A 115343-nucleotide genomic window follows, 5' to 3' on the forward strand; every position below is an offset into this window, starting at 1 on the left:
GACCCCCAGAGTTTTTTGTAGGGCGCAATTTCAGCTACAGTTGTCTCGGCGAGAGAAACGGAAAGACCACATGAAAACCCTTGGCTTGCTCGGTGGCATGAGCTGGGAATCGACCGCGATCTACTACCGCCTGCTCAACGAGATCGTGCGCGAGCGCCTTGGCGGCTTACATTCGGCGAAGCTGCTGCTCTGGTCGTTCGATTTTTCCGAGATTGCCGAGCGGCAGCATCATGGCGACTGGGACGGCGCCGGCGCGCTGCTGACCGATGCCGCGCGCAAGCTCGAGGCCGGCGGTGCGGAAGGTCTGCTCTTGTGCACCAACACCATGCATAAGCTGGCCGACCAGGTGCAGACGTCAGTGTCGATCCCGCTGATCCATATCGCTGATGCCACGGCGGCCGCGATCAGGCAGGCCGGTTTGCAGCGCCCGGCGCTGCTGGCGACGCGGTTCACCATGGAGCAGGACTTCTACAAGGGCCGGCTTGCCGACAAATATGGCCTCTCGCCAGTGGTGCCCGATGACGCCGGGCGCGACATGGTCCATCGCGTCATCTACGAGGAACTCTGCCAGGGCGTTGTCTCCGAAGCTTCGAAGGCCGCCTATGTCGCCGAGGCAAACCGCCTTCGCCGCGAAGAGGCCGCCGACAGCCTGATCATGGGCTGCACCGAGATCACCATGCTGATCGGCCAGGGCGATTTCGACATTCCGGTTTTCGACACGACGCGCATCCATGCCGAGGCGGCGGTGGAATTCGCGCTCGGTTGATGCGCGTCTCCTAAAGTGGCTGGAGCCATCTGGCGCGGCATTTTTCCTTCGCTAGAATGCCCGCGATTTCAAAGCAGACTTTTCGAGGGGACACGATGGATTTTGCGCTTCCATGGCCGACGAGCCAGGGCGAATGGCTGGCCTGGTCGAGCGCGGTCTTCACCGTGCTGCTCGGCCTTCTGTTCTTCCTGGCGCCGGGCCTGGCGTTCCGCATCCTGCGCCTGCAGGCCAAACCCGAGAAGGCGGCGGCGATCGCCGAAGGCCGAGGCCGCATGTCGGGCTTCTATCTAGGGGTCGGCTTGTGCTGCATCCTGCTCGCGCAGCCGCTGGTCTACATGGCGCTCGGCTTCTCCTGGCTGTTCACCGCCTTCGGCCGGCTGCTGTCGATGATGTCGGATGGCGCCAATACACCTTTCAATTGGGTTTCCATCGTGGTGGAACTGGCGCTCGCGGCCTTGCCGCTCGCCTTTGCCTTCGGCTTTGTGCCCTGAATCCAAGGGTATTCCGGCGCGCAGGACCCGAGTCTTTCGCCGGATGCGACAATAGTGCCTGAAAACCATGCGGAACGACGCATTGCGGTCTTAAAATGCCTGTGCTAGACGGCAATCGACTTTCGGCCGGGGATAGCGGAAGCCGCGCCTCCGTGCTTGGAAAAATGCAGTAAGGTCAAAGATTTAGCCAGAGTTTTTGCTCGCGCCAACAATCTGCGGCCTGTCAGACAAGAGAAAAGACGGTCCGTGGCCCAATCGTCATCGCCAATCTCAGGTGTCGCAGAGCGCTATGCCGGTTCGCTGTTCGAACTGGCATCGCAGTCAAATTCCGTGGCCAAGGTCGAGGCCGACCTGAACGGTTTCGAGGCCATGCTGGCGGGCAGCCCGGACCTCACCCGGCTGATCAACAGCCCGGTATTCTCCAGCGAGGACCAGGCCAAGGCCATCGCGGCGATCGCCGACAAGGCCGGCATCACCGGCCTGACTGGCAATTTCCTGCGCGTCGTCGCCAAGAACCGCCGCCTGTTCGCGGTGCCCGGCATGATCAAGGCATTCCGCCAGATCGCCGCTGAGCACCGTGGCGAGGCTGCTGCTGAAGTGACGTCGGCGCATGAGCTGACCGCAGCCCAGCAGACCGAACTCAAGGCGGCGCTGAAGAGCGTTGCCGGCAAGGACGTGGCCATTTCCGTCACCGTCGACCCGTCGCTGCTCGGCGGACTAGTGGTCAAGATGGGCTCGCGCCAGATCGATACGTCGCTCAAAACCAAACTCAATTCGCTCAAGCTTGCACTGAAAGAGGTCGGCTGATGGACATCCGCGCCGCGGAAATTTCCGCAATTCTGAAAGACCAGATTAAGAATTTCGGCAAGGAGGCCGAGGTCTCCGAAGTCGGACAGGTGCTGTCCGTCGGTGACGGTATCGCCCGCGTTTACGGTCTCGACAATGTCCAGGCCGGCGAAATGGTCGAATTCCCCGGCGGCATCCGCGGCATGGCGCTCAATCTCGAAGCCGACAATGTCGGCGTCGTCATCTTCGGCGCCGACCGCGACATCAAGGAAGGCGACACCGTCAAGCGCACCGGCGCCATCGTCGACGCGCCTGTCGGCCCCGGCCTGCTCGGCCGCGTCGTCGACGCGCTCGGCAACCCGATCGACGGCAAAGGCCCGATCAAGGCGATCGAGCGCAAGCGCGTCGACGTCAAGGCGCCCGGCATCATCCCGCGCAAGTCGGTGAACGAGCCGATGTCGACCGGCCTCAAGGCCATCGATGCGCTGATCCCGGTCGGCCGCGGTCAGCGCGAGCTGGTCATCGGCGATCGCCAGACCGGCAAGACCGCCATCATCCTCGACACGATGCTCAACCAGAAGTCGGTGCACGACAACGGTCCTGAGAAGGAAAAGCTCTACTGCGTCTACGTCGCCGTCGGCCAGAAGCGCTCGACCGTCGCGCAGTTCGTCAAGGTGCTGGAAGAGCGCGGCGCGCTCGAATATTCGATCATCGTCGCCGCCACCGCGTCCGATCCGGCGCCGATGCAGTTCCTGGCGCCGTTCACGGCCTGCACCATGGGCGAATATTTCCGCGACAACGGCATGCATGCGCTGATCAGCTATGACGATCTGTCGAAGCAGGCCGTGGCCTATCGCCAGATGTCGCTGTTGCTGCGCCGTCCGCCGGGCCGCGAAGCCTATCCGGGCGACGTCTTCTACCTGCACTCGCGCCTGCTCGAGCGCGCTGCCAAGCTCAACGACGACCTGGGTGGCGGCTCGCTGACCGCGCTGCCGGTCATCGAAACGCAGGCCAACGACGTGTCGGCCTACATTCCGACCAACGTGATCTCGATCACCGACGGCCAGATCTTCCTCGAAACCAACCTGTTCTTCCAGGGCATCCGTCCGGCCGTCAACGTCGGCCTGTCGGTGTCGCGCGTCGGTTCCTCGGCGCAGATCAAGGCGATGAAGCAGGTTGCCGGCTCGATCAAGGGCGAGCTCGCGCAGTACCGCGAAATGGCGGCTTTCGCGCAGTTCGGCTCGGATCTCGATGCCGCCACGCAGCGCCTGCTCAACCGCGGCTCGCGCCTGACCGAACTGTTGAAGCAGCCGCAGTTCTCGCCGCTGAAGACGGAAGAGCAGGTCGCGGTGATCTTCGCCGGCGTCAACGGCTATCTCGACAAGCTGCCGGTCAACCAGGTCGGCAAGTTCGAGCACGGCCTGCTCAGCCACATGCGTTCGGCCGGCAAGGACGTCCTCGAGGCCATCCGCAAGGAAAAGGCGCTGTCGGACGATCTGCGCGCCAAGCTGAAGGCCGAGATCGACGCCTTCGCCAAGACCTTCGCCTGAGCGAAGTGCAAGTCGGGATCAGGTTTGAAGCATGCCTTCATTAAAAGACCTTCGTAACCGTATCGCCTCGGTCAAGGCGACGCAGAAGATCACCAAGGCGATGCAGATGGTCGCCGCGGCGAAGCTGCGCCGTGCGCAAGAGGCGGCGGAAGCGGCGCGTCCCTACTCGGAGCGCATGGGTTCCGTCCTGGCCAACATCACCCAGGCTGTCGGTGGCGGTGGCGATGCCCCGGCGCTGATGGCGGGAACCGGCAAGGATGATGTGCATCTGCTCGTCGTCTGCACAGCCGAGCGCGGCCTGTGCGGCGGCTTCAATTCGCAGATCGCCCGTCATGCCCGCGACCATATCCGCCGACTTCTGGCCGATGGCAAGCAGGTCAAGATCATCTGCGTCGGCAAGAAGGGTTTCGACATACTGCGCCGCGACTATGCCGCGATGATCATCGAGCGCGTCGATCTGCGCGAGGTAAAGACGCTCGGCTTCGTCAATGCCGATGCGATCGCCCGCAAGGTTATCCACCTGTTCAACGAGGGCGCCTTCGACGTCTGCACGCTGTTCTATTCGCAGTTCAAGTCGGTGATCAGCCAGGTTCCGACCGCGCAGCAGATCATTCCGGCAGCGTCCGCCTCTTCGGCTCGGCCCGAGTCGACGGATGGCGCCAGCGCCGTCTACGAGTATGAGCCGGAGCCGGGCGAAATCCTGTCCGACCTCATCCCGCGCAATATCGCGGTGCAGGTTTTCCGCGCGCTGCTCGAAAACGCGGCGGGCGAAATGGGCGCCAAGATGAGCGCCATGGACAATGCGACGCGCAACGCCGGTGAGATGATCAACAAACTGTCGATCACCTACAACCGCCAGCGGCAGGCACAGATCACCAAGGAACTGATCGAAATCATTTCGGGCGCCGAGGCGCTCTAGGCGCGGTCCGCGGGTCATGGCCCGCGAATCGGACCGCGTGAGAAACAAAGGACGAAAAGGGTAAAGACGATGGCGAAAGCAGCGACCCCGCAGAAGGCAATCCCGAAGGCAGCAGCCCCGGCCAAGGCTCCGGCAGCGGCGGCAAAGGCGGCCCCGGCCAAGGCAGCAGCAGCGCCGGCCAAGGCCGCCGCTGCCAGGACCCAGGCCGTGGCCACCAGGGCCACCGGCGTTGTCGGCAAGGTCCGCCAGGTCATCGGCGCGGTCGTCGACGTGCAGTTCGGCGAGCATCTGCCGCCGATCCTGAACGCGCTCGAGACCGACAATGTCGGCAACCGCCTGGTGCTCGAAGTTGCCCAGCATCTCGGTGAAAACACCGTGCGCTGCATCGCCATGGACTCCACCGAAGGTCTGGTGCGCGGCCAGGAAGTGCGCGACACCGGCGGCCCGATCGCCGTGCCGGTCGGCCCGGGCATGCTCGGCCGCATCATCAACGTCATCGGCGAGCCGGTCGACGAAGCAGGCCCGGTCGACGCGGTCGAATTGCGCTCGATCCATCAGCCGGCTCCGGCCTATATCGAACAATCGACGGAAGCGCAGATCCTGATCACCGGCATCAAGGTGCTCGACCTGTTGGCTCCCTACGCCAAGGGCGGCAAGATCGGCCTGTTCGGCGGCGCCGGCGTCGGCAAGACCGTGCTGATCCAGGAATTGATCAACAACATTGCCAAGGCGCATGGTGGTTACTCGGTGTTCGCCGGCGTCGGCGAGCGCACCCGCGAAGGCAACGACCTTTATCACGAGTTCATCGAATCCGGCGTCAACAAGAAGGGCGGCGGCGAAGGCTCGAAGGCGGCGCTGGTGTACGGCCAGATGAACGAGCCGCCGGGCGCGCGCGCCCGCGTCGGCCTGACCGGCCTGACGGTTGCCGAATATTTCCGCGACCAGGGCCAGGACGTGCTGTTCTTCGTCGACAACATCTTCCGCTTCACGCAGGCGGGTTCTGAAGTGTCGGCGCTGCTCGGCCGTATCCCGTCGGCCGTGGGCTATCAGCCGACGCTCGCCACCGACATGGGCGCGCTGCAGGAACGCATCACCACCACCACCAAGGGCTCGATCACCTCGGTGCAGGCGATCTACGTGCCGGCCGATGACTTGACCGACCCGGCGCCGGCGACCTCATTCGCTCACCTTGACGCGACGACGACGCTGAACCGTTCGATCGCCGAAAAGGGCATTTATCCGGCCGTCGATCCGCTGGACTCGACCTCGCGCATGCTCGACCCGCTGGTCGTCGGCGACGAGCACTATGGCGTCGCCCGCCAGGTGCAGTCGATCCTCCAGCGCTACAAGTCGCTGCAGGACATCATCGCCATCCTGGGCATGGACGAGCTCTCGGAAGAGGACAAGCAGACGGTGGCCCGCGCCCGCAAGATCGAGCGCTTCCTGTCGCAGCCGTTCTTCGTCGCTGAAGTGTTCACCGGCGCGCCGGGCAAGCTGGTCGACCTCGCCGACACCATCAAGGGCTTCAAGGGCCTCTGCAACGGCGATTATGACCACCTGCCGGAAGCCGCCTTCTACATGGTCGGCGGCATCGACGAAGCGGTCGAGAAGGCACAGCGCCTCGCGGCTGAAGCGGCGTAATTCAAGCGAATAGGGAGTAGTGAGTAGTGAGTAGAGAATAGCAGATGTGACCAAGGGGCCTTTGCACCCCTTCACTACTGACTACTCACTATTCCCTACCTGCTAAGTTGATATGGCTGAAGCTTTCAAGTTCGAACTGGTCTCTCCGGAGCGCCTGCTGGTTTCCGCCGAGGTCGAATCCGTCGTTATTCCAGGCGCCGAAGGCGAGATGACCGTCATGGCCCATCATGCGCCGGTCATGACCACGATCAAGCCGGGCGTCGTCACGGTGAAGAACGCCTCGGGCGGCGAAGAACGCTATGTCGTGTTCGGTGGCTTCGCCGACATCGTTCCGGCCGGCTGCACGCTGCTGGCGGAATCGGCCGTCGCGGTGAAGGATGTCGACCGCGCCGATCTCGCCCGCCGCATCCAGGAAGCCAGGGAAGACGCCGTGGACGCCAAGGACGACCAGGCGCGCAGCAAGGCGGAGCAGTTCCTTGGCCAGCTCACCACGCTGGAAGGCGCCATCCTGCCGGCCTGAACTTCAATTCAGAAGCGAAGTGAAAAGCGGGGCACTTGCCTCGCTTTTTTGTTTTGTTCGAGCGGCGAGAATTCAGCTATGGCGGCGATGCTGTAGCGCCGGCATCAAAGTCCTCTATCGCCTGCTGATCCGTGCCAGCTTCGCCTTACGGCCCTTCGCCCTCTATGCCGAGCGCAGCAAAGGCCAAAGTCGTGCCGTCCCGCCGCAGGTGGACGAGGTGGACGGCCACGAGTTCGATCAGCGTCTGGCGTTCGGTGTGATCCCGGGCGAAGCCGGTCAGATCGAACACCGCCGTCACGGTTTCGTTCGCCGGCAGCTGCTGGTCCAAAAGCGCCGTCAGCGGAGCATCGAGCGGATCGGTGAAATGGCCCTCCGGCAAGCTCTTTCCGCGCGCCGCGCAGGCCGCGATCCAGGCTGCCACCACCAGCGTGAGATGGACCAGCTCGGTGCCGGCTTCGAGGCACTCGATAGCCGAAGCGATGATGCGCTGTGGCAGTTTCTGGCTGCCGTCATTGGCGATCTGCGCCGTGCGGTGGGCAAGTGCCGTGTTCGAAAAACGTTCGGCGAGCTCGGTCGTATAGGCTGATGTGTCGAGGCCGGCATCATCCGGCAATGTCGATACGGCCTCCTCCCATAGCGCATCGACGAACTGCCTTATCGCCGGATCGGCGAAGGCGCGATCGACCGTGGCGTGGCCGCTGAGCAGGCCGAGATAGGCGATGCCCGAATGCGCGCCGTTGAGCAGCCTCAGCTTCATGTCCTCGAAAGGGGCGACATCGCCGACCATGGTGACGCCGAATTTTTCCCAAGCCGGACGGCCGGCCGGGAAATCGTCCTTGATCACCCATTGGCTGAAGGGTTCCGTCATCACGGGCCAGGCGTCCTCGACACCAAGTTCGCCCGATATCCGCGACCTGTCGGCATCGGTCGTGGCCGGCACGATGCGGTCGACCATGCTCGAGGGAAATGCGACATGACCTGCGATGTGGCCGGCGACCCCAGCATCGCCCGCCGAACCAGGACTGGCATCGCGCAATTTGGCGAATTCGATCAGCAGCCTGTGCAAGGTGGCGCCGTTGGCCGGCAGGTTGTCGCAACAAAGCACGGTAAAGGGCGGGGTGCCGGCGGCCAGCCTGCGGGCCAGCGCTTCGGTCAGAAAACCATGCGCCGTCTTCGGCTTTTGCGGATTGGCCAAGTCGTGGACGATGTCGGGATGCGTCGCGTCCAGCCCACCGCCCGCCGCCCGCAGATAGGCTTTCTCGGTGATCGTCAGCATCACGATGCGGGTGCGCGCATCGGTCAGCACCGCCAGCACCGCGCCCGGATCTTCCGGCGCCACCAGCATCGAACCGATCGAGCCGATGACATGCAGCTTCTCGCCGCCGCTGCCGCGGACCGCCAGTGTGTAAAGCCCATCCTGCGGCGCCAGCGCGTCGCGCGTATCGGCGCTGCGCAATGACACGCCTGTTATGCCCCAGCCCGTCTCACCGGCCGCCAGGCATTCATCGATATAGGCGGCCTGGTGGGCGCGGTGAAAGGCGCCGACGCCCAGATGCACGATGCCCGGTGTAACCGCACCGCGATCATATCGAGGCGCGGCGACCTTGGCCGGTAATGCGGGCGCCGTGCGGTTGGAAAGGCGGCGGTCTGTCATCGGTTCGCGCACTCATCTCGTGAAACGGGGTCATGGAACGGCTGGTATCCGGAGGCGGATCGCAAGCCGCAGAACACTGGCGGCGTAACACCGGCGGCGTTCGCCGACAATGCTCAGCTTTGCTCAAAAGTCATCATACAACAATCCAATTTTTGTATGTTGACATTATTTCTGGTCAACCCTACCGATAGGGCTGGGAGGATGGCCGTGGCACTGATCAATGCGGATTTGCTGTTTCCAGCCGAGGCGCGTCCGCTCTCGATCGCCCGCGATCTCTATGCCGGCATCAAGGACCTGCCCATCATCAGCCCGCATGGGCATACCGATCCGCGCTGGTATGCGCTGAACGAGCCGTTCCCCGATCCCGCGCAGCTGCTCATCGTGCCGGACCACTATATTTTTCGCATGCTGTTCAGCCAGGGCGTGCGGCTGGAGGCTCTCGGCGTGCCGACCCTCGATGGTGCGCCCGTCGAGACCGACGGCCGGGCGATCTGGCGGCTGTTCGCGGAGCATTATTACCTCTTCCGGGGCACGCCGACCCGGCTGTGGTTCGACCATGTGCTTGCGCATCTGTTCGCCATAGAAGAGCCGTTAAGCGCCGCAACCGCCGATCGCCATTACGACACGATCGCGACGGTACTGCAGTGGGAGAACTTCCGCCCTCGCGCCCTGTTCGAGCGCTTCAACATCGAGGTCATCGCAACGACCGAAGGCGCGCTCGACGACCTCAGATGGCACCAGATGATCCGCGACAGCGGCTGGGAGGGCCGCGTCGTCACCGCCTATCGGCCGGACGCCGTCGTCGATCCCGATTTCGAAGGCTTTTCGGCCAATCTGGATCGGCTCGGCGAGATCACCGGCTGCGACACCGGGACCTGGGCCGGCTATCTCGACGCGCACCGCCAGCGGCGCGCCTTCTTCAAGAGCTTCGGCGCGACTTCATCGGACCATGGCCATCCGACGGCGGAGACCGCCAATCTTTCCGACGCGGCGGCGCAGGAGCTGTTCAACCGGGTCCGCGCCGGCTCGGAAGACGAGCGCGAACGCAAGCTGTTTCGCGCCCAGATGCTGACCGAGATGGCCAAGATGAGCCGGGATGACGGGCTGGTGCTGCAGATCCATCCGGGCTCCTGGCGCAACCATTCGCCTGGTGTTTTCCAGAAATTCGGCAGGGACAAGGGCTTCGACATCCCGACGCGTACCGACTATGTGACGGCGCTGAAGCCGCTGCTCGACTGTGTCGGGCTGGAGCGTGATCTCACCGTCATCCTGTTCACGCTGGATGAGGCCGGCTATACGCGCGAACTGGCGCCGCTGGCTGGCGTCTATCCGGCGCTGAAGCTCGGGCCGGCCTGGTGGTTCCACGACAGCCCGGAAGGCATGCGCCGCTTCCGCGAGATGACCACCGAGACCGCCGGCTTCTACAACACGGTCGGCTTCAACGACGACACCCGCGCCTTTCCGTCGATCCCGGCCCGCCACGACGTGGCGCGCCGCGTCGACTGCGCGTTCCTGGCGCGCCTCGTCGCCGAGCACCGGCTGCGCGAGGACGAGGCGCATGAACTCGCGAAGGAGCTCGCCTACACGCTTGCCAAGACGGCGTACCGGCTTTGAGCCGGGCGTTTCGATTTTCAAAGGGAGGAAGTCATGTTGCATTTTTCGAAATTGACGGCGGCGACATTCGCCATCGGTTCGCTGCTGATCGGCGCTGCCAACGCCGAAACCGTGCTGCGATCCTCGGATACCCATCCGGACGGTTACCCGACCGTCGAGGCGGTCAAGTACATGGGCGACCTGATCAAGCAGCGCACCGCCGGCCGCTATTCGATCGAGGTCTATCACTCGGCGCAGCTCGGCGAGGAAAAGGACACGATCGAGCAGACGCAGGCAGGCGTCATCGACCTCGACCGTGTCTCGATGGGACCGTTCAACGGTATCGTGCCGGAGACCGCGGTGCCGTCGCTGCCCTACATATTCCGCTCCGTCGAGCACATGCGCCACGTCATGGACGGCGCTGTCGGCGACCAGATCCTGAAGGCGTTCGAGGCGCATGACCTCGTCGGCCTCGCCTTCTACGATTCCGGTGCTCGGTCTTTCTACAACACCAAGAAGGACATTACCTCGATGGCGGATATGAAAGGCATGAAGTTCCGCGTCATCCAGTCCGATGTGTTCGTCGACATGGTCAACGCGCTTGGCGCCAACGCCACGCCGATGGCCTATGGGGAAGTCTATTCGGCCCTGCAGACCGGCGTCATCGACGGCGCTGAAAACAACTGGCCGAGCTTCGAATCCGCCAAACACTACGAAGTGGCCAAGCATTACACGATGGACGAACACCAGATCGTGCCGGAAGTGCTGGTCATGTCGAAGGCAAGCTGGGACAAGCTCTCGCCGGAAGACCAGGCGATCGTGCGCCAGGCGGCCAAGGACAGCGTCGTCAAGATGCGCGAACTGTGGGACGCGCAGGAGAAGAAGTCGCGCGGCATCGTCGAGGCCGCGGGCGTCAAGGTCAGCGATATCGACAAGCAGCCGCTGATCGACGCGATGAAGCCCGTCTACGACAAGTACCTGTCGACGCCCGAACTGAAGGACCTGGCCGCCCGCATACAGGCCGAGAAATGAACGGCAGGCTCAATGGATCGAGCAGCGCGGAGACCTCCGCGCTGCGTTCGGACGCGTCGGCCATGCGAGGATTCTGGCTGGGTGCGGAGCGGGTCCTGTCAGGACTTGCCAGGCTGGCGCTTTGGATCAGCGGCGCCGGCCTGACGCTGATGACGATCATCATCTTCTGGCAGGTCTTCTCGCGCTATGTGCTGAACCGTTCGCCGAGCTGGACGGAATCCTTCTCGGTTCTGCTGATGGGCTGGTTCATTTTTCTTGGCGCCGCCGTCGGCGTGCGGGAACGCACGCATCTGGGCTTCGACGTGCTGCTCTATGTCTTGCCTGCCTCGGCCAAGGCGATGCTGCGCAGCATTTCCGATCTTGTCGTGCTGGCCTTCGGCGCCGGCATGATCGTCTATGGCGTACAACTGGCGAGGCTGACCTGGAACACGGTGATGCCTTCGCTCGCTTTGCCGGGCGGCGTCAGCTTCCTGCCGGTCATCCTGGGTGGCGCGCTGGTCTGCCTGTTTTCCTTGGAACGGCTGGCCGGGCGTTTTGCCGGCCTGCCCGTCGACGCCGACATCCATGCAACCGGCGAGGAGCCCTGAACCATGGCACTTATGGTCCTCTTCGGCACCTTCGTGTTCCTGCTGGTCATCGGCACGCCGATCGCGTTCTGCCTCGGCGTCGCCAGCTTCGCGACGATCCTCACGCTCGGGCTGCCGCCGGTCGTGGTGTTCCAGCGGCTCAATTCCGGCGTCAGCGTCTTTTCGCTGATGGCCATCCCCTTCTTCATCTTCGCCGGCGACCTGATGGTGCGCGGCGGCATCGCCGCGCGGCTGGTCGCACTGGCAGGCTCCCTGGTCGGCCATTTGCGGGGCGGTCTGGGGCAGGTCAACATCGCTGCGTCGACCATGTTCGGCGGCATTTCCGGCTCGGCGGTGGCGGATGCGTCGGCGGTCGGCGGGCTGATGATCCCGCAGATGAAGGCGCGCGGCTATGGCATCGACTACGCCGTCAACATCACGTCGGTCGGCGCCATCATCGCGCTTCTCATTCCACCGTCCCACAACATGATCATCTATTCGATTTCGGCCGGCGGCCGTATCTCGATCGCCGACCTGTTCACGGCCGGCGTGCTGCCGGGTCTGCTGCTGGCGTTGTCGCTGATGATAACGGCCTATTGGGTTGCCAGCCGCCGCGGCTATCCGACGGAGCCCTTCGCCGGCTTCGGCCGGGCCATGCAGCTGCTTGTCGCCGCCATTCCCGGCCTCATCCTGATCGCCATCATCTTCGGCGGCGTCAGGTCCGGCATCTTCACCGCGACCGAGAGCTCCTGCATCGCCATCGTCTATGCCTTCCTGGTGACGCTGATCATCTACCGCTCGATGAGCTGGGGCGACTTCGTCGCGGCGACGACGGCGTCGGTGCGCACCACCGCCATGGTGCTGATGATCATAGGCTGCGCGGCGGCCTTCGGCTGGCTGCTCGCCTATCTCAGGGTGCCGGCGGCGCTGGTCGCCTTTCTGCAGTCGGTATCCGACAACAAGCTGGTCATCCTGCTGTTGATCAACATCGTGCTGCTCATCCTCGGCACCTTCATGGACATGTCGCCGCTGATCATCATCACGACGCCGATCTTCCTGCCGGTGGTCATGGCCTATGGCGTCGATCCCGTGCATTTCGGCGTGATCCTCATCCTCAATCTCGGCATCGGGCTTTGCACGCCACCGGTCGGCGCGGTCCTGTTTGTCAGCTGCGCCATCGGCCGCATTCCGATCTGGACCGCGATGCGCTCGATCTGGCCATTCTACGGCGCCGCCTTCGCCGTGCTGATGCTTGTCACCTACGTACCGGAAATCTCATTGTGGCTGCCGGGCCTGTTCCATTAGGAGATCGCCACGTGTCCGTCAGTCCCGATCTCAAGGTCGAACGAAAACCCAAGCTTTCTGAAAGCGTGATCACGGCGATCCGCAAGCAATTGCTGGCGGGCGAGATTCTGCCCGGCCAAAAATTGCCGACCGAGGGCCAGCTGACCGAAACCTTCGGCGTCAGCCGCACCGTCATCCGCGAGGCGCTGGCCAAGCTTGCCGCTGACGGCCTTGTCGAGCCGCGGCAGGGCGCCGGCGTCTTCGTCACCGAGCACATCTCGACCATGTTCGGCGCGCTTGCAGCCGACATGGGAGCCAAGGATTCCATCGCGCTCAACGTGCTCGAGGTGCGCCTGGCGATCGAAATCGAATCGGCCGGCCTCGCCGCCATCCGTCGCAACGCAGCGCAGGAAGCGGCGATCCAGGAAGCCTTCTTCGAGTTCGAGCGGATGCTGCTCAACAGCCAGCCGACCGGACCCGCCGACCTTGCCTTCCACCGCGCCATCGCCAGCGCCACCAACAATCCGTTCTATGTCGAAATGCTCGACGTGCTCGGCCGGCGCGCCATCCCGTGCGACGTGACCTCGCCCTGGTCGACCGAACTGGTGCAGTCCGACAGCTACCAGCGCGGGCTGCAGCGCGAGCATCTGGTGATCCTGAACGCGATCACGGCGGGCCATGCCGAAGCCGCGCGCGAGGCGATGCGCACCCATCTCGGCGCCAGCCAGCAGCGCTACCGCGAGCGCCTGCAGGCGCGGCAGGCCTTTTACGCCAGTTCGGTCAAGGCGGCCGCCGGGGAATGATCCACCAGAAGTCAGGACAGAGATGAGCCAGAACCACACCGACTACACATCGCGCTTCGCCATCGACCCGGCCGCCGCCGCCGCCATGGGAACGGACGAACTGCGCCATAATTTCCACATCGAAGACCTCTTCCAGCCCGGCCGCGTCAGCCTGACCTATACCCACTACGACCGCATGATCGTCGGCGGCGCCATGCCGGTGGCGAAGGCATTGCCGTTGGAAGCGATCAAGCCGACCGGCACCAAGGGTTTTCTCGACCGGCGCGAAATGATCGCCGTCAACATCGGCGGCGCCGGCTCGATCGAAGCCGGCGGCCAGTCCTTCGACCTGCGGGCGCGCGACATGCTCTATCTCGGCATGGGCTCCAGCGATGTGTCATTCGCTTCGTCCGACAAGGCCGCGCCGGCTAAATTCTTCCTGCTCAGCGCGCCGGCGCATCAGGCTCATCCCAGCCGGCTGATCCGCCTCGGCGACGCCAAGCGCCTCGATCTCGGCAGCAAGGAGGCCTGCAACGAGCGCTCGATCTTCCAGTTCATCCATGACGGAGGAACAAAAACCTGCCAGCTCGTGGTCGGCATGACGCAGCTGGCGCCAGGCTCGATCTGGAACACCATGCCGTGCCATGTGCATGACCGGCGCATGGAGGCCTATCTCTATTTCGATCTGCCCGAGGCGGCGCGCGTCTTCCATTTCATGGGCGAGCCGGACGAGACACGCCACATCGTCATGCGCAACGAAGAGGCGGTGCTGTCGCCGGGCTGGTCGATCCACTCTGGCGCCGGTACGTCCAATTACGCCTTCATCTGGGCGATGGCCGGCGACAATGTCGACTACACCGATGTCGACCCGGTGGCGATGGACGACTTGCGGTGAGCGACCTCACAGCCTTCAGCCTGGCCGGCAAGCGCATCCTGGTCACCGGCGCCAACACCGGTATCGGCCGGGGCATCGCGGTCTCGATCGCGCGCGCCGGCGGCGCGGTGATCGGCGTCGGCCGCTCGTCGATGGAGGAGACGGCGAGCAAGGTCGCGGCTCTGGGCGGCGAATTCGAGACGGTTGCCGCCGACCTTGCCGACACGGGCGCGGCCGGACCGATGCTCGATCGTGTCTGGGACGAAAGCGGACCGCTCGACGGGTTGGTCAACAATGCCGGCATCATCCGCCGCGCAGATGCCGTCGACCTGACGGAGACCGATTGGGACGATGTCATCGACGTCAATTTGAAGACAGCCTTCCTGCTCTGCCAGGCCTTTGCGCGGCGCGTCCTTGCCGAGGGACGCCAGGGCAAGATCGTCAATATCGCCTCGGTCCTGAGTTTCCAGGGCGGCATCCGCGTTGCGTCCTACACGGCGTCAAAGCATGGCCTGCTCGGCATCACCCGTCTGCTCGCGTGCGAGTGGGCGGCGAAAGGCATCAACGTCAACGGCATAGCGCCGGGCTATATCGAGACCAACAACACGCAGGCGTTGCGCGCCGATCCCGACCGCAGTGCGGCCATCCGAGGGCGCATTCCCGCCGGCCGCTGGGGGGAGCCCGGAGACATTGGCGATGCCGCCGTCTTCCTGCTGGCGCCGGCCTCGAACTACATGCATGGCGCGGTGGTGCCGGTGGACGGCGGCTGGCTGGCGCGGTGAGGAGATGACGATGACCGAGCTGAAAGTTTTCGCGCAAGCCGGCGAGGCTGCCTGGACTCCGACCCCGGACGGCAATCGCCGGCGCGTGCTCCTATCCACCGACGAGCTGATGATGGTCGAATTCGGCTTCGACAAGGGCGGCGTCGGTGCGCTGCATTCGCACCCGCATGTCCAGGCAAGCTATGTCGCCGAAGGCCGTTTCGAGGTGACCATCGACGGACGGACCGAAATCCTGGAGACCGGCGGCAGCTTCATCGTTCCCTCCGGGCTGGTGCACGGCGTCAGGGCGCTTGAGGCCGGGCGTCTGGTCGACAGTTTTGCGCCGCACCGCGCCGATTTTCTCGCCTGACCGGACCGCCAACGGTTCCCCGGCCAATGAAAAACCCGCGCCTCTAGGGAAGCGCGGGCTTGTTGCCTGGGCGCCAGAGCGTGTCACCGTTTCACAGAAACGGCGAAACGTTCTGCCTCTGTCTGACGCAATTCCGGACGGAAAACCGTTTCACACTTTTCCTGGAATTGCTCCAATGCGCCGCGGTACTCAAAACATCACCGCAGGACCGGAAACCTGCCGGATCATGGTGAATATAAACTTAATGCGCGCGACCTTGGTCAGGTGATGCGCTTGAGCAGCCCGAAAAGCCGTTCGAACGTCTTGCCATAGGGCGGCCGCAGAAGGGCACCCGCGCTCAAGCGCGACTGCAGGAAGACCGGCTTCTCCTTGCTGAAAGTGCGGAATCCCCATTCGCCGTGATAGGCACCCATGCCGCTCGCGCCGACGCCGCCGAAGGGCTGGTTCTCCTGCACCAGATGAAGCATGCAGTCGTTGATGGTGACGCCGCCGGCGACGGTCTCGCGCAGGATGCGTTGGCGGTTGGTGCTGTCGTTGCCGAACCAGTAGAGCGCCAGCGGCCGGTCGGCCCGGTTCACATAGTCGATCGCGTCGTCGACCGTGGCGTATTCGACGATCGGCAGCACCGGGCCGAAAATCTCCTCGCGCATCAGCCGCAGGTCGGGGCCGACGTTGCTGACCAGGGTCGGCAAAAGCTTCCGGCCCGCGGTGCCCAGGTCTTCGCCGGCCGGGTTGATCTCGGCGACATCTGCGCCGGCCTCGCGGGCTTCCGCGATTATGGCGCGCAGGCGCTGGTAATGCCGGTCGCTGATGATGGCGGTATAGTCGGGGTTGTCGCGCAGCGTGGGGTAGAGTCGCGCCACCGCGATTGCGAGCTTCGCCGCGACCGTGCCTGCCTGTCCCTTGGGCACCAGCAGGTAGTCCGGCGCGATGCAGGTCTGCCCGGCATTCAACAGCTTGCCATAGGCGACGCTGGCTGTTGCCGTGTCGAGATCGCAGGAGGCGTCGAGGATCGCCGGCGACTTGCCGCCGAGTTCGAGCGTGACCGGGGTCAGGTTGGCGGCGGCGGCGATCGCGACCTGGCGACCGACCGCGGTCGAACCGGTGAACAGAAGGTGGTCGAACGGCATCAAGACGAAGGCCTTGCCCATCTCGGCATCGCCGGTGATGACGCTGAGTTCGTCCGGGGCGAAGTGGTCGCCGGCCAGTCTGGCCAGCAGTTCCGAGAAGGCAGGCGTCAGTTCGGAAGGCTTTACCAGGACGCGGTTGCCGGCGGCGAGCGCTGCCGTGACCGGCGCGACGGCAAGCTGAAAGGGGTAGTTCCAGGGCGATACGATGCCGATCACTCCGAGCGGCTGCGGCAGGAGGCGGTTTTTGCCCGGCAGGAAGGGCAAGGTGGTGGCGACACGACGCTCCCGCATCCAGCCGCCAACATGCGCAAGGGCATGGCGAATGCCGGCGCGCACGACAAACAGCTCCGCAAGCCGCGTCTCGTGCGCCGAGCGACCGCCGAAGTCGGCGCCGATCGTGGCGCAGATTTCAGTCTCGTGCCGCTCGGTCAGCGCCAGCAGGCGCTTGAGGCGGTCTTTACGAAGGCCAAGGTCGGCAAAGGGCTGCTTCTCGAAGGCGGCACGCTGCAACCGGAACCGTTCGCCGAGGACATCCTGTCTGGTCTGCAGCATCGCACCCTCCCTGGCATGTCGGGTCGAGCTTACATCGTGGCGCCGAGGAATCCAGCAGGGCGCAGATACCGCAGGGGCAGAGAACGAGCCGGCCCTGTTGCGGCCCGGTGACGGCTGCGCTACTCCAGGGGATCACGCGGAGAGTCTCTTGATCGGTTTCCACATCCTCTCCAATCCCCGAAAAATCGCTCCCAGCCAGGCGGCAGCCTGATGCAGGCACAGACGGCGAGTGTTCGGGCCGAGGATCCCAAACGGCGCGTCCTGAAGGACGTGTTCGGCTTCGATGATTTTCGCCCCGGCCAGGCCGACGTCATGGACGCACTGCTCGGCGGGCGCCATGTGCTGGCCGTCATGCCGACGGGGGCCGGAAAATCGCTCTGCTACCAGGTTCCTGCGCTGGTCCTGGGCGGGCTCACTCTCGTCGTCTCGCCGTTGGTGGCGCTGATGCAGGACCAGGTCGCGGCGCTGCGGCTTGCCGGCGTCGCCGCCGATACGATCAATTCCTCGCTCGACCGCGAGGCCAATGTCGCGGCGTGGCGCCGCGTGGCATCGGGCCAGACGCGGCTGCTCTATCTGGCGCCGGAGCGGCTGATGACCGAGCGCATGCTCGAGGCGCTTTCCAGGCTCGACATCAGCCTGATCGCCATCGACGAGGCGCATTGCATCTCGCAATGGGGCCCGGCATTCCGGCCCGAATATGAAGACCTGTCGCGGTTGCGCGGCATCTTCGCCAACGTGCCGATCATCGCGGTGACGGCGACGGCCGACGAGAGCACGCGCAGCGACATCGCCGCCCGGCTGTTCGCCGAGCGGGTCGAAACGCTGGTGCTGGGTTTCGACCGGCCCAACATCAAGCTGGCCATCGCGCCCAAGCAGGACAGCAAGCGCCAGCTGCTCGGCTTCATAGAGCGCCATGCGGGCAAGAGCGGCATCATCTATTGCCTGTCGCGCAAGAAGACCGAGGAGATGGCAGCCTTCCTCGAGAAGAACGGCGTCAGAGCGCTTGCCTATCACGCCGGCATGAGCAAGGAGGCGCGTGAGGCCAATCAAAACGCCTTCATGACCTTGTCCGGCGTCGTCATGGTGGCGACCATCGCCTTCGGCATGGGCATCGACAAACCCGACGTCGCCTATGTCTTCCACACCGATATGCCGGGCAGCCTAGAGGCTTATTACCAGGAAATCGGGCGCGCCGGCCGCGACGGACGCGAGGCCGAGGCGCATATGCTTTACGGTCTTGGCGACATCCGCATGCGACGGCTGTTCATCGACGACGAGGACGCCTCACCCGAGCACAAGAGACGGTCGCACCGCCGGCTCGACACGCTGATCGGCTATTGCGAAACGGCGCAGTGCCGGCGCCAGGTGCTGCTCGGCTATTTCGGCGAAGAGGCTCAAGCCTGCGGCAATTGCGACAACTGCCTCGATCAGGCGCCGCACGCCGATGGCAGTGCCGAGGCGCGGAAAATCCTTGCGGCGGTCGCGCAGAGTGGCGAGCGCTTCGGCGCGGCCCATGTCATAGACATCCTGCTTGGCCAAGAGACCGAGAAGGTGCTGGCGAGAGGCCATCAGACGCTAAGCAGCTTTGGCACCGGCGCCGCGCACAGGAAGACAGTGTGGCTGTCGCTGATCCGGCAACTGGTTGCGGGCGGGTTCCTGATGCCGGATCCCGAGGGTCATGGCGGTCTCGCCATCTCCGAAAGCGGCCGCGCGCTCGGCCGCGGCGAGATTGCATTCCAGTATCGCGTCGAGACGCGGGATTCTCTGGCGCGCGGCAGGAAGCGTTCCGGGGAAGGCTCCGCCGCCGGCGCCGAGGGCGTGGACGCCTCGCTGCTGGCAGCGCTCAAGGCGTTGCGGCTGCGGCTGGCCAAGGAGCGCCAGGTGCCGGCCTATGTGGTGTTTTCCGACCGCACGCTGATCGACATGGCCGACCGCCGCCCGCGCGACCTCGACGCCTTCGCCGAGGTGAACGGCGTGGGAGGGGCGAAGCTCAAGGAGTTCGGCGAGATTTTTCTCGCCGAGATTGCGGGGCATCAGGCTGGCTGAAGACCGCGAGGGCCCGACTCCAGACTGTAGTGCTGATCGGCTGCTCCCAATGAGCAATGACAGCCGCGGCCTCAAAGTTGGGAGCGCAGCCTGCCGGCCAGCCAGTCCGAAGTTGTTCCCGCAGGGACGCGCTCCCATTCGGCCCGGCCGATCTGCCGGGATCGCCCAAGATCCTGGTTGAACAAGTCAATCTGCGTTCTTGCGAAATCCCCGCCGTGCGCTGTCAGTCGCCCTGCTGCTTGCGATTGCAATGTTTTTCACGCCGCTCAAGCCCGCCGCTCCTCGGCGATGGCCCTTGCCCGCAGCTCAGATGCCTGCAAATCTCAGCCGAAAGACCTTCGCCGAAAATTTGTGTGTGAGATATCCGGGTTAGTCCTTTAGGGGATCTGTGCCGACAGTTTTGAGAAGATTCGGAAGTGCCCTACCCTGATTCGGTAACTGACGACCCCGACCTGCCTTTGGTAGGTTGATGATCTGCCTACGGGTTTGCCTGGCGTGTTAGCGCGGGGCGCTCGGGTTTCGCCGACTGACGCCACAGCGTTTCACCAGCGCGGTCGACGCCATGGAGGATCCGCAATGAATTACGAGCGGAGATCCAACTCGGCTTCCGCGCCCCTCGGCGACTGTCCTGACCGAGTATACACGATCGCTGCCTTGTTTCATGACGACCTTAAACAGTATGACGACCGCAAACAGTCGAGAGCCGCCCCGCTGCGCCTCATTCCGTTTTGCCTCATGATGTTGCTTGGATTTGCAGCAGTCGGGCTCGCTCCGCCAGTAACGAAACCTCCTGTCGCTCCCACCCAAATCGTGCCGCCGGATGGCGGATCGTCGGAATCTGCTGCGGCGGAACAGAGGCAAGCCCTGGGGTGGGAGCGGTCTTGGGTCGACGCGTTGAGGCGTGGTCTGGCCGCCGCTCGGAGGGAAAGCGAGGCAACTCGCGCCGAAGCGCTTGCCTCGCAAGTCCGGGTTAAGGGGGAGCATGACCAGGCTGAACGCGAACGCGCAGCCAGTGAACAGAGCTTCCTCACGCTGCACAAGGATATCGATGATATCGATGCACTCAAGACCGGCAGTGCGCATGGGGAAAATCTGCCCCGCGAACCGGCGGCGGCTCGCCAAGAACTGGCTGCCACGCGGCGCGTCATAGAAAACGCAAGCGCGCCGTCGCGCGCGGTCGCCGACCCGATGAACCAGCCGCAACCTGCCCTTGAAGCGCAGCGGCAAAAAGCCGACGGGCTTCCGCGCGACCTGGCGCAGCCGCGCCTGAGTGCCGAGGCCGTTGCACGCGATACCGCGGAAAGGTCTCTGGCCGAGGCCAGGCAGACGCTTGAAGAGGAGCGGCGGAAAGTCGGGCTCCTGGAGCGTGATATCGCCGGGGCCCGTCAGTCCATCGAAGCGCTGGAGGCGAGCGCGAAGCTGGCAGCAACAACGCGGGCCGGCGCCATCCAGGGCAGGCAGCTTGCTGAAGTTGCTGCAAGGCAGGCTGGCGAGGCGCTCGCACAGGAACGCGAGAGAGCAAACGCGCTGGCGAGTGATCTTGAAACTGCTCGGCGGGAAGGCGACGCCGCAACGGAGGAATTGACCCGGATATCGACGGCGTTCAACGAGGCGGCGGAGCAGGAGCGCAAAAAAGCCATTGACCTGGCACGCGACCTCGCGTCGGCCCGCAAGGACATCGAGGCCCTCAAGCGCTCGGCTGAGCGCTGCACCTCGCATATTGAAAACGCGGCAAAGGCACTCCCCACCGATCGCGCAAGCGCACATGCGCCCCGGCGCAGATCGCTCAACCGAGGGCAGCAGGAGGTCGGCAACGCGGGAGTGCCCAAGTCGCGGGTCGTTCGCCTGACGACGATCACGCTGCCAGACGCGCTGCTTCCCACGCGACCCCCGGCTGAGGGGTTCAGTCAATGACAGCCGGGGATGGAGGATTGCGATGAGCAGATACATCGCGGCCGTTTTCTCGATTGTAATCGCGACTCAACCTGCCATGGCTATTGAGGCAGGAGTTGGTGCCAAGGCCGACAATGTCGGGGTTGGCACCAGTGTGGGCGTCGACCAGAACGGGGCGTCAATCGGTATTGGCGCGAGCGTCGGTAGCGTAGGAGCCGACGCCGGAGTTTCGGTCGGGACAGGCGACGGCTCAGTAGGCGCAAGTGTTGGAGCCAGCGGCCAACTCAGTGGGCAAGGCGCCTCGTCCGAAAGTACCCCAGCAGGCGCTCCGCCAGGCAATACCCCTGGTCATCCCGCCGCCACGACCGCCCCGGCCGCAGGCGTGCCACACATCTCCCTGCCACGCATCCTGCGGCCTTACGGCGAGGGTGGTCGCTCATCGGCCGTGACGGCAATCGAAGCAATACCGGGCACGCCGGGTGCAACTGTTCGCGCCTGCCGTGACGCGATTGCGTTGGCCGCCTCCCCGTTTGGCGTCGTGAGTATACATGCGACGAGCGCAGGTTCCTTACGCCGTCTAAGCCGAGGCGCGGTCTCGGCCCCGATAGCAGTTCGCATCCATTATAAAAGGCAAGGTGGCGCCGAGATCCGGCAGGCGCGGATCAGATGCCACCTCGACGCGACGGGCAAAGTGATCAGGCTGACATAGGTGCCCTAGGTGTTTGATCCCAGGCTTTGATGGGGCACTCTTGTCTCCCGAATCAAAGGAGGCACTATGGGCCAGGTTCTCCATGGGAGCGCCACGACGACAGAGGCGGTCCGTCGAGCGATACAACATAGTCAAGAGAGCTTGAGGGCGCTGGCCAAGCGCTAGGGATCAACCAGAAGACCGTCGCCAAGGGGGGAGCGGACCTCAACAACCGACCTGCCAACCGGACCGAAGGAGCCGCGGTCGACGGTGCTCTCCGTCGAAGAAGAAGCGGTCATCGTCGCCTTCCGGCACTACACGCTGCTGCCGCTCGGCCATGCCGATCAGCGTGCGGTCGGAGAACACCACATAGGCCGGCCACCTGGCGTTCCTTGGCGAGCCGCAGCGCAGCGTCTTGAGCGTGGCCAGCAAGGAAGCGTCCACGCCCTCGCCGCCCGCGGCGGAGCCCTGCGGCACGCGCGGTAAGTTGCAGCGAGCTAGCCCGGATATCTCACACGCATTTATATGGCGGAGAGGGAGGGACTCTAACCCGCAATCGGGCAAAACATCAATTTCCCGCCTGTCTCCCGGCGGCCCTTCCTTCCAGCGATACAACCAACGCTACATAGCACGATACATTACCCTGAGAGCCCCTCGCCGCGGACATTCTCACAGGCACAGCGGAGACCTGTCGACCCATGCTGGCACAGCTGCCGCGAACTCCCGCGAGTGCATGAGCAATGACGGGGAAACGGCAACAGTCTGATTGTAGGAAAAGTTTTCCCGGCCTTCGCGTTGCAGGCATCAACGAACCTGCAGCGCCTCGCCCTTGACGTCGCTTGAGACTTATCGCCTGCCCGGGTCATTGGCATCGGAGCGACGACAACTCCGACCAAGGCGAGGCGCCGTCTCAAGTATTAGCTATCAAGCCGACGTAACAAGAGCCCGATCTGACGTCGGAAGATTGCCATGAAAATATGATGGTCCTCAAAGGGCCATCTCGATCGCATCCCCAGCACTGGGACGAACTGCCTCCCAAAGAGTGCGCGTTCGCCATGTAGCCGGAGACCGGGGGCACATCTCATCGCGGATTCAGCCCGCATCAAATTCTCTACTTGAGATTCAGGGGCAGTGCACGTCAGCTGGCTACGGAACCTGGACCCCCAGCCAGCACAAATTCACGCTTTCACAAGCCGTAGAAGCCGTGCTGGATTTCAGGCCTCGCCCGCGTCTGGGCATCATCACTGGTGCCCGGATCTGGGGTCCGGCGTCAACCACATTTGCGTCGGTACTTTACTCTGTTGGGGCGGGGGGTATTGGCGGGCAATGTTTGCCTAGGTCGTAAGATTGCCGAGGCCGGCCCCTGTCAGAGGATCGATTGCGGATGTTTGGTTCGGAGTTAGGCGAACGTCGAACCCTTGATCCACAACCGGTTCGCCGGGGTTCGAGTCCCTCCGGGTTCACAGTTGAATGTTATATCAATGAGTTACGTTTAATTAGTCGAAATTGAATTGAGCGTTATCCAATGAGTCACCGAGGTTTGAAGGAAATGATCGCGGGCCTGTTCGCCAATTTTCTCCTTCTCGGTGATAGCACCTGCCACACGTAACTCAGGCTGCCGGTCTCGAAAGACCTTGCAACGATGCGTGCGGCAATCGGCGGCAACGACGTGCGAAAGGGATGGTTTTTCGGCTAGTCAGGCGCGTTCAAGCCCCGCACCCAACATCTAAAAAGGCTCGCGATTCGGCATTCAGTCAGCCGACCATCCGACCTTCTGTCCTTGTGAGAACAGACGGAACGTGCGTCCCGAGATCAGCGCTCGGCTAACCTGCCAAGGTTGCGCCAAGCCGCTTGGAAATTGAAACAATCCAAGTTCGCAGCTCTGGCGCAAAAGGTTTTTCCAGCATCGCCCGGTCCCAGGCCAGGAAATAGGGCTCTGGCAGCCTGACGCGCTTGTCGAACGGCGCCACCAGCCTGCCCGAGGCAATGTCGTCGGCGGCCATCGACAGTTGTGCCAGCACGAAGCCCCTGCCGTTGGCTGCAGCATCGATCGCGGCGCTCGACAGCGAAAAGGCGACTTCACCCGATGTCTTGCGGTGCACCGCGCCGATGCTTGCCGCCCATTCCGCCCATGTGGGCGGCGAACGATGGTCGCGTGCCCATTCGATACTGAGAAGCGGCAGATCGAGGATATCGGCGGGCTTGCGGACCGGATGTTTCGCCAGCAGCGCGGGCGAGCAGGCCGGCACCACCCAGTCGGTGAACAACTCGGTATAGTGCTCGAAATCACGGTATTTGGTGCCGTAGGAAATGCGGAAGTCGACCTGTTCAGCGCTCAGCCTTGGCTCTGTCTCGGCGCCGACCAGTCGCACGGTGGCGCCGGGATGGCCGATCTGCCAATCCAGAAGCTGCGGACCGATCCATTTGCTGGCGAGCGACGGCAGGCAGGAGATGGTCAAAGTGTCGGCGAAACGGGCCCGTTCGATGACATCCTGGGCCTCGCGTATCTTTTCGAAGCCGATGGAAACCGCCGCGTGGTAGACGCGGCCCAGTGCTGTAAGGGCGACGCTCCTGCCGCGACGTTCCAGAAGCCGTGCGTCCAACGCATCCTCGGCCTTGCGTATCTGCTGGCTGACAGCGCCGACGGATACACCGAGCTCGTTTGCCGCGGCCGTCACGCTGCCACGCCTGCCAAACGCCTCAAAGGCCTGTATCGCACGCAGAGGGGGCGTCTTGTTCACCTGGGCAACGATCCTGGGGTCAGCTTGATTTAGTTTTTCTAAAATAGAACGCAGATGCAAGTCCTATGTCGTCCCGAACTCGCAAGATATTCATTTGGGCTCACAAGCTGGGGAGGACGCCATGTTTCTTCGAAACTGCTGGTACGTTGCCGCATGGGATCATGAGATTGCCGGCCAGCTGGTGCCGATCCGGATCCTTGGCGAGGACATTGTTCTTTACCGCCGTACCGACGGCGTGGTGGCGGCGCTCGAAGACGCCTGTCCGCATCGCAAGCTGCCGCTGTCCATGGGCCGCATCAAGGGCGATACGGTCGAATGCGGTTACCACGGCCTGACCTTCGACAGCACGGGAACCTGCACGCGGGTACCGGGCGCGGAAAAGATACCGCATGTCGCGTGCGTCCGCTCCTATCCGATCGCCGAACGCTACGGACTGCTCTGGATATGGATGGGTGAGGCGGCAAAGGCCGATCCCGACCTGATTTTCGCGGTCGATCACTGGGGCGATCCGGCGTGGGGTGTCAATCGGGGCGAGTCGATGGCGCTGGATTGCAACTATCTCTACATGACCGACAACCTGCTCGATCCATCACATGTCTCGTGGGTCCACCAGTCGTCCTTCGGCGGTGTCCAGGCCATGGAAGATGCGCCGCTCGAAACCACCGTCGGCGAGGACGGCGTGACGGTGTGGCGCTGGGTGATCGATGCCGCGCCAGCGCCGTTCTATGCGCCCTTCCTCAAATTCTCCGGCAATTGCGACCGCAAGCAGCACTACGAAGTGCGTTACCCCTCCAACGCGATCATCAAGGCGATTTTCGTGCCGGCCCGCACCGGGGGCGAGGGGAAGCCGCTGCACGAGGACGTGTTCCTCATGGACAGCTACAACTTCATGACGCCGGTCGATGAGAACCAGACGAAATATTACTGGTTCCAGATGCGCAATTTCGCTCCCGACGATCTGGAGGTGTCGCGCCAGTTCGCCACCTCCGTGCGCGGCGCTTTCGACGAGGACCGCACCGTGCTCAATGCCGTGCACAAAGGCATGGCCAACAAGCGCACACCTAATCTCGATCTCAAGATCGATGTCGGGCCGCTGCGTTTTCGCCGCAACCTGGCAAAGCTGATCGCCAGCGAAAGCCAGCAATTGGTGGCCGCCGAATGAACGCATTCACCGCTCGCGACACCATCGCAAGAAGCGGATTTCGCGACCTGAGGGTGGTTGCGAAAGTGCGCGAAAGCGCCATCATCACGTCGTTCCACATGGAGCCGGTCAATCCAGGGGATTGGCGCGATTTCGAACCGGGCCAGTTCCTAGTATTTAAGATACCCGTGCCGCAGGCGGCCGGCGAAAAGGGATATGTGCTGCGCAACTACAGCGTCTCCTGTTCCCCGGCCGCCAAGGGTCGCTACCGGATCAGCGTAAAGCGTGAAGCAGCACCCGCGCCCGGTCTGCCTGACGGGATAAGCTCATGCTTCCTGCATGACCGGATCGAAGTCGGCGACATACTTCAGGCCGAAGGGCCGCGCGGCGATTTCGTGCTCGACAATGCGAGCAGCCGTCCAGTCGTGCTGCTCAGCGGCGGCGTCGGGCTGACGCCGATGGTGTCGATGCTGCATGCGCTGGCTTCGACGCCGTGCCGCCGTGCCGTGTTCATTCACGCCTGCGAGAACGGCGACGTGCATGCCTTGCGCGACGAGGTCGCGGGCCTTCTCGCGACACGGCCAGGCCTGACCGCGCACTACTGCTACCGATCCCCGTCCGAACGCGACAATGCCGAGCAACACTTCCACAGCGAAGGCATGATTTCGCGGTCCGTGCTACAGCGCCTGTTGCCGTTAGACGATTACGATTTCTACCTCTGTGGTCCGCCGCCGTTCATGAAAGCGATCTACGCCATGTTGCGCGAGCTTGGCGTGCCGAAGCACCGCATCGCCTACGAATTCTTCGGCCCGGCGACGGTGCTTGAGCCTGATGCCGTACGAACCCCAGCGGTTGTTGCGCAGACGGCAAGAATCGCGCCGGCAGCCGAGGAGACAACCGTGGAGTTCCGAAAATCTGGCCTCAAGGCTGTCTGGGACGGGTCCGCCGCATCGCTGCTCGACTTTGCCGAGGATCAAGGTCTGGAACCGGAGTTCAGCTGCCGGTCCGGCGTCTGTGGCACATGCAAGTCGCGGCTGGTCTCGGGCGACGTCGTCTATTTCGAAGAGCCGCTGGACAAGCTGGGAGCAGGCGAAGTGCTGCTGTGCTGCTCCAGGCCGAGCGGATCAGTCGTCCTGGATATTTGACAAGATCGCGATGCCGCGTATGCGCGCGGGGAAACGGAAGTCGGAATTTGGAACAGTCGGTCAAACCAGTGTCGAGCCTGCCGCTCAATCCGCATATCGCGGCGTTGCCGCCCTACAATGCCGGCATGAACATTGCGATGGCGCGGGCGCTGAGTGGCCGCCACGACATTGCCCGGCTGGCCAGCAATGAGAACCCCCACGGCTGTTCACCCGCCGTCATGGCCGCATTGGCCTCCTCATCCTTCGAACCTTGGCGCTATGCCGATCCGGCCTGCACGGCGTTGCGAGCAGCGCTTGGCAAAAGACTCAGTGTCGATCCCGGCCTGATCGTTGCAGGCAACGGCTCCGAGGAGATGATCGCCGCCATCTCGCGCGCCGTCCTGGTGCCGGGGGCCTCGGTGGTCACCACAGTGCCGAGCTTCGGCCTGCATGAGATAGAGCCGCTGGCGGCGGGTGCCGCTGTCGTCAAGATCGCGATGACACCCGAAATGGGGTTCGATCTTGCTGCGCTCGAAACGGCAATCGCCGCCGGGCCGCGGATCGTTTTCATATCCTCGCCGTGGAACCCGGTCGGACCGGGACTCGACCATTCCAGCCTGCAACGGCTGATCGGCGCCGTGCAGCCAGGCACGCTTCTTGTCCTCGACGAAGCCTATTTCGAATTTGCCGATCCCGGCGCACCCGACGGCATCAAGGTCCTGCGCGACAGCGGCATCGACCATGTGGTGCTGCGGACATTTTCGAAGGCCTATGGCCTGGCGGGACTGCGCGTGGGCTATGCCGTCTGTTCGAGCCTCGAACTGGCGCGAGTGATCGCCGCTGCCAAGACGCCGTTCAACGTCAATGCGGCGGCGCAGACCGCAGCCATCGCCGCACTCGCCGACGAAAGCTGGATGAAGGCGTCGGCGGGCCACGTCAGGGCCGAGCGCGCGCGCACCGCCGCCGCGCTTGCCGGCCTTGGTTTCCGGGTTGCACCGTCGCAGACTAACTTCCTGTTCTTTGACTGCAAGGGCGACAGTTCGAACCTCGCCGCCGGTCTCCTGAAGCAAGGGATCATTGTCAAGGCGTGGCGCGAAGCCGGCTACGAGCACTATCTGCGCGCCACTATCGGGCTGCCGGCTGACAACGACCGGCTGATTGCGGCCGTCCAGGAATTGGTAACGCGATGACCGGCCTCGCGTCTCCAAGGCAAATGAACTCGACCGACCAGGCGGTGCCGCCGTCGGTTATCAACGCGATCCGCGATGTCGTCGGTGCGGCGAATGTGCGTACCGGAGAGGATGCCGGGGCGATCGACCTTGGCTCGAATGGCGCGGATTGTGGCGCCGGCATCGTCGTTGCGCCTTTATCGACCGCCGAAGTCGCGGCGGTGGTGCGCATCTGCCGCCAGAACGAGATCCCGATCGTGCCGCAAGGTGGGCGGACCGGCCTGGTCGGCGGCAGCGTTTCGCGGCCAGGCGAGATCGTCCTTTCGATGATGCGCATGAACCGCATCGAGCGGCTTGATCCCGTCGAACGCGTGGCCGTCGTCGGCGCCGGGGTCACTCTTGAAGCGCTGCAAGAGGCCTCGCGCGAACACCGGCTGGAGCCGGGCGTCGATCTTGCGGCACGCGGCTCGGCGACGATCGGCGGCATGGTGTCCACCAATGCCGGCGGCGTGATGGCTTTTCGCAACGGCGTCATGCGCCACCGCGTGCTTGGCCTCGAGGCCGTTCTGGCCGACGGATCGGTCTATTCCGATCTTACCCGGGTGGTGAAGAATTCCGCCGGCTATGATCTGAAACATCTCTTCATCGGTGCCGAGGGCACGCTCGGCATCGTCACCCGAGTGGCCGTCAAGCTCGATCCTTCACCGCGCGCCACAGCGACCGCGCTTTTCGGGCTGCCATCGGTCGAGGCGGCCCTGCGGACAATTCAGCTGGCGCTTGAATCCGACGCCGGGCATCTGCGCGCGGCCGAGGCAATGTGGACCTCGTATTTCGGCCTGGCCGCCGCCGCGCATGAATGGTCTGAACCCAGCGTGCCGCTCGATCAGCCGCTGTTCCTGCTGCTGTCGCTTGGCGGCGCGCACGAAAATGCACTGCGCGAGGGCTTCGAGCGTATCTATTTGGAGACGGTGCAGCAGTATCCCGAAGCGACCGGCATCATCGCCGACTCGCGGCGGCAGGAAGACGAGCTGTGGCGGCTGCGCGAGGACACCAGCGTGCTCTACCGCGCTCATCCCCAGGCGCCTTCGTTCGACGTGTCTGTGCCATTGTCGGAAATTCCGGCCTATCTCGATAGAATCCTGCCTGGGCTCGCCGCGATCGAACCGGATCTCGCGCCCTATGTCTTTGGACATCTGGCCGACGGGAATCTGCACATCATCTTGAACCGAAAAGGCCCGCTTGGCCTTGACATGGCGGAGGCTGTCGAGGGCGTCCTGTATCAACAGCTGCGGGAAATTGGCGGTTCCTTTTCCGCCGAGCACGGTGTTGGGTCAAAACGCATCCATTCCTTGCTGACGACAGCTGACCCGACGAAGCTCGCCGTGATGGAGCGGGTAAAACGAGTGCTGGACGTTCAGTCGATCATGAATCCCGACAAGGTGCTTCCCTGCGACGTCTGGTTCGTCCGATCCTCCAGGCCATCTCATTCTGGTAGCGAACGCCGATTGCCCTTCAAGAACGTGAGCGACCTCACCGATGAGTAACCCCATGCCGGAACCGCAGGGAATGAACGGATTGACCGCCAGCCATCCAGTGGGATCGACCATGCGCCCTGACGAGCCGACCCCGGCCCATGCCTGTGATTTCGGCGCCTTGCGCCAAGAATTTCGCCAAGCGGCCGAGCGGGCGGGCGCGGAGCTGTCTGAATATGTCCATCCGCTGAACGGGCCTGATGGCGGGGCGCTGGCGACGGATGTGGCACTGCTTGGCCGTCGCGACGCGCGCAAGCTGATCGTGCTTATCTCCGGCACGCATGGTGTCGAGGGGCCGTTCGGCTCGACCTGCCAGACCGCCTGGCTCGGCCAGAAGAACCTGCGGCGCTTGCCTGACGACACGGCAATCCTAGCCATTCACCTCATCAATCCGTGGGGCACGGCGTGGTCGCGGCGCGTCAACGAAGACAATGTCGACCTCAACCGCAACTTCATCGACTGGTCTTCGAGTCCTCCGGTCAACAACGGCTATGCCGGTCTGCATGACGCCCTGGCATACCGCGAATGGGAAGGGCCGGACCGCATAGCGGCCGACGAGAAGCTGGCCATGGCGCGCAGGAGGCTTGGACATGCCGGGCTGGCGGCGATCGTCGAGGCCGGCCAGTATGAGTTCGCCGACGGGATGTTCTATGGTGGCGGCGGCCCGGTCTGGTCGAACAGGACGCTGAACGAAATCCTGAAGACCTTTGCCCGCGAGGCGCGTCAAGTCATTGTCTTTGATCTGCATACGGGGGCAGGGCCGTACGGCTATCCGGCGCTGCTTTCGGTGGCGAGTTCCGAGCATGCTGGCCTTGCTTGGGGCAAATCCATTTTCGGGCCGGCGCTGTCGACCGTGCTGACCGGCCCGGGCGCCAAGACAGGCACCGGCATCGCTGCGACGGCGACCGGCTATGTCTCCGACGCCGTCCGCAAGGCAATGCCGAACGCGCGCGTGCTGCCGCTTGTGGTCGAATGCGGCACGCTGAACGGCCCGGCCGTCATGGAAGCGGTGCAGGCCGACAACTGGCTGCATCTGTTCGGCAAGCCCGACTCGCCGCTGGGCAAACGGATCCGGGACACGCTGCGCTCTGCCTTCATTCCGGACGATCCGGATTGGCAGCGCGCCTGCCTGTCCAGCAGCCTGCGCCATTTCGACCGCGCGCTGGCGGACCTGAAGGCTGTCGAGCTGGATCAGGACGAAGCCATCAAAGGCGAACCGCCGCCGCCCACCATTCGCGCTGGGGTTGCCGATCCGGTGCCCGCCGACGAGGCGAAGACCACGACGCCGGCCGTGCAGATCGACGAGCTTCACAAGAGCTTCGGCTCGCTTCTGGTGCTGAAGGGCGTCAATCTCACCGCTCACGCCGGCGAAGTCATTTCCATGATCGGCTCGTCAGGCTCGGGCAAGAGCACGTTCTTGCGCTGCATCAACCTTCTGGAACAGCCGGACGGCGGCAAGGTCGCCATCGACGGCGAACTCATCAAGATGAAGCCGCTGTCCAACGGCCGTCTTGGGCCGGTCGACATGGCGCAGGTCGAGCGGATCCGCGCCCGCGTCGGCATGGTGTTCCAGAACTTCAATCTGTGGCCGCACATGACGGTGGTGGAGAACATCGTCGAAGCGCCCCGGCATGTGCTGAAGGAGCCGCGCGATAAAGCCATCGAACACGCGCACGCGCTGCTGAAGAAGGTAGGGCTCGCCGACAAGCACGCCCATTATCCCGGCCAGTTGTCCGGCGGCCAGCAGCAACGGGCGGCGATCGCGCGCACACTGGCGATGCGGCCCAAGGTCATCCTCTTCGATGAGCCGACATCGGCGCTCGATCCCGAGCTGGTCGGCGAGGTGCTGCGGGTGATCCGTCAACTGGCGGAGGAAGGCAACACCATGATCCTCGTGACGCATGAGATGCAGTTCGCGCGCGAGGTCTCCCACAAGGTTCTGTTTCTCCACCAGGGAAAGTTGGAGGAAGAGGGTGCACCAGCGGAGCTGTTCGGCAGCCCGCGCTCGGAGCGTCTGCGCCAATTCCTGGCACGGACACTGTGAGGCAAGCCCGCATCCTCGAAGCGTCCGGTTCGCACCGGACAACGGCAATGAAGATCAACAACAAGGGGAACTGATATGAAACTGAAAGTCTTCACGCTGCTCGCATGTCTGGCGGGAAGTATGGGCAGCGCATTGGCGGCCGAGGGCGAGCTGTCGATTGGTACGGAAGGCGCCTACCCGCCATGGAGCATGTCCGACGCCAATGGCAACGTGACCGGTTTCGACGCCGATGTCGGCGCATTGCTGTGCACCAAACTCGCGGTGACCTGCCATTTCGTCGTACAGGCGTTCGACGGTTTGATCCCGGCGCTGAAGGCCAAGCGCTTCGATGTCATTATCTCGGGCATGTCGATCACCGCCGACCGCAAGAAGGAGATCAATTTCAGCGTCGGCTATGCCGAACTGGCCAACATGTTCGTCGCGGCCAAGGGTTCTGATCTGGCCGCCATCACCGATGTCGACACCCTGCTGAAATCGCTCGATGGCAAGAAGGTCGGCGTGCAGGCCGGCACCACGCACGCGCACTTTCTTGAGAAGCGTGCGCCGAATGCCGACCTGAAAACCTACGACACACTCGACCAGATGCAGATCGACCTTGCGAGCGGCCGGATCGATACGGCTTTCGCCGATCAATCCGCCTTGCAGGATTTTCTGGACAAGCCGGATGGCAAGAACTTCCAACTCATAGGTGTTGAGATCAAGAGCACGTTCGACCCGACGCTTGGCGAAGGCATCGGCGTCGGCATCGCGCAGGATAACACCGAACTCAAGGCCAAGATCGACAAGGCGCTTTGCGAGTTGATCGCGGACGGCTCGGTCGGCAAGGCCAGCCAGAAATGGTTCAAGACGGACATTTCCCGGCCCTGCAAATAACGCCTTGGAATTCTGGCATGCGCCCGGACAGCCGGGCGCATGCGTCTCATTGGCACGACAGACTTAGGGCAACTCAGATGGAATTCGGTCTTTGGCAGGTTTGGGAAGCGGGTTGGGCGACCGCCATCCTGCGTGGCGCGTCGATCACAATCCTTGTGGGTTTCGTCAGTATGGCGGCCGGTCTGGTGATCGGCATCGCCTGCGGTCTCATCAAATGGGCCCGGATATTTCCGCTTTCGCTGCTGGTCGATGCCTATACCTCGCTGGTGCGCGGGGTGCCCGAACTTCTCATTATCTACCTCCTGTTTTTCAGCTCGGTTGAATTCGTAACCAAGGTCATGACCGCGTTCGGCTATGCCGGTGTCGCGGAGAGCGGCTATGCGTTCGTCATTGCGGTCATCGCCATCGGCGCGATCTCCGGCGCCTATTCGACCGAGGTCGTGCGCGGGGCTCTGGGCGCGATCCCCGATGGGCATATCGAGGCCGCTCGCGCCCTAGGACTGTCGGGCGCTCGGATCTTTCGCCGCATCATCGCCCCGCAGATGCTGCGCATCGCGGTTCCCGGCATCAACAATGTCTGGCAGACGACGATCAAGGACACCGCCTTGGTTTCTGTGGTCGGCCTTCAGGAGTTGATGCGCATTTCCTTCATCGGCGCGAACTCCACCCGCCACCCGTTCATCTTCTACCTGATTGCGGCGGTGGTTTATCTCGCCATCACGCTTGTAAGCCAGGCCGCCTTCGACGGGATCGAACGCCTGCTCAGGCTGCGGACGAGAAAAGCAGTATGATAGACCTCATTCAACTTGCGGTTCCCGTTCTGCTGAAGGGCCTGTGGGTCACGGCGGCGCTGACCCTCGTTTCGGTGGCGATCGGCTTCAATCTGGGCCTCGGTCTGGCGCTGATGCGGCTGTCGTCGAACCGGATGTTGTCAGGTTTCGCCAAATACTACAGCAATGTCTTTCGCGGGACTCCGCTGCTGGTGCAGATCTTCCTGTTCTACTACGGGCTTGGCCAGCTTTCGCTGATCAAGGACAATGCGGCTTTGTGGTGGCTGATCAGCGACGGCGCACGCTGTGCCGTGCTGGCGCTTGCATTGAATACGGCCGCCTACACGTCAGAAATCCTGCGCGGCGGATTGATGTCGGTTCCGGTCGGTCTTGTCGAAGCGGCCCAGGCGTGCGGCATGTCGCGCATGCTGCGGTTCCGCCGCATCGAGTTCCCGCTCGCCATCCGCCAGGCACTGCCGGCCTATGGCAACGAGCTGATCCTTGTCGTCAAAGGCACCAGCCTCGCCTCGACGATCACGGTGCTCGAAATCACCGGCTACGCCAAGCGGCTCATGAGCCAGACTTTCGCGATCTTCGAGATATTCGCCATTGCCGGGGTGCTCTACCTAGTGATCAACCTGCTGCTGATCGCGATTATCCGTTCCATAGAGCGCCTTCTAATGAGGCATGAGTCCTCCTCTAGCCAGAAATCGACCGCACTCAAATCGATCTGACGTGGTTTCATGACGCGTCTGGTGCTCGTTCTTCGCGATCAGGCCGCCTTCGTCAACCTTGGCGGGCAAGCATGGCGGATCGGCCACCATAGCTGTGGCGCTGACAGCTATATTAGGCGCTTCTTCTTTCGCACTGCCGACGATTGGGCGAGCGTGGCGAGTCAAAGACCCACGCAAGAACTATGAGAGCCTCAGCAGATTCCACCGACCCTCGGATCGGTATGCGCAATGGTTTCGTGCGCATCTCATCTGGGGCGAACCAGTGCCGATGATATCGATGGCGCCGAACACAGCTGTTTCAATAGGTTAGTGGTTTGTGGTACCGGGAGAGCGCTACCGCCTTCCCCACACTCATCGAGCCGTCCATTCCGGCTTCGCTGCTACCGCTGAGCACCTAGCCTGGCCACTTCGATGGTTGAAGGTCCCTGGCTGGCGCGTGCGGCAAAGGTCGGCAACGAGTGCAAAGACAGATTTTGAACCCGACATCCCTGGCTCATCTCGTCGGGCGGAAGGGCTTTGCCAGCGAGGCCGGGAAATGCAGGGCCAGCATCTGACGGTTCCTGGAGATCAGCACAAGGACCATGATGGTCGCCAGATAAGGCAGGGCCGACAACAGTTCGGACGGTACCTCCAGCCCCAGCGCCTGTCCTTGCAGCTGAAGGATCGTCATGCCGCCGAACAGCCAGGCGCCAAGCAGGATGCGCAGCGGCCGCCAGGTGGCGAAGACCACCAGCGCCAACGCGATCCAGCCCTTGCCGGCGGTCATGTTCTCGACCCATAGCGGCGTATAGGCAACCGACAAATAGGCGCCTGCCAGACCCGCCATCAGCCCGCCGAACAGCACGGCCATGTAGCGGATCCTGATCACGGGGTAGCCGATCGCATGCGATGTCTGCGGCGACTCGCCAATCGTGCGCAGAACCAGGCCGGCTTTGGTCCGGTAGAGGAACCAGCTTATAGCGCCGAACATCAGCAGGGCCAGATAGACCATCGGATCGAAGCGGAACAGCAGCGGGCCGATCAGCGGCAAATCGGACAGCATAGGGATGTCGACGCGGTGCAGCGCCTCGATCGGTTCGCTGCCGAAGCCGCGCCCAAGGAAGGCCGAGACGCCCGAGCCGAAGATCGCCAGCGCCAGGCCGGCGGCATATTGATTGGTCAGGAAAGTCAGCGCCAGGACGCCGAACAGCAGCGAGGCGGCAGCACCGGCCAGCGCGCCGGCCAGGATCGCGGCAGGCATGGAATAGCCCGCGGTGACCGCCCAGAAAGCAAGGGCAGCGCCCATCAGCATCATGCCTTCGATCCCGAGATTGAGAACGCCGGATTTCTCGACCACGAGTTCGCCGAGCGCGGCGAAGATCAGCGGTGTGGCGGCGATGACGGTGCCGGTGAAAATGGCAATGAACAGATCCATCAGGCTGTCTCCCCTGTCCGAAAGCTGCTCATCGTGCCGTCTCTAGCGCATGCGTGTCCCGGACGGGTCTTACCAGGCGAACGCGATAGAAGATGAAGAGGTCTGCGGCGAGCAGGAAGAACAGCAGGATGCCCTGGAAGATGCGTGTCAGCGCTGACGGCAGGCCGAGCGTCATCTGCACACCTTCGCCGCCCAGGAAAAGCAGCGACATCAACAGCCCGCCAAGCACGATGCCGAAGGCGTTCAGCCGTCCGATGAAGGCAACGATGATGGCCGCGAAACCGTAGCCTGGCGAAATCTGCGGCGAAAGCTGCCCAAGCGGCCCTGCGGCCTCCGCCATGCCGGCGATGCCGGCCGCCGCACCCCCCGCCAGCATTCCGATCCACACCGCCGCCGATTCGCGGAAGCCGGCATAGCGGGCGGCTAGCGGTGCGGCCCCGCTTACCGACATCTTGTAGCCGAGAAAGCTGCGGTCGGTGAACAGCCACATCAGGAATACGGCGACGACGGTGATGAAGATCGAGGAATTAAGCCGGTAGGCCGGGTCGAAGGACCCAAACAGCGCCGCCGTCGGCAGAAGCGCGGTCTGCGGGTAGTTGAAGCCGGCCGGATCGCGCCAGGGTCCATGCACGAGATAGGACAGGAACAGCGTGGCGATATAGGTCATCATCAGCGTGACGAGGATTTCGTTGGTGTTCATGCGGGCGCGCAGGAAAGCAGGGATCGCCGCCCAAGCCATGCCGGCGCCCATGCCGGCGAGAAACATCAGCGGCAACAGAAGCACGCTTTCGGGGTCCGGCCAGAAAAGCCCGACGCCGCTGGCGGCAATCGCACCCATAGTGAACTGGCCCTCGGCGCCGATGTTCCAGACATTGGCGCGAAAGCCGACCGCCAGCCCGCAGGCGATCAGGATCAGCGGCGAGGCCTTGAGCAGCCATTCGGACAGGCCGTTCATCGAGGAGAGCGGCTCGATGAAGAAGGCATTGAGGGTCGCCAGCGGATCGTGTCCGAGCGATGCGAAGAAAATCGATCCGACGACAACCGTCAACAGTGTTGCCAGTGCTGGCGCGGCGATGCGCATCAGCGAGGAAGGCTCCGGTCTTTGTTCAATCCTGAAGCGCATCGTTGCCGACCCCATTCGCCAATACGCCGTCACGCATGCCGCGGCCCGTCATCAGAAGTCCGATCTCCTCGCGATCGGTCGTCTTGCGCGCCAGCGACGGGGAGACCTTCCCCTGGCAGATCACCAGCAGCCGATCACAGATCTCGAACAACTCGTCTAGTTCTTCCGAGATGACGAGCACCGCCGCGCCGGCACGACTGAGGTCGACGATGGTCTGCCGGATGAAGGCGCTCGCGCCGACATCGACCCCCCAGGTCGGCTGAGATACGAGGAAGAGCTTCGGCTGGAGCGCGATCTCGCGCCCGACAATGAATTTCTGCAGATTGCCGCCGGACAGGCTTTGCGCGGTTGCGTGCGCCCCGTTGGCCTTGACCTTGAATTTTTCGATGATGCCCTTGGCGAAGGTCTTGGCCCTGCGCCGGTCGACCAGCCCGTTGCGCACCGTGCCGAAGCGGTGCGCGGTCAGCACCGCATTTTCCCACAAGGTGTGCGACGGCACGGCGCCGCGTCCGAGCCGCTCTTCGGGAACGAAGGCGACGCCGAGCTTGCGCCGTTCCTGTGGGCGAAGACGGGCTGCGGCCGTTCCGCAAATCCGGATGGCGTCGTTGCGCTCATGCGTGCGCTCGCCGCTCAGCAGGGCGATCAGTTCGGCCTGGCCATTGCCGGAAATGCCGGCCAGGCCGACGATCTCACCGCCATGCACGTTGAACGACACGTTCTTCAGGTCGACGCCGAAATGATCCCGGGCCTTCACTGTAAGGCGGTTGACCTCGAGCACTGGCCTGTCGCTCGGCGCCGGCGGGCCGACATGCATTTCGGGCAGTTTCGAGCCCACCATCATGCGGGCAAGCTCCAGCGACGTCGTCTCCTTCGGGCGCGCGGTGCCGGTGATCTTGCCGTTGCGCAGCACGGTGGCGGTGTCGCAAAGCTCCTGCACCTCATCAAGCTTATGGCTGATATAGACGATGCTGCAGCCTTCGCTGGCCAGCTGCCGGAGCGTTTCAAACAGTTTCATCACCGCTTGCGGCGTCAACACCGAGGTCGGCTCGTCCAGGATCAGCAGTTTCGGCGCCTGCAGCAGGCAGCGCACGATCTCGACGCGCTGGCGTTCGCCGACCGACAGGTCATGCACCTGGCGATGTGGATCGATGGGCATGCCGTAGCGACGCGACAGCTCGCGGATCCTGTTGGCGAGCGAAGGCAGATGGAAGGTGCTGCTGGCCGAGAGCGCTATGTTCTCGACCACTGAAACGGACTCGAACAGCGCGAAATGCTGGTAGACCATTTCGATGCCAAGCGCGCGGGACATCGCCGGGTTATGCGTGGCGATCGGATTGCCGTCGCAGTAGATTTCGCCCGAATCGGCTTGCGCGGCTCCATAGATGATTTTCATCAAAGTGGATTTGCCTGCGCCGTTTTCGCCCAGCACGGCATGGATCTCGCCCGGCTGGATCGACAGCGAAACATCGTCATTGGCGACGACCCCGGGATAGCGTTTGCAAATATTGCGCAGTTCTAGACGCGGGTGCATGGCGAGTCCTGCCGTGGCATTGGGCGAGGTGGGACGATGCGCAAACGGGCAGGCGCCGAAGCATGAAGCTTCAGCGCCGCCCGGCCTGGGTGACGATCAGCTTAGCCTGCCGATCATCCCCTTCACGAACCAGTTCATGCCGCGAATGTCGTCGTCGGCCAGAACCGATCCGGCGGCAACCTTGACCTTACCGTCCTGGTCCTTCAGCTCGCCGGCATAGGGGTGCACCTTGCCACTGCCGATGTCGGCCTCGAGCTGCTTGAGCTTGGCGCGGGCGTCGGCGGGAATGCCTTCATTGTAGGGTGCCATTTTCACCACGCCGGCAGCCAGTCCATCCCAGCGCACTTTCGGCTTCCAGGTGCCGGCGGCGACCGCCTTGGCGGCGCCGACATAGTCGCTGGTCCAGTCGAGAACGAAGGAGGTCAGCTGCTTGCCCGAGGCGAATTTCGACATGTCGCTGGCGTAGCCGATCGACCAGGCGCCGCCATCACCGGCGACTTGCACGCCGGTGGCGGTGTCGGTCATCGAGCAGACGACGTCGCAGCCTTGCGAGATCAGCGTCTTGGCCGCCTCCTTCTCCTTGCCGGGATCGAACCAGGAATTCAGGAAGATGGCATTGCAGGTGGCATTCGGATTGACGCTTTGCGCGCCAAGCAGCAGCGCATTGGCCGGTCCGACGATGTCGGGGATCGGAAAGCCGCCGATGAAACCGATCTTGCCCGATTTCGACATGGTGCCGCCCGCCGCGCCGGCGACGAAGGTGCCTTCGTAATATTTGGCTTCGAAGGTTCCCAGATTGGCGAGGTGGACGATGCCTGAGCAGTGTTCGAATGCCACCTTGGGAAATCGCGGCGCCACCTTCTGCATCGGCGTTCCGTGCGAAAAGCTTGTGCCGAAGATCAGCCTGTTGCCGGCGCTGGCCAGTTCGCGGAAGACGCGCTCGGCGTCCTGCGGCATGAAAATATTGTCGATGACGGTGAGCTCGACCTTGTCACCGAACTCGGCCTTGATGGCATCGACCCCGAGGCTGTGCTGCTTGGTCCAGCCGATCTCAGCGACCGGCGAGACATAGACGGCACCGATCTTCAGCACCTCCTGCGCCCGCGCGATAGTGCTTAGTCCTCCCGAGCCAAGGGCCGCACCGGCCGCGCCGCTGTATTTCAGGAATTCGCGTCTGGTTAAATTGTTCATGATGATAACCCTCTGTTGGTTTTTTTTGTCGATGCCCGGCTTGTCGGTGCCTGGTCTGTTCCGGGGAGGAGATGGAGATGCATTGCCGCGTCGCCATCGCCGGATGTCTTCGGCGACCTTCGCAGCGGAACGGCTGCCGCCTTGTCGCCGTCGAGATAGGGAGCGAGCGCCTCGGCTGGCGTCATCTCGGGAAACACCTCGCGATCCATGATGTAGCCGCGCACCACGGTGCGATGGTGGGTGTCGATCAGATCCATCGCCTGCTTTAGGCGGCCTTTTTCGAGGAGGTCGACGACCCGCGAGTGGTCGTCGAGCAGGTTGCAGTAGTCGAAATCGGCGGTGATGAGCGAGCGCAGCAGCGTGGTGCGGCGCACGAGCTGCGCATGGATTTCCTGCATCACCTTGTTGCGGCTGAGCCGCACGAACACGGTGTGGAATTCCTGTCCGAGCACGTCGGCGAGCGCATCATTGCCGGCGGCGACGGCCTGACGCTGCCGCTCGACATGCTGGCGCAGTTCGGCCCAGCCTGCCGGCCCCAGGCGATCGCTGAGCTGGGCCGCCACGCCCTGTTCGACGAGCGTCAGCGCGTCGTAGATCTCCATCGCTTCCTGCATGCTCGGTCTGGCGACGAAGGCGCCGCGATTGCGCTCGATCTGGGCCAGCCCGTCATCCGCGAGCCTTATCAGCGCCTGACGCACCACGATGCGGCTGACGTCGAATATCTCGGCCAGTTCCCGTTCGCCGAGTTTGCAGCCCGGCACGAGCCGATGATCGATAATGGCGCGCGTCAAAGTGTCGGCGATCGTTTGGGAACGCCCACTCACGGCATTGCTCTCCGCCACTTCCAGGACATGATCAGCAGGCTCCCACAGTGAGCCGGGACGCAACATATTCCCGGATTCAGAATTTCATGCATCGGAATGCAATCGAGGAAATCTGTCAACACAAAAAACGAATTTGGCCGACAAAAAATTATTGATTGATATCCAATCTTGTGGTTTCGTGATCTCGAAACGCCGGGCTAGGTTCATGGTGAAGGGCTAGCCGAGTTGGGAGGGAAGCCGATGGCAACCCGCTGCGTCGATCGCGAGCTTCTGAACGACTGGCATGTTGTCGCCGACCAGGAATCGCTCAGCCAGGATACGCCATTTCCGACACGTCTGCTGGGGGCCGACCTCGTGGTGCGCAGGCGTCGCGACAGGACTGAGGTCGTGCGCTCCGATACCGGCTCCGTGCTGAGGAGCGCTGAGCGCTACGGCTTCATCTGGGCATGTCTCGACCAGCCTTGGCGCGACATCATCTACATTCCCGAGGCCAACGAGGCCGACCGCCATCTCGTCAGTGGCGGGTCGATCGCGGTCAAGGTGTCCGGCCTTCGGGCCGTCGAGAATTTTCTGGACATGGGCCATTTCCCCTTCATCCACACCGGCTGGCTTGGCGAAGAGCCGCATACGGAAGTGGCCCCCTACAAGGTGGAAATCACCGCTCAGGACGAGGTGCTGGCGACCGAATGTAAATTCTATCAGCCCATCGCCTCGCCGACCGCCAAGGAAGGATTTGTCGTCGACTACATCTATAAGGTGATCCGGCCCTATACGGTGGCGCTTTACAAGAGCAATCCGATCCAGAAGGACCGGCTCGAAGTGATCACTCTGTTCGTGCAGCCGGTCGACGAGGAAAACTGCATCGCCCATCCCTACCTCTGCTATCTCAAGGAAGGTATGGAGGCGGCGACGGTTCGCAGCTTCATGCAGCTCATCTTCGGCCAGGACAAACCGATCCTGGAGAACCAGATGCCGAAGCGCCTGCCGCTCGATCCGCGCGCCGAGACACCGATCCGCGCCGACGCCGTCTCGATTTCCTACCGACGCTGGCTGCGTGACCGGGCCGTCACCTACGGCGCTATACCGGCGCAAATCTGATTTGGGCGCCCTGACGACATTGAAGAGGGTAATATGATGACAAAATGCTCGGATCCCGTGATCCTCAATCTCTGGCACCCCGTAGGCGCGATCGCCGAACTCGCTCCCGGAGCCTTCCAGGAAACGGTTCTGCTGGAGGAGCGCCTAAGCTTTGCCGTCGATGCCGATGGAGAGCCCGTCGTCTGGCGATCGCGGCAGGATATGCACCGGGCCGACCAGGTTCCGGCTGCCGACCGGCTGCCGGCAAGGAGCGCCTACGGCTATGTCTGGACCTCGCTCGGCTCGCCGCCGGCCGATCTTTTCCCGATCCCGGAATATGGCGAACCCGATCGTCGCAAGCTCAATGCAGCCACGTTCGGCGTCAACGTCTCGGCGCCCCGCGCCATCGAGAATTTTCTCGACATGGGCCACTTTCCTTATGTCCACACCGATATTCTCGGCGTCGAGCCGCACACCGAGGTCAAGGAGTACGATGTCGAGATCTCCGTCGACCGCGACGAGATCCTGGCGACGCGTTGCCGCTTCTTCCAGCCGATGGCTTCGACCGCTTCCGACGGTGGCGCGGACGTGGATTACGTCTATCGCGTGCCGCATCCCTATTGCTCGGTGCTCTACAAATCGAGCCCGGTCGACGAGGCCCGGCGTGATGTGATCGCCATCTTCCTGCAGCCGGTCGACCAGGAGCACGTGCGCGCGCACATGCTGCTTTGCGTGCTCGACGAAGATAATGAAGACAAGGTGATCAAGCGCTTCCAGCAGACGATCTTCGGCCAGGACAAGCCGATCCTGGAAAACCAGGTGCCGAAACGCCTGCCGCTCGATCCGCGCGCCGAAACTCCGATCCGTGCTGACAAGTCCGCCATCGCATACCGGCGCTGGCTCAGCCAGAAGGGCGTGACCTACGGGGTCATTCCGGCCGCGGCCTGACAAGACATTTTTTGGAGACGACGAATGCTGGAAATAGCCAAGAGCCAGTGGCATCCGATCGCTGCCGCCCATGACCTGCCCTACCGCCATGTTTTCCACGGCCAATTGCTCGGCCGGGAATTCGCGGTCTGGCGTGCCGACGACGGGTACGTCAACATCTGGGAGAACCGCTGCCTGCATCGCGGCGTCAGGTTGTCGATCGGCATCAATGACGGCCGCGAGCTGAAATGCCAGTATCACGGCTGGCGCTATTCGAACCGCACGGCCGGCTGCACCTATATCCCCGCGCACCCCGCCGATGCACCGGCCCGCACCATCACCAACCGGACCTTCCCGGCGGTGGAGCGCTATGGCCTTGTCTGGTCGTCCGAGGAGCCGCGGGGTGAGGTCCCCGATGTCACCGGGCTGACCGAGAGCAAGCTGCTGGTCTTGCGCGGAATCCCGGTCAACGCACCGGCAGGCAAGGTTGTGGAAAGACTGAGGGCCTATCGTTTCCAGCCCAGCGCCGCCGTCGAAGGCGAAGGTGCCGAGACCGTGGTCGAAGCTGCGCAGGATTTCGTGGTGGCGCTGCGCTCGGCGGACGGCGGCGCGCAGACGCAAGGGGTCTTCTTCGTCCAGCCGGTCGATTCCAACCGTTCGGTCATCCGTGGCGTGCTCGATGAGGATGCAGAAGGGGCGGCGCGCATCGCCATCCTGCGCCACCACAATGAAAGGCTGTCGAAGCTGCGCGACGAGGCGGAGCGCGAGGCGGCCACCGCGCAGGCGCCGGCGCCGATCGAACCGGTTTACGAAAGGGTGTCCACCGAACTCGCCGAAATGCCTGAAGCGAGCACGCATGCCCGTAAGGCGGCACTGCGCGTCACGGTGGCGAGGAAATGGCAAGCGGCCGACGGCGTTGCCGGTTTCGAGCTTCGCCCGATCAAAGGCATCCTGCCCACCTTCCAGCCCGGTGCGCACATCGACGTGCACATGCCCAATGGCGAGATCAGGCAGTATTCGATCACCAACGGTCCTGGCGAAACCGACAGCTTCGTCATCGGCGTCAAGCTGGAGCGCGATTCCAAGGGCGGTTCGAAATGCATGCACGAAACCGTGCGCGAAGGCGACGTGCTGGCGATTTCCGAGCCGCGCAATAATTTCCCGCTGCGCCGCGATGCGATCAAGACGCTGTTCGTAGCCGGCGGCATCGGCATCACGCCGTTGTTGGCCATGGCGCAGGCGCTGAAGAACCAGGAACTGACGCACGAGCTTCACTATTTCGCGCAGGGCGAAGAACACCTCGCTTTCTCTGATCGGCTGAAGCATCTCGGCGATGCACTCAAGCCGCATCTCGCGCTATCGCCGGACGCGACCGGAGCCGAGCTGCGGCAGATCCTCGCCGGTTACCGGAATGGGATGCATCTCTATATCTGCGGACCCGGACCGATGCTGGAGGCGGCGCGAAAGATCGCGGCCGAGCAGGGCTGGCCGGAGAGCGCGGTACATTTCGAGTACTTCAAGAACGCCAACAAGATCGATGACAGTTCGAGCTTCGAGATCGTCTTGGCGCGTTCGTGCGTCACGCTCCAGGTGCCTGCCGGCAAGACGATTATGCAGGTGATGCGCGAGAACGGCATCGATGTGCCGTCGTCCTGCGAGCAAGGCGCCTGCGGCACCTGCGTGGCGACGGTGATCGAAGGCGAGCCGGACCACCAGGACGTCTATCTCAACGATGCCGAGCGGAAAGCCGGCACCAGAATCATGACCTGCGTGTCGCGGGCCAAATCGGCGCGCCTCGTGCTGGATACCTAGGAGCAGCCGATGATCACGCTTTACGACTACGAACTGTCGGGCAATTGCTACAAGCTGCGTTTGCTGATGAGCTTCCTCGGCGTCGACTACAAGACGGTCCCGGTCGATTTCTATCCCGGCCGCGAACACAAATCGGAATGGTTCCTGAGGCTCAATCCGCTCGGGCAGTTGCCGGTCATCGACGATGACGGGCTGGTGCTGCGCGACGCCCAGGCGATCCTGGTCTACCTCGCCGCGAAATACGATCCGTCTGGCACCTGGTACCCCAGGGACAACCCGGCCCTGCTCGGCGAGATCAGCCAGTGGCTGGCCTTCGCCGACAGCATTACCTCCACCGCATCGGCCGCCCGCCTGCACGATGGGCTGTTCTATGACTTCGACATCGATGCGGCGCGCGCCGGCGCGCACCGGCTATTCCGTATCCTTGACGAGCATCTGTGGTTCGGCGAACAGCAGGGGCGCGGCTGGATCTGTCCTGCCGATCATCCGACCATCGCCGACATCGCTTGCTTTCCCTACATCATGCTGTCGGAGGAGGGTGGCATTCCGCGTCAGGACTATCCGGCTATGCGGCGCTGGTGCGATCGCGTCAAGCGCATCAAGGGTTTTGCCGTCATGTCGGGCGTGTTTCCTGCGGGACCGGCCAAGGCTGCCGCATAATTTAATTTTCAATCGTATAGCCGGGCGATCGTCTCGGCGGGCAAGTTTGGGAGAGAGAAATGAAAACCCGCGCCGCTGTCGCTGTTGGAGCCGGAAAGCCGCTTGAGATCATGGAGGTCGACCTCGAGGGACCGCGCGATGGCGAGGTGCTGGTCGAAATCAAGGCGACCGGCATCTGCCACACCGACGAGTTCACGCTGTCAGGCGCCGACCCCGAAGGCATCTTCCCGGCCATTCTCGGCCATGAAGGCGCCGGCGTCGTGGTCGATGTCGGCAAGGGCGTCACCTCGGTCAAGAAGGGCGACCACGTCATCCCGCTCTACACGCCGGAATGCCGGCAGTGTCCATCCTGCCTGTCGCGCAAGACCAATTTGTGCACCGCTATCCGTGCCACGCAAGGCCAGGGCCTGATGCCGGACGGCACGTCGCGCTTCTCGATCGGCAAGGACAAGATCTTTCATTACATGGGCTGCTCGACCTTCTCCAACTTCACCGTGCTGCCGGAGATCGCGGTCGCGAAGGTCAATCCGGACGCGCCTTTCGACAAGATCTGCTACATCGGCTGCGGCGTCACCACCGGCATCGGTGCGGTCATCAACACCGCCAAGGTAGAGCAAGGTGCGACATCAGTGGTCTTCGGCCTCGGCGGTATCGGCCTCAATGTCATCCAGGGCCTGAAGCTTGCCGGCGCCGACATGATCATCGGTGTCGACCTGAACAACGACAAGAAGGAATGGGGCGAGCGATTCGGCATGACGCATTTCGTCAATCCGAAGGAGATCGACGGCGACATCGTCCCTCACCTCGTCAACATGACCAAGCGCGGTGCCGACCAGATCGGCGGCGCCGACTACACGTTCGACTGCACCGGCAACACCAAGGTGATGCGCCAGGCGCTGGAAGCTTCGCATCGCGGTTGGGGCAAGTCGGTCGTCATCGGCGTCGCCGGCGCCGGCCAGGAGATTTCGACACGGCCGTTCCAGTTGGTCACCGGTCGCAGCTGGATGGGCACCGCCTTCGGCGGCGCACGCGGCCGCACCGACGTGCCCAGGATCGTCGACTGGTACATGGACGGCAAGATCCAGATCGACCCGATGATCACCCACACGCTGAAGCTCGAGGACATCAACAGGGGATTCGACCTCATGCATGAGGGCAAGTCGATCCGGAGTGTCGTGGTTTACTGAAGACGGCCACACGCCGCCGGCCATCCGGCCAGCGACCCCAGGAAGACAACCGTCTCGGAAGTCGGCGCCATGATGACCGGACGTAGGGAGGAGGCTATCCAATCATCCCCTTCGAACCGAGAACCGATCGCCATGGCCTATGGCCGCCGCGTCCTTCGCCATGGCCATTGCCGCCGGACTTGCCGTGTCCGCCCTGCTGCTCGCCTCGACCGGCGCCAATGTCGGCCAGGTTTTTTCAACACTCGTGCAAGGCGCCGTCGGCTCGCCCAAGGCGATAGCCACGACGCTGGTCAAGGCGACGCCGATTATCCTTACCGGCCTGGCCACCGTCATCGCCTTCCGCGCACAGTTGTGGAGCATCGGCCAGGAAGGTCAGGTGTTTGCAGGCGCCATGGGCGGCTATCTCGGCGCGCAGGTGCTGGCCAGCCTGCCAGGCGTGGTGTTCTTCCCTGGCGTGCTCGTTTTCGGCATGGCGGCCGGCGTGGCGCTTGGCTGGCTCGCCGCGGTGCTCAAGAACCGTTTCGGCGTCAATGAAATCATCTCGACGGTGATGCTCAACTATCTCGTCTACCTGCTCTCCTGGATGTTGCAGGGCGGCCCGTGGGGTGAGTGCGGCGGCACGATTTCCTACCAACAGTCGCCAATGCTGCCCACCGAAGCCTTCCTGCCCGCATTGTTTGGCAGCAGCAGGTTGCATGCAGGCGTGCTGTTGCCCTTCTCACCGCCGCCATCTGCTCAATGGTGCTGTCGCGGACGCCGCTTGGCTACGCGATCCGTGACCTTGGCTACAATCCAGAGGCGCTTCGGCACAAGGGCGTCAACATCGGCCGCACGGTCACCATCATCCTGATGGCAAGCCGGGCGCTCGCGGCACTTGCCGGCGCAATCGAGCTGTTCGGCGTGGCGCATAGGCTGCGCGCCGACAACCTTGTCCGGCTTGGCTATGCCGGCATCATCGTTGGCATGATCGGCGGCTTACGACCGCTTGGCACGGTCATGGCAGGGCTGTTCTTCGGAGGGCTGGCCAGTGGCGCCGTCTATATGCGCGTGCTTGGCGATGTGCCCGCGGCACTGGTGCCGGCCATCCAAGGCATCAGCTTGTGGTTGCGGCCGTTTCTGCCTACCACCTGGATGCCGGATGTCGTCTTCTCGGCAAAAAGCGGCCAGTCGCTCGTTTCGCTGATCGCTCGTTTCACGCCGCTCGGGGAGCGTTTGTCCATGAGCTGGGGCATGCGAGACATAGTCTGAAGCGTCGGGTCATGCTTTTTGTTTCGAAATTTGATCATTGCGTCGTCGATCTGCTTTGTCGCCAGCCTATCGGTGAGTCACCGATGATCATTTCCGCTGTCGTCGCAAATTATCCGGGCGAGGATTTGTGCGCATATCGATTTTGGCAAATTACGCTTCCACTGCCTGCCCGTGACAAGTGAACCATGTCACCGCAGGAGGCGGAACTCTGGCATCTTGTCCACGGATACCGAAATTGGTGCCTGCTCGCCACATGCAGGTTTCCTCTCAGACGAGCTGGCGGCGAAGCTCGCGGGGCGCCGCGCGGTTGTGTTTGCCGATTAAGAAGCGATGGTGGTATCGACCATCAAGTTGGGCACACCGGCAAATGCCGCATCTTGCAACATTGCCGGGGCTTGGCCAAGGTGGAGCATGTCTGAATCGCAACCTGCTGTCAGCCGAGTCCTTGCGCCCCGTCGCCATGCTGAGATCCTGAAACGCGTTCGCGCCCAGGGATCAGTCAGCATTGCTGAACTCGCCGGCTTCTTCGATGTCTCGCGCGAAACCATCCGTCGTGATCTGAAGCTGCTGTCGGATCAGGGACAACTCGACATTGTGCACGGTGGTGCTGCCCGCTTTGAACCGAGCGAACCGGCGATGAGCTTGCGCAGCCAGGAAAACGCTCATGGCAAGGCGGCGATCGGCAAGGCGGCCGTCGGATTGATCAGGAATGGCATGGTGGTCTTTCTCGATTCCGGCACCACCACCTTGGCCGTCGCGCAGGCCATGATCAAGTTGCGCGATCTTACCATCTGCACGGCAAGCCTGAAGATAGCGCTGCATCTGTGCCATGTCCCGGGCATGCGCGTGCATATGCTGGGCGGCGAAATCGATCCGGGCGAGGAGGCGGCTTCCGGCATCGACACACTCGATGCAATGGGCCGCTTTCGCGTCGACATCGCCTTTCTCGGTGGCGGCGCCCTGTCGCCGGAAGGCGACGTGACGGACTTCACCCGTGCCGGCGCCGAGCAGCGCGGCCGTATGATCGCGCTCGCCGGCAAGGCTTATTTCGTGCTCGATAGCAGCAAGTTCGGCAAGCTGACACCGCTCAGGATTCCGAATTTCGAACGGGCTGCCGGCGTTATCGTCGACGCCAATCCCGGACCAACGCTTGCGGAGGCGCTTTCGCGAAAGGGGCCAGAGCTCCTCGTTGCTTGATGTGATATTTTGTGACTTTTTGAGTTGATATTTGGTTTCTTTGTGTTAGTGTCCCGACCATCCCTCCAATGGCGGAACGCTCATGGCAAATGAATTTCCCACCCACGCTCGCGTTGTCATCGTCGGTGGCGGCATCATTGGCTGCTCGGTCGCCTATCATCTGACAAAACTCGGCTGGACCGATGTTGTCCTGCTTGAGCAGGGACAACTCAGCGGCGGCACCACCTGGCATGCCGCCGGTCTTGTCGGTCAGTTGCGCAGCCATTCGAACATGACCAGCCTGATCAGATACTCCACCCAGCTTTACAGCGAGTTGGAGGCCGAAACCGGCCTTGCCACCGGCTGGAAGAATTGCGGCTCGCTGTCTGTTGCGCGCACCGCTGATCGCATGACGGTGCTGAAGCGCACGGCCGCGTCGGCGCGTGCTCAGGGCGTGGAGATCGACGTCATCTCGCCCCGGGAGGCTGCAGATCTCTGGCCGGTGATGGCGACGGACGATCTCGTCGGCGCCGTCTGGCTGCCGGGAGACGGCAAGGCCAATCCCACAGACTTGACGCAATCTCTGGCCAAGGGCGCGCGCAACCGCGGCGCTAGGATATTCGAGCGGGTGAAGGTCACCGGCATCACGGTGAAAAACGGCGTCGCCTGCGGCGTCGAAACGGAGCGCGGCGACATCGCCACCGAGATCGTCGTCAACTGCGCCGGCCAATGGGGGCGCAAGGTGGGTTTGATGTGCGGCGTCTCGGTGCCGCTGCATTCGGCCGAGCATATGTACATCGTCACCGGCAGGATCGAGGGCGTGCACCCGGACCTGCCTGTGATGCGCGACCCTGACGGCTTCATCTACTTCAAGGAAGAGGTCGGCGGCCTGGTGATGGGCGGCTTCGAGCCGCATGCCAAGCCGTGGGGCATGAATGGAATCCCCGAAAATTTCGAGTTCGCGCTGTTGCCCGACGATTGGGACCAGTTCGAAATCCTAATGGAAAACGCGCTGGTCCGCGTGCCGCAGCTGGCGCATGCCGAGGTCAAGAAATTCTACAACGGTCCCGAAAGCTTCACGCCGGACAACAATTTCATCCTCGGCGAAGCACCGGAACTGAAGAATTTCTATGTCGGCGCTGGCTTCAATTCGATGGGCATCGCCAGTGCCGGCGGCGCGGGCAGGGCACTGGCCGAATGGATCGTCAACAGCGCACCGACCATGGATCTGTGGCCGGTCGACATCAGGCGCTTCGCCTCGTTCAACAACAACCCGCGCTGGCTGCATGACCGGGTCAAGGAGACGCTCGGCCTGCACTACGCCATGCCATGGCCGAACCGGGAACTCGACACCGCGCGGCCGTTCCGCCGCTCGCCGCTCTATGACCGGCTGGCCGCCAGGGGCGCCTGCTTCGGCTCCAAGATGGGCTGGGAGCGCGCCAACTGGTTCGCCGCACCGGAAGAGAAGCCCGAGAATGACTATGCCTTCGGCCACCAGAATTGGCACGAGGCGGTCCGCCGCGAGATGAAGGCGACGCGCGAGGCTGTCGCCATCTTCGACCAGACGTCTTTCGCAAAACTGCTTGTCCAGGGCCGCGACGCTTGCGCCGTGCTGGACCGGATCTGCGCCGGCAATGTCGATGTACCTATAGGCACGTCGGTCTACACGGGTGTGCTCAACGCGCGTGGCGGCTATGAAAGCGATCTCACCGTGATGCGGCTGGGCGCGGAAAAATTCCTCATCGTCACAGGGTCCGCGCAAGCGGTCCACGACGCCGACTGGATCATCAAGAACATTCCGGCCGATGCGCATGCGATCCTGACTGACGTCACCTCCGCCTACGCCGTGCTGGCCGTGATGGGGCCACGCTCGCGCGATCTCCTCGCCAGACTGTCGTCGGCCGATCTCTCCAATGCGGGCTTTCCCTTCGCCACCATCCGCGAGATCGATATCGGCCATGCCACCGCCTATGCCAACCGCATGACCTATGTCGGAGAGCTCGGCTGGGAGCTGATCGTGCCGACCGAATTTGCCGTCGGCGCCTACGAGGCGCTGCATAATGCCGGCCGCGAATTCGGAGTGCTGGACGCCGGCTACTATGCGCTCGACGCCTTGCGCATCGAAAAGGGTTTTCGAGCCTGGGGTCGGGAATTGACCCCTGACATCAACCCTTGGCAGGCCGGGCTCGGCTTTGCCGTAGCCATGGACAAACCGAGCGGCTTCATCGGCCACGAGGCGTTGGCCAAGGCAAAGTCATCGGCGGCACCAGTAAAGCGCGTCGTGCTGTTCACTCTCGACGATGCCGAACCGATGCTGTGGGGCGGTGAACTGATCCTGCGCGACGGCAAACCGGTGGGCGAAGTCCGCTCGGCTGCCTACGGCCACACGCTTGGCCGCTCGGTAGCGCTCGGACTGATCGAGAATGAAGCTGGCGTCGATGCCGCGTTCGTCACCGGCGGACGTTTCGAGATCGACCTTGCCGGCGTGCGCCATACTGCCACGGCGCATCTGCGCAGTCCCTACGATCCAAAGTCGGAGCGGGTGAAGGCGGATGTGGTGGAGGTGAAAGCTGCAGCTTAATCCACCGACATGGAACGCGCCATGTCGAGAAAAGCGCGCACGAGCTTGCCGCCGCTGCGTTCGCGCAGGCAGATCAGCGCTTCGTCCATCAAGGTCTCGGGGGCGTCGATGGTAATCGCCACCAGCCGCGAATCCTGGCCGAACTCGGCCGCCGAGACAAAGCCGATGCCGGCGCCCGAGGCGACGATTTCGCGGACCGCCTCGCGGCCTTCGGCCTCGATCACGGGTCTCAATTCGATCTTCGACACCGCGGCGAGGTCTTCGAGCTTCTGACGCGTCTTCGAGCCGCGCTCGCGCATCACCAGCGATTCCAGCGCGAGTTGCTTGAGGGTCAGCGATTTCCTACCCGCCAGCGGATGATCGATGGAGGCAAAAGCGATGATCGGCGTGGAGTTGAGCTTCAGCACTTCGAAGTCGCGCCCCGTAGGCACCTCGCCCAGCACGCCGATGTCGGCATCGTAGCTGTAGAGGCTGCTGATCACCGTCTCGGTGTTGCCGGCGCGCACCGAAACCTGGACACCGGGATAGCGCGCCCGGAAGCTGCCGAGGATATGAAGAAGATGATGCGCTGCATCGGCCACGATGCGCAGCGTGCCGGCGCGCAGGGCGCGCGATTCCGTCAACAGTTCGAGTGCCTGTTGCTCGGTGTCGAACATGCGGTGGGTTATTTCGAGCAGCTTCTGGCCCGAATGGGTCAGCGTGACCTGCTTCTTGTTCCGGTTGAAGAGCAGGACGTCATACTCTTCCTCGAGCTTGCGCACCTGGTCCGAGATGGCCGGCTGGGTCAGGAACAGCGCTTCCGCAGCGCGTGAAAAACCGCCTGAAATCGCGACCTGATGAAAGGCCCGCAACTGGACGTAGCGCATCTTTTCCGCCCTTCGAGATCCCGGAAGCCTATCATAAGCCTCATAAGCCACATTAATTGAAAAATAGAAATGAACGATTTGACTTATGTTCAGCCAAATCTAGCCTGAGTGAGGGTCGACGTCTTTGCCGGCCACGGACACCCGGAGGCGTAACCATGCAATTTTCCATCATCCTGCTGCATTTGGCGGGTGCTGTCATGCTGCTGCTTTGGGCCGTGCGCATGGTGCGCACGGGCGTCGAGCGGGCCTGCGGGCCTGCATTGCGCGATGCCCTGCGGCAGGCTCGCGATGCGCGGGTCAGGTCGGCGGGGATTGGCATCGTGCTTGCCGTCCTGCTGCAGAGTTCCACCGCCGTCGCCGTGCTGGCGGCAGGGTTTGTCGCCAGCGGCATGGTGTCGGTGACCGCCGGGCTGGCGATCCTGCTTGGCGCCGACCTTGGTTCGGCGTTGGTCGTGCAGGTGCTGTCGTTCGACCTCAGCTGGTTGATACCGGCGCTAATCCTGGTCGGCGGCGCGATGTTCCTGAAGTTCGAGGCACGCAGCATCAAGCAAGGCGGACGCATCACGATGGGCATCGCCTTCGTGCTGTTGTCGCTGCACATGATCGGCGAGGCGACCGTGCCGATGCGGCAGAGCACATTGCTGCCCCTGGTGATCTCTTATCTGCGCGCCGACTATTTCACCGCCTTTGCCGCTGCCGCGCTGTTCACGTGGTTGATCCACTCCAGCGTGGCGGCAATCCTGCTGTTCGTCACGCTCGCCGCGCAGGGAGTCTTGCCAGTCGAGGTCGGTCTTTTCTTCATCCTCGGCGCCAATTGCGGCGGCGCGCTGATCGCCGTGTGGCTCACGCGAGGCGAGGCCGTCCAGGCGCGCCGCGTCCCGCTCGGCAATCTGATCTTCCGTGGCGCGGCAGCACTTGCCGCCCTGTTTGCGCTTCAGGCGGTGGTGTTTCCGACCCATCTGTTTGGTTCGACCGAAGGCCGGCAACTGGTCAATTTGCATCTCGCTTTCAATCTGGCACTCGTCGCCTGCTGCCTGCCTTTCACCGGCATGATGGAAAGGCTGGTGACCTTGCTGATCGCCGACAGACCGCCGGCAAAGGCACGCGCGGACCTCATGTCGCGCCGCAGCAGCGCGCTTGATCGTACCGTCATGCGCACGCCAGGTCTCGCGCTGGCCAGTGCCACCCGCGAGTTGCTGCGCATGGGCGAGGTCGTCGAGGTGATGCTGCGTCCGGTGATGGATTTCTTCGACGCCGGCACCGCCGATCAGATCCGCCAGGCGCAGAAGCTCGATGACGAGGTCAACCGCGCCCATACCGAGATCAAGCTCTACATCGCCGAGGTCAATCGCGGCAGCATGACCGCGACCGAAGCCCAGCGCGGTATCGAACTCACCGATTTCGCCATCAATCTCGAACGCGCCGGCGACATCGTCGCCAAGAACCTGCTCGTGCTCGCCCGGGAATTGCGCGACAAGAACCTGCGCTTTTCACGCGATGGCTGGAGCGAACTGTCCGGGCTTCATAACCGTGTCATGGCTAACATGCAGCTTGCGCTCAACGTGCTGGTGTCGAGCGATCTCGACTCGGCGCGGCAACTCGTCGTCGAGAAGGAGCGGATGCGCAAGCTGGAACGCATGAGCCATGATCGTCACCTGAAGCGCCTGCAATCGGGAATGCCGCAGAGCATCGACACCAGCGACATCCATATCGAGGCGGTCGGGGCATTGAAGGAAATCAACTCGCTGATGGCGTCGGTCGCCTATCCCCTGCTGACGCAAAGCGGCGATCTGCTCGAAAGCCGGCTGGCGAAGGGCGGCGGGGTTGCGGATGAGATGGCTTCCGCGGTGGCATGACAAGGCGGAACTGCTCGATGAAGCCGGCAAACTTATCCATCGTCCAAATCGATACATCGATACAAAATAACGATTTTACAAATATGTCATTCAGGCCGAAACTTAGGCCATATCAAAAAGCAGCGATCTGTCGGAGGACACCATGCTCGCCGAGACCAAATTTGCCGCCGAGCCGCTGGCCAGTCCGGCACTGGGCGAGCCCTATCTTCTGACCCCAGGCCCCCTGACCACGGCCTATTCGGTCAAGCAGGCCATGCTGCGCGACTGGGGATCATGGGACGGCGATTTTCGCGGCATGACCGCCGATATGCGCCGCCGCCTGCTGGCGCTGACCGGCGACACGACTGGCGATTTCGATTGCGTGCCGATGCAAGGCAGCGGCTCCTTTTGCGTCGAGGCGATGCTGGGTTCGTTCGTGCCCAGGGATGGCAAGGTGCTGGTCCTGGCCAACGGTGCCTACGGCCTGCGTGCCGCGCAGACCATGCAGTATCTTGGTCGCGCCTATATGCTGATCGACAAGGGCGACTATCTGCCGCCGCGCGGTGACGAGGTGGCGGCGGCTCTCGAGGCCGACCCGGCGATCACGCATGTCATCGCCATCCATTGCGAGACCAGTTCGGGCATCCTCAATCCGGTCGCCGAGATCGCCGAAGCCGTCCACGCCAAGGGCCGCAAGCTCCTCGTCGATTCCATGAGCGCCTTCGGCGCCGTCGCGCTTGATGTCAACGATATCCGCTACGAGGCGATGGTCTCCTCCGCCAACAAATGCATCGAGGGCGTGCCGGGCTTTGGCTTCATCATCGCCCGCAAGAGCGAATTGGAGGCCGCCAGGGGCCGCAGCCACTCGCTGTCGCTCGATGTCCATGCCCAGTGGGCGCACATGAACAAGACCGGCCAGTGGCGTTACACGCCGCCGACACATGTCGTTGCTGCCTTCCTCGAAGCGCTGCGCCAGCACGAGGCCGAGGGCGGCGTCGCCGGCCGAGGTGCTCGCTACACCAGGAACCGCGACGTGATGGTGGCCGGCATGCGCGATCTTGGCTTCGAGACCTTGTTGAAAGACCGCTGGCTGTCGCCGATCATCGTCACCTTCTTCAACCCGGCCCATGCCAATTTCGCCTTCGACCGCTTCTACGAGCTGATGAAGGACAAGGGCTTCATCATCTATCCGGGCAAGCTGACCGCCGTGGACTCCTTCCGCGTCGGCTGCATCGGCCAGATGGACGAACATGTCATGCGCCGCGTCGTCGGGGCGGCGGCGCAGTCACTGAAGGAAATGGGCGTAGACACGGCTGCCCCACCCGCCGCTGCAATCGCCGAGCGCGCCAAACTCGCCGCCTGAAGCGGCACTATTCAAGGGATTTTCGATGAACCAGATGTCTCCGATCAATGTCGCGGTCAACGGCCGCACCTACGCCTGGCCGCGTGTGCCGGCCATCGCCATCTGCCTTGACGGCTGCGAGCCGGCCTATCTCGACGAAGCTATTCATGCCGGGCTGATGCCGGCTCTGGTCAGGATCAAGGAAAAGGGCACGGTGCGCTTCGCCCACTCGGTCATTCCGAGCTTCACCAACCCCAACAATCTGTCGATCGCCACTGGTCGGCCGCCTTCAGTGCACGGCATCTGCGGCAACTATCTTTACGAGCGCGAGACCGGCAAGGAAGTGATGATGAACGACCCGCGCTTCCTGCGCGCGCCGACGATCTTCCAGGCTTTCTATGATGCCGGCGCCAAGGTCGCGGTGGTCACCGCCAAGGACAAGCTGCGCGCCTTGCTCGGCAAGGGATTGGCCTTCGACGAAGGCCGCGCGCTGTGTTTCTCGGCGGAAAAGTCGGACACCACGACTGTCGCAGAACACGGCATCGACAATGCCTCGAAGCACTTTGGCCTGCCGGTGCCCGAGGTCTATTCGGCCGAGCTGTCGGAATTCGTCTTCGCCGCTGGCGTCCAGTTGCTGAAGGAGTTCCGCCCCGACATCATGTACCTGACGACGACAGACTATGTGCAGCACAAATACGCGCCTGGCGTGCCGCAGGCCAACGCCTTCTATGAAATGTTCGACAAGTACCTGACCGAACTCGATGCGCTGGGCGCGGCGATCGTCGTCACCGCCGACCATGGCATGAAGCCCAAGCACAAGGCCGACGGTTCGCCCGACGTCGTCTATGTCCAGGACCTTTTGGACGAGTGGTTGGGCAAGGACGCCGCCAGAGTCATCCTGCCGATCACCGACCCCTATGTTGTGCACCACGGCGCCCTCGGCTCGTTTGCCACCGCCTATCTTCCTGATGGCGCCGACCGGGCCGGCATCATGGCGCGGCTGGCCAAGATCGATGGCATTATGCTGGTCGTCGACAGCCCGACGGCTTGCGAGCGTTTCGAGCTACCGGCCGACCGCATCGGTGACATCGTGCTGATCTCGACGGAGAACAAGACCATTGGCACCAGCGAACACCGACATGATCTGGCGGCGCTCAACGAACCGCTCCGCTCGCATGGCGGGCTGACCGAGCAGGAGGTGCCGTTCATCGTCAACCGCGTGCTGCTGGATTTGCCGAACGAGCCGACGCTGCGCAATTTCGACGCGTTCCTCTACGCAACGATGGCAGCGGCGCAGGCTTGATGTCGAGCGCGATTGTCGACCCCCACTCCGCCGAGCTTCGCTCGGCACCTCTCCCCCGATCGACGGGGGAGAGGAAGGGCGCGCGGGTTGCCGATCTTGGCTTCCTTCCTCTCCCTCCGGAGAGGGGAGAGGTGGCGCCGCGCAGCGGCGACGGAGTGGGGGAAGCATCGCCAAGACGCGATGGTCGCGCCGACAAAAGTTCTATGTGGCTCACTAAGCACCGGGAAGACTCACATGACCAAGCTTGACCCTGCCATCAAAGTTCGTCATGAGCCGATGCGTATCGCCGGCAAGAAGGTCGATGCCGACGGCGTCGTCGAGGTGCGCTACCCCTGGAACGATACCGTTATCGGCACCGTGCCGGCGGGCCGCGCCGAGCATGCCCGCAAGGCGTTCGACATCGCCGCCGGCTATAAGTCGAAGCTGACGCGTTATGAGCGCCAGCAGATCCTGTTTCGCACCGCGCAAGCGCTGGCGTCGCGCCGGGAAGAGATCTCCGATCTGATCACGCTCGAACTCGGCATCTCCAAGACGGATTCGCTCTATGAAGTCGGCCGGGCCTATGACGTGTTCACGCTGTCGGCGCAGATGTGCATCCAGGATGATGGCCAGATTTTCTCCTGCGATCTCACACCGCATGGCAAGGCGCGCAAGATCTTCACCACCCGCGAGCCGCTGAGGGCGATCTCCGCGATCACGCCGTTCAACCATCCGCTTAACATGGTCTCGCACAAGGTGGCGCCGGCGATCGCCACCAACAATTGCGTGGTGGTGAAGCCGACCGAACTGACGCCGATGACTGCGCTGCTGCTGGCCGACATTCTTTATGAAGCCGGCCTGCCGCCGGAAATGCTTTCGGTGGTGACCGGCTGGCCGGTCGACATCGGCAACGAGATGATCACCAACGAGAATATCGACTTGATCACCTTCACCGGCGGCGTGCCGGTCGGCAAGATGATCGCCCGCACCGCCGGCTACAGGCGCCAGGTGCTGGAACTCGGCGGCAACGATCCGCTGATCATCCTCAACGATCTCTCCGATGACGATCTAGCCAAGGCCGCCGATCTCGCCGTCGCCGGTGCGACGAAGAATTCCGGCCAGCGCTGCACGGCGGTCAAGCGCATTCTCGTTCAGCAAAGCGTCGCCGACCGTTTCGTGCCGCTGGTGCTGGAGCGGGCGAAGAAGATCCGCTTCGGCGATCCGATGGACCGTTCGACCGATCTTGGCACCGTAGTCCACGAGAAGGCGGCGGCGTTGTTCGAAGCCCGCGTCCACATGGCCGCCGAGCAAGGTGCCGAGATCCTCTACAATCCCGGTCGCCAGGGTGCGCTGCTGCCGCCGATCGTCGTCGATCGCGTACCGCATAAGTCGGAACTGGTGATGGAAGAAACGTTTGGGCCGATCATCCCGATCGTGCGCGCGCCTGACAATGACGAGGCACTCATTGCGCTCTCCAACTCGACCGCCTTCGGCCTGTCATCGGGTGTCTGCACCAACTCGTTTCCACGCATGCAGAAATACATCGCCGGTCTGCAGGTCGGCACGGTCAATATCTGGGAAGTGCCGGGCTACCGCATCGAGATGTCGCCCTTTGGCGGCATCAAGGATTCAGGCAATGGCTACAAGGAAGGCGTCATCGAGGCGATGAAGAGCTATACCAATGTGAAGACGTTTTCGCTGCCCTGGTCCTGACCGGATCACACTGACTGGCAGGACAAAACGAGGGGGCGTTCCACGCTCCCTCATTCGCGTTTCGGAGAGCGTTATGGCCGCAATATCTGAGCTTGTGCATACCGAGGGTGATTCCAACACCACGGCGGCGCGCGGCCGCTGGGACGCCGGCCAGGATGATCTGCGTATCCGCGGCCTGCTCGACCGCGACGCTGCCGCCTTCATGCACCAGAGCCTGTCCAGTCCCTGCCTGTCGACGATCGCCAAAGCGGAAGGCATCTGGATCGAGGATACGGCCGGCCGGCGCTTCATGGATTTCCATGGCAACAGCGTGCATCATCTCGGCTACGGCCATCCGAGGCTGGTGACCGCTATCAAGAAGCAGCTTGATGATCTCTGCTTCGCACCGCGCCGCTTCACCTGCGAGCCCGCTGTCGAGCTGGCCGAAAAGCTCGCGGAACTTGCTCCCGGCGATCTCGGCAAGGTGCTGTTCACGACAGGCGGCTCGGATGCCATCGAAGTGGCGCTGAAGATCGCGCGTGCCGCGACAGGCCGCTTCAAGACGGTGTCGTTCTGGGATGCGTTTCACGGCGCCGGTTTCGGCGCGGCAAGTGTCGGCGGCGAAGCGACTTTCCGTTCGCACATCGCCGGCCCGATGATGACCGGCACCGAGCATGTCGCGCCCTGGGACGGCTATCGCTGTCCCTACGGCCACGATTCGCTGGAAGCATCGGGGACCGCCTGCGCCAACATGATTGCCTATGTGCTCGGCCGCGAGCAGGATGTGGCGGCGGTCGTCGCCGAGCCGATGCGGGCGACGCCCAATCCGCCGCCGCCCGGCTTCTGGAAGCGGGTGCGCGAAGCCTGCGACCGGCACGGCACGCTGCTGATCTTCGACGAGATCCCGACCGGCCTCGGCAAGACCGGCAAATTCTTCGCGCACGAGCATGATGGCGTGACGCCCGACATCGTCGTGCTCGGCAAATCGCTAGGCGGCGGCATCCTGCCGATCGCCGCCGTCATTGCGCGGCGCGACCTCGACGTCACCGGCGGCTTCGCCATCGGTCACTACACCCACGAAAAGAACCCGGTGACGACTCGCGCCGCGCTGACCACGATCGACATCGTCCTTGAGGAAGGGCTGGTCGAGCGCGCGGCCGAGCTTGGCCAACATATGTTGGGACGCATGCAAGACCTGATGGCTCGCTCGGCCCATGTCGGCGATGTCAGGGGCAGGGGGCTGATGGTCGGCGTCGAACTGGTCGAGGATCGGGCCACGCGGCAGCCGGCGCGCGCGCTTGCCGAACGGGTCTTCTATGCCTGCCTGGAGCAGGGCCTGAGCTTCAAGATCAGCCAGGGTAACGTGCTGACGCTGTCGCCGCCGCTGGTCATTTCGAAGAGTGATCTCGACCGGGCGCTCGACATTGTCGAGCGCGCCGTGCTGGCGGCCTGACCATGAAGGCCGTGCGCACCGATCGGGAACTCGAATGCCCCGGGATTGACGCCGGTTTGCGGGCGCGCGGCGTGGAACTCGCGACACTGCCTGACGGCATTCCCGAAGACGATCTCATCGAGGCCGTCGCTGACACCGATCTTCTGCTCATGTGCTACACGCCGATTACGGCGCGGGTGATCGACGCCGCACCGAAATTGAAGGGCATCGTCAAATATGGCGTCGGCGTCGATGCCATCGACATCCCGGCCGCGATGCGGCGCGGCATCCCGGTCGTCAATGTGCCCGAATATGCCGAGGAAACCGTCGCCGAAGGTGCCTTCGCGCTGATGATTGCGCTGGCCAAGCAACTGCCGGCCATCACTGCGGCGGTGTCGCGCGATGGCTGGGTCTGGCCCGAGCAGCGTTGGCTTGGGCGCGACCTATCAGGCGCCACGCTGGGCTTGGTCGGCTGCGGCAAGATCGGCCGCAGCATGGCGCGCATGGCCGGGCAAGGGTTTCGCGCGCGGATTCTTGGTTTCGATCCTGGCGTCGATGCTGCGACGATGCACGCTGCCGGCATCGAGAAGGCCGACGATCTCCACACCATGCTGCGGACCTGCGACTTCGTTTCCATCCATTGTGTGCTGAACGACAAGACGCGTGGCCTGATCGGCAAGGTCGAACTCGCTTGCATGAAAACTTCCGCCGTCATCATCAACGTTTCTCGCGGCGCGCTGATCGATGAGGCGGCACTCGTCGAGGCGATCCTCGCCGGGCGCATAGCCGGCGCCGGGCTCGACGTCTATTCGGTCGAGCCTTTGGCGAAGTCCGGCCATCCGATGAGCGCATTATTCGGTCGCGACAATGTGATCCTCTTTCCGCATCTCACATTTTTCACCGCGGAAGCGATGCGCCGGCTTGAAGAGGACACGCTCGCGCGCTGCTTCGAAATCCTGGAGGGGCGTCCCGTGACAGTCCGCTCGTTCGATCCTCGTCTGCGGGCGCAGACGGCAGGTGTTTTATTCTCCTGATTATCCTTACGTTTCAGCCGTCGCAGCCTATCTGGCGCAAGTTTCGAAGGGTTCTAAATGCGTCCACGACATGGACGCGACAGTTCTATGACAAATATCAGAGGAAGTTTGCCTGTCATAAAATAAATAGATTTTACTTATCGATTGCCGATCCCCAAAGTTGTCACAACGACGACATCCAATCGGCTCAACGTCCGCCAGAGATACGAAGCCGATCGGTCCTAGTGCATCGCAGAATGTGCCATCAATCAAAGGGGAACTGATCCATGAAATCGCGAAACGCAACCATCGCAATGACCTTCGCCGCGTCGCTTCTGGCGTCGTCGGCTCTCGTCGCACCGGCGTTCGCCGATGGCGTCGTCACTATCTATTCCGCCGACGGTCTGCATGATGGCAATGGCAGCTGGTATGAGACCGAATTCGCTGCCTTTACCAAGGCCACCGGCATCACCGTGCAGTATATCGAGGCCGGTTCGGGCGGCGTCGTCGAGCGCGTCGCCAAGGAAAAGTCGAACCCGCAGGCCGATGTGCTGGTGACCTTGCCGCCCTTCGTCCAGCGCGCTGCCGCCGACGGCCTGCTGCAGGATTACAAGCCGCAAGGCGCCGACCAGATCGACGGCGGCACCGACAAGTACCGGCCGCTGGTCAACAACTACATGAACTTCATCTACAACAGCGCCGTGCTGTCGGAAGCGCCGAAGAGCTACAACGACCTGCTCGATCCGAAATTCAAGGGCAAAATCCAGTATTCGACGCCCGGCCAGGCCGGCGACGGCACCGCCGTGATGCTGCAGATCATCCACGCCTTCGGCGGTGAGGATGCGGGCTTCGCGTTCATGAAGAAGCTTCAGGAAAACAATGTCGGCCCGTCCGCCTCGACCGGCAAGCTGACCGCGCTCGTCAACAAGGGCGAATTGCACGTCGCCAATGGCGACCTGCAGATGAACATGTCGCAGATGGCAGACAATCCGAACATCAAGGTGTTCTGGCCCGCAGGGCCGGACGGCACCCGTTCGACCTTCGCGCTGCCCTATGAGATCGGCCTGGTGACCGGCGCTCCCAACGGCGACAACGGCAAGAAGCTGATCGACTTCCTGCTCTCCAAGGATGCGCAGTCGACGGTGAGCTCCATTGCTATCGGCCTGCCGGCCCGCAAGGACGTGACGCCGAACGACGCCAACTTCGCGAAATTGCAGGACGCGATGAAGGGCCTGACCATCTGGTCGCCGAACTGGAATGACGCGCTGGCCAAGCTTCCCGACTACGTCAAGAAGTGGAACGAAGCGACCGGAAGTTGATCCCCAAGGGAACCAGTCGGGAGAACAACGCCATGTCGGCCGTCGCCTTCACGGGTACCAGTGTTATGGATATCGACGCCGCGAAGGTTCGCGGCGCCGGTTCCAACGTCCACTTCGACAAAGTCAGCGTCGCCTATGGCGCGCTTGTCGTGCTGCATCCGCTGACCCTGGACATCGCGCCGGGTGAAATCCTGGCGATGATCGGCCCGTCGGGCTCCGGCAAGACGACCGCCCTGCGCGCCGTGGCCGGCTTCGTGCGGCCGGCAAGCGGCCGCATCCGCATCGGCGCGACGGACGTGACCGACCTGCCACCTTACGAGCGCGGTCTTGGCATGGTGGTGCAGAACTACGCGCTGTTTCCGCATATGCGGGTTGAGGACAATGTTGCTTTTGGCCTCAGGGCGCAAGGCGCCGACAAGGCGTTGATCGGCGAACGGGTGAAAGATGCGCTCGCCACTGTCGGCATGGCGACCTTTGCCCGGCGTTATCCGCGTGAGCTTTCGGGCGGCCAGCAGCAGCGTGTCGCAATTGCCCGCGCGCTTGCCGTGCGGCCGCGCGTTCTGCTGCTCGACGAGCCGCTTTCGGCGCTCGACGCGCAGATACGCCGCAACATGGTCGAGGAGATCGCCCGCCTGCACCGCAGCCTGCCGGGCCTGACCATTCTCTACGTCACCCACGACCAGACCGAGGCGCTGACGCTCGCCGACAAGATCGCCATCATGCGCGACGGCAGGGTCTGTTCGCACGGACCGACGACGGAACTCTACCGCCGTCCGCCAAATCGCTTTACCGCCGAGTTCCTCGGCCGCGCCAACCTTCTGCCGGTGACGGTTGAAGAGCCTGTCGGGTCGAAAGGCTTTGCCACGGCAAGGCATGGCGATGCCGTGCTCACAGGCGCCGGTCGCGACGAGAAGGCCGGCGACAAGAGCCTGCTCTGCATCAGGCCGCAGCATCTCAGTCTGACGGCCGACAGCGAGCACACCAACCGCATCGTCGGCACACTCAGGGAAGTGCACTGGCAGGGCGAACTCACCCACCTCGTGCTCGACGTCGACGGCACGCCGGTGCGCGTCTCGGCAACGAAACTACCCATGGCCTTGCCGGAACCCGGCGCCAGGGTGCCGCTGTTTTTCGCACCGGCCGATACGTCGCTGCTTCCGGAAGACGCCGGTGTCTGAGGCTGTCGCCATTCGTGCGCCGGCGATCAGGAGAGAACCCGGCAAATTCTGGATCGTGCCGCCGGCGGCCCTGCTGGCCCTGCTGTTCTTCTATCCGCTGGCGCTGATTGCCCGGCAGGCCTTTCTGGATGACGGCGGTGTCGCCAATGCCACCGAGATTTTTCGCGTGCTGCATTCGCGCTTCTTCCTCAACGCGCTGATCAACACGGTGACGATCTCGGTCACGGCCACGGCCGGATGCCTGGTGGTCGGCCTCGTGCTGGCACTGATCCTGGCCTTCGTGCCGTTCCCCGGCAGCGGCTTCATCGCGCGGCTGATCGACACCTTCATCGCGCTGCCAACCTTCCTGGTGACGCTTGCCTTCACCTTCCTCTACGGCTCCGCCGGGATGCTCAATACGGGACTGATGGAGGCCTTCTCGCTGCCGCTGCCGCCGGTCGATTTCCTCTATTCGACCTGGGGCGTGGTGCTGGCCGAAGTCACCGTCTACACGCCGTTCATCCTGCGGCCGCTGCTTGCCGCCTTCTCGCTGGTCGACCGCGGCCAGATCGAAGCGGCGAGCGTGCTTGGCGCACGCCCGTTCCGCATCGTGCGTCAGGTCATCCTGCCGGCGGCAATTCCGGCACTCATTGCCGGCGGCAGTCTCTGCCTGCTGTTGACCGTCAATGAATTCGGCATCGTGCTGTTCATCGGCGCCAAGGGCGTCATCACGCTGCCGCTGCTGATCTACGGCAAGGCGATCCAGGAATCGGCCTATCAGGTCGCCTGCATCATCGCCGTGGTCAACATCGCGCTGTCGCTCGGCCTGTTCGGCCTATACCGCTTCGCCGCCGGCCGGCTGGGGGTCTAGTCATGCTGGTCTGGTCGCGCCTTGGTCGGATCGTGCTGTGGATGCTCTTCGCGCTGATCTTCGGCGTGCTGTTCCTGGCGCCGCTGGCGGTCATTCTTTTGTCCAGTCTCGCCGACCAATGGAACGGTGTGCTGCCCAATGGCTTGACGACGGAGCACTACGCCGACGTCGTCAAGGGCGCGGCCTGGAATTCGGTCAAGGCGAGCCTCATCACCGGCTTCCTGGCCAGCGCCCTGGCGCTGGTCAGCGGCACCTGGGCGGCCCTTTCGCTTCGCCTTCATGCGCATGCCTTAAAGCGGCTGCTTGGCCTGTTGTTCTTTGTCCCCAGCGCGGTGCCTTCGGTATCCGTCGGGCTTGGCCTGCTGGTTGCGTTCAGCCATCCGCCGCTTCTGTTCAACGGCACGGTAGCGATCGTCATGATCGCGCATTTCGTGCTGATTTCGGCTTTCACTTTCGGCAATGTCTCGGCCGGGCTGGCACGGCTTTCGCCCGATTTCGAACAGGTGGCGTCGAGCCTTGGCGCCAGGCCGGCCTACCGGCTCTGGCATGTCACGCTGCCGCTGCTCGCTCCCTATCTGGTCGCTGCCTTCGGCTTAAGCTTCGCACTCTCCATGGGTGAGCTTGGCGCGACCGTGATGGTCTATCCGCCAGGCTGGGTGACGCTGCCGGTGGCGATCTTCAGTCTGACCGACCGCGGTGACATCTTCAACGGAGCGGCGCTCACCATGATCCTGGTCGCCGCAACGCTGATACTACTGCTTGGTCTCGAACGAGTTACCACGAAGGCGGTTGGCAGGTAGGTCGCGTGGAATGCTCGAGCTTGCGGAATATCCTTAGAGCGAGCGGAGGATTTGCTCGAAGGCTTGGCCGAAGCACTGGCCACTGCGTAGAGTGCCTTCGGCCAAGTGGCCAGCCGACCTCGCCCGCCTCAGGCCGCAATCACCTCAACATCCAATTCGTCGGCAATCGCGTTGACGATCCGACGCAGTTCGCGGCCAAAGCTTCCGTAGCCGGTGAGGCGATCTCGGAAGCGCGGAAAGGCAGCCCAACCTGGCGCCGGGCCAGCGGATCCTTGAGCGCGACGAAATGTAGGTCGCGCTACGAGGCTGGCAGTGAAAGCCGCGGCAGCACCGGTGGGTACATTCGCAGGTACGGTCTTGTTCGCTGGTTGAACTGGTGGCCAACAGCAACTGGCAACGCGGAATAACGCTGTGCCATCAGCGAATTCTGCGGCCAGGATGTGCTTGCCAGCTTCGCCGCGCCGAGACGGAGCGTCTCCAAGGTTCGGCGCTGATGGTATTTACGCAAAACAACCACGATACGCCGTGCAGCCGGGCCCATCCAATACCTCACAGGCCTTCCTCCCGTGCGTAGGCGGCGAGGAGATCGGGAAAATCATTTCCTGGATTGGCCTTCAGCAGCGCGCGCGTGGTGATTGCATCGATATGATGCTCCATGAGGGCAATCGCCTTGTTCCGATCAGCCTGCGCGAGCGCGGCGATGATCTCACGATGTTCCGAGACGGCGCAATCGGCCGAATGCGGCCGTCCGTAAAGCGACAGAATGAGCGACGAGCGTGATACGAGTTCCGTGACATAGCGCACCAACAGATCGTTTTCCGTCAGCATGGCGAGGAGCACGTGAAATTCTCCGGCCAGTCGAACCGATGCCGCGGTGCTGTTGGCTTTTGCTGCATCTTCCGCGGCGACATGGGCTTCGAGTTGCCGGATCGTCTGCGGTGTAAGCTTGCCGATCAGCGTATCGATCGCCAGAGCCTCCAATGCGCGCCGCACCGCAAAGATGTTGCGGCCGTCGTCAAGGCTTGGCTCCGCCACGCAGGCTCCCTTGTGCGGACGCAATTCAACCAGGCCCTCGCCGTTCAGCCTTGCCAATGCCTGCCTGACGATGGTGCGGCTGACACCCAACCGTTCGCCAATCGAATCCTCGGGAAGTTTGGTTCCCGCCGTCAGCGCCTGATCGAGTATTGCGCGTTTCAAGGTGCGATAAACCGCATCGGATTTGGACCCGGCAGATTTCTGGTTACGTATCGTCAGTGTCATGGCCGATCCTGAGTTCATGTCCAAGCGCGCACGAAGAAAAGCATTCGCAAAGCAAGAGTTTAGAAAAGTTGCCAGCCCGCCGTCGAGGTCATAAGGCCGCCGGCCTGCATGCCGGCAAATCATTTCCAATTGCCGGCAGGTGTTTGTGTAAGACTCTCATGCCACGAATGTCCGATAGCTGGGTGGAAAAATCTCCGCAATGCCGGGATGTTGCCAGGTGCGTTGCGGATAGCGATGTAGAAGGCGCTCGAATTGGGCCTGCGCACGGCCGTGGGCCGTTTCGAAATCGAAGCCGGCGATCGTTCCGGCGCTCATCACCGTGCGGCCGTCGATGATGACAGTGTGCACGTCGCGCCCGCTCGCGGATGTCATGAGGCAGGCAATCGGATCGACCACTTGGCCCAGGTGATTGCCGGACAGGTCGAACACGACGATATCGGCGGCTGCCCCCTCCTGCAGGCGCCCGAGATCGGGCCTCCCAAGCGCATCGGCGCCGCCGGTTGTCGCGGCGTCATAGAGGTCGGCTGATTTCGGCGTTTCGAGATTGCCGGCCATGATCCGGCCGAGCATCAGGCCAAGCTGCATGTTCAAGACCATGTCTGGCGGCCAGGTATCCGTGCCCATGCCGATGCGCAAACCCTGGCTGCGGAGCCGCGCGAAATTGTCGAGCGCCGCGCCATGCCGCGCCATCACCAGCGGACAATGGACCAATGTCGCGCCGGAGTTGGCGATGATACAGAGATCGTCGTCGGTGGCATGGGTCCCATGCGGCAGCAACGCCCTGTCATCGAGAAAGCCGATGTCCTGAAGCCAGCGGACCGATGTCGTGCCGAACCGGCCACGCATCGTCTCGACCTCGAACGAAGACTGGCAGCAGTGGAGGCGGACAGGCACGTCGAGATCGCGCGCTGCATCGGCGGTCCGGCGCAACAGGCCGGGGGTCCAGAATTCCACCCGGTCCGGCGCGAGCATCGTGCGCACCAGCCCGCCAAACCGGCTCTCATGCTTCTCGCAGAAGGCTATGGCCTGTTCCAAACCTTCCAAACCGAGCCCTTCATCCACCTCGACGACGACGCTGCCATCCGCTTCAACGACGGAGTGGCCGGCGCGAAAGGCTGGCCCGAGATAGACGCGAAGTCCCAATTCCGCGGCGCTTTGCGCGGCGGATGCGAATTCGTCCGGTGTTTCGTTCCAGGCGCGATAGAACAGCGATGCGATCGGCAAAGCGGTGGTGATGCCGTTGCGGATCAACTGCGCGAAAGCATAGCGTTTCTGAAAGGCCAGTTCGTCGGGGTCCAGCATTTCGACAGGCCCGGCTTCTACATAGTCGCGCGGCCAGACGCGGCCCTTCTTCCAGCCCGGCTGATGATCGAGACCGCGCACGCCGGTGTCCAGGTCCGAAAGCGCGTCCAGATCGATAAACCCCGGACCGATCAGAGCCATGCCATGATCGATCCGCCGCTCTACCGGCCCGGCATAATGATGGCCGACGAAGAGGATCGTGCCGTGCTCATGGACGATCTCGCCGTTTTCATAGAGGACATGGCGTCCGTCACGGTGGCCGACAACCCAGCGCGCGGTGAGCAGGGTAGGACCATCGTCGCGCCGGTTCGTCTGATGGCTATGCGGCATCAGGCAGGTCTCCGGCCAGGACACCGTCGCGCACAAGCACGCGCCCGCCATGGATAACCGTGCGCTTTTGCGGGGTGAGGGCGACGGCTTCGGCAAGGGTCCGCGCGCCAACCAGCACGACATCGCCATGGCACCCGGGCGAAAGCCCATAGTCGGTCAGGCCGATGCCCTCGGCGCCGCCGAAGGTGCAAATGCGTGCCGTCTCCTCGAGGTCGGCATCATTGGTCATGCCGTTGCGCTGCGCCAGATATTTGGCACGCTCCAGCATGTCGCCATTGCCCCATGGCTCCCAGGTGCCCTGGATGCCGTCGGAGCCGGACGCCATCACGAGGCCGGATTGGCGCATCATGCGCAGCGGCACCGCCGGCGCGGACGGGCTGCCGACGGTCATGACGGCGATGTCTTGAGCGACGAGCGCGTCGACCTGCGCGTGCTGCCTCTGTGTATCCAGCATGCCGAGGCAATAGGCATGGCTCACCATGACGCGGCCCTGGAGGGACAGCGCCCGGGTGCGTTCGACGATCAGTTCGAGGCAGAAGGCGCCCAACTCTCCCGGCTCGTGCAAATGAATGTCGATCGGCTTGCCGTACCGATCGGCGAGCGCGAAAATCGCGTCGAGATGGCGCACTGGGTCCCGCTCGATCGTCGCCGGGTCGATGCCGCCGACGATGTCGGCACCCGCCTTCAGCGCACTCTCCATCAGCGCCAGCGTGCCTTCGCGTCCGAGCATGCCGCTTTGCGGGAAGGCGACGATCTGCACGTCGACCAGCCCTTTGAAGGCTTCCCGCGTTGCTACGACGCCCTCGATGTTGGCGATGCCGATTTCCGTGTCGACGTCGACATGGCTGCGGATATGCGTGACGCCGAAAGCCAGCGTCTGCAGGATCTGGCGCGCTGACTGCCTGCGTCCGTCGATGCCGAGTTCCCGCTTGGCCGTCCGGTCGGCGAGGATCCTGTCGTTGCGGGTGGGGCCGACACGATTGTGAAACCAGTCCATGCCGACAAGCGTCTTGTCGAGATGCGTATGCGCCTCGACCAAGCCGGGCAGGGCGATGTGCCCGCGCCCATCGATCTCGTGTGCCGCTTTCCCGCCGGTTGCTTGCGCGAACCGGCCGTCGCGAATGTAGAGATCGGTCACGGCGCCGCCCAGTGGCCTGACATTGCGAATGAGAAGGTCTTCAGTCATCTGGGTCTCCCCCTGTTTCCGGTCCCGGCTTGCCACGGGCCTATGCCAGCCCGGCGCGGTTCATCATCAGATGGAAGGCCCTTTCGGCGCGATCCAGAATGGCATCCTCATCACGTTCGACGAGCTTGCGTGCGCGCATCAGGATGCGGCCGTCGACAATCGTCGTATCCACGTCCGCACCGTTGGCGAAGCGTGCTAGCCTTTGCACGGGATGCGCCGGTGGCCACAGATGCGGCTGGCGCATATTGACCAGGATGATGTCAGCGCGCTTGCCCAGCTCCAGCGAGCCGATCTCGCTTTCCATCGACAAAGCGCGCGCGCCTTCGATGGTCGCCATCTCCAGCAGCTGCATCGGCGGCAAGACTGCGTCGTCCCTGAAATGCCGGGCATGGTAGCGGTGCGCCTGGAACATGTTGCGGAACATGTCGAAGGAGCGGTCGGGTGCCGACGCGTCCGTGCCGAGCGATACGGTGACGCCGTCCTCCATCAGTTCTATCGCCGGGCAGCGGCCGGAGACCGACATCAGCGCACTTGGATTGTGCGCCACCTTGGCGCCGGTGTCTTTCAGCGCGGCAATGTCGGCTTCGGTCAGTTCGACGCAATGCGCCAGCAGCGAATGTCCATCGAACAGCCCGAGCCGCTCCGCATTAGCGGCGATAGACCCCCCGCGATGCCCGTCCTGTATGAGCAGCATACCCTTTTCCCGAGAAAAGTCGCGCACTTTGCGCGATAGATTGTATACTGCCGGATCTTCGAGCTCGCGTGCGGTGAAAACTGGAAGGGTAATCGCGAGCCGCAAACGACCGTTGCGGTCCTGCCAGTCGTCGACAAGTCTGGCGCACACGGCCAACTGGGCCTCCGGCGAAACGGAGATGTCCGCACAGGGGCTTCGTGAGTAGTCGCGATAGACGTGGGCCGCGCCCGGCCGGTTCGGACCGACACCGAGTATCTCGCGCACGCCCATCCCGGCGACGGCGGCCAGATGCGCCTGAGCCGCCTCGGGCGCCTCGGTGCGCATAATATCCGGCCCGCCGCCAAACAGCAGCGCGGCGGTGGTCGTGCCGCATTTTATGCGCTCAAGCGCTGATAATGCGCCTTCCGCAGCCCAGAATTCGCTGTCGGTTGCCTCGGCATAGATACGCCCGGCCGTATTCATCCATGCTTCCGAATCGTCTCCCAGGCCCTTGGTCAACATGTGGCCCGCATGGGCGTGTGTGTCGACGAGTCCCGGCATCACCACCATTCCGGAGGCGTCGATGCGTGTTGCATTCGTGTCTGGCGCGGGCGGCGCGCAATCGCCGATCGCGGTGATCCGGCCATCCTCCATCAGGACATGACCCTTCGAGAAAATCCTTCGCCCTGCGTCCATGGTGACGATCACGCCGTTTTCTATGAGCAGAGCCTTGGTCATCGGTATTTCCCATTCCGGAACGGCATTTCAGTGCTTTTGCACATGCGAAAGCGAAATCGCAGACAGCAGACTTGATATTGTGCACGAGATGTGTACGGTGTCCACGGGGATAATCGTATCCAATCTGAACGGAAATTGGTATACAAAAGAAATGGGAGAAGCGTGTGAAGAAGTGTATTAAGGCCCTCCTGGCGGGGCTCGCGATGGTCATGTCGGTAACGGCGCCGTCGCTTGCGCAGACATTGCGCTGGTCGTCGGCGGGCGACGTCATCTCGTATGATCCGAACGCCCAGGTCGACAGCTTCACCCAGAGTGTCCAGAACATGGCGTTCGACGCTTTGGTGCGCCGCAACAAGGACATGACCATAGAGCCGGCGCTCGCGACCTCCTGGGAGACCGTCTCGCCGACCCGCTGGCGCTTCCATCTGCGGCAGGGCGTCAAGTTTCACGAAGGCCAGCCTTTCAATGCCGACGACGTGGTCGCCACCATCCAGCGCCAGATAGATCCGGGTGCACGCAACAAGGAAAACCTCTCCGCCGTCACCGGCGTCGAGAAGATCGATGACTACACGGTCGACATGACCTTGCGCGGGCCCTATCCGCTGCTGCTGAACGATCTCGTCGCCATCTACATGATGAGCAAGCCGTGGATGGAGGAGCACAACGCCCTCAAGCCCGGCAATGCCTCGACCGGCGTCGTCACCTATGCCAGCAACCATGCCAATGGCACGGGCGCGTTCAAGCTGGTCAGCTACGAACCGGACTCGCGCTCCGTCTTCGCCGTCAACAAGGATTGGTGGGACAAGCCCCAGCACAATCTGACAGGTGTCGAATTCCGCCCGATCGCGTCGGCCGCCACGCGCGTCGCCGCGCTGCTTTCGGGAGAGTTGGACATGATTGCCCCGATTCCGCTGCAGGATATCGACCGGATCACAAACACCCCGGGCCTGAAGGTGGTCGAGAACCCGTCCCTGCGCGAGATTTTCCTCGGCTTCAGCTACCGGCCCGAACTTCATGCTGAGCCCGGCAAACCCAATCCGCTGCTGAACCTCAAGGTGCGCCAGGCGCTTTGGCATGCGGTCGACCTGAACACCATCCAGAAGCGGCTGATGCGCGGAAAGTCCCGCACGTCGGGCATGCTGGTCGCGCCCGAGGTCACCGGCTACGACAAGTCGATCGACGTGCCGCTGGACTATGATGTCGCCAAGGCGAAATCCCTGCTGGCGGAAGCAGGCTATCCCGACGGCTTCAAGGTCGGGCTGGCCTGTTCCAACGACCGCTATATCGCCGACGAACAGATCTGCCTGGCGATCGCTTCGATGTGGGCCAAGATCGGTGTCCAGGCCGACGTTCATGTCGAAAGCAAGACAACCTATTTCCCGCGCATGGACAAAGGCGATCTTGACATCTACATGCTGGGCTGGGCTTCCCTGCCGCCAATGGACGGCTACAGCGTGCTGCAGGCCCTGCTGGCGACCAATGACGGCAATTTCGGCGGCAGTAATCCTAATGGCCTTTCCAATGCCAAGATCGACGAACTGGCCCGTTCGGCTTCGACCGAACTCGATGAGGCCAAGCGCGTCGAGATGCTGAAGGAAGCCTTCAAGATCACGCATGACGAAGCCCTCTATCTGCCGCTGCATCAGCAGCCGGTGGCCTGGGCGATGAGCGACAAGGTCGACATGCCGCAATTCCCCGACGAATACGTGCGTCCCTGGTTCGCGCATATGAAATAGCTGCTGAAACCACGCCGCCGGTGTGTGCCCACGAAAGCGAAGCCGCTTTTGCGCACGCCCACCGGCGGCCGGTGCAAATCCCATCCGGCTCGATCCGCGCTTCCTACAAGGTATTCCTGATGATCCGGGTTCTATCGGTAAGATTGCTTCAGGCCATCCTCGTGATGGCTGCCGTAACTGCCATCGCCTTCATCATGTTCCGCTTTGTCGGCGACCCTGTCGCCACAATGGTGCGTGAAGGAGCCAGCCAGGCCGAGAAGGACGCATTGCGCGCCACGCTCGGCCTCGACAGGCCGCTTCTGGTCCAGTTCCTCGGCTTCGTGGGGCGTGCGCTCCACGGCGATCTGGGAACGAGCTTTCGCTATCAGGAATCGGTCGTCAATCTTCTGTTGACCAGGCTTCCCGCAACGCTGGAACTGGTGGTGGTCGCGACCGTCATGTCGCTGGCCATCGGCATTCCGTTAGGGATCGTGTGCGCCTTGAGGCCGAACGGCTTCCTGTCGCGGCTGATCCAGTCGCTGTCGCTGGTCGGCATTTCGATGCCGACATTCGTTACCGGCCTGCTGCTGATCCTGATCTTCGCCGTCAACCTTCGCTGGCTCCCCTCATCCGGACGAGGAGACCTCGTCGATCTCGGCTTCTGGAAGACCGGCTTCCTGACGGCTTCCGGCCTGAAATCGCTGATCCTGCCGTCGATCACACTGGCCTTGTTCCAACTGACGCTGATCATGCGCCTGGTGCGCTCCGAGATGATCGACGTGCTGTCTTCGGACTATATCCGTTTCGCCTTCGCGCGCGGTCTGCCTCGCACCTACATTTATGGACGTCTGGCGCTGCGCAACGCATTGATGCCGGTCGTAACCGTCACGGGCCTGCAGATCGGCCAGCTCATCGCCTTCGCCATCGTCACCGAAACCGTCTTTCAATGGCCGGGCATGGGACTGCTCTTCACCAACGCCGTCAGTTATCCGGACATCCCGGTTCTTGCTGCGTATCTCCTCTTCGTCGGCTTCCTGTTCGTGCTGATTAACATGCTCGTCGACATGCTCTATGCCTTCATCGACCCCCGGCTGAGGACAAGATAATGGCGACGAATGCCACCCTGCTGCGCAGGCTTCCGCCCGTCTCGGTGATGATTGCCGGCCTGGTCCTGGCGACCATGCTGGTGCTGGTGATCTTCGCCCCGCTGATCGCGCCGATCGATCCGCGTGACGTCTCCTCCTATTCGCTGATCGACATGGAAATTCCACCTGTGTTCATGGACGGTGGCGATCCGCGCTTCCTGCTCGGCACCGACAACCAGGGGCGCGACCTGGTGTCGGTCATCTTGTTCGGGTTGCGCATATCTGTCCTGATCGGCGCCGGGGCGGTGCTGCTGGCCGCCGCGATAGGTGTGGCGCTCGGATCGATAGCCGGCTTTTTCGGCGGCATCATCGACAGCATCGTGATGCGGATCGCCGATGTCCTGGTCAGCTTCCCGACGATCCTCGTCGCGCTTCTGATCAGCGGCATCGCCCGCGCGCAACTAAGCGCCGAAACCGTGACGAGCTGGGCTCCGCTTATCCTGATCTTTGCGATCGCGATCAATGAATGGGTGCAATATGCGCGCACCGTGCGGGCATCCAGCATGGTGGAGATTTCCCGCGACTATGTGCGGGCCGCCAAGGTCATCGGCCTTCCGTCTGGCCGGATCATGATGCGCCACATCCTTCCCAATGTGATGAGCTCGGTGATGGTGATCGCCACCATCAACCTCGCCGGCGCTATCCTGACCGAAGCCACGCTGTCATTCCTGGGCGCGGGCATGCCGGCCACCTATCCCTCGCTCGGCACGCTGATCCGCATCGGCAACGAGTTCCTGTTCTCGGGTCTGTGGTGGATCGCCGTGATGCCCGCCATCGTGCTGGTGATTCTGGTTCTGGCCGTCAACGTGATCGGCGACTATCTGCGTGATCGCTTCAACCCCAAACTGATGACGAACTGATGGAAAACGCAATTTCGCCCGTCCTCGACATCCGGAACCTGCGGGTCGAATATCCGCTTGCCAACGGCAGCGTCCTCGCCGCGGTCGACGACATCGACCTGACGATCTTACCCGGCGAGATTCATGCACTGGTCGGGGAATCCGGGGCGGGAAAAACGACCGTCGGCAACGCGCTGATGGGTTTGCTGCAGGCGCCCGGCAGGATTGCCTCGGGCGCCATCACCATAGCGGGCAAACCGATCGACATCCGCACCGGCCGCACCAAGGGGATCATTCCTGGCCGCGACGTCGGCGCGATCTTCCAGGATCCGATGACCAGCCTGAACCCGCTTTTCACCATGGAAAGCCAGCTGTGCGAGGGCATGCTGACGCATCTGAAGATCGGGCGCCGCGAAGCCCGCGACCGCGCGCTCGACCTGATGAAGGCGGTCGGCATTCCCGAGCCGGAGCGGCGGCTTGGCAGCTATCCGCATCAATTGTCGGGGGGGCAGCGCCAGCGCGTTGTCATCGCCACCGCGCTCGCCTGCGGTCCCAGGTTGATTGTCGCGGACGAGCCGACGACGGCGCTCGACGTGTCGGTGCAGGCGCAGATCCTCAAGCTGATCCGCGATCTCGCCGATGACCGCCGCGTCGGTGTCCTGCTGGTGACCCACAATATGGGCGTGGTGGCGGAAATCGCCGACCGCGTGACGATCATGCAGAACGGTTGCGTGGTGGAAAGCGGGCCCGCGCGTGATGTGCTGGCCAAGCCGAAAGCACCTTACGCGCGCACGCTGATCGGAGCCGTTCCGCCGATCGACATCCGGCTCGAGCGCCTGCCGGTGCCGAGCGAGGAGACGAAAGCAACGCTGGAGGCGCGCCAGGCCGTGCGCAGCAAGAATACCGGCGGCGCCACAAGCGGCGGTGGTGAGGCCAAGCTGACGGTGCGAAACCTGTGCGTGGAGTACGGCCAGCGGTCCTTCATCCCGGGCCGCAGGGCATCGGTGTTCAAGGCTGTGAAGGACGTGTCCTTCGATGTGCGCCGTGGCGAAATATTCGGACTTGTGGGCGAGTCCGGCTGCGGCAAGACCACCGTCGCCAACACCATCGCCGGTCTTGTAACGCAGAGTTCGGGAACGATCGATTTTCAGGGCACGGCGCTTGGCGCGCGTCGCGACAAATCCGTTCGCCAATCTCTGCAGATCGTGTTTCAGGATCCTTATTCGGCCCTCAATCCGAGGCTGCGGATCAACGCGGCCATCGCGGAACCGATCCTGTTCTACAAGCTCGCCTCGAACGCGGCGGAGGCGCGGCTGGATGCCGAGACGCTGCTGGAGGCGGTCGGGCTTCCGGGCGATGCGGGCACGCGGTTCGCCCACGCTTTTTCCGGCGGCCAGCGCCAGCGTATCGCGATCGCAAGGGCGCTCGGCCCACGGCCATCCCTGCTGATCTGCGACGAGCCGACCTCGGCGCTCGACGTATCGGTGCAGGCGCAGATCCTGAATCTGTTGAAGGACCTACGCGATCTCGCGGGCCTGTCGATGCTGTTCATCAGCCACGACCTCGCGGTGATACGTCAGATGTGCGACCGCGTCGCGGTGATGAGACAGGGCGAGATCGTCGAACTTGCGGACGCCGAAACGCTGTTTACCGCTCCCGCCCATGAATATACGCGGGAATTGCTGCGCCTCGCGCCCTCGCTCGACCGCGTCCTGTCCAGAGAAAATGCTCAAGCGAGCCTGTGAGAGATAGCAGCATGACAGATGTTCTGATCAGGGGCGGCACCGTCATTGCAATCGATCCCGAACGGCGGATCATCGCCAATGGCGCCGTCGCCATAAAAGGCGATCGCATTGTTGCTGTCGGCCGCGCGGAGGATGTGGCGACAGCCCATCCAGCGTGCAAAACGATCGATGCCACTGGGATGGCCATCATGCCCGGCTTCGTCGACAGCCATGCTCATGCCGGGCATGGGCTGATCAAGACGTTGGGCGGCGGACGCAGTGATCTCTGGTACCGGGCATGCCAAGGGGCCTACACGGCGGGCTCGACGCCGGAGTTCTGGCACGCGGAGGCGCAGCTTGCCGCGCTGGAGCGCCTGCGGTTCGGCGTGACGACCGGTGTGTCCCTGCTGGGTGGCGGCGATTCCGTCATGCGCACCGACGACCCGGCCTATGGCAATGCGCATATGGAGGGCGTGCTCGGCATCGGCACGCGTTCCGTCGTGGCCGTCGGCACGACGCGCCCGCCGCATCCCCTGACCTATGCGCGCTGGGAAGGCTCCAGCCGCACGGACTATCCGGTATCGTTCGACCAGCAGCTTGCCACTTGCCAACAGCTGGCCGACCGCTGGCATGGCACTCACGAGGATCGCCTGCATGTCGCCCTGCTGACGCCGACCGTGCATCAAGAGCATCTCGATGGTCCCGGCGCCGGGGATGCCATGGCGCAATCGCGAAAGGTCAAGCGGATCGCCGAGGAGCGCGGCCTGGTCTTCACCCAGGATGGTCATACCAAGGGCAGCGTGAAGATCGCCCGAGAGATCGGCGTTCTCGGACCGCGCACGCTGCTCTCGCATGCAACCGCTCTTACTCAAGAGGAAATCGCCATCTGCGCCGAGACCGGCACCAGCATCGTGCACAATCCCAGCGCGGTAGCCGCCATTCTGGCACGTTGCCCGGTGACCGAACTCCTGGACGCCGGCGTCACGGTCGCCATCGGCTCCGATGCGACCGCACCAGATCGCTCGGCGGATATGTTCCGCCACATGCAGCAATGCATGCACTACCACCGCACCTACTTCCACGACCCAAGCTGGCTTCCGCCGGGCAAGGCGTTGGAGATGTGCACCATCGACGGCGCGCGCGTGCTTGGGCTCGATCATGAGGTCGGATCGCTGGAGCCCGGCAAGAAGGCCGATGTGATCCTGGTCGACCTCCGACGTCCGCATCTCTACCCCGCGAACATGCCGGAATTCCGCGTCACCTATTTCGCCAATGGAAACGATGTCCACACCGTGCTGGTCGGCGGACGCGTGCTCTTGCGGGACCGCAAGCCCGTTCATGTCGATCAGGATGCCGTGCTCGATGCCGCGCAACGCGAGACGGAACTGATGATCGAGCGGCTGGGCCTGCGCGAGCTGCTCAGGACCCCCGCCAGGTTCTGGCGGCACAGCCGCGACACGGATCTGATCGAATAGGTCGATCTGGAGACGAAACAGGTCACCGGCGATCGCCGGCGGTTGCAACGCTCGTTCCGTCGGTCAGCCCTCAGGAATTATCGCATGACACGCATCGGCATCATCAATCCCAATTCGACAGCGTCGATGACGACGTCCATCGGTGCCGCGGCATCTCGGGCAGCGCAGGCAGGCACGGAAATCATCGTCATGCAGAACGAGAACGGACCTGCTTCGATCGAGGGCGCGATCGATGGCGCAATGGCGGTTCCGGGTCTTCTCGAGCGCATCGAACGCGCCGAGCAGGACGATGCCGTCGATGCCTATATCATCGCCTGCTTCGACGACACCGGGCTCGACGCCGCGCGTATGCTGACGCGCAAGTCCGTCATCGGCATAGGCGAGGCCGCGGCGCGTGTCGCGAGCATCATGGCGAGGCGCTTCACGGTCATTACGACCTTACCGGTTTCCATTTCCATTCTCGAGGACAATCTGGTCCGCTACGGCCTTTCGTCCTTCGCCACGGTACGGGCAAGCGGCATTCCGGTGCTGGCGCTGGAAGCGGACGGCGAGGCGGCATTGTCGATCATCGGCGCCGAGATTCGGGAGGCGCTCCGGGTGGATCGCGCCGACGCCATCGTCCTTGGTTGCGCCGGGATGGCCGACATGGCGAAGCGGCTGTCAGGCCTTCATTGCATCCCGGTGGTCGAAGGGGTTTCGGCGGCTGTCAGGCTTGCCGAGTTGCTTGTCGGCCTGGAATTGCACCCCAGGCCGCATGATTTCACCGCCTCCCGGCAGGGCAAGGCAGTGTCGTTCGCCGCGGCAAGGCATCCGGGTTCCGCAGCCAGCCTATCGAGGAGCTTGGCCGGATCATGAAGCGCAGAATTCTGCTGTGCGGGATCGCCGCCTGCATTCCATTGATCGCGTTGGGACAGACCATGAATGAGACGACACTTTATTCGGCGGCGGAACAGGACGACGTCGCCACGGTCAAGACGCTCGTTTCCAAGGGAGCCAGCATCGACGCGCGCGACGCAAACGGCCGCACGGCTCTTCTCGTCGCGATCCAGCGCAACAGGGTGGACGCCGCCAGGGCCCTGATCGAGGCCGGCGCTGACGTCAACGCCAAGGACAATATCAGCGACAGCCCATACCTTTACGCGGGCGCCCGCGGGCATATCGAAATCCTGAAGATGACGCTTGAGCACGGAGCCGACCTCAAGAGCACCAACCGTTACGGCGGCACCGCTCTTATTCCGGCATCCGAACGCGGGCATGTCGAGGCCGTCAGCATGCTGATTGAGGCCGGCGTCGATGTCGACCACGTCAACAAGCTCGGCTGGACCGCCTTGCTGGAGGCCATCATTCTGGCCGATGGCGGACCGCGTCATGTTGAGATCGTAAGCCGGCTGATCAACGCCGGCGCCGACGTCAATCTCGCCGACAAGGATGGCGTGACGCCGCTGCGGCACGCGCGCAAGAACGGCTACGTGCAAATGGTGAGCCTGCTGGAAAAGGCGGGCGCCAGATGAGCGGCATCGGCAAAGCCCGCACTGTACCAGAAGGTTAGGAAGACCATGTCGGGGACCACACAGCCTGCGGCCGGCAGGCAATGGAGTTTGCTTGTCCTGGTCGTATTGGTCGGAATCAACCTGCGTCCCTTCCTGACGGCGCCGGGGCCGATATTGGCCAATATCGTGGCCGACACCGGCATGGGCTACAGCAGCTTGGCCATGCTGACACTGCTGCCGATGCTGTTGATGGGTGTCGGTGCTTTTGTTGCACCAGGCATCCAGGCGGCTGTCGGGACACGCCGGGGCCTACTCCTGGCTCTTGCGGTGCTGACCTCGGGCTCGTTGATCAGGCTTGTCGCGACCGGCGGCCTGTCACTGATCCTGACAGCCGCACTTTGCGGGGCAGGGGTGGCCTTCATCCAGGCGGCCTTTCCGGGGATCATCAAGGCAAGATTTCCGGCAAGCACGCCTGCGGTGACCGGCCTCTATTCCTGCATGATCATGGGCGGCGGCGCACTCGGCGCGCGCCTGGCGCCCCAGCTTGTCAACAGTGGCTACAGCTGGCGTGCGGCACTGGCCTGGCTCGCCGTTCCCGCCGGCATCGCACTATGCGCGGCATTCCGCGTCCTGTCCGACGCCAAGGAGGCAAGGCCCGATCGCGCCTTGACCGGCCTGCTGCTGCGCCGCCCGCGGACATGGGCGCTGATGGCGGCATTCGGACTGGTCAATTCCGGCTATTCATCCATGGTTGCGTGGCTTGCACCCTATTACCAGGCGCAAGGGTGGAGCAGTGTTGCAAGCGGCAACCTCGTCGCCGTGATGGCCGTTTGCCAAGCGATCTCGGCCCTGGCGCTGCCGATACTTGCCCGCGCAAACGTTGACCGTCGACCCTGGCTCTTGCTGACCTTGTTTCTGCAGGCAGCAGGCTTTGCCGGATTGGCGTTCTTTCCGGCACAGTCGCCCATTCTCTGGGTTGGGATATGCGGCGCCGGCCTTGGTGGAAGCTTCTCGCTTGCGATCGTCATAGCCCTGGATCATTTGCCGCGACCGGAGCAGGCCGGCGCCCTGGCTGCGCTGATGCAGGGTGGCGGTTTCCTTATTGCGGCACTTGGCCCCTTTGCCACCGCTCTCTTGCATGACTGGAGCGGGAGCTTCGCCTCCGGATGGATCATGCATCTTGTCTGCGTGACGACCACAACATTCCTTTATCTGCGCTTCAATCCCAAAGGTTACGCCGAGATCATGAGGCCTGCGGGGAATTCGCCGGCTCCGTCCGCTGCGAGCCGCTGAACTCATCGGCGAAGTCTTGCGAGCGGCCGCATGAGGCGCTCGACATGAAGGCGCCAGCGGACCTGTACGCACCCTCTTCAAGAGCCTATGCCGGCTTGCAGGACTTGCACTACCCTTTCCACGACCGCGACATTCTCGTCACCAACTGCGGCCGCATCTGCTATAACAGAAAGAAGATCAACCTCAGCCTCGTCTTCGCCGGCCAGAGCGTCGGCATCAAACAGGTCGAGGACCATATCTGGCTGGCTAGCTTCATGGACTATGATTTGGGATATTTCGACGATGAGACATGCAGGCTCGAACCACTCCAAAACCCCTTCGGGCCAAAAGTGTTACCCATGTCTCCGGTATAAACCGTAACCTATGTGTCCGGAACGGACCCCGAAGGCCCTGGCGGAGAGGGAGGGATTCGAACCCCCGATGGGCTTGCACCCATGCCGCATTTCGAGTGCGGTGCATTCGACCACTCTGCCACCTCTCCGCGGTCATGGTCGGCCGTTGCCGGCGCGGCGCACTAGATAACGGCTGAACGGGCAGGTTACAAGGCCAAATCCAGCGATATTTGGCTTGCCGGACAAGCAGTGTGCTCAGGCAGGGGGTTCAAGGCGGCATCCGCCGCTCATCGGGTGGTCCGCCATTGGCGGCCTCGGCCGTCGTCGCTGTCGTCACCGGTACTCCCGGGGCGTAAGCCTTGCCGTCGTTGTCGCCGCAGAAGCTTGCCGCGGCCGCATCGCCGAGCGGCCAATAACAGCCTCGGCAATGGCTGTTTGCCTTGACTCCCACTCAACCTTCGGTTAGGGATAGCGCGCAATCGGCGTGGAGGGTTCTTCCGCGCCGCTTGTTTTTTGAACCCGCAGACTGACAAAAAGACGGCCGAACCGCCAGAGGCGGATCATCAAGGCCGACCGAACAGCGAAAGGCAAAAAATGTTCGCAGTCATTAAAACGGGCGGTAAGCAGTATCGCGTTGCCGCCAACGATCTCCTGAAGATCGAAAAAGTCGAAGCCAATGTCGGCGACATCGTCGAGATCGGCCACGTGCTCGCGCATGGCGAGGGCGAGAATGTCACGTTCGGCGCGCCGTTCGTCGATGGCGCTCTGGTCACCGCCGAAGTCGTCGAGCAGGGCAAGAACCGCACGGTCATCGCTTTCAAGAAGCGCCGCCGCCAGAATTCGCGCCGCAAGATCGGCCATCGCCAGCTTTTGACCACCGTGCGGATCTCCGAGATCCTGCTGGGTGGCGCCAAGCCGACGAAGACTGCAGCGGTCAAGGCGCCGAAGAAGGAAGCCAAGGCAGAGGCAGCCACCGAAGCGAAGGCGGAAGCCGCGCCGAAGAAGGAGCCCAAGGCCAAGGCAGCCGAGACCGCGGCCGCGCCGCTGTTCAAGGCGCCGAAGGGCGAGCCGGACGACCTGACCGTGATCAAGGGCATCGGCCCGGTCGCCGCCAAGGATCTCGCCGAGCAGGGCATCATCACCTTCGCGCAGCTCGCCAAGCTGTCCGACAAGGATGTCGCCAAGATCGACGAGCACATGCCGTTCAGCGCCGACCAGATCAAGGACTGGCGCGAACAGGCCAAGGAACTGGCGAAGAAGTAATTTTCCGGCGAAACATCAGCCGGATCGGACTTGAAACGGAACGCGAACGCGTTCATAACGCCTTTTAGGCGCCTCGCGGCGCAACGGAGTTAGTTAGATGGCACACAAGAAAGCTGGCGGCTCGTCGCGCAACGGTCGCGACTCGCATTCCAAGCGTCTGGGCGTGAAGAAGTTCGGCGGCGAAGCCGTCATCCCGGGCAACATCATCATTCGTCAACGCGGCACCACCTGGCATCCCGGCGTCAATGTCGGCATGGGCACGGACCACACCCTTTTCGCGCTCGAAACAGGCGCCGTGACGTTCAACAAAAAAGCCAACGGCCGAACCTACGTATCGGTCAATCCGATTACCAAAGCCGCGGAGTAGCCGGTTCCGCACTAGAACACCGGCGCCCATCTCGGGACCGGTGTCTGGCAAAGCCAGGAAAAGGATCAGGGGAGATGGGTTTCCATCTCCCTTTTCTTTTGCCTGGAGGACTTTGAAATGGTTGCCGAAGCGGAAGACTCAGAAGACGAAAGTTACGCGGTAGATTGCCCGGTGCTGGTCACCGAGCGGCTGGTGATGCGGGCTCCAGACGAGCGGGATATCGCGCAACTGGTCGAGCTTGCCGACAACCGTCACGTCGCCGAGATGCTGGCACGCATGCCGCACCCCTATGGCGAAGCCGAGGCTCGCGCGTTCCTCGCCATGACCAAGTCACGCCGCGCCGGCATTGCCTATGCGCTGACGCTGGCCGGCACCGACACTTTCGTCGGCTGCGCCGGGCTGAACACCACCGATCGCGGGCTGGAGCTCGGCTACTGGATCGGCGAGCCCCACTGGAAGCGCGGCTATGCGACCGAAGCAGCCCACGCGCTGGTCGATCTCGCCTTCCAGAGCACCTCGATCCAGGTGCTGCATGCCTCGACCCGGGTCATCAATCCGGCCTCGCGCCGGGTGATCCACAAGTGCGGCTTCCAGTATGCCGGCCAGGGCATGCTGAACTCGATCGTGGCCGGCCAGGTGCCGGTCGAGCGTTACCGGCTCGACAGGAAGACCTGGACCAGCCTGCGCAATTGGGTGCACTTCTGATGTGTGCTGATATTCAGGTGAGGCCGACCTGCAAATGTTGATTTTCTGCGCTTCCGATGCTCGCGTACGATAACTACGCTCCGCTCCGGTTCTCGAAAACCAATGTTTTCGGCTCGGCCTGACCTGAATCTCAACACACATCGGGGTCCAGGTCGATACCAAGGGTGCCGGGCTGGACTGGGCTCAGCCCAGTTCGACCCAGACCGGCAGGTGGTCCGAACCGCTCGCCCTCCGGTCGACCCACAGGCGCTTCAGCGAGCGGGCCAGCGACGCGCTGGTGAAGATGTAGTCGATGCGTTTGTGGCGGCTGGCGTTGGCGGGGTCCTTGGGATCGACCCAGGAGACGAGATCGTCGCCGGCGACATCGAGGCGCATGGCGGCATCGACGGCGAAGTCTGCGGTCAGCGGCATGCCGAATTCATGGTCCGGCCGGCCGGCGAGTTCAACATATTCGGGCGACCCGGCCAGCATGTTGAAATCGCCCATGCCGACAAAGGCTTCCGGATGCGGCAATTCCGGCAGGCCGATCTCGGCGACGCCGGACAGCGCGCCGCCTTCGAGCGCATAGTTCAACAGGCGCCGGCGCAGGAACTGGATCTGGCTGGCGCGTTCGACCGGACTGCGGTGATCGAGATGGATGGAATAGAAGCGGATGAAACCAAGCGGCGTCTCGATCAGCGCCTCCAGCGCGCCGCGCTGGAAGTTCATCATCTCGAAGCTGCGGCTGCGCGGCAAAAGCAGGTTGCGCGACAGATGAATTGGCGTTTTCGACAGGACCATATTGCCGAGCTGGAAGGTGGTGGTGATGGCGCGGCCATCCTCGATGCGCGAGCCGATATTGGCCTCGAAATTGCTGCCGTAGACGGCGAAATATTCGGGCAGCGCCTCGCCGATCTCGGCGACCATGTCGCGGCTGCCGTTCCTGGGGTTGTTGCGGGTGACCTCCTGCAGGGCGATCACGTCGGCGCCGCGTACGGCATCGGCAATACGCCCGACATCGTAGCGTCCATCGAGACCAATGCCGTATTGGGTGTTGTAGGTTACAAGCTTCATGCCGCAATCTCTCCGGCCAACCCCGCGTGGCCATCGTCATAAAACGGCCTCGCCCTTCGCCGCGCCTTGGTTTAGAGCAAGGCCCAAGGTTTAGAGCAATGCCGCAAGGCCAATAAAAGAAACTGCGATCCCATGAAATTTCTCGATCAAGCCAAGGTCTATGTCCGCTCCGGCGACGGCGGCGCCGGTTCGGTGTCGTTCCGCCGCGAAAAATTCATCGAGTTCGGTGGGCCGGATGGCGGCGATGGCGGCCGCGGCGGCGATGTCTGGCTGGAAGCGGTTGACGGGCTGAACACGCTGATCGACTATCGCTACCAGCAGCACTTCAAGGCCAAGACCGGCGTCCACGGCATGGGCCGCAACATGACCGGCGCCAAGGGCGCCGATGTCACGCTGAAGGTGCCGGCCGGAACGCAGGTCTTCGAAGAGGACAATGAGACGCTGATCTGCGACCTCACCGTTGTCGGGCAGCGGTTTCTCCTGGCCAAGGGCGGCAATGGCGGCTTCGGCAACCAGCATTTCAAGACCTCGACCAACCAGGCGCCGCGACGCGCCAATCCCGGCCTTCCCGGCGAAGAACTCAACATCTGGCTCAGGCTGAAGCTGATCGCCGACGCCGGGCTGGTCGGGCTGCCGAATGCCGGCAAGTCGACATTCCTTGCCGCCGTCACCGCGGCAAAGCCGAAAATCGCCGACTATCCGTTCACGACGCTGCATCCGGGCCTCGGCGTCGCCCGCATCGACGCGCGCGAATTCGTCATCGCCGACATTCCAGGTCTGATCGAAGGCGCGCATGAAGGCGTCGGCATCGGCGACCGCTTCCTCGGCCATGTCGAGCGCACGCGCGTGCTGCTCCACCTGGTTTCCGCGCAGGAGGAGAACCCGGGCAAGGCCTACAAGACCGTGCGGGCCGAGCTCGAGGCCTATGGCCACGGCTTGACCGACAAGGCCGAGATCCTGGCGCTGAGCCAGGTCGACACGCTCGACGCGGACGCGCGCAAGAAGAAGGTCGCTTCCTTGAAGCGCGCCGCCGGGCGTGCGCCGATGCTGCTGTCCGCTGTCACCGGCGAAGGCGTCGAGGCGGTGCAGCGCGCGCTGATGGCGGTGATCGCCGAAGCCCGCGCGCAAATTGCCGCCCCGGTCGAGACGCGCTGGGAAAAGTAGGACCATGCAGTCGCTCAGGAAATACCGGCGCATCACCGTCAAGATCGGCTCCGCGCTGCTCGTCGACCGGGCGAGCGGCCTGAAGCGCGACTGGCTCGACTCGCTCGCCGACGATATCGCCGCGCTTGCCAATGGCGGTGCCGAGATCCTGGTCGTGTCGTCGGGCGCCATCGCGCTTGGCCGCACCATACTTGGCCTCGGCAAGCGTGCCTTGAAGCTCGAGGAAAGCCAGGCGGCGGCCGCCGTCGGCCAGATCGCGCTGGCCGGCGCCTGGTCGGACGCACTCGGCAAGGGTAGCCTGAAGTCGGGTCAAATCCTTTTGACGCTCGGCGACACCGAGGAGCGCCGCCGCTACCTTAACGCACGCGCGACGATCTCGACGCTGCTCAAGATGAAGGCGGTGCCGGTCATCAACGAGAACGACACGGTGGCGACCTCCGAAATCCGCTATGGCGACAATGACCGGCTGGCCGCGCGCGTGGCGACGATGATGGGCGCGGACCTCCTGGTGCTGCTGTCCGACATTGACGGGCTCTACACCGCGCCGCCGGCCCGCGACCCGCAAGCCAAGTTCATCCCGGTGGTCGACCGCATCACGCCTGATATCGAGGCGATGGCGGGAGCCGCCGCGTCCGAGCTGTCGCGCGGCGGCATGCGCACGAAACTCGATGCCGGCAAGATCGCCACCGCCGCCGGCACCGCGATGATCATCACCTCGGGCACTAGGCTGTCGCCGCTGATGGCGATCGAACGCGGCGAGCGCGCCACCTTCTTCAAGCCGAGCACCAATCCTGTCAAAGGCTACAAGACCTGGATCGCCGGCCAGCTCGAGCCGGCCGGGCGGCTGACGGTCGATGCCGGCGCCATCGGCGCGCTCATTTCGGGAAAATCGCTGCTGCCGGCCGGCGTCAAACTGGTCAGCGGCAATTTCTCGCGCGGCGACACGGTGGCGATCCTGTCGCCCGAGGGCCGCGAGATCGCGCGCGGGCTGGTTGCCTATGATGCCGCCGATGCCGTAAGGATCGCAGGCCTGAAGACGGTCGAGATCGAGACGGTGCTCGGTTACGAGGCGCGTTCGGCGATGATCCACCGCGACGATCTTGTGGTGAGTCATTCCAGTGACCAAGTACGGGCCAGTGACCAAGTACGGGCCAGTGACCAAGTACGGGCCAGTGACCAAGTACAGGCCAGTGACCAAGTGCGGGCTGAAGGCGACATAAGCGGAGGATGAGCCATGCTGAAGCTGCATGAAAAATCCGGGGACGACACCGTGGCGCTGATGGCCGACATCGGCCGCCGCGCCCGCGCTGCCGCCCGACCGCTGGCCATCGCCACCACCGCCGCCAAGAACGCCGCGCTTGCCGCCATGGCCGAGGCAATCGTCGCCCGGGAACGGGACATTCTCGATGCCAATGCCATCGACGTCCTGAACGGCGAGCAATCGGGATTGTCCGCCTCCTTCATGGACCGGCTGAAGCTCGATCCGGCGCGCATCCGCGCCATGGCGGACGGCATTCGCGAAATTGCCGGGCTCAAGGATCCGATTGGCGATATCATCGCCGCGTGGGAGCGGCCGAACGGCTTGCATATCGAGCGCGTGCGTACGCCGCTTGGTGTCGTCGGCGTCATCTATGAAAGCCGGCCGAACGTGACTGCCGATGCCGGTGCGCTTTGCCTCAAGGCCAGCAATCCGGTGATTTTGCGCGGCGGTTCGGATTCGCTCAATTCCTCCTCGGCGATCCATGCCTGCATGGTCGAGGGACTGAAGGCGGCCGGGCTGCCCGAGGATGCTATCCAGCTGGTGCCGACCACGGACCGCGCCGCGGTCGGCGAAATGCTGAAGGGGCTTGGCGGCGATCTCGACGTCATCATTCCGCGCGGCGGCAAAAGCCTTGTCGGGCGGGTGCAGAGCGAAGCGCGGGTGCCGGTCTTTGCCCATCTCGAAGGGATCTGCCATCTCTATATCGACCGCTCCGCCGAGCTCGACATGGCGGTGCGGATCGCGGTCAACGCCAAGATGCGGCGCACCGGTGTCTGCGGTGCCGCCGAAACGCTGCTGGTCGACCGCGCCATCGCCACCACCCATCTGGTGCCGATTCTCGACGCGCTGCGCGCCGCCGGCTGTGAAATTCATGCCGATGCCGAGGTGTTGAAAGTCTTCTCCGACGCCAGGCCGGCGACCGATTCCGACTGGGTGACGGAATATCTCGACGCCATTATCGCGGTGAAGCTGGTCGACGACATCGGCGGTGCGATCGATCATATCGAGACATTCTCCTCGCACCACACCGAGGCGATCGTCGCCGAGGACGCCAAGGCGGTCGAACGGTTCTTCAACGAGATCGATTCGGCAATCCTGCTGCACAACGCCTCGACGCAGTTCGCCGATGGCGGCGAGTTCGGCATGGGCGCCGAGATCGGCATCGCCACCGGCAAGATGCATGCGCGCGGACCGGTCGGCGTGGAGCAGCTGACCTCGTTCAAATACCGCGTTCGCGGATCAGGACAGGTGAGGCCTTGATGTCTTTCGCCCACCAGGCCTGAAACTTTGCGCCCAGGCAACCCCCTCCGTCCTGCCGGATCCGGCCCTTCGCTGTCGCTCCGGGCGTTCGTTATTCGGAAAGCCAGGCAATTGGCTTTCCGTCCGCTTCGCGGACCACTCCTCCCCCTCAGGGGGGGAGATCGGCTGACATTTCCGGTGCCGCTGATTGTGGGCGTTGCAAGATCTGCGCCTGCGCTGAAACTGCTGATCTCCCCCCTTGCGGGGGAGATGCCCGGCAGGGCAGAGGGGGGCGCCTAGCACCATGCTTTCGTCCCCTCAGCCCACGGTCTCTTCCCACTACCTCAAGATGCCGCACGCCGAAAAAGGCCTCGCCGTCGGCCTGTTCGGCGGCTCGTTCAACCCGCCGCATGCCGGCCATGCGCTGGTTGCCGAAATCGCTTTGCGGCGCCTGGCGCTCGACCAGCTGTGGTGGATGGTAACCCCGGGCAATCCGTTAAAGAGCGCACGCGAGCTGGCACCGCTGGCCGAGCGGCTGCAACTGTCGGAGAAGATCGCCAGGAACCCGAAGATCAAGGTCACGGCCTTCGAGGCGGCACACAATGTGCGCTACACCGCCGACACGCTGGCTCTGGTCAAGGCGCGCAATCCCGGCGTCGACTTCGTCTGGATCATGGGCGCGGATAGTTTGCGCGATTTCCATCATTGGCAGCGATGGCGCGAGATTGTGCTCACCTTTCCGATCGCAGTCATCGATCGTCCGGGCGCCACGCTGTCGTTCCTGTCGTCGGTGGTTGCCAAGACCTTCGATTACGCCCGCATCGACGAGGGCGACGCGCCGCTGCTCGCCCGCATGAAGGCGCCGGCCTGGACCTTCATCCACGGTCCGCGTTCCTCGTTGTCGTCGACCGCGATCCGGAAAATGACGAAGGGTTGAGCATCTCGTCCATCCGGCCATGTCGTTTTTACAGCGGCGTTCGCCTGACCGATGGGCGATGCTGATCAGCCATGGCGGTCCAAAAGAAAACCCACCCCCAAATCGATCCGACACAGGGCAGTGCACCGACGCCGCTGACCGCGATTGCCAGCGTCATCGTGTCGATGGCGCTGATTGCCATCGGCAACGGGCTGATGTTCGCCTATATCCCCGTCCGGCTCGGCGTGGAGGGGTTCGACCCGGTCTGGGCAGGGCTGATCGTCACCGGCCTGTCGGCCGGCGGCCTTGCCGGCTGTATCCCGACCGGCCCGCTGGTGCGCAGGGTCGGCCACGCACGCGCCTTCATGGTGCTGTCGGCATTGATCGCGCTGTCCAATGTCGCCATCGGCGCCGGACCGCATCCGCTGCTGTGGATCGTGGCGCGTGCGCTCTACGGCTTTGTCATATGCGGGCTGTTCATCGTCGCCCAGAGCTGGCTCAACGACGCGCTGCCGAACGCCATACGCGGCCGGGTGATGGCGGTGTTCTACGTCGCCTACGTTGCCGGCCTTGGCGTCGGCTATGCGACGCTTGCCGTCATCGACATCCACACGGCCGCGGCGCCGTTGATCGGCATCACCTTCACCGCTCTGTCAATCCTGCCTGTCGGCATGACGCGCCTTGCCCAGCCGCCGGCGCCGCAGGCTGCTTCGGTGGCGCTGCGCCAGGCCTGGCGGATTTCGCCGGTCGGGGTCGCTGGCATGCTGGCGGTCGGCGGCCTGTCGATGATCATTTCCGGCTTCGCCCCCATCCATGCCACGGCCAAGGGTTATAGCCAGGCCGACGTGGCGCTGCTGTTGTCGGCAATGCCGGTCGGCACGCTGATCCTGCAGATACCGCTTGGCTGGCTTTCCGACCGCACCGATCGGCGTTACGTGCTTGCCGGCGCCGCGGCGCTCGCGGTCTTCGCCAGCGTGCTGGCCGTAGCCTTCGACGGCGGTGCGCTGGTGGCCCTTTTGGTGATCTACCTGATCTGGGACGGGGCGGCGGAATCGATCTACGCGCTCTCCAGCGCGCATGCCGCCGACCGCGCCAGGAAGGATGAACTGCTTGCCCTGTCGAGCTCGATGCTGTTTGCCTGGTCGCTCGCCGGCTTCATCGTGCCAGGCATCGTCACGGCGCTTTCCGCCGTCTTCGGCACGGCAACCTTCATCTATGTCGGCATCGTCATCGCCTCGGCATTCTGCCTGTTCGTGCTGTGGCGGGTGATCGCGGTGCGGCCTGTTCCGGCGGCCGCCACGTGCAGTTTCGCGCCGATGTCGGCGCAAGCACCGTTGCCGGTGGAACTCGCCTTCGCGCCGGACGAAGAGGCCCGCCGCAGAGGCGGTTGATTACTGCTTGCGGGTCTCGGGCGACGGTGCTTCCGGGGGTGGCAGCGGGATGGAGATGCCTTCACTGTCGAAGGCCTGCTTGGCGCGTTTGGTCATATCGATCTGGGTGGCGAAATAGTCCGCCGCCGCGGTCCAGTAGCGCAAGGTGAGCGAAACGGTCGTATCGCCGAGTGCGCCCACGAAGGCGATCGGCGCCGGTTCGCGGCGGATGCGCTTCTCGGCGCCGGCAATGCCAAGCAATGTCTTCTGCGCGCCGTCTATGTCGTTCCAGGAGCCGATGCTGAGCGTGATGTCGGTGCGACGCACGCCATTACGGGTGAAATTGCGTACCGGTTGGTTCCACAGCGTCGAATTGGGGGCCAGTATATAGACGCCGTCGGCGGTCCTGAGCTTGGTGGCGAAGAGGCCGATTTCCTCGACCGAACCGGCAATGGCGCCGACCTCGACCGATTCGCCGATTCGGAACGGCCGCAGCGCCAGAAGCATGATGCCGGCGGCGATGTTCTGCAGCGTGCCTTGCAGCGCGAGACCGATGGCCAGGCCGATCGCGCCGATCGCGGCGATGATCGATGCGGTCTGCACGCCGAACTGGCCGAGCACCATGATGACGACGAGGATCAGGATGGCGTAGCGAACGATCTTGGAAAAGAAATGCCGCAGCGTCGCGTCGAAACCGTGGATATGGCCGAGGCCAGCCGAGATCGAGCGCTCGGCAAGGTTGGCAACGATGTAGCCGACCACCAGGAGGATGACGGCGCCGATGGCGGAGAAGGAATAGGAAACGATCAGCGTACTCAGCTGCGCGAGGCCGGCCTGGACGGTGAGAAGGGTGTTTTGCGGGTCGATCGGCATGATGGGATTCCGGTTGGTCGGTCAGCCGATAACCGCTGCGGAACGCCTGGGTTCCGATGTTTCTGCGTCTCGCGTGGAACAATATACCAGTCGGCGAGTTCGCGTGAGTTGGGGCTCCGTCTTGAAACTGCAACGGAACTCTGCCTATCTAAGAGGTGTCACCTGCTTCAAGGGGTGATTTGGTTGTTCTTGCTGCGAAAGGAAATACACTGAGAACAGCACTGCGGAAGAAGGCCGATATCATGCCTTCGCCGGCCAGGATCAGCGTAGACGACGCCGTGTCCCGTGCCATCAAGACAGTCCTTGCCAGTCTGGAAGACTCCAAGGCCGAAAATATTGTCTCAATCGACATTCAGGGAAAATCGAGCCTCGGCGACTACATGGTCGTCGCGTCGGGTCGATCGCACCGTCATGTCGCGGCTGTCGCCGATCATCTCCTCAAGGCGCTCAAGGATGCCGGCCTCGGCACTGCGCGCGTCGAGGGATTGTCCGGCGCCGACTGGGTCCTGATCGATTCTGGCGATATCATCGTCCATGTCTTCCGCCCCGAAGTCCGCGAATTCTACAATCTCGAAAAGATGTGGCAGGCGCCGGACCTCGAGGAAGAGACCCTCCACTAGGCCGCCTTGTTGATGCATGCCATGCCGAAAAACCGGCTCCCACCCTTGGGTGACATGCACTAGCGGCTTATAGAGGCGAGGATGAAGATTTCAGTTCATGCCGTGGGCCGAATGAAAGCCGGCCCCGAGCGGGAGTTGGCCGACCGCTATTTCGAGCGCTTCGCCAAGAGCGGACCCGCCGTGGGGCTCGAATTCGCCGGCATCACCGAGATCGCCGAGGGCCGCGCGCAGAGCGCCAGCGAGCGGCAGCGCGACGAAGGCTCGCGCCTGCAGGCGCAGCTGCAGCCAGGCACGGCATTGATCCTGCTCGATGAAAAAGGCAAGAGCCTGTCCTCGCAGGATTTCGCTGGCCGTATCGGACAGTTGCGCGATGGCGGACGCAAGGCGCTGGTGCTCGCCATTGGCGGCGCCGACGGCCACGATCCGCCGCTGCGTGACCAAGCCGAGCTGGTGCTGTCGTTCGGGGCGCTCACCTGGCCGCATCAGCTGGTGCGCGTGATGCTGGGCGAACAACTCTACAGGGTGGCGACGATCCTGTCGGGCCATCCCTATCACAGATCCTGAAAGCCGCCGGGCCGCACTGAATTTAGCCCCAATGCCGCGTAAAATTCATTCTGGGGCTGCCTCTGCTTTGCAGGGCGTTATTGCGACCCCTTGGGCGACAGGCGCTAACATGGTTGATGATTCGTTAACGAAGCCGCGGATAGAATCGATCGCGAATGTCTGAAGGCTGGAAATCGACGACGGGCTCATCGACCGGGAGTTCCTGGCGCGCGTGCGGTATCGCGGCGGCGGCGGTGCTTCTGTCGCTCCATGCGGCGCGGGCCGAAAACACGCTCGACATGGCGCCCGATCCGGACCAGAGCCGCGCGGAATACGAGCAGGTTTCCAAGGAAATAACGCTGTCGTCGGAACGGCTGGCGAAGCTCGCCGCCGATATCGCCACGGTCAAGAAGGACCACGCCTCGATCACCGCCGCGCTGATCCAGTCGGCGATGACCGAACAGAAGCTTGGCCAGGACATCGAGGACATCGGCGCCAAGCTGGAAGGACTGAAGGGCCAGCAACAGAAGATCCGCGCTTCACTGGCGGCGCGGCGCGACGTGCTGGCCGAAGTGCTGGGCGCCCTGCAGCGCATGGGGCTCAATCCGCCGCCGGCGATCCTGGTCAAGCCGGAGGACGCGCTGTCGTCGGTGCGCAGCGCCATCCTGCTCGGCGCCGTGGTGCCGGAATTGCGACAGGAGACCGACAGTCTGCTGGCCGACCTCAAGGAGCAGACCCGGGTGACGGCCTCGATCGAGGCCGAGCGGACGCGGCTGACGGCAGCGGTCGGCGACCAGGCGGCGGAGAAGAAGCGGCTCGGCATGCTGCTGGAGGCCAAGCAGAAGCTCGAGGCCGACACGAAGGCGCAGATGGCGGCCGAACAGCAGCGTTCCGAGCAATTGGCCGCCAAAGCCAGCAGCCTGAAGGATCTGATCGCTTCGCTCGAAGCGCAGGCCGACAAGAACCGCAAGGCCGCGGATGCCGCGAAGGCAGCCGATGCGGCAAAGGCCGAGCCCGGTGGCGACCAGACAGCATCGCTGCCGGTTCCCGAAGGCAACAGGCTGACCGCAGCGACGCCTTTCTCTGCACTGCAGGGACAGATCGCCTTGCCGGTCACCGGCCGCATCAAACGCCGGTTCGGCGCCGACGACGGTAACGGCGCCTTGATGCTTGGGGACATGGTTGCGACACAATCGGGAGCCATCGTTACGGCGCCGGCGGATGGGAATGTGCTTTATGCGGGGCCGTTTCGCTCCTATGGTCAGCTCTTGATCCTCAATGCCGGCGACGGTTATCATGTCGTTCTGGCTGGGATGAGCAGAATCAGCGTCGCGACTGGCCAGTCAGTGCTCGCAGGAGAGCCGGTCGGTGCGATGGGAGAAGCCCGGGTGGCAAGCACCTCGGTTTCGAAGAATGGAAATGCCACGCCGGAACTCTATGTCGAGTTCCGCAAGGATGGAAAACCCGTCGATCCGGCCCCATGGTGGGCGGACCGTTTTTCTGGAAGGACGTGAAATGATGCGGAAACTGTCGCTTCTGATTGCCGGTGCGCTGATGGGCGCCTCCGCCATGAGCCTTGTCTATGGCGCACCCGGCTCGGCGGCGAACGCTGCAGGGTCGGAAACCTACAAGCAACTGGCGATCTTCGGCGACATCTTCGAGCGGGTGCGGGCCCAGTATGTGACCCCGCCCGACGACAAGTCGCTGGTCGAGAACGCCATCAACGGCATGCTTTCCTCGCTAGACCCGCATTCCTCCTACATGAACGCCGAGCAGGCGCAGGACATGCGCGTGCAGACCAAGGGCGAGTTCGGCGGCCTCGGCATCGAGGTCACCATGGAGAACGACCTGGTCAAGGTGATCACGCCGATCGACGACACGCCGGCTGCCAAGGCGGGCGTGCTGGCCGGCGACTATATCGCCAAGATCGACGGCGAGGAGGTTCGCGGCCTGACGCTCAACGACGCGGTCGACAAGATGCGCGGCCTGGTCAACACGCCGATCAAGCTCACCATCCTGCGCCAGGGCGCCGACAAGCCGATCGAGCTGACGGTGGTGCGCGACATCATCAAGGTCAAGGCGGTCAAGTTCCGGGTCGAGAACGACATCGGTTACATGAAGATCACCTCCTTCACCGAAAAGACCTATGACGACCTCGAGAACGCCATCGACACCATCAAGAAGCAGGTGCCGGACGACAAGCTCAAGGGCTATGTGCTCGACCTGCGCCTCAATCCGGGCGGCCTGCTCGACCAGGCGGTGAGCGTGTCGGATGCCTTCCTGAAGCGCGGCGAGATCGTCTCGACGCGCGGCCGCGATCCGAAGGACGTCACCCGCTTCGACGCCAAGCCGAAGCAGACCGACGACATCAACGGCAAGCCGATGATCGTGCTCGTCAATGGCGGCTCGGCCAGCGCTTCGGAGATCGTCGCCGGCGCGCTGCAGGACTTGCGCCGCGTCACGGTGGTCGGCACGCAGTCCTTCGGCAAGGGCTCGGTGCAGACCATCATCCCGCTCGGCGAGAATGGCGCGCTCAGGCTGACGACGGCGCTCTATTACACGCCGTCGGGCAAATCGATCCAGGGCAAGGGCATCACGCCCGACATCAAGGTAGACCAGCCGCTGCCGCCGGAACTGCAGGGCAGGGACCTGACGCGCGGCGAATCCGATCTCAAGGGCCATATCAAGGGTGCCGACGAGAGCAAGACCGGCTCCGGTTCCGCAGCCTATGTGCCGCCGGATCCGAAGAACGACCTGCAGCTCATCTATGCCGAGCAGCTGCTGCGCGGCCAGAAGACCGATCCGTCCTTCCCGCCCAATCCGGAAAAGGCCGTGCTCAACCAGTAAGGTCGGCAACCGGTCTGGCCGGTTGAACGAAGCAATGCGATGCTGCCGGGACCGAAAGGTTCCGGCAGTTTGATTCGGGGGGCAGGACCAGGCCTCCAAGCGGGCGCCAGGATTGATGAATGCGTGCATCTGTTGCCGAAGGAGGTCGTCTTCGGAACCGTGCACCGGGGACAGGGCTTGGCTGATATCGGCAAGGACATCGAACGCCCGCTTGGACAGACTGTCCGGGTGCCGCGTGCCGCCGGCAAGATCAGCGTAGGCGTGATCGCGGCGAGCGCGGTCGTGCTGGCCGTGGTCGGCGTCTCGGCCGCGATCGCGCTCAGGGAAAAGCCGTTTCGAAAACCGCAGGAAGTCGCCGTTTCGACGCCGAAAGTGACTGCGGCGGCCGAGCCGACAGCGTCGTCTCCCGCATTGGCCCCAGCGGCGACGCCAAAAGTGGAGACGCCGGCGAAGACGGGCGGTCCGCAGATCATCCATGTGCAGACGGAAGAAGGTGATGGCCCGCCCAAGGCCGCAATCGTCATTCGCGATCCGTCGACCGTCGGCCAGAACCTCAAGATCGCGCATATTCCCGACAGGGCGCTGATAGAAACCAGTGAAACCGGACCCTTGCCGATGCGCTCCGCCGATGGCCGGCGGCCGTTCGACGTTTATGCGCGGCCATGGTCCGGCACACGCGGCGCACGTGTGGCAATCGTCATCGGCGGCCTCGCGGTTTCACAGACCGGCACCCAGGCGGCCATTGCCAAGCTGCCGGCGGAAGTGACGCTGGCCTTCGCGCCACAGGGCAACAGCATCGGCCGCTGGATGCAGGCAGCGAGGCAGAGCGGCCATGAGATCGTCATGCAGGTGCCGCTCGAACCGTTCGATTATCCCAACGTCAACCCCGGCCGCAACACGCTGACGGTGGCGGCGACCCCCGACGAGAATCTGAAAAACCTGCACTGGGCGCTGTCGCGGACGACGAACTATACCGGCGTCATGAACTATATGGGCGCGCGGTTTTCCTCCGACGCGGCGGCGATGCAGCCGTTCATGGCCGAGCTCGGCAAAAGGGGCCTCGCCTATATCGACGATGGCTCGTCGGCACGCAGCCTGGCGCCAGACGTGGCGCTGAAGGATGGCGTGCCTTTCGTCGCCGGCGACACGGTGATCGACGCGGTGCAGGATCGCGGCGCCATCCTGAAGAAGCTCGACAGTCTCGAAGCGACCGCGCGTGCCAAGGGCACGGCCGTCGGCATCGGCTCGGCTTTCGACCTGACGGTCGACACGGTGTCGTCATGGGTGGCCGAGGCCAAGAAGCGCGGCATCGAGATCGTGCCGATTTCAGCGGTGGCCGTCGATCCACAAAAAGGCTAACAGCCGTCTTGATAATTCCACTCCGGCGGGCATCTGGCGGCGCTTTCTGCGCTTCCGGTGCTCGCGTACTTTAAGTACGCTCCGCTCCGGTTCTCGAAATCACTCGTCACCTGCCTCACCAGAGCGAATTCTCAAAACGGCTGGAACCTCACCTATGGCCAAAAAAGTCGACCGCGAAACGCTGCCCTATCGCCCCTGTGTCGGGTTGATGATCCTCAATGGCGAGGGGCTGGTCTGGGTCGGGCATCGCATTGCCGAACCCGACAGCGAATTCGCCGGTACGACGCAGCTCTGGCAGATGCCGCAAGGCGGCATCGACATGGGCGAGGAGCCGCTGCAGGCGGCGGAACGGGAGCTCTATGAGGAGACCGGCATGCGCAGCGTCTCGATGCTGGCCGAAGCGCCGGACTGGATCAACTACGATCTGCCGGACCACCTCGTCGGCATCGCCTTCAAGGGCAGGTATCGCGGCCAGACGCAAAAATGGTTCGCCTTCCGCTTCCATGGCGATACCAGCGAGATCCAGATCAATCCGCCGCCGGGCGGCCACACCGCTGAATTCGACAAGTGGTCGTGGCGGCCGATGCAGGACCTTCCCGACCTTATCGTGCCGTTCAAGCGTCAGGTCTATGAAGATGTGGTGGCGGCGTTCCGGCATCTGGTTCCCTAGTATGTCGCGCGTCGGCCGTGGTTCGAGGGCCGCTGTTGCCGTGTCGGCCCAGCGGTCCTATTGATATCTTATCCGCTACAAGGAGGGTCGCCATGAACGACGCCCCCACAAGATTGCTGCCCGATGATGGCCCTGCCGTAAGCGAGGCGGCGGCCGGGGCCATTCTCACCATCGATCTCAGTGCGATCCGCGAAAACCACCGGCGGCTGAAGGCAAGGCTGGGCGGCGTGCGCTGCGCCGGCGTGGTCAAGGCCGACGGCTACGGTCTCGGCGCGAGCCAAGTGGCATCGGCGCTGGCGGAAGAAGGCTGCGACGTCTTCTTCGTCGCGCTGCTGGCCGAAGCCATCGCGCTCCGGAAGGCAATCGGGGCCGGACCTGAGATCTACGTGCTGAACGGACTGCCGCCGGGCTCCGAGCCGGAAGCGGTCGCGTCCGATCTCTGCGCGGTCGTCAACAGTGGCGCGCAGTTGAAAGCCTGGCGCGCGGCGGCACATCGCGTTGGCCGAAAACTTCCGGTCGCCATCCAGGTCGACAGCGGCATGTCGCGGCTTGGCATGGCACCAGCCGAAGTCGAGGCGATGGCCGGTGATGCCACCGCGTTTGACGGCATCGACGTCAGATATGTGATGAGCCACCTGGCCTGCGCCGACGAGCCTGACCATCCCGCCAATGAACAGCAGCGGTTAGCCTTTGAGCGGCTGCGCGCCATGCTGCCCGAGGCGCCCGCCTCGCTCGCCAATTCCTCCGGCATCTTTCTTGGGCCGTCCTACCATTATGATCTCGCCCGCCCTGGCGCCGCGCTCTACGGCATCAATCCGACGCCTGCCGAACCCAACCCGATGCTGCCCGTGGTGCGGCTGCAGGCCAAGGTGGCGCAGACGCGCAGCGTCGAACAGGGCACCGGGATCGGCTATGGCCACACCTATCACGCGGAAGGGCCGCTCAGCCTGGCGACGATCTCGTTCGGCTATGCTGATGGCTGGTTGCGGCGATCAGCGTCGGCCGCCTGGTTCGAGGGAGCGCGCCTGCCCTTCCTCGGGCGCGTGTCGATGGATTCGATCATTCTCGACATTTCCGCCCTGCCGCCCGGCAAGCTTCGCGAAGGAGATCTCGTCGAACTGCTCGGCCCTTCGCAAAGCGTCGACGACGCCGCCGGCCATGCCGGCACCATCGGCTATGAAATCCTGGCCAGTCTCGGCACGCGCTTCCACCGGCGCTATGTTGGCGGTTGAGCGGTTTGGCCGCGCTTGACAAGCGGACGCCTGTCGGCAAGGTTCGGCGCATGAGCAACCTCGCTTATATCAGAACCTTGTTCAGGGTCTGCCCGATCGCGGGATCGTAGCCCCGGCGCGGCCGCCTTCCGGCGTTCGTCCGTCCCGGGGCTTCCATACATCCACCCATCGCCATCAAGCCGCACCGCTTTCCGCGGCTGCCGGCTTTCATCAGGCCGCCGTCAGCGCGGCGGCAAGCGCGCATCTGTTCGATGCGCCGATCCATGAGGTTTGTCATGCAACATGCAACGGGACTGCGTCCATCCGCACAGATTCTGATCAGCGACACCGACCATGACAGGTTGACCGGTCTGGCGAGCACCGTGCTCGACCGCGCCCCCGAGACGGCTGAAGAGTTGCTCGCGGAGCTGGACCGGGCGGTGATCACGGAAGCGGGGGCAATGCCGGCCGACGTAGTACGAATGGGATCGACGGTCACGGTTCGCGGCGAAAGCGGTGATATCAAGCACATCACGCTGGTCTATCCAGGCGACGCCGATATTGCCGAAAACCGGATTTCGGTGCTGACGCCGATGGGAACGGCGCTGGTCGGCGCCAGCATCGGGCAGGTGGTGTGCTGGAGCGGTCGAGGCGGCCGCAAACTGTCGGCGACCGTGGAGGCCGTCGATACGCCCTTCTGCGGCGGCGAGCACTGATCGTGGAGGCGGTGATGAAAAACGGAAGCTGCCGCCTGACGACGAAGGATTACGCCGTCCTGGAAGTGATGCTTGAGCGCCGACGGGCCTTCGCGGATCCGATGGTCCGGATGATCGAAGAAAAGCTTTCCAATGCCGGCGTCGTGCCCATCGAGTCGATCGAAGCCGATATCGTGACGCTGAACAGCCGGGTGGTGTTTTGCGTCGATGCCGGTGTGGCCGAGACGCGCACCCTGGTGCAGAGCGAAATACGTGGACCAGTCGGCTCCAGCCTGTCGGTGGCAACCAGGCGCGGGCTGTGCATGCTTGGCATGGCGCAAGGCCAGACGGCTTCGCTCGAGCACCCCGACGGCAGGCGCGAATCGATCCGGATCAAGGCGGTGCTCTATCAGCCGGAAGCCGCGCGGCGGGCAGCCCGGGAAAGAGCCGCCGCTGGCGGACCGCGGCCGCACGGACTGACCCTCGTCTACAGCGCCGACATTTCTATCCGGCCTCTTGGCGGGATGGCAGGAATGCGGCAGACAGAGAGAGATGACGATCCCGGGCCGTCGGCGGCGTGAAAGCCAGGCGCAAGGTCGGGAAGATCGGCATCGATTTTCGCCGGCGATCGTGCGCGAATCGCAGGTGCGGCCGTGTTCATCGGCATGAAGGACATGGCGTAAGGAGTGAATGAATGAAGATCATGGTGCTGGGCAGTGGCGTCATCGGGGTGACCACGGCCTATTATCTCGCCGAGGCCGGCCACGAGGTGACGGTGATCGACCGCCAGAAAGGCCCGGCGCTGGAGACCAGCTTTGCCAATGCCGGCGAGATTTCTCCCGGCTATGCTTCGCCCTGGGCCGGCCCCGGCATTCCGCTCAAGGCGATCAAGTGGCTCTTGATGAAGCATGGCCCGCTGGTGGTGCGGCCGGCCTTCGACCCGCATATGTGGACATGGCTGGTCAAGATGCTGCGCAACTGCACCGCCGAGCGCTACGCCATCAACAAATCGCGCATGGTGCCGCTGGCGGAATACAGTCGCGACACGCTGAAGGCGCTACGCGAAGCAACGGGCATTGCCTATGACGAGCGGACCCAGGGCACGCTGCAGCTGTTTCGCACGCAAAAGCAGCTCGACGGCACGTCAGGCGATGTCGAGGTGCTGAAGAAATATGGCGTGCCCTATGAGATCCTCGATCCGAACGGCTGTATCGCGGCCGAGCCGGCGCTGGCCGGGGTGCGCGATAAGTTCATCGGCGGGTTGAGGCTGCCGCATGACGAGACCGGCGACTGCAAGATGTTCACCGACAGGCTGACCGAGCTCTGCGTGGCGCGCGGCGTCAAGTTCGAATACGACGTGACGATCTGGCGTGTCATCCGCAGCCGCAATCGCGTCGCCAATCTCAGCACGAGCAAGGGTTTCAAGACCGCCGATGCCTATGTGATGGCGCTGGGCAGCTACTCGGCGGACTTCATGCGCCGGATGAAGCGGCCGATCCCGGTCTATCCGGTCAAGGGCTATTCGATCACCGTGCCGATCAAGGACGCCGCCGCCGCACCGGTGTCGACGGTGATGGACGAAACCTACAAGGTCGCGATCACCCGGCTCGGCGACCGCATCCGCGTCGGCGGCACGGCCGAGATTTCCGGCTTCGATCTCAGGCTGCACGAATCGCGGCGCCGCACCCTCGAGCACTCGGTCGGCGATCTCTTTCCCGGCGCCGGCGCCATGCGCGAAGCGACGTTCTGGTGCGGGCTGCGGCCGATGACGCCGGATGGACCGCCGCTGATCGGCCGCACCGAACTGTCGAACCTCTTTCTCAACACCGGCCATGGCACGCTCGGCTGGACCATGGCCTGCGGCTCGGCCAAGGTGCTGGCCGACATCATGTCGAACCGGGTGCCCGACATCGACGTGCGTGCCCTGGCGCAGGAGCGCTATCTGAAATAGCGGCCCGCGCGTCTGCCGACGCGCTTTGTTCTTTGCTTTGATGCATGTCGTTGCCCCAAAACCGGAGCCGCTTTTGGGCGACATGCATCAGAACGCCTGCCTGACCCACGCCTCGTCGAACAGCAGCCGGTAGGCCCACGGGATCGTCACTTTGGTGGAAACCGGGTTCGAGTGCGCGAGGTAGTCGTCGTAGACCGGCTTCATCCTGGCGTAGAAGGCGGGGTCGAGCACCGTCATGCCGTTCTCCGAATCGTGGAAGAAGCTGCGGTTGTTGAGGTTGACCGAGGAAATGGCGACCAGTCTTTCGTCGATCATCATGATCTTGGAATGCAGCACCACGTCAGGCGCCTTGAACTCGCGGATGTCGATGCGGTCGCCATATTTCTCGACGAACAGTTTGTTCAGCGCGGTGAGGAATTTGCCGCCGATGTCGCCCTTGAGGTCGATGCGGCCGACAATGTCGATCCTGACGCCGCGGGCGAGTGCCCGGTCAAAGGCCTCGGCGAGACTGGGGGTCAGATTTAGGTAAGGGTTGACGATCTGGATACGGTGCTGGGCGGCATCGACAAGCTCGACGAAATAGGCCTCCAGCGCATGATCATCCTCATAGGGCACCGAGATGAAATGCCGGGCATTGCCCTGGGGGCGGCCATCTCCGTGGACCGGGACGGAGAAGGGGCGCGCCAGGTTGGTGTCGGCGTCGCGCAGCCATATCGTCGACAGATGCGCGGCCAGCGTCTCGACCGTCGCCCGGTCGGCGAACTCGATGTCGAAGTCGCTCCAGTTCGAATAGTAGTTCAGCGAAAATCCGTCGGTCTTGCCATATTGCTCGAGGTCCGGATAGCGCGACAGGTCGATGGGCTGGTGGAACAGGAAGCCGTCATGGATGTTGCGGCCGCCGATGATGACGCGCGAACGCGCGGGGTCCTGCGCCAGCGTCGCCAGCATTTTGATATGATGGACCTTGTGCAATTGTGAAATCTGCTCGTCGATCGGCGCGCCATGGTCCGCCTGCCAGCGATATTCCTGCAATTCGACATTGGGGAATTCGGCCGCCAGGCGGTGCAGCATGGCGTCGTCCTTGTCGCGTTCCAGCACGTCGGTGATCATGATGCGCACCTTGGTGCCAAGCGCTGCATGATGGCGGATCAATCGTTCGACGATACGGCCGGAAAAGTCCGCCTTGAACTCGAGCGAGGACAGATAGATCAGCTTCAGCGTTGGCGCCTTCGAGAAATCGAGCGGCAGTTCGGGGTCACCCTTGTCTATTGTCGCATCGGACAGCGGCGCGCCCATCAGCGCCTCGACCTTGGCGTTGAAGCCGTCGCGCGACTTGCGCAGCAGCCTGGGCTCGCCGATCGGCATGGCGCAGGTCTGCGAGAGCCAGCGGCTGGCATAGAAAGCGCGCTCGAGGGCGTCGACGCCGGCGCCGCTGGGGGCCGGGCAGCGCTGGTAGCGGCTGTCCAAGCTGGCGAGCGCCGGATCGGCGATCTCTTCGCGCCGGATGGTGAGGGGCGCGCCGGGGGGCGCAAGGCTGGAGCGGATCCTTGCCGTGCACCGGTTCAGGCTGTCACCCGGAAACAGGCTTACCGTGTCGTCCTCGCCGGACAGGCGAAAGCCGAATGCCGCGCCGGCGGCGATGATGCGTGAGGCTCCGGCGGCGCGGATCGCCAATCCACCGTCGCAAGTGCCCTCGATGTCGGCCGGCTGCTTGCCTGCCTGCCGCACGACGATCTCGGTGCTGCGCGCCTGCAGGCCGGAGAAATCGAAGGTCTTGGGCGCCGAAGGACGCGCCGCCGCATCGATGTAGAGCGTCTGCCGCGACACCCGCCAGCGGCCGTCGAAACGGCCGTCGCCGCTGCCTATGCCGGCTGGGGGCAGATGTATGTTGGCGACCGGTCCGGCCAGTTGCCGTAGCGTCGAATATGTCGCCTGGAAATCGCGGTTCTGGACATCGCGGCGGTTGCGCCCGAAGGGGCCGGTGCCATTGGCACGGTCCATGGCACCGAGCTGGTTGTTGGCAAGTAGCGCCAGGAACCGTCGTTCGTAGTCGCTGTCGCCGCTATCTCCGAAAAACTGCGCCGCCGCGACCTGCGCGCCGGGCGTGCTGGCCGATAGCGAGGGCCGCGCGCAAGCCTCCTGTCCCGCCAGGAGGTCGCAGGCATTGCCGCCTGCGCCGGCACAGCCGGCAAGGGCGGCCAGTCCGAACAGGACGAGGATGACGGCCCTGCGGACGTTCACCCGGCCGCTCCGGCCTTCATGGCGCTCAACTGCGCGGGGTCGCGCGGCGGCATGAAACCTTGCGGAAAAATCTTGCAGACAGGGATGGTGAAGGTGGCGATCAGCAGTTCCGCCTCGCTGCGCATCTTGCGGGGCGCCGTCTTGTCGTCGCGGATTGCGCTCGCCGAGGCAACAAGGGCGCCATCGCAGTCGCAATGGTTGCGGCGAGCGATGTAGCAGGCGTCATGGGTTCGGCAAACGGCGTCGAGACGGTCGACCGGCCGGGCCGACAGATCGCCGGTGCGGGTCCCGGGACCGCAGTAATTGCCGATGACGAAAGGCGAGGGGCGCGCCATGACGTAGCGGATCGGTTTGGGCAATTCGGCTTCCGGCACTTTTGTCCATGGGTTGGCACATGCGGAGACGAACAGCAGCGGCAGGATGGCAAGAACGGCTCGCATGTCTATCCGCGCCAGCTTTCTGAAAGATTTCCCCACCCGACACCCACCCCATGGCCGGCGACCGGTGATGCCACACTGTGCGGTTTTGTGGCAAGGAAAAGGCGGCGTGTGGAAACCTGGCTGTTTTGCCGTGACGGCGCTTCTAAACGAAGAGGCCCCGCTCGCGCTCGACCGCCTTGGTGATGAAGCTGGCGACGATCTGGACGCGGCGCAGTGGCCTGACCGATTCGTGATAGACCAGCCAGTAGGCGCGGCGGATAGGCGCGACGACATCGACGGCCACCAACTCCGGCATCGAGCGGGCGACGAAGTTGTGCAGGATGCCGATGCCGGCGCCCGAGCGCACGGCTTCGGCCTGGCCGAGCGCCGAGGAGATGGCGAAGCTGGTGCGCCAGTCCGCGCTGAATTCTGCGGCATAGTCGAGCGAAGGGCTGACGATGAGATCAGGCACATAGCCGATCAGTGTGTGCTGGCCGAGCTCGGCGGCGGTTTTGGGTAGGCCATGGGCTTCGACATAGACGCGGGAGGCGAACAGGCCGAGCGAATAGTCGACCAATTTTCCCGCCACCAGCCGGCCTTCGGTCGGCCGTTCGACGGTGATCGCGATATCGGCTTCGCGCCGCGACAGCGAGAAGGAGCGCGGCACCGGCACGAGCTGGATGGTGAGTTCGCGGTGAAGGGCGGTGAGTTCGCCCAGCCGCTTGGCCAGGAAGGCGACGCCGAAGCCGTCGGGTGCGCCGATGCGCACGGTTCCAGACACGTCATCTCCTTCGCCTGATATGGTCGAGCGCGCGGCGATCATGTCGCCCTCCATGCGCTCGGCGATATCGAGGAAGCGCTCGCCGGCCGGCGTCAACTCGCTGCCGGTGGTAAGCCGGCGAAAGAGTTTCGTCCTCAGTGCTTCCTCAAGGGCCGCGATGCGGCGCGAGACGGTGGCATGGTTGAGCTCCAGCCGGCGCGCGGCGCCAAGAATCTGGCCGGCGCGCGCCACGGCGAGGAAGATGCGGACGTCATCCCAATTCATGGGGATGTTCCGGGTGGCAATCGTCAACGCCGCGTTCCACAGAATTCAATATAACCATGCCAGTGATGTCGAGCACATCTTATCATTTGCGGCAATTGATGCACAGGCCTCGTTCGTTATCTATTTCCTGCACAACGGTTGCGTTCTCCCTCGCGTTGCCTTCGCCGCCGCAAAGGCGGACAATACGGCATCACAAACAAAGGGAGAGAAATCATGATCGACTACGGTCATTTCATCGGCGGCAAGCGTGTCGCCGGCACCAGCGGCCGCAAGCAGGACGTCATGCAGCCGATGGACGGTACGGTGCGCGGCACGGTGGCGCTGGCCTCGCAGGCGGAACTGCGCACGGCGGTCGAGAATGCCAAGGTGGCGCAGCCCAAATGGGCGGCGACCAATCCGCAGCGCCGCGTGCGCGTGCTGATGAAATTCCTCGAACTGGTCGCCCGCGACTATGACGAACTGGCCGAAATCCTGGCGCGCGAACACGGCAAGACCATCGCCGACGCCAAGGGCGACATCCAGCGCGGCCTCGAAGTGGTTGAGGTCTGCATCGGCGCGCCGCATATGATGAAGGGCGAGTTCACCGACGGCGCCGGCCCCGGCATCGATGTCTATTCAATGCGCCAGCCGCTCGGCGTCGTCGCCGGCATCACGCCGTTCAATTTCCCGGCGATGATCCCGCTTTGGAAGATCGCACCGGCGATCGCCTGCGGCAACGCCTTCATCCTGAAGCCTTCGGAGCGTGATCCGGGCGTGCCGATGCGCATTGCCGAGCTGTTCATCGAGGCCGGCCTACCGGCTGGCATCCTCAACGTCGTCAACGGCGACAAGGATGTCGTCGACGCTATCCTCGACGATCCCGACATCAAGGCCATCGGCTTTGTCGGCTCGACGCCGATCGCCCACTACATCTATTCGCGCGGCACGGCGGCCGGCAAGCGCGTGCAGTGCTTCGGCGGCGCCAAGAACCACATGATCATCATGCCCGACGCCGACATGGACCAGACCGTCGACGCGCTGATCGGCGCCGGTTACGGCTCGGCCGGCGAGCGCTGCATGGCGATCTCGGTGGCCGTGCCGGTCGGCAACGACACCGCCAACCGGCTGATGGAAAAGCTGATCCCGCGCGTCGAGAGCCTGAAGGTCGGACCGTCGACGGACTCGGCCGCCGATTTCGGCCCGCTGGTCACCGCCCAAGCGCTGGAGCGCGTCAAGGGTTACGTCGATACCGGTGTCAAGGAAGGCGCCAAGCTCGTCGTCGACGGCCGCGGCTTCAAGATGCAGGGCTATGAGGACGGCTACTATATGGGCGGTTGCCTGTTCGACAACGTGACGGCGGACATGCGCATCTACAAGGAAGAGATCTTTGGACCGGTGCTCTCGGTGGTGCGCGCACCGACCTATGAGAACGCCATCAAGCTCGCCAACGATCACGAGATGGGCAATGGCGTCGCCATCTTCACCCGCGACGGCGACGCGGCGCGCGACTTCGCTAGCCGTGTTCAGGTCGGCATGGTCGGCGTCAACGTGCCGATCCCGGTGCCGATCGCCTACTACACTTTCGGCGGCTGGAAGGCGTCTTCCTTCGGCGACCTGAACCAGCACGGCCCGGACGCGTTCCGCTTCTATACCAAGACCAAGACGGTGACCTCGCGCTGGCCGTCCGGCATCAAGGATGGCGCCGAATTCGTCATCCCGACGATGAACTGACCGGACGTTTTCTTCGTCTGCGCGTCCTCGCTCCGGGCGCGCGGGCATGCATCAAGGATGGCGCCGAGTTCGCCATCCGGACGATGAACTGATCGGACGAGAAGACGCGATTTTTACTCAAGGCCTAAGTCCCCGGACTTAGGCCTTTTGTTTTTGCAAACGCTAATGTGATGGAACCGGCGGGGGCTCGCGGGACTTAGGGCTGCAATCCTGCCGTGGAGGAGGCGCGGCAGACAACCAGGGCGCCGCACGGCGGGCCGGTGGCATTGCATCGTCCGGCGCAAGGAGGTGTCAGATGACACGACGACTTACAGTGACACTGTTCGTTGCGGCGATAGCGATGTGCACCGGCGCTGCTCAGGCAAATGCGGCCGGGCAATGCGCGGCACGCGCCGATATCGTGAAAGCGCTCGGTGAGAACTTCCACGAAAGCGAAGCCGGGCGCGGCCTGATCAATCCCAATGTGGTCCTCGAAGTGTTCGTTTCCGATCAAGGCAGCTGGACGGTTCTGGCTTCCGACACGAAGGGCCAGAGTTGCATCCTGTCGGTCGGCGAGGGCTGGGACAGCCCAACCATCAAGGCGGCCTTGCCGGGCGCTTGAACTATTTCTGCAGTTAGCGCGTCGCGGCCACCTCGGCATGGCCGCGCAGCAGAGCCATCAGTTTCTTGGCGTCCTGGACGGCGCCTTCCTCGTCGCCGTCCAGGATCGAGCGGATCAACGCGACATGGTGCTCGGCGGATTCCGCCAGCCCGGTGTCCGCCTTGTAGCGGAACCAGAAGCGGCGGCTGTGGGTCTGCAGGGGGGCGGCCAGCCGGGCGGCGAACGGGTTGTCGGCGGCCAGCGCCAGCGCCTCGTCGAGCGCCTTGTCGGCCTGGATGAAGGCGAGCACATTGCCTGATATCACTGCTTTTTGCATGGCGAGCGCCGCCTCGTGGAACAGGTCGGCAGCCTCGCGGGTGACGAAACGGGCGGCTGATCGTGCGAGCACCACCTCGACGCCGCGCCGGGCATCGAGCACACGCAGCCAGTCGCCGGGATGCAGCGGCGCGATCGCGATGCCGGCGCGGGGCCTGACGTCAAGCAGCCCTTCCCAGGCCAGCCGCTGGATCGCCTCGCGCACCGGCGTGCGGCCGAGCGCCAGCCGCTCGATCAAGGAACCCTCGGTGACAAAACTCGCCGGGGCCAGTTCGAGCGTGACGACCATGTGCTCAAGGACACGGTAAGCCTTGGTCGCCGCGGGCTCGGACAGGGTGGTTGCTTCCATGGATATCAAAGCCGGTCTCCTGATATATCTAGAATATATCATAACGGATTCTGCATTGACAGCGGCTTTCCTAACAGATATACGACTGATATATCAGATGGAGAAATAGCCATGTGGACCGGAGTTTTCCCCGCCGTCACGACCAAATTCACCGCCGACGACCGGCTCGACCACGCCGAAATGGAGCGTTGCTTCAGCTTGCAGATGGAGGCCGGCTGCGACGGCATCATCGTCTGCGGCTCGCTCGGCGAAGGGCCGATGCTGTCGCCTGACGAGAAGATCGAGGTGCTGAAGACCGCGCAGAAGATCGCAGGCAAGAAGCCGGTGCTGCTGACCGTCAACGAGGCCGGCACCCGCGAGGCGACCAGCATCGCCAGGCGCGCCGCCAAGGAAGGCGCCAACGGACTGATGGTGGTGCCGAGTCCGATTTACCACACCAACGCGGAAGAGACGGTGGCGGCCCTGCGCGCCGTGGCCGAGGCCGGCGACCTGCCGGTCATGATCTATTCCAACCGGCTTGCCTACCGCGTCGACGTCACCGTCGACCAGATGGAGGAGCTGGCATCGGACAAGCGCTTCGTTGCCATCAAGGAATCTTCCGACGACATCCGCCGCTCGACCGAGATCATCAACCGCCTGGGCAGCCGCTACGACCTGTTCACCGGTGTCGACAACCTCGCCTTCGAGGCACTGTCCGTCGGTGCCATCGGCTGGGTGGCCGGCCTGGTCACCGCTTTCCCGCGCGAGACCGTCGCCATCTACCAGCTGATGAAGCACGGCCGCCGCGAAGAGGCGCTCGCCATCTACCGCTGGTTCCGGCCGCTGCTCGACCTCGATGTCTCGACCTATCTGGTGCAGAACATCAAGCTTGCCGAAGTGTTCGCCATCAACACCAACGATCGCGTCCGCATGCCCCGCATGCCGCTGTCGGGCGAACGCCGCAAGACCGTCGAGAAGATCGTCAAGGATGCGCTGGCGGTACGGCCGACACTGCCACAGTTCTAAGGAGAAGGTGCCGGCAGCCAGGTGAAGGGCAGCGCCCACGTGACAGGAAGTACCAAATCGACAGAAGCGGGGCCCCGCCCCGCCCTTCGGGCGCCTTCTAACCGTGAACGGGGAGAAGGGAAAGACATTGCCATCGTCGGTGGCGGCATCATCGGCATTTGCGCGGCTGCCTTCCTCGCCGAGGCCGGGCTGGATGTCACGGTCTTCGATCGCACCGGCATCTGCGAGGAGACGAGCTCAGGCAATGCCGCCGCCTTTGCTTTTTCCGACGTGCTGCCGCTGGCGCACAAGGGCATGATCAGGCAGCTGCCGAAATGGCTGGCCGATCCACTCGGCCCGCTCAGCATCCCGCCCGCCTATCTGCCCAAGCTGCTGCCCTGGCTGATCCGGTTCTGGCGCGCCAGCGCGCCGGGGAAATACGAGGCGAGCCTGATGGCCCAGGCCGGCATGATGAAGCTTGCCGAGGCCGAATGGATGGATCTGCTCGATCGGTCCGGCACGCGGCCGATGCTGCGCGAGGGCGGTTCGCTCGAGCTCTACGAAAGCGAAGCCGAGTTCCGCGCCTCACTGTCGGGCTGGGCGGCGCGCGAGCGCTTCGGCATCGGCTTCCGCCATGTCGAGGGCGAGAACCTCGCGGGCTTGCAGCCTGGGTTGTCACCGCGCTTCGTCAAGGGCACCTTCGTGCCGGGATGGAAGGCGGTCGCCGATCCAAAACTGCTCGGCAAGGCGGTGTGGGCTTACGCGCAATCCAAAGGCGCCCGCTTCGAGATGGCCCGCATCGACCGCGTCGCCGCGAATCAGGATGGTGCGACACTGACGCTGGCCGATGGCTCGACAAGACAAGCCAGGCGCATCGTCATTGCCGCGGGCGCCTGGTCGCACCTGCTGGCGCGGCAACTCGGCGATCGCATTCCGCTGGAGACCGAGCGCGGCTACAACACGACGCTGCCGACGAGCGCTTTCGACGTGACGCGGCAGCTGATCTTTTCCGGTCATGGCTTCGTCATCACCCCGCTCGAAACGGGCCTGCGCGTCGGGGGTGCCGTGGAACTCGGCGGCATCGAGCGGCCACCCAATTTCAACAGGTCGAAAGCGCTCCTGCAGAAGGCGCAGAAATTCCTTCCGGGGCTCGATCCCTCGGGCGGACGCGAATGGATGGGGTTCCGGCCATCGCTGCCGGATTCGGTGCCCGTCATCGGCAGGGCGACGCGAAGCCGGTCGGTGATCTACGCCTTCGGTCACGGCCATCTCGGCCTGACCCAGGCCGCGGCAACCGGGCGGTTGATCAGGGAATTCGTTCTGGGGCAGACTTCGTCCGTTGATCTGGCCCCCTTCAGCCCACAACGGTTTTGATCTTGAGGAGCGACATGGCCAAGAAATCCTTCTTCTGCATCGACGGCCACACCTGCGGCAACCCGGTGCGACTGGTCGCCGGCGGCGGGCCGCTGCTGCAGGGCTCGACGATGATGGAACGGCGCGCGCATTTCCTCGCCGAATATGACTGGATCCGCACCGGCCTGATGTTCGAGCCGCGGGGCCATGACGTGATGTCCGGCTCGATCCTCTATCCGCCGACACGCGAGGATTGCGACATCGCCATCCTGTTCATCGAGACGTCCGGTTGCCTGCCCATGTGCGGCCACGGCACCATCGGCACGGTGACGATGGCCATCGAGCACGGCTTGATCAAGCCGAAGACGCCGGGTGTGCTCAGGCTCGACACGCCGGCCGGCCTGGTCATCGCCGAATACAAGCAGGTTGGCGAGTATGTCGAGGAGGTGCGCATCACCAATGTGTCGTCCTTCCTCCATGCCGAAGGGCTGACAGTCGAATGTCCAGGGCTGGGTGAAATAACCGTCGATGTCGCCTATGGCGGCAATTTCTATGCCATCGTCGAACCGCAGGCGAACTATCGCGACATGGCCGACCATTCCGCCAGCGACTTCATCGCCTGGAGCCCGGTGGTGCGGCAGCGGCTCAACGAGAAGTATTCCTTCGTGCATCCGGAGAACCCCGGCATCGCCGGGTTGTCGCACATGCTGTGGACCGGCAAGCCGACGGTCGAGGGCGCCGATGCCCGCAATGCCGTTTTCTACGGCGACAAGGCGATCGATCGCTCGCCCTGCGGCACCGGCACATCGGCGCGCATGGCGCAGCTTCATGCCAAGGGTAAGCTCAAGGCCGGCGACGCCTTCGTCCATGAATCGATCATCGGCTCGCTGTTCAAGGGCAAGGTCGAAAAAGAGGTCACCGTGGCTGGCAAGCCGGCGATCATCCCCTCGATCGGCGGCTGGGCGCGCATGACCGGACTGAACACCATCTTCATCGACGACCGCGACCCGTTCGCGCATGGTTTCGTGGTCAAGTAGGAGAATCCTGACCTTGCGGAAAGGAGTGTGACGAAAAAACGAACCATGTCAGGAACGCAACGATTCTTCTCATCACCTAATCTTGACGGTGATTTCTTCGAAACGGAGCGCATGATGCGGCGCAATCGTCAAAGACATTGCGTTATGCCAATGATAGGGTCCGCGATAGTCCAGGGGCTGGGTGCGAAAAACGAGCGATCGGGAAGACGTGACTTGGAACCACGCGGAGCGGTCAAAAAAATCACGTTGCAATCCGGGCTCGAAACTTTACGACTAGGGGAAATACGAAAAGGAATGCGTCTGCATGGGCGACATTCCAGGGGAGCCATGTACACATGCAGTATTTTGTCCAGCAGCTTATCAATGGGCTGACGCTGGGATCGATCTATGGGCTGATCGCAATCGGCTACACGATGGTCTACGGCATCATCGGCATGATCAATTTCGCCCATGGCGATATCTTCATGGTGGGCGCCTTCACGGCACTGATCGTCTTCCTCATCCTCGGCGCGCTGTTTTATTCGGTGCCCGTGGTCATCGCGCTGCTGGTGATGATGATCGTGGCGATGCTGCTCACCAGCCTCTACAACTGGACGATCGAGAAGGTGGCCTACCGGCCGCTGCGCGGTTCGTTCCGGCTGGCCCCGCTGATCACCGCCATCGGCATGTCGATCGCGCTGTCGAACTTCGTCCAGGTGACGCAAGGCCCGCGCAACAAGCCGATCCCGCCGATGGTCAGCCAGGTCTACAACATCAACGGCGTCAGCGTGTCGCTGAAGCAGATCATCATCGTCATCGTCACCGCTTTGCTGCTGGCGCTGTTCTGGTACCTGGTCAACAAGACCTCGCTCGGCCGGGCGCAACGCGCCTGCGAGCAGGACCGCAAGATGGCCGCACTGCTCGGCATCGACGTCGATCGCACCATCTCGATCACCTTCATCATGGGCGCAGCCCTTGCCGCCGTCGCCGGCACGCTGTTCCTGATGTATTACGGCGTCATCGCCTTTTCGGACGGCTTTACGCCCGGGGTAAAAGCTTTCACGGCGGCGGTTCTTGGCGGCATCGGCTCATTGCCAGGTGCCGTGCTGGGCGGCCTCCTCATCGGCTTCATCGAGAGCATGTGGTCGGCCTATTTCTCGATCGACTACAAGGACGTCGCCGCCTTCTCGATCCTGGCGATCGTGCTGATCTTCCTGCCTTCCGGCATCTTGGGCCGGCCAGAAGTCGAAAAGGTCTGAGACAATGGCCGTGACCGTATCTCCAGAGCGCGACCTCGTCGCCAGCCCCATGCAGCGCGCGCTGCGCGAGGCCTTCTATGCCGGCGCGATAGCGCTTGGTCTGTTCGTGCTGTTCATCGGCCTCAGGACCGACCAGAACATTTCCAACGAACTGGTCGTGGTGCAGCGCTGGGGCCTGCTTGCCGCGGTGGTGATCGCCACGGCCGTCGGGCGTTTCCTCTATGTCGCCTACGGCCAGCCCTTCATGGCTAACCAGAAGATCGCCGATGTCGCCACCGGGCTCATGCCGGCAAGTGTGGCATCCCGCTTCTTCACCCTGCCGACCTTCATCGGAGCGGTCGTCGCCATGGTGCTGCTGTTCGTGTTCAACAGCTCTCTCGCCGGATGGGTTGGGGCAGAACCGGCCGGCTATCTGCAATTCCTGCGTGCCCTGACGGTCATCTATGTGCTGGCCTGCGTGATCTATTACTTCCGCGCCTTCATCCATGCCAACTTCACCAAATTGGGCATCTCGGCATTGGTGCTGTACCCGATCCTCGTCGTCGCGGTGCTGTCACTCAACGCCTGGTCGGTCGCCACCGGGTTGCAGGGTTCGTTGAAATGGGTCGATAATTTCGGCATCCAGATCTTGATCTATGTGATGCTGGCCTGGGGACTGAACATCGTCGTCGGCCTCGCCGGTCTGCTCGATCTCGGCTACGTCGCTTTTTATGCGCTTGGCGCCTATTCCTATGCGCTTCTCGCCACGCATTTCGGCCTCTCGTTCTGGATACTGTTGCCCGCCGCGGGCGCCATGGCCGCGCTCTGGGGGGTGCTGCTCGGTTTTCCCGTGCTGCGCCTGCGCGGCGACTACCTGGCGATCGTGACGCTCGCCTTCGGCGAGATTATCCGCCTCGTGCTGATCAACTGGCGCGAGGTCACCAATGGGTCGGCAGGCATCTCCGGCATTCCCAAGGTCAGCTTCTTCGGCTTGATGTCGTTCAACGTGTCGGACCCGAATTACATCGCCAAGGTGCTGAACATCGCCACGTCCAGCGCCTACTACAAGATCTTCCTCTACTACCTGATCCTTGGGCTTTGCCTGCTAACCGCCTTCGTCACCATCCGGCTGCGGCGCCTGCCGGTCGGCCGCGCCTGGGAAGCCTTGCGTGAGGACGAGATCGCCTGCCGCTCGCTCGGTATCAACACCACCACCACCAAGCTGACGGCCTTTGCCACCGGCGCCATGTTCGGCGGCTTCGCCGGTTCCTTCTTCGCCGCGCGGCAAGGTTTCGTCAGCCCCGAATCCTTCGTCTTCCTGGAATCGGCCATTATCCTCGCCATCGTCGTGCTCGGCGGCATGGGCTCGCTGGTCGGCATCGCCGTCGCCGCGATGGTGATGATCGGCGGCACCGAGGCGCTGCGCGAACTCGACTTCCTCAAGCAGGTCTTCGGGCCCGATTTCACACCGGAACTCTACCGCATGCTTCTGTTCGGCATGGCCATGGTCATCGTCATGCTGTGGAAGCCCCGCGGCTTCGTCGGCAGCCGTGAACCGACAGCTTTCCTCAAGGAACGAAGAGCTGTCTCAGGCTCCTTCACCAAGGAGGGCCACGGCTGATGAATGCAACCACGCAAATGAACGATGCCATCCTGCAGGTCGATCACCTGTCGATGAAGTTCGGCGGCCTGGTCGCCATCGGCGACCTGTCCTTCACCGCCAGGCGCGGCGAAATCACCGCGCTGATCGGCCCCAACGGCGCCGGCAAGACCACCGTGTTCAACTGCATCACCGGCTTTTACAAACCGTCGGAGGGCATGATCACGCTCAACCGGGCCGATGGTTCCAGCTACTTGCTGGAACGGCTGCCCAACCATGAGATCCCGGCGCGCGCCAAGGTGGCGCGGACCTTCCAGAACATCCGCCTGTTCTCGGGGATGACGCTGCTGGAGAACCTGCTCGTCGCCCAGCATAACAAGCTGATGAAGGCTTCGGGCTACACGATCCTGGGCCTGTTCGGCTTCAGCGGCTACCGCAAGGCCTCGGCCGAATCGGTGGAGCTTGCCAAGCACTGGCTGGAAAAGGCCGATCTCGTCGATCGCGCCGACGATCCGGCCGGCGACTTGCCCTACGGCGCGCAGCGGCGGCTCGAGATCGCGCGCGCCATGTGCACCGGTCCGGAGCTTCTGTGCCTCGACGAACCGGCGGCCGGCCTCAACCCGAAGGAATCGGCGGCGCTGAACGAACTGCTGATAGACATCAAGCACACGACCGGCACCTCGATCTTGCTGATCGAGCACGACATGTCGGTGGTCATGCAGATTTCCGACCACGTCGTGGTGCTCGAATATGGCCGCAAGATTTCCGACGGCAATCCGCAGTCGGTGCGCACCGACCCGCGTGTCATCGCCGCCTATCTCGGCGTCGACGACGAGGAGGTCGAGACCGCGCTCACCGAAGTCGGTGACGAGGACGTCATCGAACAGCTCGATATCGGTCCCGATTCGACGCATGGCCCGGGGACGTCGTCGTCGTATCTTGCCGGGCCGGTGAGCGACACCGTCGGCCATAGCGAGGGCGAGCGGGTGACCGTGTCGAAGGGCGCTTCGAAGGCAGCGCAGGTCGACGCCCGCGCCGCCACCGTGGCAAGCAGGCCTGTCGCACCGGCGCCAGCCAAGTCCGCGCCGAAGAAAGCGGCACCAAGGAAAACGGCCGCCAAGGCGCCTGCCGCGAAGGCCGAAGGCGTTTCGAACCGGCTCGCTGCCCCCCGTGGCGGCAAGGCCGACAATCTGACGCGCATCAAGGGCATCGGGACGGTCAACGAGAAGAAGCTCAACGAACACGGCATCTTCCACTTCGACCAGATCGGCGCCTGGAAGAAGGCCGATGTCGAGGCGGTCGAGGCCTATCTCGCCTTTGACGGACGCATCGCGCGCGAGGAATGGGTCAAGCAGGCGAAGCTGCTCGGTCAGGGCAAGGATACGCAATTCTCGCGCCGCGTCGATGCGGGCAAGGTGGCGACAAGTCATGCTTCCGGCAAGGCCGCGGGCACAGGCAAGCCCGTTCAGGGCAAGCGTGGAGGGGGCAAGTGATGGCCACGACAACGCTGCTCGATATCAAGGGCGTGGAGACCTATTACGGCAACATCCGCGCGCTGAACGGTGTCAACGTCACCGTCAAGCAGGGTGAAATCGTGGCGCTGATCGGCGCCAACGGCGCCGGCAAGTCGACGCTGATGATGACCATCTTCGGGGCTCCGCGGGCCCGCACGGGCACCATCACCTTCGCCGGAGCCGATATTACCCAGTTGCCGACGCACGAAATCGCACGCATGCGCATCGCACAGTCACCCGAGGGCCGTCGCATCTTCCCGCGCATGACGGTGATGGAAAACCTGCAGATGGGCGCCAGCCTCGATAACCTCAAATACTATGGCGAGGACGTCGAGAAGGTGTTCACGCTGTTCCCCAGACTGAAGGAGCGCATCGCCCAGCGTGGCGGGACCTTGTCGGGCGGCGAACAGCAGATGCTGTCAATCGGACGCGCACTGATGGCGCGGCCGAAACTGCTTCTGCTCGACGAGCCGTCGCTGGGTCTGGCGCCGCTGATCGTCAAGCAGATCTTCGATGCCATCCGCGAATTGAACCGCACCCAAGGGCTGACCGTGTTCCTGGTCGAGCAGAACGCGTTCGGCGCGCTCAAGCTCGCCACGCGCGGCTATGTCATGGTCAACGGCAATGTGACGATGAGCGGCACCGGCAAGGAACTGCTCGCCAATCCGGAAGTGCGCGCCGCCTATCTCGAAGGCGGACATCACTGAGTTCAGGAGACTTCCCATGCAAGGCATTCTCTACGAGGAACCGTCGATCTGGCAGTTCTTCTTCGTCACCTGCCTGCTCGGCGGCTGGGCGGCCTGGATGACCGGCAAGGCCAGTGCCCAGACATGGCGCAGCTTCATCCAGCTGTTCGCCTATATGCTCGGCCTCGGCATCGGTATCCGTTTCATCCATCATGCGCTGTTCGACGGCACGATGTTCTCGCTGCATTACTATATCGTCGATACCATCGTGCTGATG

General features: G+C 63.4%; 100 protein-coding genes, 1 tRNA gene and 3 pseudogenes (2 of these 104 running past the window's edge). 84 read left to right on the top strand and 20 right to left on the bottom strand.

Annotated elements, in window-relative coordinates:
* The 8 genes from FJ434_RS17965 to FJ434_RS18000 all read left to right on the top strand — a co-directional run.
* Window positions 1–21, top strand: partial view of a primosomal protein N' gene (locus FJ434_RS17965; RefSeq protein ID WP_140750531.1) — the end only. It extends 2163 nt beyond the left edge of the window; 21 of the gene's 2184 nt are visible here — the last part of the coding sequence; its start codon lies off the left edge, out of view; its stop codon occupies window positions 19–21.
* A 49-nt stretch (window positions 22–70) separates the two neighbouring features.
* Window positions 71–766 (top strand): aspartate/glutamate racemase family protein, encoded by a 696-nt coding sequence (locus tag FJ434_RS17970; protein WP_140716651.1) that lies wholly within the window; start codon window positions 71–73, stop codon window positions 764–766.
* 95 nt (window positions 767–861) lie between these two features.
* Window positions 862–1257, top strand: a complete 396-nt coding sequence (locus FJ434_RS17975; RefSeq protein ID WP_127275645.1) for a DUF4345 family protein — start codon at window positions 862–864, stop codon at window positions 1255–1257.
* Between the two features lie 246 nt (window positions 1258–1503).
* Entirely contained in the window at window positions 1504–2064 is a 561-nt protein-coding gene (locus FJ434_RS17980; protein WP_140750529.1) for a F0F1 ATP synthase subunit delta, read from the top strand.
* Window positions 2064–3593 carry a F0F1 ATP synthase subunit alpha gene (gene atpA / locus FJ434_RS17985; protein WP_140503877.1) on the top strand — a complete coding sequence of 510 codons (1530 nt, stop codon included), beginning with the start codon at window positions 2064–2066 and terminating at the stop codon, window positions 3591–3593. The genes FJ434_RS17980 and atpA overlap by 1 nt, the downstream gene beginning before the upstream one ends.
* A gap of 31 nt (window positions 3594–3624) precedes the next feature.
* Complete coding sequence (locus FJ434_RS17990) at window positions 3625–4512, top strand: F0F1 ATP synthase subunit gamma (protein WP_140503875.1); 888 nt, start codon at window positions 3625–3627, stop codon at window positions 4510–4512.
* A gap of 69 nt (window positions 4513–4581) precedes the next feature.
* Complete coding sequence (atpD, locus tag FJ434_RS17995) at window positions 4582–6153, top strand: F0F1 ATP synthase subunit beta (RefSeq protein ID WP_181166018.1); 1572 nt, start codon at window positions 4582–4584, stop codon at window positions 6151–6153.
* Window positions 6154–6265: 112 nt separating this feature from the next.
* Window positions 6266–6673 carry a F0F1 ATP synthase subunit epsilon gene (locus FJ434_RS18000; protein ID WP_140503873.1) on the top strand — a complete coding sequence of 136 codons (408 nt, stop codon included), beginning with the start codon at window positions 6266–6268 and terminating at the stop codon, window positions 6671–6673.
* Between the two features lie 145 nt (window positions 6674–6818).
* Here FJ434_RS18000 and FJ434_RS18005 read toward each other — a convergent pair whose 3' ends face one another.
* Window positions 6819–8327 (bottom strand): mannitol dehydrogenase family protein, encoded by a 1509-nt coding sequence (locus FJ434_RS18005; protein ID WP_140750527.1) that lies wholly within the window; start codon window positions 8325–8327, stop codon window positions 6819–6821.
* 201 nt (window positions 8328–8528) lie between these two features.
* On the opposite strand from FJ434_RS18005, the gene uxaC reads away from it, so the two are divergent.
* The 8 genes from uxaC to FJ434_RS18045 all read left to right on the top strand — a co-directional run bounded on the left by uxaC (window position 8529) and on the right by FJ434_RS18045 (window position 15589).
* The gene (gene uxaC / locus FJ434_RS18010) at window positions 8529–9941 is read left to right on the top strand and encodes a glucuronate isomerase (RefSeq protein WP_181166017.1); all 1413 of its coding nucleotides are present in this window, start codon (window positions 8529–8531) and stop codon (window positions 9939–9941) included.
* A 33-nt stretch (window positions 9942–9974) separates the two neighbouring features.
* Window positions 9975–10952 carry a TRAP transporter substrate-binding protein gene (locus FJ434_RS18015; protein WP_140750523.1) on the top strand — a complete coding sequence of 326 codons (978 nt, stop codon included), beginning with the start codon at window positions 9975–9977 and terminating at the stop codon, window positions 10950–10952.
* 62 nt (window positions 10953–11014) lie between these two features.
* On the top strand, window positions 11015–11539 hold the full coding sequence (locus FJ434_RS18020; RefSeq protein ID WP_140750521.1) for a TRAP transporter small permease: 525 nt from the start codon (window positions 11015–11017) through the stop codon (window positions 11537–11539).
* Between the two features lie 3 nt (window positions 11540–11542).
* A complete protein-coding gene (locus FJ434_RS18025; protein WP_027145118.1) occupies window positions 11543–12823 on the top strand; it encodes a TRAP transporter large permease in 1281 nt (426 codons plus the stop codon).
* Between the two features lie 11 nt (window positions 12824–12834).
* A complete protein-coding gene (locus tag FJ434_RS18030; RefSeq protein WP_140750519.1) occupies window positions 12835–13605 on the top strand; it encodes a FadR/GntR family transcriptional regulator in 771 nt (256 codons plus the stop codon).
* 22 nt (window positions 13606–13627) lie between these two features.
* Window positions 13628–14479 carry a 5-dehydro-4-deoxy-D-glucuronate isomerase gene (gene kduI, locus FJ434_RS18035; RefSeq protein ID WP_140750517.1) on the top strand — a complete coding sequence of 284 codons (852 nt, stop codon included), beginning with the start codon at window positions 13628–13630 and terminating at the stop codon, window positions 14477–14479.
* Entirely contained in the window at window positions 14476–15240 is a 765-nt protein-coding gene (kduD, locus tag FJ434_RS18040; RefSeq protein ID WP_140750515.1) for a 2-dehydro-3-deoxy-D-gluconate 5-dehydrogenase KduD, read from the top strand. The genes kduI and kduD overlap by 4 nt, the downstream gene beginning before the upstream one ends.
* A gap of 10 nt (window positions 15241–15250) precedes the next feature.
* Entirely contained in the window at window positions 15251–15589 is a 339-nt protein-coding gene (locus FJ434_RS18045) for a cupin domain-containing protein (protein ID WP_140503861.1), read from the top strand.
* Window positions 15590–15849: 260 nt separating this feature from the next.
* Here the strand turns inward: FJ434_RS18045 and FJ434_RS18050 are convergent, their stop codons facing one another.
* A complete protein-coding gene (locus FJ434_RS18050; RefSeq protein ID WP_140750513.1) occupies window positions 15850–17271 on the bottom strand; it encodes a coniferyl aldehyde dehydrogenase in 1422 nt (473 codons plus the stop codon).
* A gap of 210 nt (window positions 17272–17481) precedes the next feature.
* Between FJ434_RS18050 and recQ the strand changes: the two genes are divergently transcribed.
* From recQ to FJ434_RS18075, 3 genes and pseudogenes are all read left to right on the top strand, one after another.
* Window positions 17482–19317 carry a DNA helicase RecQ gene (gene recQ / locus FJ434_RS18055; protein WP_140750511.1) on the top strand — a complete coding sequence of 612 codons (1836 nt, stop codon included), beginning with the start codon at window positions 17482–17484 and terminating at the stop codon, window positions 19315–19317.
* 576 nt (window positions 19318–19893) lie between these two features.
* Complete coding sequence (locus tag FJ434_RS18065) at window positions 19894–21231, top strand: hypothetical protein (protein ID WP_140750509.1); 1338 nt, start codon at window positions 19894–19896, stop codon at window positions 21229–21231.
* A 754-nt stretch (window positions 21232–21985) separates the two neighbouring features.
* A pseudogene (locus FJ434_RS18075) lies at window positions 21986–22231 on the top strand (IS481 family transposase); the annotation flags it as partial.
* A 1490-nt stretch (window positions 22232–23721) separates the two neighbouring features.
* On the opposite strand, the gene FJ434_RS18080 reads toward FJ434_RS18075, so the two are convergent.
* Complete coding sequence (locus FJ434_RS18080; protein ID WP_140503853.1) at window positions 23722–24639, bottom strand: LysR substrate-binding domain-containing protein; 918 nt, start codon at window positions 24637–24639, stop codon at window positions 23722–23724.
* Window positions 24640–24760: 121 nt separating this feature from the next.
* Here FJ434_RS18080 and FJ434_RS18085 point away from each other — a divergent pair, with 121 nt between their 5' ends.
* The 8 genes from FJ434_RS18085 to FJ434_RS18120 all read left to right on the top strand — a co-directional run bounded on the left by FJ434_RS18085 (window position 24761) and on the right by FJ434_RS18120 (window position 34026).
* Window positions 24761–25801 carry an aromatic ring-hydroxylating dioxygenase subunit alpha gene (locus FJ434_RS18085; protein WP_140750505.1) on the top strand — a complete coding sequence of 347 codons (1041 nt, stop codon included), beginning with the start codon at window positions 24761–24763 and terminating at the stop codon, window positions 25799–25801.
* A complete protein-coding gene (locus tag FJ434_RS18090) occupies window positions 25798–26925 on the top strand; it encodes a 2Fe-2S iron-sulfur cluster-binding protein (protein WP_140750503.1) in 1128 nt (375 codons plus the stop codon). Before FJ434_RS18085 ends, FJ434_RS18090 begins: the two co-directional genes overlap by 4 nt.
* A 47-nt stretch (window positions 26926–26972) precedes the next feature.
* Complete coding sequence (hisC, locus tag FJ434_RS18095; protein ID WP_140750501.1) at window positions 26973–28094, top strand: histidinol-phosphate transaminase; 1122 nt, start codon at window positions 26973–26975, stop codon at window positions 28092–28094.
* Window positions 28091–29617, top strand: a complete 1527-nt coding sequence (locus FJ434_RS18100) for an FAD-binding oxidoreductase (protein ID WP_140750499.1) — start codon at window positions 28091–28093, stop codon at window positions 29615–29617. The genes hisC and FJ434_RS18100 overlap by 4 nt, the downstream gene beginning before the upstream one ends.
* A gap of 22 nt (window positions 29618–29639) precedes the next feature.
* Entirely contained in the window at window positions 29640–31649 is a 2010-nt protein-coding gene (locus FJ434_RS30505; protein WP_140750497.1) for a DUF2817 domain-containing protein, read from the top strand.
* Window positions 31650–31724: 75 nt separating this feature from the next.
* Window positions 31725–32522 (top strand): transporter substrate-binding domain-containing protein, encoded by a 798-nt coding sequence (locus FJ434_RS18110; protein ID WP_140716619.1) that lies wholly within the window; start codon window positions 31725–31727, stop codon window positions 32520–32522.
* A gap of 77 nt (window positions 32523–32599) precedes the next feature.
* Complete coding sequence (locus tag FJ434_RS18115; RefSeq protein WP_181166021.1) at window positions 32600–33313, top strand: ABC transporter permease subunit; 714 nt, start codon at window positions 32600–32602, stop codon at window positions 33311–33313.
* Entirely contained in the window at window positions 33310–34026 is a 717-nt protein-coding gene (locus tag FJ434_RS18120; RefSeq protein WP_140750493.1) for an ABC transporter permease, read from the top strand. Before FJ434_RS18115 ends, FJ434_RS18120 begins: the two co-directional genes overlap by 4 nt.
* Before the next feature lie 493 nt (window positions 34027–34519).
* Here the strand turns inward: FJ434_RS18120 and FJ434_RS18125 are convergent, their stop codons facing one another.
* The 5 genes from FJ434_RS18125 to FJ434_RS18145 form a co-directional block, all read right to left on the bottom strand.
* Entirely contained in the window at window positions 34520–35440 is a 921-nt protein-coding gene (locus FJ434_RS18125; protein WP_140503840.1) for an ABC transporter permease, read from the bottom strand.
* Window positions 35441–35468: 28 nt separating this feature from the next.
* Window positions 35469–36563 (bottom strand): ABC transporter permease, encoded by a 1095-nt coding sequence (locus tag FJ434_RS18130; RefSeq protein WP_140503838.1) that lies wholly within the window; start codon window positions 36561–36563, stop codon window positions 35469–35471.
* A complete protein-coding gene (locus tag FJ434_RS18135; RefSeq protein ID WP_140750491.1) occupies window positions 36547–38094 on the bottom strand; it encodes an ABC transporter ATP-binding protein in 1548 nt (515 codons plus the stop codon). The genes FJ434_RS18130 and FJ434_RS18135 overlap by 17 nt, the downstream gene beginning before the upstream one ends.
* A 96-nt stretch (window positions 38095–38190) precedes the next feature.
* Window positions 38191–39285 (bottom strand): BMP family ABC transporter substrate-binding protein, encoded by a 1095-nt coding sequence (locus tag FJ434_RS18140; protein ID WP_140750489.1) that lies wholly within the window; start codon window positions 39283–39285, stop codon window positions 38191–38193.
* A complete protein-coding gene (locus FJ434_RS18145) occupies window positions 39282–40109 on the bottom strand; it encodes a GntR family transcriptional regulator (RefSeq protein WP_140750487.1) in 828 nt (275 codons plus the stop codon). Before FJ434_RS18145 ends, FJ434_RS18140 begins: the two co-directional genes overlap by 4 nt.
* A gap of 240 nt (window positions 40110–40349) precedes the next feature.
* Between FJ434_RS18145 and FJ434_RS18150 the strand changes: the two genes are divergently transcribed.
* From FJ434_RS18150 to FJ434_RS18190, 9 genes and pseudogenes are all read left to right on the top strand, one after another.
* Window positions 40350–41207, top strand: a complete 858-nt coding sequence (locus FJ434_RS18150; protein ID WP_140750485.1) for an aromatic ring-hydroxylating dioxygenase subunit alpha — start codon at window positions 40350–40352, stop codon at window positions 41205–41207.
* Between the two features lie 33 nt (window positions 41208–41240).
* A complete protein-coding gene (locus FJ434_RS18155; RefSeq protein WP_140503830.1) occupies window positions 41241–42134 on the top strand; it encodes an aromatic ring-hydroxylating dioxygenase subunit alpha in 894 nt (297 codons plus the stop codon).
* A 24-nt stretch (window positions 42135–42158) separates the two neighbouring features.
* Window positions 42159–43925 (top strand): Rieske 2Fe-2S domain-containing protein, encoded by a 1767-nt coding sequence (locus FJ434_RS18160; RefSeq protein WP_140750483.1) that lies wholly within the window; start codon window positions 42159–42161, stop codon window positions 43923–43925.
* A gap of 9 nt (window positions 43926–43934) precedes the next feature.
* Window positions 43935–44585 (top strand): glutathione S-transferase, encoded by a 651-nt coding sequence (locus FJ434_RS18165; protein ID WP_140750481.1) that lies wholly within the window; start codon window positions 43935–43937, stop codon window positions 44583–44585.
* Window positions 44586–44644: 59 nt separating this feature from the next.
* Window positions 44645–45772, top strand: coding sequence for an S-(hydroxymethyl)glutathione dehydrogenase/class III alcohol dehydrogenase (locus tag FJ434_RS18170; RefSeq protein ID WP_140750479.1), 1128 nt, complete (start codon window positions 44645–44647; stop codon window positions 45770–45772).
* 160 nt (window positions 45773–45932) lie between these two features.
* Window positions 45933–46370 (top strand): annotated as a pseudogene (locus FJ434_RS30615) (ABC transporter permease); the annotation flags it as partial.
* An 11-nt stretch (window positions 46371–46381) separates the two neighbouring features.
* Window positions 46382–47020 carry an ABC transporter permease gene (locus FJ434_RS30620; protein WP_140750475.1) on the top strand — a complete coding sequence of 213 codons (639 nt, stop codon included), beginning with the start codon at window positions 46382–46384 and terminating at the stop codon, window positions 47018–47020.
* Window positions 47021–47431: 411 nt separating this feature from the next.
* Window positions 47432–48217, top strand: a complete 786-nt coding sequence (locus FJ434_RS18185; RefSeq protein WP_140503819.1) for a DeoR/GlpR family DNA-binding transcription regulator — start codon at window positions 47432–47434, stop codon at window positions 48215–48217.
* A gap of 82 nt (window positions 48218–48299) precedes the next feature.
* Window positions 48300–50777 (top strand): FAD-dependent oxidoreductase, encoded by a 2478-nt coding sequence (locus FJ434_RS18190; RefSeq protein WP_140750473.1) that lies wholly within the window; start codon window positions 48300–48302, stop codon window positions 50775–50777.
* On the opposite strand, the gene FJ434_RS18195 is transcribed toward FJ434_RS18190, so the two are convergent.
* Window positions 50774–51643, bottom strand: a complete 870-nt coding sequence (locus tag FJ434_RS18195; RefSeq protein ID WP_140750471.1) for a LysR substrate-binding domain-containing protein — start codon at window positions 51641–51643, stop codon at window positions 50774–50776. The genes FJ434_RS18190 and FJ434_RS18195 overlap by 4 nt on opposite strands.
* 155 nt (window positions 51644–51798) lie before the next feature.
* On the opposite strand from FJ434_RS18195, the gene FJ434_RS18200 reads away from it, so the two are divergent.
* The 10 genes from FJ434_RS18200 to FJ434_RS18245 all read left to right on the top strand — a co-directional run bounded on the left by FJ434_RS18200 (window position 51799) and on the right by FJ434_RS18245 (window position 64386).
* Entirely contained in the window at window positions 51799–53499 is a 1701-nt protein-coding gene (locus tag FJ434_RS18200) for a Na/Pi cotransporter family protein (protein WP_140750469.1), read from the top strand.
* 142 nt (window positions 53500–53641) lie between these two features.
* Complete coding sequence (locus FJ434_RS18205; RefSeq protein ID WP_140713226.1) at window positions 53642–54841, top strand: 2-aminoethylphosphonate--pyruvate transaminase; 1200 nt, start codon at window positions 53642–53644, stop codon at window positions 54839–54841.
* A 25-nt stretch (window positions 54842–54866) separates the two neighbouring features.
* Window positions 54867–56123 carry a phosphonoacetate hydrolase gene (phnA, locus tag FJ434_RS18210; protein ID WP_140713224.1) on the top strand — a complete coding sequence of 419 codons (1257 nt, stop codon included), beginning with the start codon at window positions 54867–54869 and terminating at the stop codon, window positions 56121–56123.
* 234 nt (window positions 56124–56357) lie between these two features.
* Window positions 56358–57815 carry a phosphonoacetaldehyde dehydrogenase gene (phnY, locus tag FJ434_RS18215; RefSeq protein ID WP_140503809.1) on the top strand — a complete coding sequence of 486 codons (1458 nt, stop codon included), beginning with the start codon at window positions 56358–56360 and terminating at the stop codon, window positions 57813–57815.
* A 73-nt stretch (window positions 57816–57888) separates the two neighbouring features.
* The gene (locus FJ434_RS18220; protein ID WP_140750466.1) at window positions 57889–59247 is read left to right on the top strand and encodes an aspartate aminotransferase family protein; all 1359 of its coding nucleotides are present in this window, start codon (window positions 57889–57891) and stop codon (window positions 59245–59247) included.
* A gap of 2 nt (window positions 59248–59249) precedes the next feature.
* Window positions 59250–60260 carry an NAD(P)-dependent oxidoreductase gene (locus tag FJ434_RS18225; RefSeq protein ID WP_140750464.1) on the top strand — a complete coding sequence of 337 codons (1011 nt, stop codon included), beginning with the start codon at window positions 59250–59252 and terminating at the stop codon, window positions 60258–60260.
* 266 nt (window positions 60261–60526) lie between these two features.
* Window positions 60527–61558 carry a 2-aminoethylphosphonate ABC transporter substrate-binding protein gene (locus FJ434_RS18230; protein WP_140750462.1) on the top strand — a complete coding sequence of 344 codons (1032 nt, stop codon included), beginning with the start codon at window positions 60527–60529 and terminating at the stop codon, window positions 61556–61558.
* A 32-nt stretch (window positions 61559–61590) separates the two neighbouring features.
* A complete protein-coding gene (locus tag FJ434_RS18235) occupies window positions 61591–62736 on the top strand; it encodes an ATP-binding cassette domain-containing protein (RefSeq protein ID WP_140750460.1) in 1146 nt (381 codons plus the stop codon).
* Window positions 62729–63586 (top strand): 2-aminoethylphosphonate ABC transporter permease subunit, encoded by an 858-nt coding sequence (locus tag FJ434_RS18240; RefSeq protein WP_140750458.1) that lies wholly within the window; start codon window positions 62729–62731, stop codon window positions 63584–63586. Before FJ434_RS18235 ends, FJ434_RS18240 begins: the two co-directional genes overlap by 8 nt.
* Window positions 63587–63588: 2 nt before the next feature.
* Window positions 63589–64386 carry an ABC transporter permease subunit gene (locus tag FJ434_RS18245; protein ID WP_140713211.1) on the top strand — a complete coding sequence of 266 codons (798 nt, stop codon included), beginning with the start codon at window positions 63589–63591 and terminating at the stop codon, window positions 64384–64386.
* Window positions 64387–64935: 549 nt separating this feature from the next.
* Here FJ434_RS18245 and FJ434_RS18250 read toward each other — a convergent pair.
* From FJ434_RS18250 to FJ434_RS18265, 4 genes are all read right to left on the bottom strand, one after another.
* On the bottom strand, window positions 64936–65646 hold the full coding sequence (locus FJ434_RS18250) for a GntR family transcriptional regulator (RefSeq protein ID WP_140750586.1): 711 nt from the start codon (window positions 65644–65646) through the stop codon (window positions 64936–64938).
* 156 nt (window positions 65647–65802) lie between these two features.
* The gene (locus tag FJ434_RS18255; protein ID WP_140750456.1) at window positions 65803–67278 is read right to left on the bottom strand and encodes an amidohydrolase family protein; all 1476 of its coding nucleotides are present in this window, start codon (window positions 67276–67278) and stop codon (window positions 65803–65805) included.
* Entirely contained in the window at window positions 67268–68464 is a 1197-nt protein-coding gene (locus tag FJ434_RS18260) for an amidohydrolase (protein ID WP_140750454.1), read from the bottom strand. Before FJ434_RS18260 ends, FJ434_RS18255 begins: the two co-directional genes overlap by 11 nt.
* A 40-nt stretch (window positions 68465–68504) precedes the next feature.
* Window positions 68505–69875, bottom strand: a complete 1371-nt coding sequence (locus FJ434_RS18265) for an amidohydrolase family protein (RefSeq protein WP_140713205.1) — start codon at window positions 69873–69875, stop codon at window positions 68505–68507.
* Window positions 69876–70039: 164 nt separating this feature from the next.
* On the opposite strand from FJ434_RS18265, the gene FJ434_RS18270 reads away from it, so the two are divergent.
* The 9 genes and pseudogenes from FJ434_RS18270 to FJ434_RS18310 all read left to right on the top strand — a co-directional run.
* Window positions 70040–71611, top strand: coding sequence for an ABC transporter substrate-binding protein (locus FJ434_RS18270; protein WP_140750452.1), 1572 nt, complete (start codon window positions 70040–70042; stop codon window positions 71609–71611).
* A 119-nt stretch (window positions 71612–71730) separates the two neighbouring features.
* Window positions 71731–72696 (top strand): ABC transporter permease, encoded by a 966-nt coding sequence (locus FJ434_RS18275; RefSeq protein ID WP_140503964.1) that lies wholly within the window; start codon window positions 71731–71733, stop codon window positions 72694–72696.
* Entirely contained in the window at window positions 72696–73595 is a 900-nt protein-coding gene (locus FJ434_RS18280; protein WP_140503790.1) for an ABC transporter permease, read from the top strand. The genes FJ434_RS18275 and FJ434_RS18280 overlap by 1 nt, the downstream gene beginning before the upstream one ends.
* Window positions 73595–75319 (top strand): ABC transporter ATP-binding protein, encoded by a 1725-nt coding sequence (locus tag FJ434_RS18285; protein WP_140750450.1) that lies wholly within the window; start codon window positions 73595–73597, stop codon window positions 75317–75319. Before FJ434_RS18280 ends, FJ434_RS18285 begins: the two co-directional genes overlap by 1 nt.
* Before the next feature lie 11 nt (window positions 75320–75330).
* Window positions 75331–76773, top strand: coding sequence for an amidohydrolase family protein (locus FJ434_RS18290; RefSeq protein WP_140750448.1), 1443 nt, complete (start codon window positions 75331–75333; stop codon window positions 76771–76773).
* A gap of 84 nt (window positions 76774–76857) precedes the next feature.
* Window positions 76858–77628: an aspartate/glutamate racemase family protein gene (locus FJ434_RS18295; RefSeq protein WP_140750446.1), complete on the top strand. Its 771-nt coding sequence runs from the start codon at window positions 76858–76860 to the stop codon at window positions 77626–77628.
* Window positions 77625–78284: an ankyrin repeat domain-containing protein gene (locus FJ434_RS18300; RefSeq protein ID WP_140503783.1), complete on the top strand. Its 660-nt coding sequence runs from the start codon at window positions 77625–77627 to the stop codon at window positions 78282–78284. The genes FJ434_RS18295 and FJ434_RS18300 overlap by 4 nt, the downstream gene beginning before the upstream one ends.
* A 45-nt stretch (window positions 78285–78329) precedes the next feature.
* Entirely contained in the window at window positions 78330–79556 is a 1227-nt protein-coding gene (locus tag FJ434_RS18305; RefSeq protein WP_140503782.1) for a cyanate transporter, read from the top strand.
* Window positions 79557–79570: 14 nt separating this feature from the next.
* Window positions 79571–79909 (top strand): annotated as a pseudogene (locus FJ434_RS18310) (integrase); the annotation flags it as partial.
* A gap of 38 nt (window positions 79910–79947) precedes the next feature.
* Here FJ434_RS18310 and FJ434_RS18315 read toward each other — a convergent pair.
* Window positions 79948–80037, bottom strand: a tRNA-Ser gene (locus tag FJ434_RS18315).
* A gap of 445 nt (window positions 80038–80482) precedes the next feature.
* Here FJ434_RS18315 and FJ434_RS18320 point away from each other — a divergent pair.
* The 3 genes from FJ434_RS18320 (at window position 80483) to FJ434_RS18330 (ending at window position 82223) form a co-directional block, all read left to right on the top strand.
* Window positions 80483–81151, top strand: coding sequence for a 50S ribosomal protein L21 (locus FJ434_RS18320; RefSeq protein ID WP_140509965.1), 669 nt, complete (start codon window positions 80483–80485; stop codon window positions 81149–81151).
* A gap of 97 nt (window positions 81152–81248) precedes the next feature.
* Window positions 81249–81518, top strand: a complete 270-nt coding sequence (gene rpmA, locus FJ434_RS18325) for a 50S ribosomal protein L27 (protein ID WP_015315190.1) — start codon at window positions 81249–81251, stop codon at window positions 81516–81518.
* A 117-nt stretch (window positions 81519–81635) separates the two neighbouring features.
* Window positions 81636–82223, top strand: a complete 588-nt coding sequence (locus tag FJ434_RS18330; RefSeq protein WP_140750444.1) for a GNAT family protein — start codon at window positions 81636–81638, stop codon at window positions 82221–82223.
* Between the two features lie 183 nt (window positions 82224–82406).
* Here the strand turns inward: FJ434_RS18330 and FJ434_RS18335 are convergent, their stop codons facing one another.
* Complete coding sequence (locus FJ434_RS18335) at window positions 82407–83276, bottom strand: endonuclease/exonuclease/phosphatase family protein (protein WP_140750442.1); 870 nt, start codon at window positions 83274–83276, stop codon at window positions 82407–82409.
* A gap of 132 nt (window positions 83277–83408) precedes the next feature.
* Between FJ434_RS18335 and obgE the strand changes: the two genes are divergently transcribed.
* From obgE to FJ434_RS18365, 5 genes are all read left to right on the top strand, one after another.
* Window positions 83409–84440: a GTPase ObgE gene (obgE, locus tag FJ434_RS18340; RefSeq protein WP_140713149.1), complete on the top strand. Its 1032-nt coding sequence runs from the start codon at window positions 83409–83411 to the stop codon at window positions 84438–84440.
* A gap of 4 nt (window positions 84441–84444) precedes the next feature.
* Window positions 84445–85671 carry a glutamate 5-kinase gene (proB, locus tag FJ434_RS18345; RefSeq protein ID WP_140713147.1) on the top strand — a complete coding sequence of 409 codons (1227 nt, stop codon included), beginning with the start codon at window positions 84445–84447 and terminating at the stop codon, window positions 85669–85671.
* Between the two features lie 3 nt (window positions 85672–85674).
* Window positions 85675–86961: a glutamate-5-semialdehyde dehydrogenase gene (locus tag FJ434_RS18350; protein ID WP_140509957.1), complete on the top strand. Its 1287-nt coding sequence runs from the start codon at window positions 85675–85677 to the stop codon at window positions 86959–86961.
* 328 nt (window positions 86962–87289) lie between these two features.
* Window positions 87290–87877, top strand: coding sequence for a nicotinate-nucleotide adenylyltransferase (locus FJ434_RS18360; RefSeq protein WP_140510005.1), 588 nt, complete (start codon window positions 87290–87292; stop codon window positions 87875–87877).
* Window positions 87878–87948: 71 nt separating this feature from the next.
* Window positions 87949–89247 (top strand): MFS transporter, encoded by a 1299-nt coding sequence (locus FJ434_RS18365; RefSeq protein ID WP_140750438.1) that lies wholly within the window; start codon window positions 87949–87951, stop codon window positions 89245–89247.
* On the opposite strand, the gene FJ434_RS18370 is transcribed toward FJ434_RS18365, so the two are convergent.
* Window positions 89248–90099 (bottom strand): mechanosensitive ion channel domain-containing protein, encoded by an 852-nt coding sequence (locus FJ434_RS18370; RefSeq protein WP_027141726.1) that lies wholly within the window; start codon window positions 90097–90099, stop codon window positions 89248–89250. It lies immediately after the preceding gene.
* A gap of 242 nt (window positions 90100–90341) precedes the next feature.
* Here FJ434_RS18370 and rsfS point away from each other — a divergent pair, with 242 nt between their 5' ends.
* From rsfS to FJ434_RS18420, 10 genes are all read left to right on the top strand, one after another.
* On the top strand, window positions 90342–90719 hold the full coding sequence (rsfS, locus tag FJ434_RS18375; RefSeq protein ID WP_015315198.1) for a ribosome silencing factor: 378 nt from the start codon (window positions 90342–90344) through the stop codon (window positions 90717–90719).
* Between the two features lie 81 nt (window positions 90720–90800).
* Complete coding sequence (gene rlmH / locus FJ434_RS18380; protein WP_140509951.1) at window positions 90801–91283, top strand: 23S rRNA (pseudouridine(1915)-N(3))-methyltransferase RlmH; 483 nt, start codon at window positions 90801–90803, stop codon at window positions 91281–91283.
* Between the two features lie 155 nt (window positions 91284–91438).
* The gene (locus FJ434_RS18385) at window positions 91439–92776 is read left to right on the top strand and encodes a murein hydrolase activator EnvC (protein ID WP_140750436.1); all 1338 of its coding nucleotides are present in this window, start codon (window positions 91439–91441) and stop codon (window positions 92774–92776) included.
* A 1-nt stretch (window position 92777) separates the two neighbouring features.
* Window positions 92778–94109: a S41 family peptidase gene (locus tag FJ434_RS18390; protein WP_027141729.1), complete on the top strand. Its 1332-nt coding sequence runs from the start codon at window positions 92778–92780 to the stop codon at window positions 94107–94109.
* Between the two features lie 177 nt (window positions 94110–94286).
* Window positions 94287–95468, top strand: coding sequence for a divergent polysaccharide deacetylase family protein (locus FJ434_RS18395; RefSeq protein WP_140510003.1), 1182 nt, complete (start codon window positions 94287–94289; stop codon window positions 95466–95468).
* Window positions 95469–95622: 154 nt separating this feature from the next.
* Window positions 95623–96138 (top strand): RNA pyrophosphohydrolase, encoded by a 516-nt coding sequence (locus tag FJ434_RS18400; protein WP_140509947.1) that lies wholly within the window; start codon window positions 95623–95625, stop codon window positions 96136–96138.
* Between the two features lie 92 nt (window positions 96139–96230).
* Window positions 96231–97370 carry an alanine racemase gene (gene alr, locus FJ434_RS18405; protein WP_140750434.1) on the top strand — a complete coding sequence of 380 codons (1140 nt, stop codon included), beginning with the start codon at window positions 96231–96233 and terminating at the stop codon, window positions 97368–97370.
* Window positions 97371–97645: 275 nt separating this feature from the next.
* Window positions 97646–98065 carry a nucleoside diphosphate kinase regulator gene (gene rnk / locus FJ434_RS18410; protein WP_140750432.1) on the top strand — a complete coding sequence of 140 codons (420 nt, stop codon included), beginning with the start codon at window positions 97646–97648 and terminating at the stop codon, window positions 98063–98065.
* 14 nt (window positions 98066–98079) lie between these two features.
* Window positions 98080–98625: a GreA/GreB family elongation factor gene (locus FJ434_RS18415; RefSeq protein WP_140750430.1), complete on the top strand. Its 546-nt coding sequence runs from the start codon at window positions 98080–98082 to the stop codon at window positions 98623–98625.
* A 113-nt stretch (window positions 98626–98738) separates the two neighbouring features.
* On the top strand, window positions 98739–99995 hold the full coding sequence (locus FJ434_RS18420; RefSeq protein ID WP_140509939.1) for a D-amino acid dehydrogenase: 1257 nt from the start codon (window positions 98739–98741) through the stop codon (window positions 99993–99995).
* An 87-nt stretch (window positions 99996–100082) separates the two neighbouring features.
* Here FJ434_RS18420 and FJ434_RS18430 read toward each other — a convergent pair whose 3' ends face one another.
* The 3 genes from FJ434_RS18430 to FJ434_RS18440 form a co-directional block, all read right to left on the bottom strand.
* Window positions 100083–102236, bottom strand: a complete 2154-nt coding sequence (locus FJ434_RS18430; RefSeq protein WP_140750428.1) for a phosphatidylserine/phosphatidylglycerophosphate/cardiolipin synthase family protein — start codon at window positions 102234–102236, stop codon at window positions 100083–100085.
* Window positions 102233–102676: a hypothetical protein gene (locus FJ434_RS18435; RefSeq protein WP_140509934.1), complete on the bottom strand. Its 444-nt coding sequence runs from the start codon at window positions 102674–102676 to the stop codon at window positions 102233–102235. Before FJ434_RS18435 ends, FJ434_RS18430 begins: the two co-directional genes overlap by 4 nt.
* Window positions 102677–102818: 142 nt before the next feature.
* Window positions 102819–103700 (bottom strand): LysR family transcriptional regulator, encoded by an 882-nt coding sequence (locus tag FJ434_RS18440; RefSeq protein WP_140752535.1) that lies wholly within the window; start codon window positions 103698–103700, stop codon window positions 102819–102821.
* 13 nt (window positions 103701–103713) lie between these two features.
* Here FJ434_RS18440 and FJ434_RS18445 point away from each other — a divergent pair, with 13 nt between their 5' ends.
* The 3 genes from FJ434_RS18445 to FJ434_RS18455 all read left to right on the top strand — a co-directional run bounded on the left by FJ434_RS18445 (window position 103714) and on the right by FJ434_RS18455 (window position 106011).
* On the top strand, window positions 103714–103917 hold the full coding sequence (locus FJ434_RS18445; protein ID WP_140752537.1) for a hypothetical protein: 204 nt from the start codon (window positions 103714–103716) through the stop codon (window positions 103915–103917).
* Entirely contained in the window at window positions 103914–105410 is a 1497-nt protein-coding gene (locus FJ434_RS18450) for a CoA-acylating methylmalonate-semialdehyde dehydrogenase (RefSeq protein WP_140509930.1), read from the top strand. Before FJ434_RS18445 ends, FJ434_RS18450 begins: the two co-directional genes overlap by 4 nt.
* Window positions 105411–105705: 295 nt before the next feature.
* Complete coding sequence (locus FJ434_RS18455) at window positions 105706–106011, top strand: hypothetical protein (protein ID WP_140752539.1); 306 nt, start codon at window positions 105706–105708, stop codon at window positions 106009–106011.
* A gap of 13 nt (window positions 106012–106024) precedes the next feature.
* On the opposite strand, the gene FJ434_RS18460 is transcribed toward FJ434_RS18455, so the two are convergent.
* Window positions 106025–106675, bottom strand: a complete 651-nt coding sequence (locus tag FJ434_RS18460; RefSeq protein ID WP_246678415.1) for a GntR family transcriptional regulator — start codon at window positions 106673–106675, stop codon at window positions 106025–106027.
* Window positions 106676–106786: 111 nt separating this feature from the next.
* Here FJ434_RS18460 and FJ434_RS18465 point away from each other — a divergent pair, with 111 nt between their 5' ends.
* From FJ434_RS18465 to FJ434_RS18500, 8 genes are all read left to right on the top strand, one after another.
* Entirely contained in the window at window positions 106787–107680 is an 894-nt protein-coding gene (locus FJ434_RS18465) for a dihydrodipicolinate synthase family protein (RefSeq protein ID WP_140509925.1), read from the top strand.
* 39 nt (window positions 107681–107719) lie between these two features.
* On the top strand, window positions 107720–109033 hold the full coding sequence (locus tag FJ434_RS18470; RefSeq protein WP_181166131.1) for an FAD-binding oxidoreductase: 1314 nt from the start codon (window positions 107720–107722) through the stop codon (window positions 109031–109033).
* 14 nt (window positions 109034–109047) lie between these two features.
* On the top strand, window positions 109048–110049 hold the full coding sequence (locus FJ434_RS18475) for a 4-hydroxyproline epimerase (protein WP_140509923.1): 1002 nt from the start codon (window positions 109048–109050) through the stop codon (window positions 110047–110049).
* Between the two features lie 335 nt (window positions 110050–110384).
* Window positions 110385–111287: a branched-chain amino acid ABC transporter permease gene (locus tag FJ434_RS18480; protein WP_015315217.1), complete on the top strand. Its 903-nt coding sequence runs from the start codon at window positions 110385–110387 to the stop codon at window positions 111285–111287.
* A 4-nt stretch (window positions 111288–111291) separates the two neighbouring features.
* Complete coding sequence (gene livM / locus FJ434_RS18485) at window positions 111292–112887, top strand: high-affinity branched-chain amino acid ABC transporter permease LivM (protein WP_140752543.1); 1596 nt, start codon at window positions 111292–111294, stop codon at window positions 112885–112887.
* Window positions 112887–114359: an ATP-binding cassette domain-containing protein gene (locus tag FJ434_RS18490; RefSeq protein WP_140752545.1), complete on the top strand. Its 1473-nt coding sequence runs from the start codon at window positions 112887–112889 to the stop codon at window positions 114357–114359. Before livM ends, FJ434_RS18490 begins: the two co-directional genes overlap by 1 nt.
* Entirely contained in the window at window positions 114359–115087 is a 729-nt protein-coding gene (locus FJ434_RS18495; RefSeq protein ID WP_140509918.1) for an ABC transporter ATP-binding protein, read from the top strand. The genes FJ434_RS18490 and FJ434_RS18495 overlap by 1 nt, the downstream gene beginning before the upstream one ends.
* 16 nt (window positions 115088–115103) lie before the next feature.
* A protein-coding gene (locus tag FJ434_RS18500) for a DUF6867 family protein (protein WP_140509916.1) crosses the window boundary here: on the top strand, window positions 115104–115343 show its 5' portion. The gene runs 108 nt beyond the window's last position; the window shows 240 of its 348 coding nt (coding positions 1–240); its start codon is at window positions 115104–115106; the stop codon falls past the right edge of the window.

The organism is Mesorhizobium sp. B2-5-13 (assembly GCF_006440535.1).
In the GTDB taxonomy this organism is placed as follows: domain Bacteria; phylum Pseudomonadota; class Alphaproteobacteria; order Rhizobiales; family Rhizobiaceae; genus Mesorhizobium; species Mesorhizobium salmacidum.

Excerpts from the sequence above, each read along its gene's own strand:
- FJ434_RS17970 (WP_140716651.1), top strand. The coding sequence starts at position 71 with ATGAAAACCCTTGGCTTGCTCGGTGGCATGAGCTGGGAATCGACCGCG.
- FJ434_RS17975 (WP_127275645.1), top strand. The coding sequence starts at position 862 with ATGGATTTTGCGCTTCCATGGCCGACGAGCCAGGGCGAATGGCTGGCC.
- atpA (WP_140503877.1), top strand. The coding sequence starts at position 2,064 with ATGGACATCCGCGCCGCGGAAATTTCCGCAATTCTGAAAGACCAGATT.
- FJ434_RS17990 (WP_140503875.1), top strand. The coding sequence starts at position 3,625 with ATGCCTTCATTAAAAGACCTTCGTAACCGTATCGCCTCGGTCAAGGCG.
- atpD (WP_181166018.1), top strand. The coding sequence starts at position 4,582 with ATGGCGAAAGCAGCGACCCCGCAGAAGGCAATCCCGAAGGCAGCAGCC.
- FJ434_RS18000 (WP_140503873.1), top strand. The coding sequence starts at position 6,266 with ATGGCTGAAGCTTTCAAGTTCGAACTGGTCTCTCCGGAGCGCCTGCTG.
- FJ434_RS18005 (WP_140750527.1), bottom strand. The coding sequence starts at position 8,327 with ATGACAGACCGCCGCCTTTCCAACCGCACGGCGCCCGCATTACCGGCC.
- uxaC (WP_181166017.1), top strand. The coding sequence starts at position 8,529 with ATGGCCGTGGCACTGATCAATGCGGATTTGCTGTTTCCAGCCGAGGCG.
- FJ434_RS18015 (WP_140750523.1), top strand. The coding sequence starts at position 9,975 with ATGTTGCATTTTTCGAAATTGACGGCGGCGACATTCGCCATCGGTTCG.
- FJ434_RS18020 (WP_140750521.1), top strand. The coding sequence starts at position 11,015 with ATGCGAGGATTCTGGCTGGGTGCGGAGCGGGTCCTGTCAGGACTTGCC.
- FJ434_RS18025 (WP_027145118.1), top strand. The coding sequence starts at position 11,543 with ATGGCACTTATGGTCCTCTTCGGCACCTTCGTGTTCCTGCTGGTCATC.
- kduI (WP_140750517.1), top strand. The coding sequence starts at position 13,628 with ATGAGCCAGAACCACACCGACTACACATCGCGCTTCGCCATCGACCCG.
- FJ434_RS18045 (WP_140503861.1), top strand. The coding sequence starts at position 15,251 with ATGACCGAGCTGAAAGTTTTCGCGCAAGCCGGCGAGGCTGCCTGGACT.
- FJ434_RS18050 (WP_140750513.1), bottom strand. The coding sequence starts at position 17,271 with ATGCTGCAGACCAGACAGGATGTCCTCGGCGAACGGTTCCGGTTGCAG.
- recQ (WP_140750511.1), top strand. The coding sequence starts at position 17,482 with ATGCAGGCACAGACGGCGAGTGTTCGGGCCGAGGATCCCAAACGGCGC.
- FJ434_RS18065 (WP_140750509.1), top strand. The coding sequence starts at position 19,894 with ATGAATTACGAGCGGAGATCCAACTCGGCTTCCGCGCCCCTCGGCGAC.
- FJ434_RS18085 (WP_140750505.1), top strand. The coding sequence starts at position 24,761 with ATGTTTCTTCGAAACTGCTGGTACGTTGCCGCATGGGATCATGAGATT.
- FJ434_RS18090 (WP_140750503.1), top strand. The coding sequence starts at position 25,798 with ATGAACGCATTCACCGCTCGCGACACCATCGCAAGAAGCGGATTTCGC.
- FJ434_RS18100 (WP_140750499.1), top strand. The coding sequence starts at position 28,091 with ATGACCGGCCTCGCGTCTCCAAGGCAAATGAACTCGACCGACCAGGCG.
- FJ434_RS30505 (WP_140750497.1), top strand. The coding sequence starts at position 29,640 with ATGAACGGATTGACCGCCAGCCATCCAGTGGGATCGACCATGCGCCCT.
- FJ434_RS18110 (WP_140716619.1), top strand. The coding sequence starts at position 31,725 with ATGAAACTGAAAGTCTTCACGCTGCTCGCATGTCTGGCGGGAAGTATG.
- FJ434_RS18115 (WP_181166021.1), top strand. The coding sequence starts at position 32,600 with ATGGAATTCGGTCTTTGGCAGGTTTGGGAAGCGGGTTGGGCGACCGCC.
- FJ434_RS18120 (WP_140750493.1), top strand. The coding sequence starts at position 33,310 with ATGATAGACCTCATTCAACTTGCGGTTCCCGTTCTGCTGAAGGGCCTG.
- FJ434_RS18125 (WP_140503840.1), bottom strand. The coding sequence starts at position 35,440 with ATGGATCTGTTCATTGCCATTTTCACCGGCACCGTCATCGCCGCCACA.
- FJ434_RS18130 (WP_140503838.1), bottom strand. The coding sequence starts at position 36,563 with ATGCGCTTCAGGATTGAACAAAGACCGGAGCCTTCCTCGCTGATGCGC.
- FJ434_RS18135 (WP_140750491.1), bottom strand. The coding sequence starts at position 38,094 with ATGCACCCGCGTCTAGAACTGCGCAATATTTGCAAACGCTATCCCGGG.
- FJ434_RS18140 (WP_140750489.1), bottom strand. The coding sequence starts at position 39,285 with ATGAACAATTTAACCAGACGCGAATTCCTGAAATACAGCGGCGCGGCC.
- FJ434_RS18150 (WP_140750485.1), top strand. The coding sequence starts at position 40,350 with ATGGCAACCCGCTGCGTCGATCGCGAGCTTCTGAACGACTGGCATGTT.
- FJ434_RS18155 (WP_140503830.1), top strand. The coding sequence starts at position 41,241 with ATGATGACAAAATGCTCGGATCCCGTGATCCTCAATCTCTGGCACCCC.
- FJ434_RS18160 (WP_140750483.1), top strand. The coding sequence starts at position 42,159 with ATGCTGGAAATAGCCAAGAGCCAGTGGCATCCGATCGCTGCCGCCCAT.
- FJ434_RS18165 (WP_140750481.1), top strand. The coding sequence starts at position 43,935 with ATGATCACGCTTTACGACTACGAACTGTCGGGCAATTGCTACAAGCTG.
- FJ434_RS18170 (WP_140750479.1), top strand. The coding sequence starts at position 44,645 with ATGAAAACCCGCGCCGCTGTCGCTGTTGGAGCCGGAAAGCCGCTTGAG.
- FJ434_RS18185 (WP_140503819.1), top strand. The coding sequence starts at position 47,432 with ATGTCTGAATCGCAACCTGCTGTCAGCCGAGTCCTTGCGCCCCGTCGC.
- FJ434_RS18190 (WP_140750473.1), top strand. The coding sequence starts at position 48,300 with ATGGCAAATGAATTTCCCACCCACGCTCGCGTTGTCATCGTCGGTGGC.
- FJ434_RS18195 (WP_140750471.1), bottom strand. The coding sequence starts at position 51,643 with ATGCGCTACGTCCAGTTGCGGGCCTTTCATCAGGTCGCGATTTCAGGC.
- FJ434_RS18200 (WP_140750469.1), top strand. The coding sequence starts at position 51,799 with ATGCAATTTTCCATCATCCTGCTGCATTTGGCGGGTGCTGTCATGCTG.
- FJ434_RS18205 (WP_140713226.1), top strand. The coding sequence starts at position 53,642 with ATGCTCGCCGAGACCAAATTTGCCGCCGAGCCGCTGGCCAGTCCGGCA.
- phnA (WP_140713224.1), top strand. The coding sequence starts at position 54,867 with ATGAACCAGATGTCTCCGATCAATGTCGCGGTCAACGGCCGCACCTAC.
- phnY (WP_140503809.1), top strand. The coding sequence starts at position 56,358 with ATGACCAAGCTTGACCCTGCCATCAAAGTTCGTCATGAGCCGATGCGT.
- FJ434_RS18220 (WP_140750466.1), top strand. The coding sequence starts at position 57,889 with ATGGCCGCAATATCTGAGCTTGTGCATACCGAGGGTGATTCCAACACC.
- FJ434_RS18225 (WP_140750464.1), top strand. The coding sequence starts at position 59,250 with ATGAAGGCCGTGCGCACCGATCGGGAACTCGAATGCCCCGGGATTGAC.
- FJ434_RS18230 (WP_140750462.1), top strand. The coding sequence starts at position 60,527 with ATGAAATCGCGAAACGCAACCATCGCAATGACCTTCGCCGCGTCGCTT.
- FJ434_RS18235 (WP_140750460.1), top strand. The coding sequence starts at position 61,591 with ATGTCGGCCGTCGCCTTCACGGGTACCAGTGTTATGGATATCGACGCC.
- FJ434_RS18245 (WP_140713211.1), top strand. The coding sequence starts at position 63,589 with ATGCTGGTCTGGTCGCGCCTTGGTCGGATCGTGCTGTGGATGCTCTTC.
- FJ434_RS18250 (WP_140750586.1), bottom strand. The coding sequence starts at position 65,646 with ATGACACTGACGATACGTAACCAGAAATCTGCCGGGTCCAAATCCGAT.
- FJ434_RS18255 (WP_140750456.1), bottom strand. The coding sequence starts at position 67,278 with ATGCCGCATAGCCATCAGACGAACCGGCGCGACGATGGTCCTACCCTG.
- FJ434_RS18260 (WP_140750454.1), bottom strand. The coding sequence starts at position 68,464 with ATGACTGAAGACCTTCTCATTCGCAATGTCAGGCCACTGGGCGGCGCC.
- FJ434_RS18265 (WP_140713205.1), bottom strand. The coding sequence starts at position 69,875 with ATGACCAAGGCTCTGCTCATAGAAAACGGCGTGATCGTCACCATGGAC.
- FJ434_RS18275 (WP_140503964.1), top strand. The coding sequence starts at position 71,731 with ATGATCCGGGTTCTATCGGTAAGATTGCTTCAGGCCATCCTCGTGATG.
- FJ434_RS18280 (WP_140503790.1), top strand. The coding sequence starts at position 72,696 with ATGGCGACGAATGCCACCCTGCTGCGCAGGCTTCCGCCCGTCTCGGTG.
- FJ434_RS18285 (WP_140750450.1), top strand. The coding sequence starts at position 73,595 with ATGGAAAACGCAATTTCGCCCGTCCTCGACATCCGGAACCTGCGGGTC.
- FJ434_RS18290 (WP_140750448.1), top strand. The coding sequence starts at position 75,331 with ATGACAGATGTTCTGATCAGGGGCGGCACCGTCATTGCAATCGATCCC.
- FJ434_RS18295 (WP_140750446.1), top strand. The coding sequence starts at position 76,858 with ATGACACGCATCGGCATCATCAATCCCAATTCGACAGCGTCGATGACG.
- FJ434_RS18300 (WP_140503783.1), top strand. The coding sequence starts at position 77,625 with ATGAAGCGCAGAATTCTGCTGTGCGGGATCGCCGCCTGCATTCCATTG.
- FJ434_RS18305 (WP_140503782.1), top strand. The coding sequence starts at position 78,330 with ATGTCGGGGACCACACAGCCTGCGGCCGGCAGGCAATGGAGTTTGCTT.
- FJ434_RS18320 (WP_140509965.1), top strand. The coding sequence starts at position 80,483 with ATGTTCGCAGTCATTAAAACGGGCGGTAAGCAGTATCGCGTTGCCGCC.
- rpmA (WP_015315190.1), top strand. The coding sequence starts at position 81,249 with ATGGCACACAAGAAAGCTGGCGGCTCGTCGCGCAACGGTCGCGACTCG.
- FJ434_RS18330 (WP_140750444.1), top strand. The coding sequence starts at position 81,636 with ATGGTTGCCGAAGCGGAAGACTCAGAAGACGAAAGTTACGCGGTAGAT.
- FJ434_RS18335 (WP_140750442.1), bottom strand. The coding sequence starts at position 83,276 with ATGAAGCTTGTAACCTACAACACCCAATACGGCATTGGTCTCGATGGA.
- obgE (WP_140713149.1), top strand. The coding sequence starts at position 83,409 with ATGAAATTTCTCGATCAAGCCAAGGTCTATGTCCGCTCCGGCGACGGC.
- proB (WP_140713147.1), top strand. The coding sequence starts at position 84,445 with ATGCAGTCGCTCAGGAAATACCGGCGCATCACCGTCAAGATCGGCTCC.
- FJ434_RS18350 (WP_140509957.1), top strand. The coding sequence starts at position 85,675 with ATGCTGAAGCTGCATGAAAAATCCGGGGACGACACCGTGGCGCTGATG.
- FJ434_RS18360 (WP_140510005.1), top strand. The coding sequence starts at position 87,290 with ATGCCGCACGCCGAAAAAGGCCTCGCCGTCGGCCTGTTCGGCGGCTCG.
- FJ434_RS18365 (WP_140750438.1), top strand. The coding sequence starts at position 87,949 with ATGGCGGTCCAAAAGAAAACCCACCCCCAAATCGATCCGACACAGGGC.
- FJ434_RS18370 (WP_027141726.1), bottom strand. The coding sequence starts at position 90,099 with ATGCCGATCGACCCGCAAAACACCCTTCTCACCGTCCAGGCCGGCCTC.
- rsfS (WP_015315198.1), top strand. The coding sequence starts at position 90,342 with ATGCCTTCGCCGGCCAGGATCAGCGTAGACGACGCCGTGTCCCGTGCC.
- rlmH (WP_140509951.1), top strand. The coding sequence starts at position 90,801 with ATGAAGATTTCAGTTCATGCCGTGGGCCGAATGAAAGCCGGCCCCGAG.
- FJ434_RS18385 (WP_140750436.1), top strand. The coding sequence starts at position 91,439 with ATGTCTGAAGGCTGGAAATCGACGACGGGCTCATCGACCGGGAGTTCC.
- FJ434_RS18390 (WP_027141729.1), top strand. The coding sequence starts at position 92,778 with ATGATGCGGAAACTGTCGCTTCTGATTGCCGGTGCGCTGATGGGCGCC.
- FJ434_RS18400 (WP_140509947.1), top strand. The coding sequence starts at position 95,623 with ATGGCCAAAAAAGTCGACCGCGAAACGCTGCCCTATCGCCCCTGTGTC.
- alr (WP_140750434.1), top strand. The coding sequence starts at position 96,231 with ATGAACGACGCCCCCACAAGATTGCTGCCCGATGATGGCCCTGCCGTA.
- rnk (WP_140750432.1), top strand. The coding sequence starts at position 97,646 with ATGCAACATGCAACGGGACTGCGTCCATCCGCACAGATTCTGATCAGC.
- FJ434_RS18415 (WP_140750430.1), top strand. The coding sequence starts at position 98,080 with ATGAAAAACGGAAGCTGCCGCCTGACGACGAAGGATTACGCCGTCCTG.
- FJ434_RS18420 (WP_140509939.1), top strand. The coding sequence starts at position 98,739 with ATGAAGATCATGGTGCTGGGCAGTGGCGTCATCGGGGTGACCACGGCC.
- FJ434_RS18435 (WP_140509934.1), bottom strand. The coding sequence starts at position 102,676 with ATGCGAGCCGTTCTTGCCATCCTGCCGCTGCTGTTCGTCTCCGCATGT.
- FJ434_RS18440 (WP_140752535.1), bottom strand. The coding sequence starts at position 103,700 with ATGAATTGGGATGACGTCCGCATCTTCCTCGCCGTGGCGCGCGCCGGC.
- FJ434_RS18450 (WP_140509930.1), top strand. The coding sequence starts at position 103,914 with ATGATCGACTACGGTCATTTCATCGGCGGCAAGCGTGTCGCCGGCACC.
- FJ434_RS18455 (WP_140752539.1), top strand. The coding sequence starts at position 105,706 with ATGACACGACGACTTACAGTGACACTGTTCGTTGCGGCGATAGCGATG.
- FJ434_RS18460 (WP_246678415.1), bottom strand. The coding sequence starts at position 106,675 with ATGGAAGCAACCACCCTGTCCGAGCCCGCGGCGACCAAGGCTTACCGT.
- FJ434_RS18465 (WP_140509925.1), top strand. The coding sequence starts at position 106,787 with ATGTGGACCGGAGTTTTCCCCGCCGTCACGACCAAATTCACCGCCGAC.
- FJ434_RS18475 (WP_140509923.1), top strand. The coding sequence starts at position 109,048 with ATGGCCAAGAAATCCTTCTTCTGCATCGACGGCCACACCTGCGGCAAC.
- FJ434_RS18480 (WP_015315217.1), top strand. The coding sequence starts at position 110,385 with ATGCAGTATTTTGTCCAGCAGCTTATCAATGGGCTGACGCTGGGATCG.
- livM (WP_140752543.1), top strand. The coding sequence starts at position 111,292 with ATGGCCGTGACCGTATCTCCAGAGCGCGACCTCGTCGCCAGCCCCATG.
- FJ434_RS18490 (WP_140752545.1), top strand. The coding sequence starts at position 112,887 with ATGAATGCAACCACGCAAATGAACGATGCCATCCTGCAGGTCGATCAC.
- FJ434_RS18495 (WP_140509918.1), top strand. The coding sequence starts at position 114,359 with ATGGCCACGACAACGCTGCTCGATATCAAGGGCGTGGAGACCTATTAC.